The organism is Chitinophaga sp. CF418, assembly GCF_900142925.1.
Classification (GTDB): Bacteria; Bacteroidota; Bacteroidia; order Chitinophagales; family Chitinophagaceae; genus Chitinophaga.
Genome location: NZ_FRCN01000001.1, coordinates 980,413 through 1,095,755 on the forward strand (window position 1 = coordinate 980,413; position 115,343 = coordinate 1,095,755).

The following is a 115,343-nucleotide window of genomic DNA, read 5'->3' on the forward strand; positions in this document are numbered from 1 at the left end:
TTCCGGCCACCGGCTGGACAATGGAGAACGGCGAATTGTCTATCCACCAGTCCAACGGCGATGAAATGGGTTCCGGCGGCGATATCGTAACCACAAAAGAATACAGCGCTTTCGAGCTGGAGTTTGACTTCAAACTGACCGAAGGCGCCAACAGCGGGGTAAAATATAATGTAAAAGAAAGCTACGATACAAAGGGTAAATCAGCCATAGGACTGGAATACCAGGTGCTCGACGATGAGCGTCATCCCGATGCAAAACTGGGCCGTGACGGTAACAGGACCCTGTCTTCCCTGTATGACCTGATTCCCCGGAAAAATACTGATCTGAATAAAGCCGCGATAAAGAAGATTGGAGAATGGAATAAAGGGCGTATAATTGTGTATCCCAACAATCATGTTGAACACTGGTTGAATGGTTTCAAAATGGTTGAGTACGACAGAGGTTCCAAAGAATTTAAAGACCTGGTAGCGATCAGCAAGTATAAAAATTGGAATAACTTTGGCCTGTGGCCCGAAGGACACATTTTATTGCAAGACCACGGCAATACAGTGTCATTCCGTAGCATAAAAATCAAAAATTTAAAATAGGTTAACAAGTTTGGTTTGTTAATTAAGCTAATTTTGCATTCGTTTGCTGGCTTGTCCAGGCAGACGGGTTGATAAAAGTAGGCTCCGTATATTCAGGTTTGTGGGATAAAGCATCACGGAATCAATTACTTGCCTTTACTATAAATTTATAATAATGGCTTTATCAACTGATGAAAGAGTTTTCATTGTTCACTGTTCTATATAAAACATTCCGATTCTTCGGAGTGTTTTTTTTATGTTTATTCTATCCGGAAGCTTATAACGTACAGAAATATATCACCTTCATCTAATCGCAAAACATGCTAAAGACTAACTACGCCCTTTTGCTGGCAGTGACGCTCTTTTCAGCCTCCTGCTCAGGACCGGGTAAACCCGCTGGAAATAACGCTCCGGATTCATTGCATCACCTTGTTCAGCACTACTATGATGAGAAAATGGAATTCTTTCCCATAGAGGCGACCATGAATGGCGAACATCAGTACGACGGGATGCTGCAGATCGATATCAGCGATCGTTTCCGATTAAAACTGGATAGCTTTTATACCCGCTATCAGGAAGCGTTACAGGGAATTGATACTACAATACTCAATGATAATGACCTGATTAGCTATTCCATGTTGCAAAGGGAAATTTCCGTAGGAAGGGAAGGTCTCCGCTTTCCGGATCACCTGATGCCTATTCAGCAGTTCTGGGGCCTTACCCTTACGCTCCCCCAATTTGGTTCAGGTACAAGCGCCCAGCCGTTTAAGAACAAAGCAGATTATGAAAAGTTCATTTCGAGAATGAAAAGCTTTGCGGAATGGAGTGATACAGCTATTGCAAACATGCGGCGTGGTATGTCTTTGGGATATGTATTACCGAAAGCGCTCGCATCGAAAGTAATACCTCAACTTGCCGACCTCGCAAAGAAAGACACCAACAACGTATTTTATACACCTTTACGGCTCCTCCCGGCCGATCTTGACAGCACGGGTAAGAATGACCTACGCACTGCCTATAAGGCGGCTATTGAGCAGTATGTACTTCCCTCCTATGCGAAACTGCATGACTTCATTACCAATGAATACCTGCCCAAAGCGCGCACCAGCACCGGTATTGACGGCCTGCCGCAAGGGAAGGAATGGTATCTGCACCTGATCAAATTCTGGACAACCGCCGATCTGACACCGGATCAGATATTCGCTACCGGAGAAAAAGAAGTGGCCCGTATCAGAAGAGAGATGGATTCTGTGAAGAACAGCACCGGCTTTACTGGCGACCTGCCCGCATTCTTTAACTTCATCCGTACAGATAAACAATTTAAGATATTTACTACCCCTTCGCAGGTACTGGATTCCTTCAGGGCAATTGAACAAAAGATCATGCCCGCCGTAAAACAGCTATACGGACATCTGCCCAGGACGAAGTTTGAGATCCGCCAGACGGAAGCCTTCCGCGCAGCCTCCGCCAGCGCTGAGTATATGCAGGGAAGTCCGGATGGCTCCCGTCCCGGCATCTTTTATGTGCCTATCCTGGACGCGTCAACGTTCAACTATACAGGAATGGAATGCCTGTTCCTGCACGAGGCCATCCCGGGGCATCATTTCCAGATATCCATCCAGCAGGAAAACGATTCCCTGCCTAAATTCCGCCGTTTCAACTGGATCGGTTCCTACGGCGAGGGCTATGCATTATACTGTGAAAGCCTGGGCAGGGACCTTGGCGTCTATACCAATCCCTACAGTTACTTCGGTCACCTGTCAGACGAGATCCATCGCGCCATCCGCCTGGTTGTGGATGTGGGCATGCATTCCAAAGGATGGACCAGGGAGCAGGCCATCAAATACATGATGGATAATGAACCTGTGAGTGAACATGAGGCTGTGGCTGAAATAGAACGGTATATGGCCATACCGGGTCAGGCCTTGTCTTACAAGATCGGCGAGCTGAAAATTCGCGAGCTGCGGGATAAATACAGTCAATCTACTGGGTTCAGTATGAAAAATTTCCATGATGAACTGTTAAAAGATGGCTGCGTACCGCTAAGTGTGCTGGAAGAAAAAATGGCAAGACGGTTTAAGTAACTCATCCATAAGGAGTAATAGTCCATAGGCGATAATCACTAACTTATAGTACTTTTTTAACCTATAAGAAATCTGGTGATTATTCCCTGTGGACTACCTGTTTACAGACTTGTCTATATCAGTTGTTAACAAAAAATATACATCAGGCTTTGGGAAAAGATACTTAAATTTATAGTAAGAATAGAGTCAGGAACCTCACGGTTTTAGGTTAGTTGTTCATCAGCTATATACAACGAAAACAAACATATCCGGAACAGACCTCATGTCTGGCAATGCTGGAATAAGAAGACAATCAACAAACCTTTTACCATCATTTGTTGTTTCACTTTTTAGTTGCCTTTATATTTCCACTCAACAATTTTTTAACTTTTTAAGCTGCCAGTATTATGTTTGACATGACCCTTAATTACTGTCTTGCATTTCCTGCCGTAACACAGGAAGAAAAATGGGATGAAGATCTGCGCTTCTCCGTAGGAGAAAAATTATTCTGCATGATCTCCAAAAACGAGCCACATCGCGTATCCTTGAAATGCCGTCTGGAGGATTTTCACCGTCTTATTTCACAACCAGGCATCGTGCCAGCCCCATATCTGGCTCGTTATCACTGGGTACAGATAAGATCACTGGACACCCTCCCTGTACCTGAATTACAGTCGCTTCTTCAAAATGCGTATGATCTCGTGGTGAGTACATTACCTCCCGAAGAACGGACCCAGATCCGGAAAGAAAGAGTATAACGGTAGTAATGCATTGGTGCTGTTGATACAAGAGGAAGTTTTGCGTATAGCGCCTGGCAGCGCTTATAATATTAAAAAAAGAATGGCTCGCTTAGCGAGCCATTTGTGTTTTCTCTACTTCTAGCATATCCCCATGTCCCCCATTGGTTATTTCCAAAGAGTATAAATGATGTCGTATAACCCAAATATGATCAGCGTGCAGGCAAACAACTTCTCCAGCAAAGGAGACTTCATTTTCACCGCTGTTTTGGCGCCCAGATAAGAAGATGGAATAGCTGTCAGTGACAGCACTAACGCAATATTCCAGTCTATATGCCCCAGCCACCAATGCGCCAGTGCCCCCGGTACCGATAATAATGCTGACAATAAAATAGAGCAGGCCAGCGCCTGCTTAATAGGCATATGCAGTTTTTTAATGAAGAAGGAGCTGAACAATACGCCTCCGGCATTAGCCAGCAGCCCGGACAATAGCCCGATAGCCAGCGAAGCCACCACGATCAGTATATGATTACCTTCCACGGCATCTACAGGATGCTCCTCGACGTGACTCTTTTTGCGCAGGAAAGAAAACAATAAAGAGCCTCCTATCGATACGATAAACAAAGCGGTCAGGACCATTAATGTCTTTCCCGGCAAGAACTTGCTAAGCCATGCGCCCACCAGCGTAGCAGGTATGCCGAACAATGCGCCGGTAACGATGACCCGCTTGTTAAACAGCTTCTGACGGCTATATACCGTAGTTGCGGATATTGTACTCGTAATAGCAGCCGGTAACGGTGAGGCCAATGCATAGAATGGATTTACCCCTGCAAAGATCTGCAAGGCAGGTGTGCTGACCGCACTTCCCCCCTTGCCCAGTAAACCGGAGAGATAACCGACAATAACGCCGATGACTAAAACGACCAGATAATCGGTCTGTTGCAATAATGTGATCATAAATTACTTCCTTCAGCAAACAGGCCTGGTGTGAAGCCGAACTGCTTATTATTTGATGGTTGGTACGTGTGAATTACAGATATCCTCTTCAGTTATACATCGATGTTTTAATGGAAGGACAGTTCAAAGCTACAGCACTGGTACGGGTTCAACAAAATTCAGGACGGGGTGTCACTATTACTAAAAGTTATCGCAGATAACCTGAGGTAATAATTTTGACAGCAGCGGCTTACACCCGTGTATAACCTATCTAGCCTACTAAATCTATGATTTGAATAAGTTCACTATGAAAAGGCAAAAAGAGAAGATATAGGCGAATATTACCAACTATACACCATTCCCACACCTCCCGGAGCAACACTCAACTGCAGTTGATCAAACCGCTGAAATAATCCCTTACCGTGAGCATGGTGCAGTGTGAAGTTAACACCGTCATAAAACAGCAAAAAAGCACCTTGCAGGATCAAAGAATTACCATAACCTTTCCAGCGGTCATACGCCTTCCCCGTAAGTTTCAGTTTGCCATGTTCCCGCAGATACAATCCGCCGGCCATATAGGCCAGGTCCAGCGCCCCATTGATCAGGAAGATCTTCTCTATTTTATGCTGCTCCTCCACACTTGCCTGCCAGTTGTATTTCCCAGGGTCCAGCCGGCTGTTGCCAAGATAACTGGCAGTAGCGATACCCAGATTTATAACACCCCAGATAGCATTCATCTGGTGAAAATACTTCGCTTCTCCACTGGCGGTACCATTACCGATCAGTCCTGCCGTCATATTTGCCAGCCCCCAGCCCCCCAGTACAAGCATGGCAGTTTTGGTACTGTTGATCCGTTGTCTGTTATGCTGATAAAGAAAGGATTTGTCCTGTGCTGAAGACCCGAATGTAAGCAGGAGTATACATGCAGAGAGGAAGAGTTGTTTCATGGGGTAGTGTTTTCGTATATATACGAAAAAATAAGGGACCAGGAATTGCTTGAAACCCATTCCGGCATTTCAATTCCTGATCCCCTATTTCAAAGTTATCTCGTCAGCGAGTTCCAGATCACACCATAAACGTCTGTAGCAGCCAGCTCCTGACCCTGAGGCACCCGACCCGATATAAGTACAGGGTGATTGGCCTTATCCTCAGAAATACGCCCGTGAGAGCCTTTTATAAGCGTAGCATCCAATGGTATCACATTCATAAGATAGCGGAAGCCCAATTTCTTCTTTAGCAGTTTAAATCCTGCTTTCAGTTTGATCAGGGGATCGGCAGGGTTCATGAACATCTCCACCGGGTCATATCCCGGTTTCTTATGGATATCTACCAGACGGGCAAAGTCCGGCGCCTTTGCATCATCCAGCCAGTAATAGTAGGTGAACCAGCTATTGGCATCAGCTACGAGTATCAACTCGCCACTGCGTGAATGATGCAGATGATGTTGCCGTTTGCCTTCCCTGTCAAGCACCAGTTCCACTCCCGGTGTATTCTCCGCAATACTGCGGACTTTCTTATAAACAGAAGGATCATTTACATATACATGTGCAATCTGGTGGTCTGCTACCACAAATGCCTTTGAAGCACCGGCATCCAGCAGTTCCAGTCCCCTTTCTTCTCTGATCTGTATCAGACCTTCCTCACGGAAACGGCGGTTCAGGTGGATAGGATGATTAACATTCGTAATACCATATTCAGATAAGATGATCACCTCGCAACCTTTCTTCTCATAGAACTCCACCAGCTGCTTACATACTGCGTCAACTTCCCCCAGCTCTTTGCTGATACGGGTGAAGTCCTGCCCGAATTTCTGCAGACAGTAGTCCAGGTGAGGCAGGTAGATCAGCGTTAATGTCGGGTCATATAAGTTATCCGTTATCATGGACGCATCAGCAATCCATTGTGTGGACTTGATATTAGCCCCCGGTCCCCAGAACTGAAATAAAGGGAACGTACCCAGTTCCTTCTGCAGATGGTCTCGCAGGGAGGCCGGTTGGGAATAGCAGTCCGGCGCCTTTCTGCCGTCAGCCAGGTATTGTGGACGGGGAGTGACAGAATAGTCGGCGGTGGAATACATGTTATACCACCAGAACATTTTTGAGCAGGTAAAGGAAGGATCAAGACGTTTGGCCTTGTCCCATATCTTGGGAGCTTCCACCAGTTTATTGGACTGCTTCCAGAATTTAACTTCACTGTCCTGCCTGTCGTACCAGCCATTGCCGACAATACCATGTTCGGAAGGCCATTGGCCGGTAACATAAGTACTCTGCACGGCTGTGGTCACGGCTGGCACCATGGGTTTAATGGTCGACAAGTGCTGCCGGCTGACATATGACTGCAGGAAAGGTGTATAAGTACCTATCAGAGAGGAGGAAAGCCCTACTACGTCAATTACTACTGTTTTTTTCATGTGAATGGCGCCGTTAGGATATGTGGGTCAAAACTAGATTCAGGATTATTTGTTCAGCTGTTGCAACACCCAGTGCAGTTCCCTTGAAATGGACCTGTCCATAGGCAACTTCAGATCAGCCGGCAATACATCCCAGGTATAAGTCTCGACTTCCATGTGTTGTGTAAATGGTTGTTTCCGTTGTAATTCTAATACTTTCTCTATATCGGAACGGGTAGATGATAATACACCGTAACTATCAATAAATACCGGCACATGAAAGTGCGAGCGCCATTCTTCTACCGCCGGATTGGCAGCATCTTCCAATGCCTGCGGAAGATCCGGATAATGTACATACCCGTCTGCCTTGCGCGCCACGACCTGGTGCAGATAGGTTGTTTCATTAAACTCCCGGAAGGCGTCAATCAATGGCGCTCTTGCCGCCATCTCTGCTGGCAGTAGGGCTTTTACTGCGGCACTGATCTGTACCTTACCCACTTTTAAACCATACTCATCCAGTTTCTTCAATACACCTTCTGCTGATTCGTATACCAGTGCAAAATGACATACGTCATAACATAACTGTACATGCGATTTTATACTTGCCGTCGCTTCTTCTTCACTCATGCCAAACTTATCCTGCAGAAAAGGCACACCATATGGCAACAGATAATTCAGATACCAGTGAAGATATTCCTGCGAATTCTCCATTAGCCCATCAGGCTCTGGTTCAATATCCAGGTGCATCAGGGGACCTCCTCCCCGGCGGGTGCGTACCAACTGTTCTACTACGAGTAATACTTTGAGGGTAGCGTTCTCCATCACAGCATCTCTTTCCGTTTCGCAACGCACATGCCACAATTTATAGGTGAGTGGAGAAGTCGAGATGCCTCCTTCCATGCCTTCCGGTAACAGCGCTGCCAGCAGGCGGAACAGGCGTATGGTATAGGCTACCCGCTCGGCCGTTGTCCAGTCGGGGGTATGTACCTGGTCTTTCACTACAGTATGATGGAAACCTCCGTAGGGGAATCCATTCATGGTAAATACATAACAATCCTGTTCCTGCAGCCACCGCTTAAATTCAAGCAGGGCATCTTCTTTACTCAGTTCCAGACTGGCCGTATTGGATAAGCGTAATCCGATGCCAAAAGGTTTATCAGGAGAAACTTCCTGCTTGACTGCCGGAATGAATTGTTTGAGTTGCTGAAAATGAGCACTCCAGTTCTCACCCGGATGAATGTTCGTGCAATAGGTTAAATAAGAATGGTCAGATACTCGCATAGTTCACTTTTAAATGCTCTATAGCTTTATTCAGTAACACTTCATCTATTACATGTACTTCTGCGCCCTGTCCTATCGCTTTCAACAAACAGATAGTCAGACGTCCGCCCAGATGCTCCCGGAACTCCTGTAAGCCTTTGATAACAGGCGACGAAACACCGTTCTGCATTTCCAGCAGTGGATGATAGACTGGCAGTTGCAGATTCACCAGCAAACGAACGATCCTTTCTGCAGCCGCTGTATCAATCCATCCTAACAGGGAGGAGTATACGCTGTCAACAGCTATTCCTATTGCAACAGCCTCTCCATGACGTAAAGCGAAGTCTGTCAGTTGTTCCAGCTTATGTGCACTCCAGTGGCCGAAATCCAGCGGACGCGAAGAACCGCTTTCAAACGGATCACCACTGCCACCGATATGCGCCATATGTAAAGCGGCACATCTGTATACCAACTCCTGCATTACGGGTAAATCATTATTCACCAGGGCCTGCGCATTGGCTTCCAGCCATTCAAAGAAGGCTGCATCTTTTATTAACGCTACTTTTACCGCTTCTGATATACCTGAGCGCCAATCCTGCCCAGATAACGTAGTCAGGAATTGCGCATCGTTAAACACTGCGGCTGGCGGGGCAAACGTACCGAGGAAGTTCTTCTTTCCCCTGTAGTTAATACCGTTCTTTACACCTATTCCCGAATCATTCTGCGACAGTACGGTGGTCGGTATACGAATATGACGGATGCCCCTGTGTGATACGGCCGCCACCATTCCCACAAGATCAAGTACAGCGCCACCGCCGATAGCTACCACAAATGAATGTCGGTCTACGCCCTGCGCATCCACATGGTCTATCAAACGATAAAAAAGGTCCTGGTCATTTTTGCAGGCTTCCCCACCGGGTACAAGAATCACATCTCCTGCTATCTTAAAACCTTCTATCTGTTGTAAATAAGCTGCTATTTCTGTCGCAAGCGCCGGATGGGCTTTGGCTACGCCGTCATCTAAAATAAAAAGTAGTTTCTTGGTAAGTCCCTGTGTAGTCTGGGACACCAGGTAGTTCCGGAATTCCGGATTAGTTGGATTAAAAAGGTACCGGGTAAAAAAGACCTTATATGAATAATCTACACTAAAAGTCTGTTGAATACTCTGCATGGATAATCGCTCTGATGTTTCTTTCGTTTAATGAATCGTCAAACAGGCCGTTAAAGTACAAAATTTAATTGCTATGACGAATTACGAATGACGAGCGTAGCGTATCAGGTCACTGCAAACGCCCGGGCCATCAGTAATGACAATGGCAATAATATCAATACCAGTAAAGCATGTGGTAAGGTGGAGAAAGCAGCTACCCAGGCGGCATTCATTGCTATCAGGGCAATAATGCCTCCTTTTACCGCTTTTCCTATATTAGGACCGGAGGGATCCTTCATAGCCCTGAATAAGGGCAGGTTAATCATGAGTGCGAACAGGATGACAAATGGTGTGGCTATGAGGATACGTCCATTAACCGCTGCCAGCACCAACATGGTACCGTATACCAGCGCATAACAGACGGCAGCAATACGCAGCGTACGCTTACTTCCCCCATGCACTTCTCCCCTGCTGATGGCAGTCACAGCCGCTATGTAGATCACCGGGATTATCCCTAACCACCAGTACTTGTTTAAGGCAGCCCCTACCATGCTAATGCCCATCAGCAGGTTTAATCCACGACATAAACCCATATTCACAGGTCCCCAGGAGAAATGTTTCCCCCATTTATCATATATCAGCGCAGAAGCTGCAATACCCAACGCAAAATAGCCTGTAATACGGCCTACGGTAAAGGCGGCCAGTATACCCACCAGCAAAAGATAACTTCCCAGCACTATCGCTTCCGTAAGGGAAATAACCCCACTGGGTATGGGACGTTCAGGACGTTCCTTCTTATCGAGCTCAGCATCCATCACATCGTTAAATACTACTCCTCCGCCATATAGTCCGATGGTTGCCAGACACATGCACATCACAGGCAACAGATGGTCCAGGTAACTTGACACTTCAGAACCCAGGAAGCCGGAAATAGCAACCCCAGCCAATATATCTGCCACAGCAGTTACTATGTTGGCGGGCCGCATTAAACGTAAATAACCTAACAACTTGCTTACAATATAATTCACCGGGCTCGGGTTTTCTCCAAGTAGGCAACACGGATCACAGGTTATGCATGAGACACAGTAATGTTTCTGCATCACTACATAGCTAGGGACATCCGTAGTACAGACTTGTAACGATTTATCTAATAATATTAGATTGTTTATCTATTCTTGGCTGCTGGCCACCGCGCAGTACGGTGCTTCCATTAAATTTCAGACTTTGATCCACGTCTTTGACCGTGTCAAAATCCGCTTCGTCCATCTGACCACTTTGAGCGAAAGCAGTTATAGCATTGCGGAAAGTTACCAAATGAATGTCATTCAAGTCAATACCACTTTCGTGCATGAGCGCCGCAGTTTTGGGTACAGCCAGGGGGTCACTGATACCCCAGTCGGCGGCAGAATTTACCATTATGCGTTCACTACCATACTGTTTCACGATTTCGACCATACGTTCATTCCCCATTTTAGTAAACGGATAAATAGTGAACGCTGCCCAGAAACCTCGGTCTAATACCTCCCTGACTGTTTCCTCATTGTTGTGATCCACAATGACCATATGGGGGTCCAGACCATGCTCCAACGCAATGTCCATACTACGTTGAGTGCCTTTTTTCTTGTCCCGGTGTGGGGTATGTATCTGAACAGGGAGCCCTGCTTCTTTAGCGAGTTCAAGCTGTGCGCGGTAGTACTTTTCCTCAGCAGCAGTCTGATCGTCAAAGCCGATCTCACCGACGCCTACCACGCCCTCTTTATATATAAATGATGGCAATATTTCCATTACAGCCTCTGCCAGCCTTTCATTGTTGGCTTCCTTGGAGTTGAGGCCGATAGTACAATAATGCCTGATACCGAACTGTGAAGAACGGAATCTTTCCCAGCCAATCAGGCTGTTATAATAATCACGGAAAGTATCTACTCCCGTACGTGGCTGTCCCAGCCAGAAGGCTGGTTCAATGATTGCTACTATCCCGGCATCCGCCATTGCCTGATAATCATCCGTTGTACGGGATGTCATATGTACATGAGGATCAAAAAAACGCATGCCTTTTATGCGTTCGAGATAGGAGGAAGACGTGGCGATAGGTTGAAATTGTTGACCTGTTAACTCATGACTGCTACACATATCTTGTTCTGTTTTATCGAGACCTGTAAATTAAAAACCTGCCCCGGCGGGTTAAATTACTGCCGGGCAAGTTACTATTATATACACTGAAGGTGTGATACACGTTTATGCTATTCGGGCCGCAATGGTGTCCCATGTCAGACGATGGCTGGTTACCTCTTCTCTAAGTGTGGCTGACTGCTCCAGCAGATGTTGTGCGGGAGCATATGTACTTGAGGCACAGGCTAATGCCGCCGCCTCTTTTTCGACATTCACTTCAGAATGCCATATACGTTGTATATCAGGGAAATTGTCAGCATTGATAAAAGGCCCCACCAGCCTCCACAACATAGGATGTACCCTCCTGCCTGCGGCCCAGCGCTCATGCGCGTAGTCTGTGAGAATAGCCGCCAGTCTTTCATTGGCTCTTTCATCCAGACCTGAAACGAGATGAATCGGCTTATCCGTGAAAAAAGCTTTCATTACCAGCTGGTTCCAGGCTGGCTCTTCCAGGTTACGTGCAGGATAAATGTTATATAACATTACGGCCTCCTGTACGGGACCAATATTGGAACGGATCCCTTCCGTAGTGCGGAATACCCATGCTTCCGGCCATGCCAGTACCGGCAATGCGGCGTACAAAGCTGCCTGTTCGTTCATATCAGCAGCATCAAACAATCCCTCTATCACCCTGATATAAGCATCTTTGTCAGCTGCCGGGAACTGTAATAACCACCAGATCCTTACCAGTTTATCTAACGTAAAACCCTGTATGAAAAAGCTGGCATTATCAGACAACGCTATATATGGTGTGGCAGACTTTACAGCTTGCTTTCCCATAAACCGTGGAATAGCTGTAAAAGTAAGATTGAAACGCTGTGTACTTACGGGTTCTCCCAGTTTCTCCTTTTGTTGTTCTAACCAGTTGAGCGCCTGTTCCGTACTGCTTTGCTCAATGATCCGGTATAATAACGCGTCGAATTTATTCCTGTCGTAATAATAGGCATGTTCCATCGCTCCGGTTGAAATTTATCCAGGCTAAAGTTAGCAGAATAAGCATTAAAAAAAGGGGAAAACTATGATAGATGGTGTAGTAAATAAAAGAGAGGCACGGTGTGCCTCTCCTTCCGCCATTCTAAAACCTGATCAGTTCAATCAGGAGTATCTTGAAAAACAATAATACTGCGGAGATTATTGTTCTATTATTTCAGTACTGTTTACAGGGAAAAAGAAATGCTACACGAGCGCCAAACTGAGTAGTTTAAGCAGCATAGATTTAGATTTTTGCCTGACGTTGCTTATGCAATATAAGTATTTATTTGTTACAACTGCAATCGAATGTCCAAAAAACTGATCCCCCAATTACTATTTTTAAACTGAGCAAGTGTAATTGATTCATTTTGTTTTATTTCTAAGCATTATAAACGGAATGTTAACGTCCCAATCCGGCTTAAAACCCTCCTGAATAATGAACCCTTTTGAGTAGTTTCCCAGCACTATATCCGCATCCCCATCTCTGTCATAATCTCCCACATCCATGCAAATCCACCGGCCTTCCCCTGTCAGTGCCGGCATTACATGTGGGGTAAAATGTATAGGCTGCTCCTGGCTGAATAATATGAACTTCTCTGACGGCCGGTGCTTCAGGTCAGCAAAGAACGCGATGCTGGCAATGTCCAGGTCACCATCCTGATCAAAGTCGGCCGCTATGGCCTTAGTACAGCCATTCACCGGGTAAAACCAGGCCTGCTCAAAAGTAAAGTCTCCTTTATTCAGATACAGATACACCCCATGAAAGGGTTTCAGTTCCATTGAGTAGTCCCCGTTATCTCCGGAGGTATATAATATATCCGGCAGGCCGTCCTTATTCATATCCACCACCTGAAAACCCGTCGATCCCTGTACAGGAGGAAAACGCAATAGCTGTTGCTGTTTAAAACCTCCCTTATGATCGTTCCGGAACAACCATATGCCCTCGTCTCCGTAGGCAAACAGTGTCATGATATCCGGCCATCCATCCTTATCAAAATCTTCCACCACAGCATGGATCGCACCAGGTACCTCCCACACAGCCCGTTTGGCGTATTCTTCATCCGCCGTTTGCTGCAGCACATACAATCCTCCGTAATTATGCCCAAAGCCACATACCAGGTAGTCCATCCTCCCGTCTTTATTAAAGTCGGCCGCTATACTCTGTACCGGACGGGGTAAACCCATCCCGATGGTCTTCACCTGCCGCGCCTCTTCTTCCGCCGGATGCACTTCCCAGATGACACCTGTCGGCACATCCACTGCCCGCATGTTACCGATACAGGTCAGCAGGGCGGTATCAGCCGCGCGCCAGTTCATATCCACAGCAGTAGATTGCAGTTTGATAGCTGGTGACGACTTCAGCTGCCTGTCCCACTTGTACAAGGTCGCGCCATATTCTGAGGAGGAATAAACATCGCCGGTAAACGGATTAATAGAAACCATTGTGGTGGTGGCGGTCTGCCTATGCCCTGCCGTATCAGGCTGTAAAAGATCAAACATCTGCAGGTCTTCCGCCAGCGGCTGCGGCGCCTTTGCCGGCGCCAGGGTATCAGGCGCCAGTTCCTGGTAATACGCAACAATATTCTTCCAGTCTTCAATACTGATATTAGCAGCACCATTGACAGGCTTAGGGAAATACTCATTTTCCCGCCATACGCCAATTCCCAGCCTGGGCGCCATTGCCGGCAACACATGCTGTGTCCAGGTAACTTTATCGAGCATCGTTGGAGATACAGACAAGTGGCAGCTGCCGCAGTATTTCTCAGCGAGGAGTTTTCCCTTTTCCTGTTTGCTCAGAGAACAGGAGGTGTATGTGATGATGGATGTAATAATGAGAATGAAAGGGAGTAGTGTTTTCAAGTGTGTCTGGATTGCGTAAACATAAATATACCCAAAAAGCGGAAAGACCCCGTCGCCAGGGTCTTTCCATTTTATCCTCTTCGTTAAAAATAGCACGCTGTTAATATCCGGCATTCTGCTCAAGCGTCTTTGCCCCGTCTTTAAAGCTCAGGTCAATCTGACGTTGAGGAATAGGATAATTCTCATTACGGCCAACAATGAATTTACCACCAGTCACGTCAGTAGTGATCTTGGACTCATAAGCGAAGAACCTGGTCAGCTCAGCTGATGCTGTTCCCCAACGAACGATGTCGAAGAAACGCTGACCTTCCATCGCCAGTTCCAGCTTACGCTCAAAGCGGATCGCTTTCAGCGCGCCGTCTTTCCCCATTGTGGTGAAAGCTCCTGCAGGATAGTTCTTTACTACATAATTTGCAGCAGGTGTATTGGTAAAACCACCCATTGGCTTGGTATCATCGATGTATTTGTATACGATGGTCTGTGGATTAGCAGCCCTGGTACGCACCATATTCACATATGTCTGTGCAGCATCCAGGTTGGTCAGCTCAGCTTCTGTCTCAGCAGCCATTAACAATACATCTGAGTAACGGATCAACACCAGGTTGATAGCAGAACCAGGCGCCCAGGAGTTGGCATCTTTATACTTATCCTGGTTGTACTGCCAGTAAACGTTCTTTTTAGGAGCGTAAGGACCAGCATAATCCTGATCACGTACCCAGCTACGGCCAGGGTGATTACCCCAATCCAGGTAAGGAATACCGCGACGGCCTACTGTCCAGTCAAGACGTGGATCCAGATTACCTGCATCAGGCGTAAATGGCGCTGTAGATAATACTTTCATATCGCTCTTTACTGCATGATCGTTAAAATCTTCCAGGAAAGGCAATCCGTTAGCATCTGTACGGAAAGAGTTTACCAGGTCCTGGGTAGGCTGATAGAATCCGCAGCAACCGAATGGGCTGTTGTAAGGGAAGTTCAGCATCTCACCCTGGTTACCATTGGAGATCTGACCGCTACCATTGTTGGCAGACATCTGTATAGCGAACACAGACTCACTGTTATTCTTTGTTTCAGAATCGAAGTTGTCTTCGAACCTTGCTGTCAGCCCATATTTTACACCTTTGGCAGTTACACCCTGTGCAATGATCAGGTCAAACAGCGGTTTAGCGTCTGTCCATTTTTTCTGATATACATAGGTTTTAGCCAGGTAAGCTGCTGCTGCCCATTTGTTCGCACGGCCCACCTGCGATTGTGTAAGCGGCAGGTTCTCGTAAGCAAACTTCAGATCTTCTTCGATCTTTGGCCAGATATCTGTATTGTTAGGCTGTTTGTAGTCAGTGATATGTGCCTCATCTACCCAGGGCACTTTACCGAACATTTTCTTCAGTTCGAAGTAGTAGTGACCACGCAGGAAACGCGCTTCCGCCTGTACCTGTGTCAGCTGACCTGCTGACATGTCCTTTACGTTTGGCAACAGTGACAGAATGATATTTGTACGTGCTACTCCTTCAAATAATACTTTCCATTTGGTATTAAAGAAGCCATTGCTTGCATCAAACTGACCGGTAGCTATCAGACTGATTGGCGGCTGGTCAGTCGCGTCACTACCTTTATGAGCATCACCACCGGCTACGCTTCCGTAGATCCAGTTGCTGGGTGCTGCTTCCCATGGGCCACCGGTACCGATAGCAGCTACATCCTGCTGCTGGCCATCCAGTGCGGCATAAGCGCCAACCAGTAAAGCATCTATACCATCTTTGGTAGACACGTTATCACCTGTCAGTGAACCGCGGGGGTCACGTTCCAGAAAGCTTTTGCTACAGGCGTTAAAGAAGAATACGCCTCCTACAACTGCTGCTGCAAGTATATATTTTGATTTTATTAAAGTCCGTTTCATGTTTAGATTTTTTTGATGTTCTCCAATTGTTTCCGGTATAATCACTACGTTAATTAGAAGCCTACGTTAACGCCCACCAGGAATTGACGCTGGTTAGGATAAGCACCTTCATCCAGACCAAAGTTGGTAGTACCACCTGTGATCTCCGGATCAATACCTGAATATTTGGTAATAGTGAACAGGTTAGCCGCCTGTACATAGATGCGGAATCTTTCTATACCAATACGTTGCAGAATTGGTTTAGGTAAAGTATAACCGAGCACCATGTTTTTAGCACGCAGGTAAGAACCATTTTCTACGAGGAAGGAGTTAGGTACAGTATTGGTACTGAAGGAACCTTCGTTCTCCTGAATTGGTGCTTTTGCGTTGTGGTTATCTGGTCTCCAGGAATCATACAGCGCTGTTTTGCTCTTAGCACCTGCGAAAGATGGATAGAAGTCTGTCCACCAACGTACCTGGTTCCAGATGTTGTTACCCTGTACACCGTATAAGAACACGGTGAAATCAAAATTCTTGTAGTCCAGTTCCAGGTTCAGACCGTAGCTGAACTTAGGGCTTGGGTTACCCAGGAAGGTACGGTCAGCATCTGTGATGATACCATCTCCGTTTGTATCCTGGTAACGGAAACGTCCCAGCTTGATACCAGTCTGATAAACTGCATTGGGATTGTTAGTTGCTTTCTGCGCCTGATCATTTGCCGCTGCAATTTCTTCTGCACTATTCCAGAAGCCCACAGTTTTGTAACCATAGAAGCTGGAGATAGGATGATCGATTGCGTTACGGATGATGAAGTTACCGTTGAAACGACGGGCTTCCAGGTCGAAATAAGGTGCGTCGCCAGAGATATTAACGATCTTGTTCTTATAGGTAGTTAAGGTGGCATTTGCTTTCAATACCAGCTCCTTGGTGATATGGATATCATTGATACCTAAAGACACATCAAAACCATGGTTCTGCATTTCTGCGATGTTCACAGTTGGAGGATCTGAACGACCGGCAGTAGCGGAGATCTCTGGTGTGAACAGCAGGTCTTTTACCTGTTTCTTATAGTAGTCTGCGCTTATTTCCAGTTTACCTTTGAAGAGTGTCGCATCAAAACCAATGTTGGTGTTGATGTTGCTTTCCCATTTAGCATCCGGGTTACCGATACGTGTTCTGAAGAAACCAGAAGCGAGCGTATTGGAAGTACCACCGATGTCATAGAAAGAAGATCCTTTGTTCAGACCATACTGGGTAAATGCGTTGGATGGATCAACGTTCAGCTGGTTACCCATAATACCCCATCCACCTCTGATCTTTAAGTCAGAGATCCAGGATACATGTTTCAGGAATTCTTCCTGAGAAACACGCCAGCCAGCGCTGATAGCAGGGAACGTACCATAACGGTTGTTGGCACCGAACCTGCTGGAACCGTCACGACGGATAACAGCACCGAGCAGATATTTATCCATCAGGCTGTAATCTAAACGGCCGAATATAGAAAACAGACCGTCAGTGAATGCATTACTGTTGTTGGTAACAGTACCTGTACCAGTACCCAGGTTAGTGAAGTTAGGATCAAAGATGAAGTAGTTCTGTGTAGTACCTGTTACCATGCGGCCATGGTTGTCGAAGGCTTCAGTACCTAACAGCACTTTTACGCTATGTATCTTATTGAAGTTCTGTGAGTAGCTCAGCGTATTGCTCCATGTCCAGTTATAACCGCTGGTAGCACTTTCTGTATAAGAGTTAACCTTGTTGTTCTCCGCATTCTCATACTCCGGATAAGTGAAGCTATGGTTAGAAGAAGAATAAACTTCACCACCAAAGCTGGTACGGAAAGTAAAATGCTGCAGGAAATCAACTTCTCCATATACGTTACCTAATAAACGGTTACCCAGACCTCTGTTATCTTTTGTACGCTCCTGTATTGCTACCGGATTACGGGCATTACCTAACTGAGCGCCATTGGTACTGAATGAACCTGCAAAGTTACCCTTGATATCGCGTACCGGAATAATAGGTTGCTCGCGGAAAGCCATACCGATACCACTTCCTTCTGTCAGCGCAGTGATACGTGGGTTGTCTATTACTGAAAACTCCAGGTTTTCCCCGATACGTACATGTTTACCTACGTTAAAGTAGCTGTTGGAACGGATGGAGTAACGTTTCAGGTAAGTATCCAGTAAAGTACCTTTCTGGTTGAAATAATAGAATGAGAGGTAATAAGCTCCCTGATCGCCACCACCACTTACGGATACGTTATGGCTGGTGATCATAGCTGGTTTGAAGATTTCATGGAACCAGTCTGTGCCTCCTTTATTTGCCTTGCTGATACGGTAGAAATTGTCCAGATCAGAAGGGTTCTTATAGAAAGGATTTACATTGTATTTAGAAGGATCTACAGCAGGATCTCCTTCCATCAGACCGCCCGGAGCGATGTAATCAGGCAGTCTTGGAGTAGCGCCTGTGCCATACAGTCCATCATTGTAAGTAACATTCGGATCTGTATTTTTCAATGCCATCCATTTCAGATTAGCCATTTCCTGTGGCGAAAGCATGTGCCATACGTTGCCACCTTTAGGACGCTGGGTACCATAGTAGCCATCATAGGTCACTCTTACCTTACCATCAGATTTACCTTTTTTGGTGGTGATGATAATCACACCGTTAGCAGCTCTTGCACCATAGATAGAGGCAGAACCTGCATCTTTCAGTACCTGCATGCTTGCCACATCATACGGGTTCAGGTCCACGATATTCTGTGTAGGTATTCCATCAATAACGTAGAGCGGAGTGTTGTTACCGAAGGTATTCACACCACGGATACGCACCTGTGGCTCTTCACCCGGCTGACCGGAACCTAATACAGTAATACCAGATACCTGGCCCTGTAACTGGTTGCTCACCTGGGCTGTGGGTTGACGGCTGATCTGTTCTACGTTTACAACAGATACAGCGCCTGTCAGGTCTTTCTTACGTTGAGTAGCGTAACCTGTTACCACTACTTCATCGAGTGAACCTACCTTCTCAGTCAGTACTACACTAACAGTAGCAGCATCTCCCAATACTACTTCCTGCTGCGTGTAGCCTACAAATGAAAACACCAGGATCTCTCCTTTTTTGGCAGTTAGACTAAAGTTTCCAGCCGGGTCTGTGGCTGTACCGCGGCCAGAGTTTTTAACTGCTACAGTTACTCCTGGCAAGGGATTACCGGAAGTCTTGTCTGTGACCTTCCCGGTAAATTTAGTCTGGGCGAATGCAGCGCCGGCAAACAACAACAACAATAGCCAGCAACACGCAAATGTGCGGTAGACATGTCTCTTCATAACGTGAAACGTTTTTAAAAATTGGTTAATAAATAGCCTGTTCGAGCCCATACACTGCGCCGCTCGGCAGGTACAGACACGAAAAATGACCGGATGAAATCAATATCCTGGTCTTAGAGGGACACTATGTAAATCCTTCCTCTCGGCTCAAATCCATATTGATACCGATTGCATCAGTATCAATGCAATATTATATCCGGGCGTTTAGTTGTTAAAAAATGGGAATGGCGTACTTAATTTTTTTTTAAGGACTACAGTTTAGTTTTTTCATACGTGTTAACATCAAAAAATTAGGGAACATGGATTAGATCTTGGCATTTATTAAACACACACTAAAGTTTCAATTGTTAACTGCCGACCAAGGTAACACATTCGTTTAATTTATGCAAGATGCTTTGCAAATTTTTAATCAGTATTTAAGAATTTACTATCAGTTTTACAAAACGGTGAAGAAAGGGAAAGGCGATCACAGTTTGTCTGTGATCACCTTTACCGCCCTTCCTCTTTCCAGTTCATTATGTTCCTGCCACTGGTCCTGCCGGCGCGCCAGTAGCTGTTCCATCTGCCAGGACATAAACTTTGTTTCCAGCCGTTCCAGGCAAAGCTGTTTGTTCTGCAATTGTGAACGGCTGTCCATCGCCAGTACCTGGATACCAGACGGAAGATGCGTACCCCGTACTGCCGTCTCCACTTTATTCACATGCTGCCCGCCGGGACCTGATGCGCGGCAGGACTCGAGCTTCACATCCTTCAGGTCCCATTTCAGCTGCTCTTTCACATCAAATACCTCGACGCCCACAAACCAGTTCTTACGCTTGTGAAACTTACGGTAAGGGCTTTCTGCGATCCACTGCACCGTACCTCTCCACTCCTTTACAAAGGCATCAAGCCTCTTCTCCCTGGCGCCACTTTTTTCTTTTATTAATAGTACTGCGGATAACAGTGTTCCCTTCAGGTCTCCCTTTTTGCTTTCCAGCAGCTGGATGTCCAGCCCCTGCGTGCGGGCAGCCTTCATCATCAGCTCCACGACCTTTGCTACTACCCGTGTACATTCTGCCGGCCCTCTCCCGGCAGTTACCTGTATCATTGACTTGCTCATGTTGTTACTCTTTATACATTCTTACCATCCGGGGTAAAAACCGCCCCTCAATGTTTATCAATTCCTGCTGCGCTGCTATCACACTCTCAATGTCTTTGTAGGCGAGCGGATTTTCCTCCACACTGCCACCAATCAAGGTGACACCTGCATCTCCCAGCATTTTCTTCAATGCGGATACTGTCATACTTTCCCTGGCCCGCTTGCGGCTCATCATTCTGCCGGCGCCATGTGAAGCAGAGAACAAAGACTGCTCCACTCCTTTTCCGGTTACCAGGTATGCAGCTGTGGTCATACTTCCGGGAATAATGCCCGGCTCTCCCTCGTGAGCAGGCGTGGCCCCTTTGCGATGCACGATCACTTTACGGCCATCTTCCAGGCTTTCTTCCCACGCAAAATTGTGGTGGTTCTCAACAGTGATCAGCCGCTCAAGCCCTACGGCCTTCGCCATGTTAATGTGTATCCTGTCATGACAGGCCTTTGCATAGTCGCCCGCCAGTTGCATGCTGAGCCAGTACTCCTGTCCCGCTTCGCTGTTCATATCCAGCCAGGCCAGTTGCTGTGCTTCTCTTGGCAGCTTACAGGTATCCATCGCGATCTTCGTATAATGCATCGCCACATTGGCGCCCAGTCCGCGGCTGCCGGAGTGCGACAATAGCGCGACATAATCTTTCGCAGGCAATCCCAGGGAATTGTCTTCCGACAACCTGATCATACCAAACTCCACGAAATGATTACCACTGCCGGAACTTCCCAGCTGCCGCGCTGCTTTTGCCTGCAGCTTCTTCAGCAAGTCCGTGGCCTGAAAGGCAGGATCGTCCAGCACAGGATGCTCCTGTTCAACTTCCAGCCCTCCTTCCATACCAAAGTGCGTCCATTCTTTCAATGCCACCTTCATCTGATAGCCATAACGTTTGATAAAGCTTTCTCCTTCATCAAAGATGGACAATGACATGCGGCAGCCAATATCCACGCCTACTGCATAAGGAATAACAGCGTTATCCGTAGCCAGTACGCCGCCGATAGGCAATCCATAGCCCGTGTGCGCATCTGGCATCAACGCTCCCTGCACAGTTACCGGCAATGACATAGCGATCTCCATCTGCTTTTTAGCAGCATGCTCAATCTCCTTACCACCATAGATCTTCAGGCGCCCTGTCTGTTCCAGCAAGGTGAACTCCTTATGATGCGTGACTTCTTCTTTTTCTATGAATGTAGCTGCGATCTTACCCAACACTTCATCATTCACATATTGCTCAGGTTTTTCTTTAATACCAGACAATAATGTAATGAGTTGTTCCTTGGTATGATGCTTAAAATGTTTTGAAATAATATTAATGACCAGACTTCTTGCACGGTCATTTGTATAACCGATTTTACTCAGTTCTTTTGTGCGTAAACTGCCCATATAGGTGCGTAATAAATTGTATAGTAAATCGTATCGCTCAAATGATATTGAACAACAATTAAAGGCATGAGATACCCTTTCCGCAGGCAGAGAAGATCTGGTTTATCTCCCGGGGCTACCCCCGGCTACAAACACGCAGCTCCTACCGTGGCTGATCTACGCGACCATCCCCGGTTTTCAACCAGCGCTCCTATACAGGCATGCTAATAGAACACACTAATGATGAATGATCATCAATGTTTACACGCTTTCCAGTAAATTAAAAAAGGAAATATTGCCTGTATCAGGCAGCGGGCGAAAAGGGCGATATGTGAATACGTTCTGTCATGATTCCTTGTGTTTTTAGAAGTGAACAATAAAAGGAATTCGGATGCAAAGGTATATATTTTCTATATTATATCAACTATCTTCGTTCTATCGCTGATAATTTTTTTTCTATGAAAATATTCAACATCATCTGGGGTATTCTGTTCATCATTTTCGCAGGACTACAATACAATGATCCTGATCCTTACATATGGGGGCCTATTTATCTGTTTGGCGCCGGATGCTGTATCCTGGCTGCACGTGGCCGCTTTTACAGGCGTGCATATCTCATCGGTATATTTGTATACCTGGTGTATGCAGCATACCTTTTCTTTGATAAGAACGGTGTTATAGACTGGGCCACTGAACATCATGGCGAGAACATTGCAGAAACCATGAAAGCAACAAAACCATGGATAGAAGAAACACGTGAGTTCTTCGGATTATTTCTGTTGATCATAGTATTACTGATTAATTATTTCTACGCAGGCCGCAAGTTGAAGAAGCGTTAGACGATCCGCCCTATTCTCCTCAAAGACATCATTGATATCAAACAGGGTGCAGTCGACGCCCCACGGTGTCTGTCAATCAGATCCTGAATTATGTAGTACCGTCGTTCAGCCTATTCCGGCGGGCCGCTAACAGGAGTCCATCAAAAGCCCGCGGGCTCAACCCGTAGCGGGGAACAACCCCACTGGGAAAAGGCGGAAAGTGAGGAACTGCCGCCGAAGTATAACAAGTGGCTGTTATGATGGGAAATGCTTATTTTTAGGTAACTATAACTCCCTTATACTGTGTCATACCCTCACAAACACACGCCGGCTGTTGCCCCTGGTATTCGCACTGCTTCGCAGGCATCTGCTAACAACATTGGCACAACTGGAGTTGCCAGGCCTGCCGTAAAGCCGCAGTTCAACCCTGTATCCGGGGCGCCGGTTATACAACCGGTAGTTCAGCAACAGCGGCCCAATAATGTAGCGCAGCTCAGACTGAATATTAATGGCCGTGATACGACACGTTCAAACCTGCGCCTTGTGAAGCTCTATATCCTGGCAGGAAAAGACAAGACAAATTTTTACAGCTTGCTTGGAATAAGAAAGCCCAAAAAAAATAAGCCGTTTCGATACGCATTAGCTGTCTACAGCCAATTACGCATCGTACATCCTTCCGTGCTGAAGATGCTTTCACAATTAAGAGCATGGGCAATTGATACTAAAGGCACCCATACGTTTGCTTCCTGGGAAAAAGCAGGCATCAAAGCGTACAAGGTTGCGTATGAAGCCCAGAAAGCGTTGAAAATACATCCGCCTTCCCCTCCCGGCAGCCCGCTCACCGATACACAGGATGAATATGTAACGCACCTGAACGGTCCGGGCCGGACCGCTGAGCATATGAAACCCAACGCCAAATGGAATGAGCTGAAGATACATGGTCAGATAGGCGAATATGCGCATCAGCAACTACTGGCGTCAACAGGTGTACAGTACCGGGATGCCAATGACCTTTTGGGTTATAATATGGCCGGCCTGGATACAATCAGCAATTCTCCCAATCCATTTGGACAGTCAAAAATGCATTTGGGCACTACAGAATCCGCCCAGGAAATGGTGAACACCTATACCGCACACATAAGCAATGCGTCTCAATATGCCCAGATCTTCCTTAACAAGCTGTTTGCAGACACCAATTCTGGTCATGAAATGCGGAAAAAGCTTATAGCGCTTAATAGGATCTGGAATAATAATGACATTGCCAAATTGAATAAATACGGAAGAAAAGACGAGTGGCGTGTTAAAAAAGGAGAAGAATCACCATTGGAACCAGGCATTGTTGACGGCGATGTGGTACATACCGATCCGGTGCAACTGATCATAAATGGCATGGTCTTTCCCGTTCCCAGTGATGTATATGACCTGATACCGGCAGACTTCCAGGCCTGGTTCGAGAAATTACCTCATGATCTCAACTGGTACCGCAAAGTGAAATCACAAATGGAATACAAGTTTAACAAACCACCTAAAACAGAAGAAGATAAAGATCCTACTTACAGGGGATAGTTAAAACCGGAATAGAATAACCATTGTCATCACGATGCAAAAGCCTTCAACTCATAAAGAGCCAGGCATCTGCACAGTAACAGGGACAGCTTAAGTAGTACCGGTTTCAGATGGGAATGGCGGGCCTTCGGCTCTCCGGCCACACGACCGATGCTGCTTAATACATATTCAAAATCCAATACGGTTGACAACGCTCAATAGTCTTCCAGAGAGGCGCCGACCGCCATCCCATACTGAAACCGAAACTACTTAGCGATAAAAAAAGAGAGCCCACCAACAAGCAATCGTTTAATCAGCAATAGGACCCGCATAAGTGTTTATAATGATGAAGGCCAATGCGGGAAAAAGGGCGGAGACGGCTTTTATCTTATACCGTCCCCGCCGCTGCTAACATATTACACTACAACTATGTATCTATAATATCTCATCCGGGAAGAGGTTGCTCGTAGCCGCTACGCCCCTGGAAAGGATAGGTCTCACCCACCAGGCGGTTCGCGCCGCCAGCTTCTTCATCTGTGAAAGGCGTATGCGCAAGCCGCTTGATGAATAACTTCTGGTATTTCCAGTCAGCCGCTGCACCTGCCCATGCTCCGTAAACACCAAAGGGATCTACGCGCCATGGCAAGTCTTCATTTGCGGGCGATGGGAACCAAAGGCCCACAGCCCACCTGCCGGCTGCATCCGGAACAAAGCGCCTGTTCACCTGGATCAATTGTCCATCCACATAATACTCTACTCTGTCCGCATACCAATCAAACCTGAACTCATGAAACGCACCATCCCACAGATCTTTTCCAGCGGATGTTTGCATAGCGAAATATTCATCTTCGGAAGGATAACCCTGATAATTAATACCATTGCCTGGGCCTGTCTCGCCTATCCCGGCGTTACATCGGATAAAGTCTTTACTCGGCTCAGCTATATACTGCACCTCGTTACTGATTTTTGTCCAGCTTGTCAATAATTCCGGCGCTGTGGTATTATCCAGCCGCCAGGTACCAATATTCTCGGGGCTTGGATCTTCCACCACAGCTACCAGTTCGCCGGTCCATGTAGCATAATAACCGTAGGAGAGCATCTCCTCAACAGTGGAATAGACATACATCGCGTTACTGCAAGGCATTTCCATACTTACGTGGTCATAAGCTACCACCCACCTATCTCCATCCAGGTTACCGCCGATGGTTAAACCCTGGGCCACCATTGTATCATAGCGTGGGTCCTGTATACGGGCCTTTACATAATGCGATGTCCATAGTGCAGGCGCAACGCCCATGTCACGGGGCAATTTTACTTCCATCACATAACGGCCATAACCATAGTAATCTCTGGAAATCAGTGCGGCGCCTACCCTTGTGGTCCAGGGATTCCCCAGGGAGGGATCTCCCGGCGCATCATGACGTTTAGGCTCGCCCGCTTCTGTAAACCCCTGTGAACGGCCATTGTACTGGTCTCCATGTGCTTCAAGCACCAACAGGTTGTCCTGAAAATAAACATGCGTTGGCGCTACGCCGCCACTGGCGCTTTCCTCACCGTTAATACCACCCCAACCTTTTGCCATTGGATTAAATATCTGTTTGAAGTCATCGCTATACTCCCCGCTGTTGCGGTCAAAATGAACGGTTACGGGGTAATTCATTTTTGGTATGACGGAGATATTCACCTCCACCGGAGCGCTCCTGCCAGCACTGGTCTCAAGATAAAACACCCTGCTGCCAAGGGGTACATCGGCCGGCAGCGTGAAAACAACCTGCTTATTATCTATTGCCACCAGGTACTTTGCCGGGATAGTATATTTGTTCTCCGGGTCGTAGCGGTCTTCCAGTATACCAACAGGATATGGCGGATGCTGATACTTCTCCGCGATCGTATTATCTACTGTAATGGAAGTAAAATAAACCCTGCTGAAAATGCCCTTCATTGCTCCCACGGTCAGGAAATCCGGACGTCCCTGGTACACGCTGTTCTCAGTAAATGCCCCTGTGAAAGCATTAGAGGCATTCAACCACATCCGTGATGCAGCGATATTGCTGTCCCGGAAAACAAGCAGCTGGTTCCATGCACCAGTGTTGATCGTGTTGGTACTGATGATCTCCTGCGTAACGGCCTCACTTGCCTGCCGCCAGTGTACCTTCTTTGTTGCACAGTTAACATATACATATACACCGTATCCCCAGCCAGGTACTTTATACGATAGCAGCGGCCATTCCCCTGCCGCCGGTAGATCTTCAGCAGCTACATAAAAATGAACGCCCAACGCATACTGTGTTTTCATGGCATGCTCGAACGCATTATCCGTCATCACCTCCAATACGCCATATTCATAGGATACATAATGGCCTCCCTGGTCATCCTTTCTTTGCCATTGCGCGCCGCCAACCGGAATTATCTTCTCATCCGAATCAAACCAATCTTTGGTGGTATACTGCAGACTATAGTAAAAACCTGACTTAGGGGGTAACATCTCATCCCTGAAGCCCGCGCCAACATATGTCAACTCCGACTCCGGATAATATACTGCTTCCGGTGCAACAAGCTTAAACGTTTGAGGCGTTGTATAGTCGATGTCAAATTCTCCTCCGGCAGGATCATTGTTTATGAACCTGAAAGTATAGTTTTCAGATGCGTCCAGATCATTGATCGTTGGAGGATTTAATATGGTGCCATCTGTATGTACTTGCAGATTTTCTGTAATGGTGGTATAGCTGGCTTCTTCATCGGGGTCACTGGTCCTCCTTACATGCAGCGTCATCAACTGTGGCATTGATGCTTCATTTCCACCTTCCCAGGTTATCTTTTTTAATTCTATGTTCATTTCATATTATTTAACGGGATCAATTAAACAAAGCAGTCTATCTCTACGCTGGCGATCTTACCAGGATTATTCACTATGCCTTTTGTCATGTATAAGCGGAACCACCTGTTACTGGTCTGGTCAAACTTTTCATACAACTCTCCACCTCCTGTGACAGAAGGACAGATCACCTGGAAACCGGGAAGCGCATTCGGGTACTGTGTGTTCAGGTCTGTATCAGATAATGCTGTCAACACATCCATCCGTACTATTTTCGAACTGGCACCCATCAGATCCTGCACCTGCTGGTACAGGATAAGAAATGCCTCCAGGTCTGCCTTATTATCTACAAGGCTGCGCAGACCGTTTATATTATCAATGTCCAGCTTGTCTTCCGATTTATGTACAAAACTGTCAATCCAATCCCAGAACTGGTCTTGCGTAGGATAATTGCCGGTTTGGAACCAGCTTTTTAATTTATTACGTTCACGAATTGCCATATGATTATAATTTCATTATCCAGAGGGAAACAATGTAAGGGGGACGGTTTTCATGCGCTTCACCAGATCCCGTATAAGTGGTATCAAGGGTGTGTCTATACTTTGCTTCTTGCTCCCTGGCTGCGTTAATGTAAAAGTTATTGTTGGCGCTGTCCCTTGCACCACCATCGTCGGGATTTCCGCGCGCGGATACCAGGGTAGCTCCTTTGTGCATATGGGGCGGTAGTTGTCCAACGCTCAGCGACACTGTTTCCTGACCTCCCATATTGCCAATCACGTTATATTCCCACCTGAATGGATCATAACCAATAGGGAATCTGCCTCCCCGGTTGCGGGTGCCGTTGTTGCCGTTGCAGATGGCCCATCCGGTTCTTTCATTCCTTCCAAGGCCGCTACCATCAAAATTCGCAGCCAGGTAATCTCCGCTGCAGTCAATCTCAATAATATCACCCCGTTTCCATACCCTGTCGATCTGCTGTGAGATCCGGGCTTCCATCGCGGCCAGCGTGCTTTTTAATCCTATCAGCGTGTCTATGCGCTGCAAGCTGCTGTATGGGATACCGCCAGCTGCAAACCTGGCCTTACGGGTAAAATACACGGTGCGGCTCACCTGGTCTGCAAAAAGCCGGTTCTCGGTTGCTTCTTCAATGATCCAGGTAGATTGTTTGGGGCCACCTGTAAAGGGAAGTAACTCTCCATTATAGCTGATCCAGCCATTGCCTACGATATTGCCGTTCTCCTCCATACCGGACACGATCACAGCACTGCCCACCAGGTTGGCTAATGCGCCCAGCGCACCCCGGTACGATTGCTGCATAAAGTCCAGCGTATACTGGGTCATAGGGAACCCGCCGAGGTTTGTAAGTTGTTCTACTTTGTTCATACTTTTTGAATTTTATAGCGCTTGCCGGCCAGCTTATAGTTGTCGATCAATGCCGTCATTTCATTTTCATTATAGATCAGATCGGAGGGCATCAGCACATAGAAATTAACTGAGTCGCTCCCTATTTCGTCATCTGTAAACAGGTATACCGGGTTATTCTCTTCTTCCTGATAGATGTACACTGGCTTCAGCTCCTGATCCTGATAGATATACTGAGGCGCATATACCAACGCGTCCTTGATCCGGATCCTGCGCAGCGATATATCATACCGGTCATTCAGCAGTCTTTCCATATACACTACCTGTGGTGTAATATAAAGCCGGTAGAGGTTTGCATCCCTGTTACGCCGGAATTGCTGGTACAGGTAGTTCACAGGATTTGTCAACGCCTGTAGCCAGGCCACATGTTTTATCTTCCTCAATCTCGGCGGCAACAGGAGCCGTACCAGTTTGGGGTAATCTACATCGAATAGCTTACTCATATGATCACGCTTTGTGGGATATAAGAAATCTGCAGACCATCTGCATCCAGTATCCGGAGATAACCGGCGTCAGGATTGTATTTCACATCAAATGCAATCGGGGAGATCTCTCCATAACTTGCACGCGCCTGCGAAATATGAGGGATCACTACGCCGTCCACCTGCTGCAATGCATCCACCAGGTAAGCCAGCACCATGGTGCCGTTAAAGGGCAGGTTCTTCAGGTATTCCCTTACCTTCTTCCCTACAGGGTCCGGATCGGTGCCATCCAGCCTTGCACCGGTATTATCCAGCACCAGCGGATTATAATAGATATTCAGCGACAACCGCAACCTGTCTGCCGGCCTGCTTTCTATGACTAGCGGATTAACGCCGGCATCTTTAATGCGGTTCATATATTCCACAAATGCTTCCAGCTGCCCTGGCTCCAGGGCATCCAGATCGTCATCCTTGATCCTGGCCACCTTGATCCGCAAGCCTTTTTCCTGTTCTGCTACAGCGCTAAAGGCAATGATCTTTTGTGCAGCTACGTCCTCCTCAGAACGATTGGAATTATCATAATAATCTTCTTCATGCACCAGCTCCGCGCCATATTGGAAATTCTTTGATTTGTTGGCATACCATCGCAGGCTGTGCGGCGCCTTTTCATTAATGAGTGTATTCACCTCATTTTTGTGTACGTCAAACAGGTTTTCCAACGCCCATACCGTTACGGCTACAATGTAGGTCCACATCCGCCATACAGCTGTTTTGCTGGTGCTGTTCAGCTCAGCCAGCCCTGCTGTCGCGCTGATCCTGCTGATAATATCATCCTGTATTTCGGTGATTGTTCTTGCCATAATACTTTTTTTACTTTTTAACTCACACGGAAGTCCATCTGTATCCCCATGTAGCCGATACCGCCCTTGATGGCGGCTTCGTCTTCTACAGTATAGCCGTTGGCAGGTATTACCAGTTCCTCCTTCAAAGTCAGGAGTGTACGCCGGTCAATGACTTCCACATCAGGCACCCATAAGGCGCTGCCGGATGTAAGATCATCGGTGATACTGATACCATTCGCCACTGCAAAGTCGAACAGGGCATTAATACTGCCCTTCTGCTGCATGGATAGGTCCATCAGGCACTGGTGGGGTTTTACATTAATTGTCTCCATAAACTGCATCAATATTTAGCTGGCCATCGTCCTTAATGTTGATCGTTTTCACCCGCATGCCATCAGCTGTAAACTGCCTGCGGATCTCCTGTAACAAAGCCGCAGTATCATTATCCTGCAGGTAGCCAAAAGCATCCACCCCAACTACGGGAAACTCTTTTATGTTTCCGCGGTTGTTTATCAATATCAGCTCCTGGTGCTGCAGATCGCTGTAACCGGCATTTAGGTCACCGGCCCGTATATCCAGGTCCAGTTCTTCATTTAACAATATGTCTTTCATGATAAATTACCTTGAAATGTTCCGGATACCGGTCCTCCGCCAGGAGTACCAAGGCCGGTGATGTAATTGATCTGCGCGGTTTTAACAAAGGCGTCCACCGCCTCAGCCAGCTTGCTGCAAAGGGTATTCAGCGCTTGTTCTTCATCGCCATTTCCATCCTTCATGTTTTTAAATGCACTCTTGATACTTTGTTCCAGTGCGTTTTTGTTCAGGGGCATATGATCATTTTAAAAGTTTAGCTAATCGTTTTTTGATATCTGTAAAGGCAGACTTGTTCATGGGGGCATAGATGGTTAAGATCTCGTCCAGGAGATCATCCAGGCATTTCTTCAGGGACTCCTCACCGGCGCTTAGCTGCAGGCCATCCTTATCCAGCTCCAGGTATTTTTCACCTACTGTACATTTCAGCAGCTCCGGCTCCTGTACGCTGATCACAATGTAGTTGTCGCTCCTGTTGATCCTGGCCATCAGCACGCTGCTACCCTTAACGGGGAATATGAGCACGCCTTTACCATCTTTATCTATCACTGATCGTAATCGTACATCATATATATGCACGCCTTCAAAGGTCACTACGTCGATGGTCGCTGTCTCTTTATTTGATTCCTCCACCTGCGCGGGTATGATGGTGGCTTTTTCCTTGCTCAGGTTTCTGAGCGCCTCAATCAATTTTGACTGTTGTTTGCTCATAATTACTTACTTATTTTGGGGCCTATTTCGCAGATCCTTCTTCCGCCACCGCTGCCAAAATTCACTTCGGTGCTTTCAATCAGATAAGTGCCTTCCCGTTCGCTGTAGTTTGGATCCTGCAGTACAACGCTATAACCAGGCAGGGCAAACGGCTCCAGGAAGCCTGTTACTTTTCCTTCATAACCATCGTAGCGCAGCTCCTTCGCATTTTTTTCAGCCATTTTCTTCAGTTCTGACGCCGGCGTGTTATGCTGCGCAAAAAGGGTCCGGATAGCGCCGTTACTGTCGCCGGCTTCGGCTTTAACAGCCTCATTCCTGTTATTAAAGGAGATCATCTTCACCAGGAGTTTTATATCGTCTGCCTTCCTGAACTTTAACTCGTTATCCTTTACCAGGTTCCATCCTACGCGGTATTTGATCTTCCCTTTATCCTTCATATCCAGGTAGGCCAATCCGGCATACAACTCCTTTCCGGCAAAATAGACGGTGAGGTAGAGGTTCTTTTTCAGCCATTCCAATACTTCCGTTCCACTGATATCCCCTTCGCTGATCTGTTGCACCTCCATATCCGGTATATCTTTGCTCAGGGTGATGTCTGTTCCTTCCACCACTTTTGACAAAAGGCTTTTCAGTTTTTCGGGCGTTTTTCCGGTTGACCAATGCACATTTTTTCTGCTCAATTGCCAGCTGTATCCCTCACATTCTATCACACAGGGCATAGTCGCATTCACCCTTTTCACAAATCCGCTGAATTCAAGATGAAGATCAGCTTCATTATCATATCCCAACCAGATCTCCACCATATCACCTTCCTTGAAGTTCGCGGATGTTGAAACAGATGCAGGCACATTGGCCGCGTTATCCTTTAACCGGGCAGATGCAGGTAGCGTAATGGAGGCGGTGTCAACATAGGAATAGATGCTCCTTTTTATCTTCACAGCTGTGGCGGCCACCATCTTATACTTACCTATTATTATCTTGCATTTAAGTACAAACATTTATTTAAGTATTAGTTCAAATGGTCTGTCACTCAGCAGGTTCATTTCATATGTCTTCACATTCTGCACGCCTGCTATTTCCGGCCAGCTGATATCTGTGATCACCACACTATTGTTATCCGTCAGGAAAATATTCGTTAATGCGCTGCTGATCGTTAAACTGGTGTTCTTGCTGTAAAGCTCATGGATGGTAGCGATCATATCTTCCGGGTAGGTGCTATCCTCCATAATGATGATCCCTTTGATATTGATCTTATAATCTTCCTGCCCTATCAGTTCTTTTACCGTACCTATGCGGCCTACCAGGGCCGTTTCTACGAGCGTTTTCTTGTTGGTGACCTTGATCACCGGGTTGGGAAGGTCCACTTGCCCCAGTTTCACAGGCATGAAATAGGAGCGCCCCGAAAGATCCCTGCCGAAGTAATTAGCCATCTTTGACGACTGCTGCGGCTGGCGGATAATATGCTGAGGGTTTACATCAAAGACCGCGGGGTTGTACCCCCACGTGTCTTTGAAAATTTTCTGTACGTTAAAACTAATTGCCATGATTAAACTTGTTGTTGTGGGGGTAATGCATTTGCACTATTCAAAACACGCAACAGGGCTTCTGTCACTATTTCCTCCATCTCCGATACACCTTCCTTAATAGTGGTAGAGCTGATGTTTATATTATCAAAAAGCTTTTGCAGGTTGATAATGATACTACGCGCTCCTCCGTTGGTGATACCATCTACTTTATCCCTGGCGCCCGTTCCTCCGCCGCCTGATGGCTCAGGGCCCCTGCTGACAGCGGTATGCTCTGTTGCCGGTTTCATTTTAGTTGAAGCCGGCCCGGCAGGTTTGGCCGGTGTCTTAACGGGTGTTGCATTCTTCAGCGTATCAAGCGCACTTGGTTGCTTCGCTGTTGATGCAGGTCCATAGCCAGGCGGCACAAGATCAAGGCTGGATGATGCAGGCGTTTTACCCGGAGCGGCAACACTCCATCCGGCCGCCCTTGGCGCCATGGCAGGAGCCGCAGGCGGTTCAAGCGCTGGCTTAGACGCGGGTTTCTTATTGATCTCGTCATTATATGCTTTAGACACTGCGGTACCTAATTTGGAGGCATTGTCAGCCGCATGTTTCATCGCATCTACTCCCACCAGGTCTTTCACCGCCTGCTTACCCGTTTCCCATGCCTTGCTCCAATCGCCCTTGAACACATACATAAGCGCCTGTCCAAGGCCGCTGATCCCATTGATCACTCCTTTGATACTGTCTACAACAAAATCCCAGATCAATGACGCAAAGCCTTTCAGTGCCTCCCAGGCGCCCATAATAGCTCCTCTGAATCCGGCAAATGTGTTCCAGGCATATAATACCGCTCCTATAACGGCTCCCACAGCCAGGGCCACCCACGCTGCCGGGCAAAGGTTCATCGCTGCATTAAGCAGCGCCTGTGCTGTGGCTGATAGATTCTGCCACATAGTAAGCGCCTGGTAACCAAGATATGCACCGCCTATGGCCATAGCCAGGATCCCGAATAGTTCCTTGTGCTCTGAGATCAGGCCGGCTACCCACTGCAGGGCGCCTACCATCGGCATCAGCGCATTATCCACAAACATCGTTACAGTGGGTAACAGACCGGATGCAAGCGTGGTGCCTGCAGCCTCCAGCCGTTCGCTGAACTCCTGCCATCTTCCCGAGGCGGTGCTACTCTGATCAGTCATAGAACCAAAGAACTCTCCTCCAGGCCCGGCTGCTAATGCCAGCGATTCAGATAACATGCCGACTGTTATCTGGCCAGCTTCCATCTTCGTCTTTAAGTCGTCCATGGAAAGGCCTGTTTTCTTCGACATCTCCTCCAGCGGATTAAAACCGGCGCCTACCATTCCCTTCAATGCATCGGATGTAAGTACACCGCCTAACTGCACGTCTGTGAAAGCTTTGACCATGCTCTCCATGTGCTCTTTATTGCCATTACTTGCATCGCCCAGCAGGATAAGCGTCTTCATTACGTCGTCTGCAGCTGTACCGGATTGTAACAGCGCTTCGGCATCTTTCATCAGCTCAGAGGGGCTAAAAGGTGTTTTAAAGGCCATATTTTGGAGGCTGCTCATCAGCTCCTGTGCCTTAAACGCGCTGCCAGTAAGCAGCTCAAAGGACTTCTGTGTCTCTTGCAGGTCCATTGCCATCTTTAACATGGATGTTCCCTGTTTCAGAAGGCCGCCAAGGTCCATCTCCTTACCTTTCTTCTCCTCTTTGGCCGGGGCTGAAGCAGGAGTGGAAGCACTGCTTCCGGTGCTGCTTCCGGGATTGCCTGCAGGATCACCGTAATCATTCCTGCCGGTTGGTTCGTTTCTGGATGAAGGACCATGCCTGACCGGTGGCACGCCACCAGGGGCCACCGGCCCGTTGGCGAAGCGATCCCTGAGCTCGTTTGCTGACGAGCTCAGGGCCTTCGCACCTGACATGGCGGTTTCATGCAGCATGGAGATCCTATTGGCAGCAAAACCGGCGGCCGCTCCCATTTGATTTAACTCCTCACTTGTTGTTCTTGCCATTTTGTTATTTTTTTGCACGATCTCTACCTTGAGAGTAATGGCAATCCCTTTAACTCCCGCTGCCGTATATCGTGCAGTTGCGCAAATTTTTCTGCCCACTGTGCGTCAGTCAGCTGCGAGGTGTCAACCTGGGGCAGGTAATATTCGAACAGCGTTTGAATATACCCTAAGGGGTTCTTTTCAAAATCGCCGGACGCCTCGCTTAGAGCTTTTCCACTTCAACCTTCTTTGCTTCCAGCAGTTTATCCAGCTGCGCCCCCAGGCCATACAGGTAAGACTTGTCATTCAGGATCTCATCATCCCCACCCAGCCAGGTGGATTTCAGGATGGTCTCATGATAAGCCAGCGGATCGCCTGTGATCAGCGTCATGGCATAACTTACTTCGTCCCTGTTAGGTTTCCGGCAATAACCGACTTTTCCGTCTGTAGCTGTCAGCTTAAATACATCTTTATATTTCTGCTTCCAGGCATCAATGTGATCTTTGGTAATAGCTACCGGTTTTTCTACTGTCATAGTATGTTAGTGTATAGGTATTGTTTTTAAATAAGGTGATCGTGCAATGTGATTATACGTTCTGTTGCAGGCCCATGAAAACGATAGGCATGGTGATCTCCATGAACTTCGCGCCTTGTTCCCAGCCCTTTTCAAATTCCTTGAACTGGAAGCCGCGGATAATATCCGTACGCGGAGCGGAGGTGACATCTTTCACATAGGTAACAACGATATCTGCAGTAAGGTCCAGCAGATCCCTGCCGCCAGCTGCTTTTACAGCATCTTCCAATACATCGTATTCGAATTTCAGCAGCTTTATCTCGCCTTCATAAGTACGTTTGCCGCGTTGAATGCCGATAGGTTCATCACCAGCGCCATGCAGATGTTCCTTTTCCTGCAGCAGCTTGTATTTAATACCACGGATACCTACCAGTTCTTTACCCAGCACTACCACCTTCATGTTGGCCCAGGTGCATTCTTTGTTGTCAAAAATCATAATGGTTTGTTTTTAGAGTGAATAACGGCTTACTGTAAAGCAGGATTAGTGAAGCCAAGCAATACTTCTATTGTTTTGGTGTATCCCACAGGTACAATAGCTGCTTTTACGGTGAGCTTGCCTGTGCTCAGCACATTCTGGCTGGCGTCGATGTTCGCGCTGAAAGAACTGATCTCGTCGACCATGCCAAGGTTTACAGCAGATTCAATCCTGCTCTGCAGATACTTGATAACAGGCACGCTGATCTTACCGTTTTCGTCAATGGTGATCTCATCATTCAGTTCATCCACATAAGTCTGATAGGCGATCATGATGGCCTTGTCTATTACACGGCCCAATGCCAGCTGGCTGTAGTCGTCTGTAACAGGTGCACACATGGGGTCGTCATTCAGATAATAACCGGAGCGGCCAACAAATGTGCGGAGGAAGATGTAGCCTCTGTCATGCAACAGATCGCCGGAACTAAGCTCTTCTGCTTTGGTGGCGTTCACATATGCCGCCAGTACGGGCAAAGCGCCATCTTTTACACGGCCGATATTACGCTGCACAGGAATGGAGGCTGCACGTCCCAGCACTAAGCCTACAGCAGCGCTGCCATCGTTAGTGGTGCTGCCTATTACCACGCCAACATGATTAGCGGTATAAGTGCGCAGGTCTTTTAAGGCAGCGAGGTTGGCGGTATCCAGTTCACGGCCTTCAATCAGTATACGTACAGGTTTGTACTCCGCGCCAAATGTCAGCGCTAATTGTTGCGCCATGGTAATAGCATCCAGGCTATCCTTATCCAGGCCGGCTGTCAGATCCGGTACATAGGCAGCCGCGGGGTTACGGGTAAGGCCTAATAAACGGATACGGCCTTGTGCTGCGTTCAGCAGTTTTGCGGCGCCATTGGCATTCGTCAGGTCTGCCGCCTGTGTGAGCGTTACAGTGTCTGCAACAGTCATGATATGCAGCTCAGCGCCTTCACCTGCCAGGTCATAAAATTCTTTGATGTGACGGTATGCGCTGGCATTGCCGCCCCCAGCCAGGATGCCGAGGTCTTCTGCTTCGCTCAGGCTAAAGATCACTTTTGGAGTGCTCAGAGGCAGGTTGGTTGTTGCTACGCCGGTCAGCACCAATCCCGCTACTCCATCATTGCTGGCAGCATTCGCTCCCAGGTTACCGTTTCCTAATGTAATTGCTACTTTTGGTAATCCCATTTCTTACTTTTTTTGGTTCATTGTAATTGGTTTAAATGCTATTTACTATTGCTGTAAGCTGCCTGGCTAAACAGATCGTAAATATTCTGCTTCCTGGTATTGCCATCCAGTTCACGCAGGAGAATGCTTTGCAGCTTTTGGAATACTGCATCCTGCAGATCCGGCGATACTGTTTTCAGTCCATTCACAAAGCAATGGAGCTTTGCTTCCAGACTGGCCTCCTGCCGGCAGGTATTCACGATGCTTAGCGCGTCAATGCCTATTTCCAGCGCCTGTAATAATTTGTTCTTAAAAATGGTGTCCGCATCTCCGGGAATGATCGCTTCCAACAAGTCCGCCACCGGGCTTTCCAGCGCTGATTGGATGATCTTCGTCACCTGCAGCGCTTCTTCAGCGTACCGTTCGATGAAAGAATCAAACTGTTGCAATACCTGTTTGATCTTTGATCCGGTCTTTCTACAAAATGTCATAGGTATATTTTTTATAAATCGCTGAACTCCTGGCGTGCATCAAAACCGGGGCACGCTTTCTTAACAAATGGAAAATCCCGGTGGCCCTGGATTTGCGCTTGCGGATACTGTTTCTTCAACTTCATGATCAATACCCGCATTGATTGCCGCTGCGCAGGCGTTCTGTTGTCCAATGGCTTGTTATCAGCATCTACCCCGCCGATATAACTGACGTGGATGCTATTTGCATTATGTCCTGCTACGCCGTTACAGATACGCTCTTCAGTAGCCAGTTGCCTTACATCACCCGATGCTTCTATCAGGTAGTGGTAACCGGGATTTTTCCATTTGAGATTTTCTTTCCAATAGTGCTGGATGGCTTCAGGACGGGTATCCTGAGGGGTTGCAGTACAATGGATAACAATAAAATCTATTCTTCTCATTTCTTACCTGGGGTTACTCCTGTTCAGCACATCTTCCAGCCGCTCCATCACTTTCGTGTTGTTCTCTATCACGCCCATCATTTTCTCGCGGTCGTCATCCAGGTATTGGGTTAAACGGTCTTCCAGTTTTATCTGGCGTTTCCATAGGATCCATGCAATACCAATTAAAACGATCACCGAGAATGCCTGGTCGCCAAGCCGCTGTAAGACGGTCTGCTCAGGATCTGCATGTACAATTGTATTTAATAATAACATCTGAGGTTAACATTATAACTTTCACAAACTGCCTCTTTCACACTTTACTTACTGTGTCAGCAAGCGATTACAATACAAAGGAACAACATCGGCGCATGCTGAAAAAATCAGGAAACAATGCTTATTCTTCTATTGCATAATCATACTTCATCCGCTGTCCAATCATTAAAAGTGCCGAAGGAAAAGAAACCAATTGCACCGACCTTTATACCGGAAATTGATCACTTTAAATAATAAAGAATGGATAGTTTATTTTCGAATCTTTTCCTTTCACTGGAAACACTTATTGGAGAGAAAGCACCTTTGATTAAAGACGTATACCCCGAACTTTCTCAAACGGAGAATTACAATGGCGCCCCTTCCCAATGGCCCTGCTTATTTATTGATTTCACCAACCTCGCGTATGCGGAGCTAACTGGTTATGCACAAGCCGTATCCGGTGAGCTGCAATGCAGGCTGGCCACGCAGATCACAGTGGCAGACGGTGTCACGTTCCTGGATACTCCCACAGCGCTGGCCTTTTACGAGGCAGAGCTGCAATTGCACCGGGCATTACAGGGATGGACGAATGGTGCAATAGCGCCCTTAACACGTATCAAAACGATCACAGAAGACAGAGGGGATGCGTTCCGGATACGGGCACTCACCACAACAGACAAACACGATGCATTCCGTGTGCGTGTGCTCACCTATAGCCTCAACTTTAATGAGTACCCTGTGCCTGCTGTTACAAGCGAGATCCCTACACCACCACCGGACATACTCCCCTAAGACTATTTATAGATAAAGACGGGGAAATAAAAGTGGTCAGGACAGATCATCTATCAAACTATACCCTGCACCCGGGATCCTGCGGTCGCCTGTACATCAGGAAAAGCGAGCGACTAAATAAAACAAAAAACGCTGCAGAATCTGCAGCGTTTTTTGTTTATCCTTACCATGCCCACCAGGGATATAATACTCTTAATTGCTTTAAATCCGGTTGCTCCTCTTTCATGATCTGCTCCAATCTTTCACTATTACATTGCAGGCGGTAAATAATGTTGCTGTTCTTGATCCAGAATTCGGTCGACAATTCATGCAGCGCCATATCGTACCGCTTCCCCTGTAATTTGATGTGATAATAGTAACGGTATAGCAAGCATTCGTCCCTGAGTGCGATCATATCAGCAGAACGCCCCTTCCGGGTTGTTTTCTTAACAGGCTTTTCAATATAATTATCGAAAAGTGATTGTTGTCCTCTCATATAGCTCTGATACTTTTAGTTGTGATGAAATAGTAGCTATCCGTCCGCATCCAAATCACCGGAAGGCATGGACAGTGGTGATTAAATGCGGTCGAACAGGTCCGAGGAATATCCTCAATCAATTAAATAGTTAAAATGTGTTTGATTTGCGGGCAGGTATAGGGATCATCATCCCTTCCAGGTTAAACAGTGTTTGTATTCGGTTCAATTGCACAGTGGTCCTCATAAATGGTTATTTTGGCTTAACAATATCAAAATTAGCCAGGCACTTACTATCCGTTATGCGTAGTGAACGATTTTATGGGCAAGTTATCCACAGGGAATGCACAGGCAGAATTACATATATTTAACTACCAATTACATATAAGTTAAAGAAGAAAATAACCCATATATAATAGGAAGAGACTAAGCGCTACCACTGATACCACTAATTTTCTATCTGGTTAAACAAATTCACACCCAAAGCACTCAAATGAAAGCATCCTTTTTCACCCTGCTTAAAGACCGTTCCTTTTGTGATCAATGAACTGATCAATGGCCACCATGCCATGTAATATAAAAGAAGTACCGGACGACTATTTCGCAGGCGACGGTGTTCATGGCGCCGACCGACATCCCATACTGAAACCGAAGCTACTTATGCAAAAAAAAACGAGCCCGTATCAAAAGACACGGGCTCGTTTTTATCTGATAATTAATACTACTTACTCATCAACTGGAACGTCAATATTCCCAGCCCCGTCTTCTCTGCCGGATCAGCAGCTTTAATCACTACATGCAAAGTATGGTTCTTGCCATCTGTCACCGGTGCGAAAGAGATCAACGCCGCATTAGGCGCCATTCCTTTAGCTCCCACTCCAATGATCGCTTCTCCCAGTTTCAGGCCATCTGCCTTATCCAGGAATATCTCCACGATATAACCATGCTGCAATGGCTCCTGTGTGAAATAGTTGATGTTAATACCACTCACTGCCGTAAGATCAAGATTCTTATAAGTAGCCCATCCACTGCCGGCAGGTATCAACAGTTTCTTGCCATCAAATTCGAAGGTAGAAACACCATCTGATTTATCAAATGATGCTGCAGGTATTTTCGGACTTCTCAGCGTGATCGCATCCGTACCTGTAATAGGTTTGATACCAGGACCACCTTTATCAGTATAGCTGGCCATCAGGTACAACACACCATTGTCTTTTTCAGGTTTACCCGCTGTAGCATCCACAGTACCGCTTACCGGCAATGATGGTGCAGCCTTGGTATTACCACCTAATGACATAACATATTCTACCAGCTGATGTGCCTCTGACTGTGTTATGGTAGGGTGTGCAGACATCGCTGTTTCGCCCCATACACCACCACCACCTTTGATGATCTTATCTGCCAGGTAATCAGGCGCTTTCGGATCATCTTTATATTTCTCTGCTACCTGTTTGAAGCTTGGTCCGATAGATTTTTCATCTGCTTTATGACAGGTCTTACAATCGCCTGATTCCACCATGTTCTTACCGGCAATAGCACCAGTAATGATCTGATGTCCCTGCTGAGGAATACCAGCTTTATCATTACCTTCCATATAGTCGGCCCTGATATACAGGTTAGCAGCATCGATCTTACCATCTGCAGTAGAACCATCTTCTTTATCCTTCACACTTACACTGTAAGCAACAGGTTTGCCCAGGAAATAGAACATCTGGTTGCCAGTTATGCTCACCTTTACTTCCGGTGTTTCATTACCTGCATACAACTCTATACCACTACTACGGGTGCTTGCACCGTTACCATCCAGCACTTCTACGGATACCGCATATTCACCCGGGGTAGTATAAGTCACTTCTGTTTCCGGCTCTTTGGTTTCTTTCTTGTTGCCATTGCCCAGGTACCACACATATGTCAGCTGATCGCCATCAGGATCAGAAGATCCTTTCGCACTCAGTTTTGCTTTAAATGGCAGACCTCCCGACAGTTTATCCACATGGATCTCTGCTACGGGTGCACGGTTGCCACCATTATAGTCTATACGGGACAGTCCGGCATCTTTATTCTTGCTAAACCATCCATTGCCATATTCCAATAAATAAAGGCGACCATCAGGCCCCATTTCCATATCGATGATGGCATTGAATTTTGTATGCGGTATAAAATCTTCTGTCTTGGATAGGTTGAAGTCCTTGTCAAAGCTCACCGCTTTGATCCAGCCGCGTACCCAGTCGTAGATGAAGAATTTGTTGTTATAATAATCCGGGAAACGTGTTTCCTTCGGATAGAATTCATTGTAGTACACAGGTCCCGCCATTGCATTACGGCCGCCGCTACCCATTGACGGGAAGTCGGGCGATTTTGCATAAGGATACCAGATGAAGGCCGGCTGTGCCGGTGGCAGGTTCTTGATACCGGTATTATTGCGGGAATTGTTCACAGGCTTCGCAGGATCAAAAGCAGCGCCGCTCTTACCTGTTTCATAGTCATACAGATGGTAGGCGTAGTTGTTACCTACAAACATCGGATAACCAAAGTTACCGGGCTTCTTCGCCTGATTGATCTCATCATAACCACGCGGACCACGGTTAGGATCGTCGTTGTTGGCATCCGGTCCTACTTCACCCCAGTAGAGATATCCATTCTTACGGTCTACAGAAATACGGTAAGGGTTACGTGTACCCATTGCGTAGATCTCAGGGCGTGTATTTGGCGTACCTGGTTTGAACAGGTTCCCTTCCGGAATGCTGTAAGTACCATCTTCGTTGATCTTTATACGCAGGATCTTTCCGCGCAGGTCGTTGGTGTTGGCAGATGTACGGCGACCGTCATACTGCAGGTGTCCCGGACGGTCATCCAGTGGTGCATATCCATTGCTGACATATTTCTGCCCCGGCTCGTCAAACGGTGTACTGTTATCGCCTGTAGACACGTACAACAGACCTCCGGGACCAAAGGTGATAGAACCACCTGTATGGCAGCAGATATTACGTTGAGAATACAGCTGGAGGATGATCTTTTCAGATGAAGAATCCAGCACGTTGTTCTCAAACCTGAAACGGGACAAGCGGTTCACGGAAGTATCTGCCGGAGAATAATAGATATAAACATAATGGTTCTTAGCAAAATCAGGGTCTGCACTCATACCCAGCACACCTTCTTCTGCATTTACATTAGGAGTTTCAGTTTTATAATATACCCGCAGGAAACCCGCCTGTGTCAGTTTGTGACTAGCCTGGTTGTAATACATGATCTCTCCCCGGCGTTGCGCTACCAGGATGCTGAGATCAGGCAGGATGGTCATTTCAGTTGGCTCGAAAAACTCGCCTGAGATGAGCGTGTTCTTAGTGAACCTGTTCTCTTCCGGCACACGCAAGGTAGTAGCCTGTGCATAATCCAGCATGGTATTTTTACCGATAGCGTATTTTATACCACCCAGGATGTGTGCGAGATACTGCGGTTCCGTATATGATTCATTGGTATGCCCTAGCTCTGTATAAAAAGCACGGCCTCCATCGAAATCGTGGTACCAGCTGATAGGATGATCAGGTCCGTTGGTACCGCCTTCGTAGGTCTTTTCATCTACTGTGATCAACACGTGTGTATTCTTGTTGATCTTCTTAAAATTGTACCATTCGTCGGTATGTTCCCATGTATCAGGCAGCGTAGCTGTGGCCTGGAATGTTTTGTCCTTCACCGTCAGTTTGGCCTTGTGGGTACCGGCAGGATGATTATCGAAATAAGCACCTACCAGCTCACCATACCACCCCCACTCATATTCAGTATCAGTCGCAGCGTGGATGCCCACGAAGCCACCGCCTGACTGAATATATCTTTCGAAATCTGCTTCCTGGTAATTGTTCAATACATCACCAGTGGTATTCAGAAAGATCACCGCTGCATATTTCTGCAGGGAATCTTCGGTAAAATTGGCGGCGTTCTCCGTAGTATCTACTTCAAAGCCATTTTCTTTTCCCAATTTCTGAATAGCCTGGATTCCTGCCGGGATAGAAGCATGCCGGAAACCGGCGGTTTTAGTGAACACCAGTACTCTTGGATTACCGGGCCGGGTTTTCTTCTGGCAGCCGGACATTACTGTTCCCAGTAATACCAGCACCATCATTACGTACCTGATTTGCATGATATTTTTTATGTTGATTGATAATACGGGATACGGCGACTCTATACGACGTATCCCGCAAAGGGACTAATCCTTTATTTCTTGGCTTTTAAATTCATCGCATAGCGCAGACCACCCAATACATGCTGCAGGTATACCGGATCGGCATAGGACTCTTTAGTATGGCCTAATTCAGTATAAAAAGCACGGCCTCCTTCAAAATCGTGGTACCAGCTCATCGGATGATTATCTCCGTTCTTCCCACCTTCATAGGAGCTTTCATCAATTTTGATCAACACATGCACATCCGGGTTGAGGTCTTTAAAGTTGTACCACTCATCCCAGCGTGACCATTTCTCCTGCAGGTGGCGGGTTGCATCGTTGTTACGATCCACCACCAGCAAAGTAGCCTGTTGCTGTTTAGGATGGCTGGTGAACCATGCACCTGCCAGTTTATTGTACCAGGGCCACTCATATTCAGTATCGGTAGCTGCATGGATGCCCATATACCCGCCACCGTTATGAATGTATTTTTCCATCGCTGCCTGCTGTTCATCATTCAGCACATTACCGGTTGTATTGAGGAACAATACTGCGGCATAGCGCTTCAGATCTTTCTCGTTGAACACGCTGGCATCTTCTGTTGTATCTACAGCAAAACCATTCTCCTGTCCCAGTTTGATCATTGCCAGTCTGGCAACGGGGATACAGTCGTGACGGAAACCGGCGGTTTTGGAAAATACCAGTAAGCGGGGAGACTTTTTGAAGGATGCTGCATAGCTATCTGTCGTGATAACCAATGCCAGCAGAAGGGCTACAATAAAGCATGGTCCCGTCCTGAAAGGGACCATGCTTATTTTACCTGCTTTGTTGGAAGCCAGGTTATGATGTTCTTCCGTACGGAACGAAAGTGTAGTTTTTCTTACGTGGTTCTTGCTCATGAGTATGTAGTATTACAGTACGTGAATCTTGATGTTACGGTACCATACCTCATTACCATGATCCTGGAGAGCGATATGACCTTTTGCATATTCGCCGAAGCCTTTCCAGGTCTTGAATTTACTGTTGGCCAGCAATGTTTTCCACTCTTCGCTGCCCATGGTGGTTTCTACGGTTTTAACACCATTCAGCCAGAAGGTCAGCTTACCGTCTTTCTTCAGGATCTTTACCTTGTTCCACTCACCTGTAGGTTTTACAGCATTCTTCTCGGATTTCTTCAGGTCGTACAGATCGCCGGAATTATGTTTAGGGTATTTACCATCCGGGTGTTTAGCGTCATCCAGTACCTGCATTTCAGGACCGGTGAGGTAAGTAGCTTTGAACTGCGGATCTTCGTGCACGCCGAAAATGATACCGCTGTTACCGCCTTCAGAGATCTTCCACTCCAGGGTTAATTCATAATTTTCGTACTCATCGTTGGTTACCAGGTCACCACCAGGAGCGCCGTTCTTCTTGGCTTCCTGGTCCAGTGCCAGTGCACCGTCCTGCACTTTCCAGGCAGCACTTGCATCTTTCTGCAGATAAGTGTGCCAGCCTTCGGTATTGCTACCGTTGAACAATAATTTCCAGCCCGCTTTCTTTTCTTTAGCGGTGAGGGTATTCAATTCCTGTGCGGATGTGGAGAGAGTAATCAGACTGAGTGCCAGAACGGGAATAATGTGCTTCATTGCAAATTGAGTTTTTCTATAGCCGATAGTTGCAGTACTGTCCCACTGTTGGCAGAACAGGCAACTACCGGCTATATATGATAGTTAATTTAGAAAGCTGAGAGACCAATATAAAATGCCGTCTGACGACTATTTCAGCGTCAGGATATATTTTACCATTTCCTTAGCATCATCTTTGGACAGGTCAGCATGAGGCGTCATAGCTACTTCACCCCAATGACCGCTACCACCGCTGATCACTTTATTAGCCAGCATTTCGATGTTCTCTTCAGTAGCTTCATATTTCTTTGCTACTTCATTGTAACCCGGACCTACCAGCTTAGCATCTACTTTATGGCAGGTTTTACAATCCTTCTGCTCTATCAGGGCTGCTCCTTTGGAAGCCGCAGCTTCAGCTGCCCCTGGAGTTACCATTGAATTGTCTGCCGGTGTTTCGCTGGCAGATTCTTCTTTCTTTTCAGTTTGTTTCTCGCTGCTGCCGCCACCGCAGGAGGCCAGCACTACAGCACATAATACAACCGGCGCCAAAAAACGCATTCTCATTTTACAATCGTTTATAAGTTCCTAAATACAAATTGACTAGTATAAAAAAACATGCATTACTTACATAAGCATGCTCTGTTACCTGTGGTATAATCCCAACGAAAGCAGCATCGCATCACGCTTTACGAATGACCGGAAGGTAATATACTCATCATTATACAACAGTGTATATTTTATATGATGAGCAGTCCCCTTATTCCCCATTCATGACTGTTTATCTGCAGCTGACCGCTCTACCTTACAGCCCTAATACTTTTCTGTTCAGGGCTTCATCAGCTCCGCCGCCTGCAAAGTCGTCAAAGGCTTTTTCAGTTACACGGATAATGTGGTTCTGGATGAACGGCGCACCTTCTTTTGCACCATCCTCCGGATGTTTGATACAGCACTCCCACTCCATCACTGCCCAACCACTGTAATCGTATTGGGTCAGCTTACTGAAGACGCCTTTAAAGTCTACCTGACCATCTCCCAGTGAACGGAAACGTCCCGGACGGTCAATCCATCCCTGGTAGCCGCCATATACGCCGGAACGGCCGGTAGGATTGAATTCTGCATCTTTTACGTGGAACATTTTGATCTTCTCGTGATAGATATCGATGTATTCCAGGTAATCCAGGCATTGCAGCACGAAATGGCTCGGATCGTACAGCAGGCAGGCGCGGTTGTGATTGCCGGTAGCCTCCAGGAAACGCTCGTAAGAAATACCATCGTGCAGGTCTTCGCCCGGATGGATCTCATAACAGAGGTCTACACCATTGGCATCAAACTCATTCAGGATCGGCAGCCAGCGATTGGCCAGTTCTTTAAAGCCTGTTTCCACCAGTCCTGCCGGACGTTGTGGCCAGGGATATACCGTATGCCAGAGCAATGCACCACTGAAGGTAGCATGTGCGTTCAGGCCCAGGTTACGGCTTGCCTTTGCGGCATATTTCAGCTGATTTACCGCCCATTCAGTACGGGCAGCTGCATTGCCCCTTTTATCGGCAGGAGCAAAACCATCAAACAGTTCATTGTAAGCAGGATGTACCGCCACCAGCTGTCCCTGCAGGTGCGTGGACAACTCAGTGATCTCCAGCCCTGCCGCATTTACGATACCCTTGATCTCGTCTGCATAGGTCTTGCTCTCAGCAGCCTTTTGCAGGTCTATCATACGGGGATCCCAGGTAGGGATCTGTACACCTTTAAATCCTAATCCCGCCGACCATTTACAGATGCTCTCCAGGCTATTGAAAGGCGCAGTGTCTCCGAGAAACTGTGCCAGGAAAATTCCAGGTCCTTTAATTGTTTTCATACGTGCCTTTATTAATTAGATTTCAAACGTTGTCCATTTCTCAGTGCTCTGGCTGGAACGAACCACGTTGTCGATGAATGCCATACCACGGATGCCCTCTTCTACGCCAGGGAAGTCGAGTGATTCCGGAGCCGGGGTCTTTCCGTCCAGTTTCGCCTGTAATGTCTGTGCGAAGTTGCGGTACAGGTTACCGAATGCTTCCAGGTATCCTTCCGGATGTCCGCCCGGTGTACGGGTATTATGAATGGCATAGCTGCTCTGGTAGCCACCATAGTTGCCGCCGGCACGATATATTTCAGTTGGTTTGTCCAGCCATTTTACCAGCAGGGTATTAGGCTCCTGTTGCGCCCATTCCAGACCACCTTTCTCACCATATATCCTGATCTTCAGTGCATTTTCTTCACCAGCAGCCACCTGTGATGCCATCAGCACACCAGCAGCACCATTGTCAAAACGGAGCAGCACAGCGCCATCATCATCCAGACCACGGCCTTCTACCATAATGTGCAGGTCAGCGCAAAGCTTTTCGATCTTCAATCCGCTGATATATTCCGCCAGGTTAGCAGCGTGGGTACCGATATCACCGAAACATCCGCTCTTACCGGAACGTTTAGGGTCAGTTCTCCAGGCAGCGCCGGCACTATCTTTTTCAGTTGGTCTGCTCAGCCAACCCTGTGGATATTCCACCCATACCTTACGGATCTTGCCCAGGGCGCCTTCAGCCACCATACGGCGGGCCTGTTTTACCAGCGGATAACCGGTATAGGTATGTGTGAGCAACAGGGTCAGGCCAGTCTGCTCTACTTTCGCCTTTAATTGTTTGGCTTCATCGAGGTTGAAAGTGATCGGTTTTTCGATCACTACGTTAAAGCCTTTGTCCAGCGCCATCATCGCAGGCTCGAAGTGTGCGAAGTTGGGTGTTACGATGGTGATAAAGTCCAGCTTTTCATGCTCTGGTAATGCAGCCTCTTTCTCCAGCATGGTCTTATAGTCAGTGTACGTGCGGGCAGGGTCCAGGAATAACATCTTTCCTGATTCCAGGGCCGTTTCAGGATTTACACTCAGGGCGCCAGCTTTCAATTCGATCAGTCCATCCATATTGGCAGCAATACGATGGATTGCTCCGATGAAGGCATCCTTACCGCCTCCGATCATTCCCATTCTTAACTTACGGTTCATTGGCAAAACGTTTTATTCTTTATAGGTTTTGAGTTGTCTTCTAAGACCATTTAACGTGGAAGAAGCAGGAAAAGAGCTTTTCCGCCGTCTAATATATAAAAAAGTACAGGCAACAATCAATATAATACGCAAAATGCAACAAGCATGAGGGTTTCTCACACCTCCTGCATGAAAAGTCTGACCTGTACATTTTTTAAATACGAACTGCTGCCGGCGCAATCCCGCTATCTCTACCGCTGGCTGCCCCTTCTTCCGGCAGGGTAATATAACTCCCATCGTATTGTAATGGACAATGGGCTTCCCGTTCTTACCGCTAAAATCGCCGGAAGTATCCATGAGCACGATAGTACCCCCTCGGGTACCTGTTCATAACGTACGCGCTGCACTGGCCGGCAAAAACCTTAAATGTAGAAAACTCCTGCCACATTTTTGTGTGATATTTTCATGAAGATATTAGGTACAACTACCTACAAAAATGGTTATTTTTGTCCTACGAAAGTGTTACAATTGATACTATTTGGTATACAGCAACACGTGATTCCGGTGAGGAATAACACATAAGAGAAAGATAAATAATAGATTAAAAAACAGATATTTATAAAAAAAGAAAGAGCCAAATAAGACTATCCGGCTCTTGTTTTACTATCCTATGAAAACCCTAATAATGTAAAGGTAAAGTGTTGTAACAAATGATAGTGTTAAATGGTCGTTAATAAATAAATATTTTTTCCAAACGAGCTGACCTATTAATATTTTTTTTCTACATACTTTTTTCGCTTCTTTGCACACGTTTACGGCTAAATGGCCGCAGCGATAAGAAAATTGTCATTATGTCACAACTGCTTTCCGTGATCATTCCGGCTTACAATGAAGAAAGATATATCTACGATATCCTTGAAAGGGTGCAGGCGGTAACGCTGGCCGGTGACGTGCAGAAAGAACTGGTGGTGGTAGATGATCATTCAAAAGATAACACCGGTGGAGAAGTTGAACGTTTCCGCGTGGCCTTTCCGCACGTGAAGCTGCAATATGTACGTCACGAAGTGAACAAAGGTAAAGGCGCCGCCCTGCGTACTGGTATCCAGCAGGCCAGCGGTGACTTCACTATTATACAGGACGCTGATCTGGAATATAACCCGGAAGAGTATAACCGCCTGCTGAAGCCAATGTTACAGGGTGTAGCTGACGTCGTATATGGCTCACGTTTCATGGGAGACGGTCCTCACCGTATCCTCTTCTTCTGGCATACTATCGGGAACAAGTTCCTGACCTTCCTTTCCAATGCGCTCACCAATCTGAATCTGACGGATATGGAGACCTGCTATAAACTGTTCCGCAGCTCCGTCATCAAACAGATCGATCTGAAGGAAAACCGTTTCGGATTTGAACCGGAAGTAACTGCCAAGATCAGCCGTGTACCTGGCATTCGTATATACGAAGTAGGTATTGCTTATTATGGCCGTACTTACGCAGAAGGGAAAAAGATCAACTACAAAGACGGTTTCCGTGCTATTTACTGCATTCTGAAGTACAATATTTTCTCCCGGCAGAAAAAAGTTGTACAGCTCAATAAGTAATCCAATACATCATTTTATTATTCCATTATTATGTTATTCCTGTTAGTTAAATTCCTGTATATCATTATACTGTCATTCCTGTATGGATATACGCTGCAGCAATTTCTACATAACAGGATACTGAAGAATATTCCCGCACAACCTCATTTCTCACTGATAACACTCAATGGCTTTTTTGCCATCACTGTTATCGCTTCCGGCCTGTCCATTTTCATGCCGCTGGCTGGTCTGGCACATGGTATTATACTGGTGGCAGGATTGTTATGCTATATGTTCCAGCGTACCGCCATTCACAAGCAGGTATCGGATTATGCAGCAGAAGCACGCAGTGCAGGAAGAAGCCGGCAGTTGCTGGCCGGCGCAGCCATCATATACGTACTGTACCTGTCTGCACAGCAGCCTTTCACTTACGACGAGGGACTGTACTATGCACAGTTCATCAAATGGATGCAGCACTATAAAGCGGTACCGGGATTGGCTAACCTGCATGAGCGTTTTGGTTATAATTCACACTGGCATGTACTTTCAGCCGTTTTCAACTTTTCCTGGCTGAATGGTATTGCTGATAACCGCCTCAATGGTGTATTATACCTGCTGACCGTATTATACCTGCTTCCCCGTAAGCAGGATGCCAATTTCATCGCCTTACTGAAAGCAGGCCTGCTGGTGATGATCAATATGCCGCAGTTTGGCGCCTACTACATTATTGCCCCAGCTGCAGATACAGCTATTTACTATATCAGTTGCCTGGTGATCGTGAGCTGGCTGGAGAAAAGCGCAGCGGGCACACCTCCTCTTCAAAGCAACAATGGCGTGTTCATGTTGCTGGCGCCTATCTTTCTGCTGACAGTAAAGGTATCTTCCATTCCAATACTTGTGTTGACAGTCCTGATGTACTGGCAGGTATTACGTCAGAAAAATTACGCTCAGTTACTGATCCTTTGCGGTATCGGTATAGTGATCCTGGCCCCCTGGTTAGTCAGAAATGTCATTTTCTCCGGTTACCTGCTTTTCCCCATGGAAATGCCTGACCTGTTTCATACCGGATGGGCAGTACCGACATCCGTCATACGCTCCACCCGGCTGGACATCACCGTTTTTGCCATTTACCGCGTGGCGGATATTCCCCGGTACTTTTCCGAGAGTACCTTACAACAATTCAGCACCTGGTTCCTGCATAGTCTCCGCATATATGATAAAGCGCTTGTATTAGCCACGATGGCGTCGCCAATACTGGTATTTATCCGTCGTAAACAATTGCCGGCCGGTTTTGTCCCCCTATATGTCTTTCTGTTACTGGGTTGCTGTTTCTGGCTGAAACAGGCTCCGGATCCCCGTTTTGGCTATAGCTACCTGGCTCCCCTGGTGATACTGACAGCGCTATTCTGCTTCCCAAAACTGCAATTACGGCAGGTCTATATCCCGGTTTTGTGTGTTACATTGTTGTTCCAGGCGGGTACACTGGCATTGCGGTATCATCTGCATAAAGTATTCGTCCAGGAAAAGATGATTGCAGCGGCCCCGCCCACCGGTACCTTGTTAATGCCTGTGCCTTATGCCCCTACTGAAATTATTCAACACAATGCGGCCTTTCCGGTGAATACGACGCCTAATGGACTTTGCTGGACCGCACCTCTACCTTGTGCCGATCATCTGCCAAATGGGGTTAAAAGGAGAGGTAGTTCACTGGGTGATGGGTTCGCTCCGGAGGAATAATGTTTCTTCGTTGCTTCGCCGTCGCTTCTTCGTCGCTTCGCCGTCCGTAATTCGTCCGGGTTTACCGGTTGAACGTGTTGTTGAAATGTGTCATCAATTCCCCGGGGTATATCCGAAATTATAAACAACACCATCCCGGGGTTATCACCCGCGATACGAACGCGTTCCCCGGTTATCACCGCACGTTACAAACGCGTTCCCTGGTTATCACCCACGATACGAAAACGTCCCCCGGTTATACCCCGCTCCCCGGGATTGCACCCCGGGCTACAAACACTGGGACTTCTAACGGAGTCCTATTATGTTTTGTTGATGACATTTGGTTTCTTTCCGGCGTTTGTTCTCTGCTTGTTCTCTGCGTCTTCTCTGCTTGTTCTCTCCTTGTCCTCTCGCCATCATCTACCTTTTATTGCCGGTAGTGCCGGTGCACTACTTCCGCAAGAGGCGCCCTCTCCTACCTCAGCTGCCGCCCGGTTGACCGCGATTGCTGATGCAATATTAGCACAACTATTCGCGCCTTTTCGGGCAATGTACACAAGACGCAAAAACGTGTATACAACACGCAAAAATGTGGGGACAAAACGCAAATATCTGTCCCCACAGACAATAGAAAATGCTTATTTATACTTTATAAAACCTTGTATATTTCCTGCATACGGTTTGCATATGACCAGGATCTTCCTCCGTTCTTCCTCCGTTCTTCCTCCGTTTTTAACGGAAGAAGAACGGAGGAAGATCCTGATCATATGCAACTTATATGCAACTCACGTGAACCGTCTCTTAGTCCTGAAAGTTTACCTTTTCGGAGCATTTGAATTCGCTTTGATATCGCTTTGATAACGCTCATTCTACGTTGATCCTACGTTCATGAACGTAGGATCAACGTAGAATGAGCGTTATCAAAGCGATATCAAGCCGGCTATTAATACACCGACCGCCGTTCTGTCTGAAAATCACGAAGACGATACAGTGAGTAGTGACAATTCTTCATCAGTCCGCTATATAAACATTTTGTACTTTTATTTAATATTTCAGAAATATCCTATGAGTAGAATCCTATTATCCTTATCGCTGGCAACCGTGCTATGCGGCTGTGGTGTATCCGGGAAACAGAAATTTCCCTCCTCAGCAAAAGACTACGCACTGGCAGACGCTATGCATTACGACCATGCAATTATTGACGCACTAAGAGAAACAGTACCTGGCAACATTAACAGATTAAAACCAACATCCGACGAGGGAATTAACAACACTACACTGGGAGATGCCCTGCAATTCGAGTATGAAGTAAATGTAGATAATGCAGAACATTACGAGCAGCTCAGAACATCATTAAAAAATCAGGGATATCTGCTGTTCAAATCAGAAGAAAACTTTGGCACTACGCCTGATAAATTTGCAGTCCTGAAGAGTAAAAATCAATTCGATATTGTAAAATTCCGGGCCACCACGGGAGCAAATTATAATATCAGCAATGACAGCATCATGTTGAAATTACATGAATGGTACGAGCAACAGCCCTTTGAGATCACCGGTGCTGACGCTGACTGGGTAGAGGTACATCTGCTTAAACTCACATCCCCTGCGGCACTGTCGTTTGCGAACGAAGTATCGGCATTCTGTCCCGATCTGACGGAGCAGGGAACAGAAACGGTAGAGAACCTGGCCGCTGAAATGCTGCAAACCAGGCGCTTATTCCTCTGGTGGGATTAAATAACAGTATTTTAACATTTGAAGCCGTCTTGTTTATTCAGGGCGGCTTTTTTGCAGCCTTCAGCAGCTCTGGCGTCTTTTAAACAGCCCTGCCCTGCTGCTTTCCCTTTAAAAATCGCTTCCTGCTGCCATAATACGGCATTTAGCCTTCACTATGTGCAAATAATTCATAATTTTACAGGCCTTGCCAAAACCGGGTCTAAGTCTGACAGCTTGTCATCCGATGCTTCATAAGCACAATATTTGGGTAAGGTAGTCGGGCACGATAGGACTATCGTCCTTTGACTGTACAACTGTTTTAACAATCATTCGTAATAAACACAACATGTTAGGTTTTTTAACTAAACTTTTTGGCGGGCACAAGTCGGAGAGAGATATCAAAGCCATCGAGCCTTTGGTGAAGCAGATCAATGACGCGTTTGAAAAACTGCAATCCCTTCCTGTAGACCAGCTGCGCAACAAAACGCAGGAGTTCCGCCTGCGTATCAGTACGCATCTGTCAAAAATTGACGGTACCATTGCCGAAAAGAAAGCTGCGGCCGAAAATGTACATGACGTAGCAGAGAAAGATACTATCTATCAGGAGATTGATAAACTAAAGAAAGATCGTGATACTCAACTGGAAGAAGTACTGAAGGAGATCATGCCTGAGGCTTTCGCCGTTGTAAAAGAAACTGCACGCCGTTTTTCACAGAACGCTACTATCACAGCTACGGCTACCCCATTAGACAGGCAGCTGGCAGTGAAAAAGGGGGATTATGTCACTATAGAAGGTGACAATGTGACGTGGAAGAACAGCTGGACCGCTGCCGGCAGTATCGTTACCTGGAACATGATACACTATGATGTACAGCTCATAGGTGGTATGGTGCTCCATCAGGGTAAGATCTCTGAAATGGCTACGGGTGAAGGTAAAACCCTCGTATCTACCCTCCCTGCTTACCTGAACGCCCTGGGCGGTGAAGGTGTGCACGTGGTAACAGTGAACGACTACCTGGCCCGTCGTGACTCTGAATGGAATGGCCCTATCTTCGAATTCCTCGGCGTTACAGTAGATTGTATTGATAAACACCAGCCTAATACCCCTGAGCGCCGCAATGCGTACCTCGCGGATATTACCTATGGTACAAATAATGAGTTCGGCTTTGACTACCTGCGTGATAACATGGTGCATACTCCGGACGAAATGGTACAGCGTAAACACCACTTCGCAATGGTCGATGAGGTGGATAGCGTACTGATCGACGATGCGCGTACCCCGCTCATCATCTCCGGTCCTATCCCACGTGGAGAAGAACAGGAGTTCTACGCACTGAAACCACGTATCCAGCAGCTGGTGGATGCACAACGCAGAGCGACCAACCAGTTCCTCATCGAAGCTAAAAAACTGATCGGTGAAGGTAAAGACGATCCGAAAACCGGCGGTCTGTCCCTGATGCGTGCATGGCGTGGTTTACCAAAGAACAGCGCCCTGATCAAATACCTCAGCGAACCTGGTGTAAAAGTGCTGTTACAGAAAGCTGAAAACTACTACCTGGCAGATCAGCAACGTGAAATGCCGAAAGTAGATGAAGAACTGTACTTCACTATCGACGAAAAAAACAACAGCGTAGACCTGACTGAAAAAGGTATCGGTCTGATCACCAAAGCTGGTGAAGACCCTCACTTCTTCATCATGCCTGACGTTGGCTCTGAGATAGCAGAGATAGAAAAGAGCAAAGAATCCGCAGATGAAAAACTGCGCCGCAAGGAGACCCTCCTGCAGGACTTCGCTCAGAAATCTGACCGTATCCACTCCGTACAGCAGTTGCTGAAAGCATATACCCTCTTTGATAAAGACGTGGAATATGTGGTGATGGAAGGTAAAGTGAAAATAGTTGACGAACAGACAGGCCGTATCCTGGATGGCCGTCGTTACTCCGATGGTCTGCACCAGGCAATCGAAGCAAAGGAAAATGTGAAAGTGGAAGCCGCTACACAGACCTTCGCTACCGTAACCCTGCAGAACTACTTCCGTATGTATCACAAACTGGCAGGTATGACCGGTACGGCTACCACAGAAGCCGGTGAGTTCTGGGAAATCTATAAGCTGGATGTGGTAACCATTCCTACCAACCTGCCTATTACCCGTAAAGATGCGGAAGACCTGGTTTACAAAACCAAACGCGACAAGTACAAAGCTGTTATAGAAGAGATCAAGATATTGCAGGCTGCTGGCCGTCCGGTACTGGTAGGTACCACTTCCGTAGAGGTATCCGAATTGCTGAGCAAGATGCTCACCTTCGAAAAGGTACAGCACAACGTACTGAACGCTAAACAGCACGCCCGTGAAGCACAGATCGTAGCAGAGGCTGGTTTAGCCAGCGCTGTTACCATCGCTACCAACATGGCAGGTCGTGGTACGGATATCAAACTCGGAGCAGGTGTGAAAGAAGCGGGTGGTCTGGCCATCATCGGTACAGAACGCCATGAAAGCCGCCGTGTAGACCGTCAGTTACGTGGTCGTGCCGGTCGTCAGGGAGATCCCGGTACTTCACAGTTCTTCGTATCTCTCGAAGATGACCTGATGCGTATGTTCGGTTCCGATCGTATTGCCGGCCTGATGGACCGTATGGGCTACAAAGAGGGTGAAGTGATCCAGCACAGTATGATCACCAAATCTATCGAAAGAGCGCAGCGTAAAGTAGAGGAAAACAACTTCGGTATCCGTAAGCGTTTGCTTGAATACGATGACGTAATGAATAAACAGCGTACAGTGATCTACAATAAACGTAATCACGCCCTGTTTGGCGAACGTCTGGCTATTGATATCGACAACGCTTTCTATGATGTGGCAGAAAACCTGGTGACCACTCACAAGAATACTATCGATCATGAAGCATTCAAACTGGATGTGATCGTTAACTTCGCCATCGATACAGATATTACCCAGGATGATCTGACCCGTTTAGATATCAATACACTCGCTTCCCGTCTCTATCAGCAGGCGAAAGAAAGCTACGAGCGTAAAACAACTGAACTCGCGGAGAATACACTGCCTGTTATTGAGCAGATCCACCGCGAACAGGGACATCATATCGAAAACATCTCTATTCCATTCACTGATGGCAAGAGAGGTATGAACGTGCTGGCTAACCTGCAGAAAGTAGTAGACACCAAAGGTTATGAAACTATCAATGCACTGGAGCGCAGCATTACCCTTTCACTGATCGATGATGCATGGAAGGAACACCTGCGTGCTATGGACGACCTGAAACAATCCGTTCAGGGAGCTGTATACGAACAGAAAGATCCATTGCTGATCTATAAATTCGAAGCATTCAATCTCTTTAAAGATCTGAATGTTGAGACCAGCCGTGAGATCGTATCTTTCCTCTGCAGATCAGGCATTCCTGTTCAGGAAGACAACCGTCCTCCGCAGCAACAGCCGGAACAGGAACAACAACGTCCTACTCCCCCACAGATCCGTGAAGGACATGAAGAAAAGACTGACATGAGTCGCATGCGTGCTTCCCATCAGGAATTTGAAAACAGTAACGGTCATACCATGGTGGAAGAATATGCAACCAATGCTGAACCTGTAAAACAGGAACCCGTGAAAGCAGGTCCGAAAGTAGGCAGGAATGATCCTTGCCCTTGCGGAAGCGGTAAGAAGTATAAACAATGTCACGGAAAAGATCTTTAATTCCGTAGAGATATAATTGCAAAGAGAGGCTATGTCAAAAATGATATAGCCTCTCTTTTTTTACGCTAAGTAGCTTCGGTTTCAGCATGGGATGGCGGTCGGCGCCTCACTGGATTGCATGAGCTGTCAGACCTGTGACTGGAAGCGCCGATAACGTGAAAGAGTGTACACCGGGACAACTTTTTTTTGCTTACCAGTAGCCGGTCTTCACCAGCCCTTCAATTTTTTTTCCAGATTCTCAACAGATGAACGGATTTTTTGTTAGATTTGGTTGAGTAAACCTACATCCTATTATGTAGATTCCAATAGAATGGTATAAAGATACTTGTAAGATCAACCTCAAAAGATCATAGATTCCACCCAAATATCAACAGTTTTATTTTTCATTTACCTTATCATCATGCAGCAGCGTTTATAGCTGTTATAAGTTTACGTTGGCCTTTTACCGCCAGAAAATACGGGGCACAAGACAATTTATTATATGACTCAAGGATGCACTGTCATGGTAAAATCTGTTTGACTATTTGATTAACCTCTTAATGTTATGACCACCAAAAACCTTCTCAGTATCTGCTGCTTTGTAGCAGTTTATTCGTTATCCTCATGCACTAAAGATGCGCCACAGGGGCCTCCGGGGCCGCCTGGTGACACAGGCGTTTATGTGCCTCTCAAAGGTGATATCAGGGGTAAAGTGATCGTATATGATTCAACGGGAGCACCCCTTTCTGATTATTCCGGCGTGATAGTAACCATAGATTCCACGAACATGGCCGATACTACTGATGCCAGTGGCGCCTACAGTTTCAGCCAGGTGCCTGCGGGACGGTATAACTTCTCTTACAGTAAGGCAGGTTATGGTACCTACCGTATCATTCGTCAGCTGCATCCTGGTGGGGCACAGGTCACACAGATGGCGAATGCGGATGTAGGGCAGATCTATGTCGGTCCACCGTGTTTGGGGGGTGGTCCGATGTCCATTGGAGGTCCTGGAAATCACGAGATCTTCGCCTACGCTGAGTTTTCTGAGCCCATGGAGGTGCCCACAGCCGTTGTCTTGTATTTAAGTGTCGGCGGGCCGCCCAAAACAGACTTTGTAAAGGCATTAAGGGACTACCATGCAACGAACTTTTATCCGACAGTATATGCCGGCCCCGTCATCGAATCAACTATGATATATGGAGACAGTGTATTGGTTAATGCACATAACATTACTTTCTCCCTGGCATTTGACAATCCCAAGGATATTCATTACATAGATGAACAGGGTCGTACTATATACCCTTGTACAGGTCCCTTCTTTAATTCTTTTGGGTTGTCGGCATCTGCTTTCACGCCTCCGTTTGAGCAGTCGAGGCGGCGCAATGATGGCATTCCTCCATTGTTGCGGAACTTCCGTTTGAAGTAATGCAAACACACGTCAGCAACAACACCATCATCCAATTCTAATCCATCCACATGAAAAATATTATATTCCTCTCATTCTTTTTATGCCTTATCATGGCATGTGTTAAGGAAGGGCCTCCCGGGCCTAAAGGACCTGATGGTCCACCATATACCTGGCCGCCGGGTAATATTACAGGCTACATTAATCTGCGTGATCAATTCGGGTTGTCTGCGGCAAGGCAGGACAGCGTATGGTTACAAACCTATAATGCTGACAGCATTTTCAGGGCTTACACTGACACAAATGGATACTTTTATCTGCCGGCTGTTCCACCGGGCAATTATGATATCAGTATCTCAAAACCAGGTTATGATTCCCTCCATTTGTATGTGCAGCATGCAGGCGGTTCAATCGATAAATTCCTTGGTGCTACATCAATGGCGCAGCATATATCGACAAAATTGGTGTCCTTCACGGCCACGGCCCTCACAAGCTTCCCTGATGTCTATATCCCGTTCGAAATTGTGTTTGAATGGCCGACGCCGCACCGGCTTTCTGTATCAGGCTTCCAGGTATATCTTGATACATCAGCGGTACCTGGCGCCGGCAGAGGACTGTCTATTTCTTCGATCGGGACTGTTGGCAAGGATATCAATGGTATTACCGGTAAAATAGTCGGTAAGGTAACCATTCCGACGTATTTGGTGCCTTCAGGGACTACATTATATCTGACAGCGGTAGCAACGCCGGTAAGCTCCGGTTATACGCCATGGCTGGATTATGCTACGGGCGCCCGGATAGCATACCCTTATCTGGGAGATTCATTGAAAACACAGACCACTTACATAGAATAATCTCATATGAAACAGCTAATATTAGTATTATACTGCTGCCTTTTTATGGTAGCCTGCGTAAACTGGGATGTTACGGGTCCTGCAGGCCCAGAGGGGCCTCCCGGACCTCCGGGGCAAAAGCCGCCCGGTGCTGATACATCTTCTATTGTTGGAAGGGTATTTACCTTCAATGAGTTTACGGCGCCGATATGGCCGGTAGATAGTGTCAAAATAACATTACATCTGAGTGCTGATTCTATACTTGAAACAATGGCTGATACAGCCGGCTACTATCAATTCCATGGCATAGGCACAGGCACTTATAATCTGAGCTTTAGCCGCAATGGATTTGGTGAGATGAAGGTGTTCGATCAGACGCATATTTCCGGAGGCACCTTGAACACTACGGTGCAGGACGTATCAATTGTACAGATACCTGTACAGAATGTGCCTGATTCAGTCTGGCTTGAATATATACCTAATTATGTCAGGGTCAGGTTCAATCTCCCGCCTGGTGGCATTGTGATGACCGGCAGAAATTATCAGGTCTTTTTTTCCAAACATGCCAATGTCAGCGACAGTAACTATCTGGCCCGCACGCTATACTATGAATATTACACGCCAAGGGGCTGGCTTACTTCTTACTTCTCTCCGGGGGATTCCATATATGCCCGTATATATGTATTTCCTAAATACTTCTATACACCAATAGTGGGATGGTCAAACACGATCAGACCAGGTGTTTCCTACATAGATACTGCTTCCGGAGAAACTGTATATCCATTCAAGAGTAAAGCGTCAGCATTGGCCAAAGGTGTTTTCAACTGATGGTTTATTCCGAAGGAAGGACTATCACAAGTAATATTTATTTCAATATCTGATAGATCTCAGGCAGCACTGAACAGTGCTGCCTGATCCGTTAATATTGCCCCTGCGTGTTACCCCATTTCCAGATTTCCCTTACTTTCGTGACCGAAACCTGTCACAATGAAACTCAACAGATACATAGACCACACCGTCCTTAAGCCAACTACCACACTGGAAGATATTAAGAAACTCTGTATGGAAGCGGTGGAATATGATTTTGCCGCAGTATGCATTCCTCCTCCTTTTGTAAAACTGGCGAAGACCTTTGTAGGTAGTACAAGTACAAAGGTGGCCACCGTTACGGGATTCCCATTCGGTTATTCAGCTATAGAAGCCAAGGTGGCAGAAACAGTGCTGGCCATTGTGGATGGGGCAGACGAGATCGATATGGTAGCCAATATACTGGCCATCCGGAATAAGGACTGGCAATATGTGGAGAAAGAGATCGCGACCATCATGCCCATCATCCGTAACCATCAGAAGGTGATCAAGGTGATCATTGAAAGTGGCATATTATTGGAAGAGGAGATTGTGCAATGCTGCCAGCTGTATGCCAGGTACCAGGTGGATTTTGTAAAGACCTCTACCGGGTATGCGGAAAAGGGAGCGACCGTTGCGGCAGTACAGCTGATGAGGGCCAATCTGCCGGCAAATATTCAGATAAAAGCTTCCGGCGGTATTCGTACCTTTGCCTTCGCAAAAGAACTGATCGACGCTGGCGCTACCAGGATAGGGACGAGCAATGGAGTAGCACTTATGAAGGAATAGGTACAATTGAGGGTTCACGCCCTGTAACCATTCCCCTAAACAGATGAATATGAAACACTTAATATTATTATTCTCCGGATTGCTGATCGGAGGCCTGGCCATGGCCCAGGAAGCGCCAATAGCCAGCACAGGTGGTGTGAAGGTTGTAAAAGACCCTCGTCTCGACCTGCTGGTCAGGAAACAGATCTACATCAATACCCTGGCCACCCGTAATCAGCCGGGATTCAGGGTACAGGTTATATCTACCAACAAAAGGAATGAGGCCAACGATATAAAAGCCCGTGTAATGCAATTATATCCCGATTACCGTACTTATATGGACTACCAGGCGCCATATTTCAAGGTGCGTGTAGGTGATTTTAAGAGCCGGGAAGAGGCCGCCGATTTGCGGGACAAACTTTCTGACAACTTCCCGGGCGGCATCTTTGTAGTACCAGCCATCATTAATGTGTCACCAGAGAAAGAAGCCGGGAATGAAGAATCGTATTAAGGAACTGGCGCAGCAGTATGCGCCGGAATTCGTTGCTATCCGCCGTCACATCCACTCCCATCCTGAATTATCTTTCCAGGAATATGAAACATCTAAATTCCTGCAACAGAAACTGGATGAATTTGGCGTATCCTATACAGCTGGTATTGCCGGAACTGGTATTATCGCTACGATAGAAGGAAAAAATCCATCTTCCAAAACCATCGCCTTAAGGGCAGACATTGACGCACTTCCCATCACGGAAGCCAATGACGTGCCTTATAAATCACTCAACACCGGTGTCATGCATGCCTGCGGGCATGATGTGCACACTACCTGTGTGTTGGGCGCTACCCGCATCCTGCAGCAACTGAAGGATGAATTTGAAGGGACCATCAAAGTATTGTTCCAGCCGGGAGAAGAGAAACATCCCGGTGGGGCCAGCCTGATGATACAGGAAGGCGCACTGGAAAATCCACGTCCTGACGCTATCCTGGGCATGCACGTGCAGCCGTCTATGGAAGCCGGTAAACTGGGTTTCAGGGCAGGACAATATATGGCCAGCGCAGACGAGATCTATATTACCATCAAAGGAAAGGGTGGCCACGCGGCATTGCCTCACCTTACGGTAGATACCATCCTGGTGGCATCCCACCTGGTGGTAAGCCTCCAGCAAGTCATCAGCCGCAATAATAATCCCTTCTCCCCTTCCGTATTGAGCATCTGTGCCTTCAACGGAGGATACACTACCAATGTCATTCCCAGCGAGGTAAAACTGATGGGCACCTTCCGTGCAATGGATGAAACCTGGCGCTTTAAAGCCCATGAAATCATCAGGAAACAGGCTACGGAGCTGGCCCATGCCATGGGCGCCGAAATAGATATCGAGATATTGGTAGGTTACCCTTGCCTGTATAACAATGAAGCGGTGACCGGCAAAGCACGTTCCCTGGCGGAAGAATACCTGGGATTACCTAACGTAGAGGATACGGAAGTCCGTATGGGAGCTGAGGACTTCGCATTCTATTCCCAGATTGTACCGGCCTGCTTTTTCAGACTGGGTACGGGCAATATTTCCCGTGGCATCACTTCTGGCGTACACACGCCTACCTTCGATGTAGATGAAAGCGCTATTGAAGTAGGTATAGGCACGATGGCTTATCTCGCCACCCAATTTCAATAACAATACCTGTATAATATTACAAAAGGCCGGGATGCAGATCCTGGCCTTTTGCATTAAGTAATTGTATCGTTAGTATTGAACGAAAAGAGGCCTGCTGGAAAGCGGGCCTCTATCAACATAGCCTTTTTTGTCTTTTCGTTATAAAAAAAGTTATTTGATCTGTTTCATACTGGTTAATGATTCTCCGGTCAATTGCAGCTCGCGCAGGCTGTCTACGGCCATGGACACATGACCATAAGGCACTTCGTAAGACTTTAACACGCTGGATTGCCCTAATTGCAGATGGATGGAATCAATCAGACTCTTTTTACCCATTGCTACAAATTCACTCTCTTCTCCCCCTTTTACATCCAGTACATTCACCTTCATATCGATCAGTTCAACATTACAGGATTTACCTGCCAGTATGTTCAGCGAAGGCAGTTCAAACCGCCGCAGAGAAATACCGTTTCCTTCAGATAAGATCACTGTTTGCAATGCCGGACATTCCAGCACAAAATGATCACCATCTTTCAATTTGATAAACATCGTATCATTTCGAGTGGAGTAATCGAACCGCTGATCCTTGTCTCCCCAAAAATAAATCTGGTATTTTTCATCCCTGTCAACGGTTAGACGGTCGCTTGCCACTCCCTCTATCTTTAATACTTTGAATGCGCTGACAGGAATTCTAATTTCCTTGCCTTTGTTATCATCGTCAGTCAGCAAGCCATCTCCGCTTCTTCCTCTTTTAAAATTAGCCCACATCACCGTATCGGAGAGCAGCATCAGCAAAACGATCAGTCCCACGAAAGAGAGTAATAATTTATTACTGGTCTTCATAAATATCTTTTTAATAAATTATCTGAAATGAGATTTTTTATATTTCTCGTAGTGTGTTTTTAATTCATCCAGCTCTATATCCAGTAAATAGATATTACGGAAGAATTGTGGTAGCTCATTGGTCAGGAAACGTTCTTTCTTCAGTTGCTTTATTTTCTTTCCCGCGTTGGTAGCAACGAAGTAACCAATCCCCCTTTTGTTATAGATGATCTCGTACTGCTGCAGATATTCGCAGGTACGCATAACAGTATTGGGGTTCACTTCCAGTTGCACTGCCAGCTCCCGCACAGAAGGAATTCTATCTTCCGTCTTCCACTTATCCAGCAATATCTGCTCACACATATGATCTGCGATCTGGAGATATATCGCTTGTGATTCTTTGAATTCCATAAACAATTTTTTAAACAGGAATAGCCTTAATTACATCTCTCTATCTCTTAACCGCATATATCCCAATGTCCAGAGCATGGGAGTTACGAGGTACTTACCGAAGAATAATAACCCATCTCTCATAGATGCTGGCAACATCAGGAATTTATCGGTCCTGGGAACGTATTCTGAAGGATGTTCACCCAGCATCACGTTGATGCCGACAAATGGGAAATGTGCATTCCAGCGTACCATGCGATTACCAAAGAAGATATAAGAGAAGAGGGTATTCAAGAAGTATAATGACAGGATAAATATCATGAACAGGAATACTGTTTTGATAAAACTATACTTCTGAAAATTGATAGCTCCCAGTAACATTACAGCTTGTGCGAAAAACCATATGTAATAGAAATACAACAACTGACCATTACTGAACGCATCGCGAAGATCATTTTCCATATGCTGCCCGGTATACCTTGCTACTATTGCATCTATACCAAGGTAAGCGAGGTAAAAAGCGATGTGATAGAGTAGCAGGAAACCTATTGTAGTCACCACTAATGTACTCAGATATTTTTCCAGTTGTGAGGCAGGGAATAACAGGTAATCTATTCCCTGTGGTTTATTTGCCAGCTCACTGAAAGATAGACTTGTAAAAATGAGCCCCGTCAGAAACATACCGATAATATACAATGGTATTAATCTGCTGATGGCTGGCTGTACCCTGAAATTATCGGATAAGTTGAGCAGCAGCATAATTAACAACAGCACTGTCAAAACGATTACAGACATACCGTAGATGCGGTAATTGTCTACCAGGTGCTTTCTCATATAGAGGCCAAAGCGGCCTGCACTAAAAACATTATTTGTTTGCATAAGGAGTTACAGAGGTTAGTTAAAGATTTGAGAGATGCTTTCACGTTTTTCCAGCACAGCGTTGAACAGGAGCTCCATATCAATGCGGCTGTGCTCTGCACCTTCATTCGGCATGATAACGGCATGTCCGCGGATAGAACTATCCGAGAACAATACATTCCTTGCATCAGCCATATTCACTACGTTCTTAAAACAGAGCCTGTCGGTAACTGTTTCCACGTTCTGGCGGAAGATGATCTTATGATCATCGATGATGACAATGCTGTCGATCAGGTTATCCAGATCACGCACCTGGTGGGTGGATATAACGATGCATTTATCATCACTTACAGCAGCAGCAATTACCTTACGGAACTGGCTTTTAGAAGGGATATCCAGTCCATTGGTAGGTTCGTCCAGTATCAGTGCTTTGGTATTGGTGGCCAGTGCAAAGCTGATCAGCACTTTCTTTTTTTGTCCGTAAGACATTTCCGTCAGTCGCTGATCCAGCGGAATATGGAATTCTTCCAGGTAGTTATGAAAGGCTTTACGGTCGAAGTTGGGGTAGAAAGGTGCATAGGTAGTGAGATATCCTTTGATGTGTACCTGTGGCAGGTAAAATTCTTCGGGGACCATAAACAGGTTCTGCAAAAAAGCTGGCTGCCGGAAGCGGGATTCGAAGCCCATCACTTTGCAATGGCCTTGCTGCGGAAATAATAAACCGGCAATATGCTTCAGCAGACTGGATTTACCGGCACCATTCTTTCCCAGTAAACCATAGATGTGACCAGCTTCCAGTTGCAGGTTCAGATTCTCGAAGAGGGGTTTGTTCTTGCGGTAACTGAATGAGAGATTCTGGATAGATATCATAGCTTAGTGATTTAGTGTACTACATATCTAGTACACTGTAAATGTATGAAGCTTTTTTCCATAATTCCAAAAAAAAATCCGGGACAGGGTAGGAAAAACCTCTCCTGGGAAGGTGGTTTCCGGCTCTTAATATTTAATTATCAATATCTTTTTACTGTAGAAGCATTTCTACACATTAAAACTTTTTAATAGGTTATATTTGCTCGTGGTTTAAACTAAAAAACAACTCCTATGAAAGGCCCTCTAGCAGCCTTGCTTTGTTTAAGCCTTTTATTTTCAGCGATTACGGTATCCGCGCAGTTCGTAAAGACGAAAGACCTCGAGAAGATGAAAAAAAGGACAAGGATCCTTGTGGTGAAAGAAAAACCTGATAAGAAGATCTTAAAGCAACTCGCCCGTAGTTCCACTGAAATGGCAAATGCTTATAAGCAGGCTATCAAACAATTAAACCAGGACTTCCCTGAAGCGGTCAGGCAATTCTGGACAGTGAACGACAACGCAACTATTGAAGTGCGAACAGAAAAAGAAATTGAAAAGATCCGTAAGAAGAATGACAGGAGCAGCATTGTGATGGATTGTCAGTCGCTGCATGTCAAACCCGGCGTAAAAAGCCGTTACTCCAAATTTACGCGTACCTACACCAGCGCCCTGGTATGGGAGAAGGATAGTAAAGATCTCAGCATCCCGGTCATTAATATGACCTTTATAGAAAATGACCTTCAGTATCCTTTTTACATCCAGAACATGTCTGACAGATTCCCCGATTTTGTTGATCTGGCGGTAGGCCTGCGCCTGGCCACCTTCGTCTTCAATGAACAGCTGGATGGTAAATCCTCCACCATTTTGCAGAAAGAGATCAAGCATAATGCGGTTCTCATGAAAGGCAAGACCCTGGTATTGTGTAAAGAATGGCTGGACGAAACTTTTGAAGCCAAGACTGCCAAACAGGATTATCCCTATCCCATCCGTTATGTGAACCAGGAGGAACTGGAAGGACTGATCCGCAAGGATGTATACGATAGTACAGTGGTGGCTTATGTTCCTGCCGGCGTATTCTCCACCTTCGACCGTAATGCGCCCAGTATGGAAGTGCATGTACCCGTGGTTTTCGATCCGGTGAACGGGATGCCGCTCTGTCATTCGGACATTAGCGACCAGATGTTCCAGGCCTGGGGGTTTTCACTCATTCCCAGAATGGGAAAGACTGTTGTCGGGTTCAAAAAGATCCGGAATGAGGATATCCGGAACTTCGCAAAGTCCATCAATGAAGGAGAAGAAATAGATATTACCCAAAGTATAAAATAAAGAAGCGCCTCACGGATTGTGAGGCGCTTCTTTTTTATCATTGTTTCTGATTGACTTACAATTCAGGGTACAGCACGAACTGTTTCATAAAGTCGTTCACTGAACCTCTCACCTTAGTGATAAGCGCTTCATTATCAGCATCCATCAGCAGCTCATCGATCCAGGATACCACCTGCGGCATGTGTTCTTCTTTCATACCACGGGTTGTGATAGCTGGTACGCCAACACGGATACCGGAAGTAACGAAAGCAGATTTATCGTCGAAAGGCACCATGTTCTTATTGACAGTGATGTCTGCCTTTACCAGCACCTGTTCTGCCTTTTTACCGGAGATGTTCTTGTTACGCAGGTCAATCAGCATCAGGTGGTTGTCGGTACCGCCAGACACGATCTCATAACCTCTCTCAACGAATGCTTTAGACATTGCCTGGGCATTTCTGATGATCTGTTTTGCGTATACGTCGTATTCGTCAGTCAGGATCTCGAAGAAAGAAACTGCTTTAGCAGCAATTACGTGTTCCAGCGGACCACCCTGAATACCAGGGAATACGGCAGTATCGATCAGTGAGCTCATCATGCGGATCTCACCTTTTGGTGTTTTCAGACCGAACGGATTTTCAAAGTCTTTACCCATCATGATCAGACCACCACGTGGGCCACGCAATGTTTTGTGGGTGGTAGTAGTTACAAAATGACAATGTTCGAACGGAGAGTTCAGCAATCCTTTAGCGATCAGCCCCGCAGGGTGCGCGATATCTGCCATCACAAAAGCACCTACCTGGTCAGCGATCTGGCGGATACGTTTGTAATCCCAGTCACGGCTGTAAGCAGAAGCACCGCAAACGATCAGTTGAGGTTTTTCTTTCAGCGCGATCTCTTCCATTTTATCATATTCTACCAGGCCGGTTTCCTTATTCACGCCATAAGAGAACGGCTGATATAACTTACCTGAGTAGTTTACCGGAGAACCGTGGGTCAGGTGACCACCCATGCTCAGGTCCAGTCCCAGGATCTTATCGCCTGGTTTCAGGATAGCCAGCATTACGGCTGCATTTGCCTGTGCGCCGGAGTGCGGCTGTACGTTTGCATATTCTGCATTGAAGATCTGCTTAGCCCTGTCAATAGCCAGTTGTTCACTCTGGTCCACGATTTCGCAGCCACCATAATATCTACGTCCCGGATAACCTTCCGCATATTTGTTGGTCAGCACAGTTCCCATAGCCTGTATTACCTGCAGACTGGTAAAGTTTTCCGATGCAATCAATTCAATGCCATGACGCTGGCGCTCCAGCTCCTGGCCGATGATATTAAATATTTGCAGATCTCTTTGCATTGTATGTACTTTGAAAATTTGGTGCAAAGGTAATCGAATTTGCGAATAGTGCATAGTGAATAAAGGATAGTAGATAGATTTTTTTGCTACAAAATCACATTACCATAGTTATAAACACTATAAAAGTCTGTAGTCCATAGACGATAGTTCAAGCTCCTGTTAACTGATCCTCTCCCCCCTATGGACTATTTTCATTTTTTGTTCTACCTTCACGCCCTCGGTACGAGAACGAGACGGATCATTTAAACTAACCTGCGTACATGAAGGCCATTATACCTGTAGCCGGTGCTGGCACCAAGCTACGTCCTCATACATATACACAGCCAAAAGCATTAATCCCCCTTGCGGGCAGAACTATACTAAGTATTATCATCGACCAGCTGGCAGAAGCCGGTATCACCGAATTTGTGTTTGTCATCGGATACCTGGGGGAAAAGATCCAGCACTATGTCCAAAAGAAATACCCACACCTGACCTGCCACTTCGTGCAGCAGAACAGCCGTGAAGGTACCGGACACGCCATCCTGCTGACCAGGCAGGTAGTGCAGGATGATGAGATCCTGATCGTACTGGGCGACACTATCTGTGAAGGCAACTTCCAGGAACTGATCGCCGCTCCGGTATCTATGCTCGGTCTGAAAAAAGTAGATGATCCCCGCAATTTCGGTGTTGCTGAATTGAATGAGGATAACAACATCATCAGGGTAGTGGAAAAACCACAGATCCCTAAGTCCAACCTGGCCCTTGTAGGGGTTTATAAAATCAAGGAGACTGCACAGCTATACGATTGTTTGGAACAGAATATCCTGAATCAGAAGAAGTCGCACGACGAATTCCAGCTGACGGACGCCCTGCAGTGCATGATTGAACATGGCGTCACCTTCAAAACCTTCAAGGTAAGCAACTGGTTTGACTGCGGGCGTAAGGAAACGCTGCTGGAAACAAACGCTACCCTCCTGAGTAAATACAAAATGCCTGGCAATCAGGGGTTCCCGTATGAGAATACGATCATTATCCCTCCGGTGAGCATTGCAGAGGGTTGTAATATCAAAAATTCCATTATCGGGCCTAATGTGGCGATCGGCGATAACACCGTTATTAATTATTCGATCGTGAAGGATTCTATCATTGGTTCGTTCAGCAATTTGTATGAGGTGGTGTTGAAGTCGAGTTTGATTGGTAGTGATGCGAATATCCGCGGGTTGAGCCAGAGTTTGAATATTGGGGATAATACGGAGATAGATTTGGGATGAAAGGATAGATCAGAAATGTTTTAATTCAAAACTGTATTTATAACTGATAAACCCTTTCAGCTTAATATTTTCTTTCCAGGCAGTTTCTTTGTGACTGATGTCTACAATCTGCCTGGTACTTTTCCCTTCAAATCTTTTTGCAACTTTAATTATTGTACCAATTTCAGTTTCATCAAAAAGACTGGTTCCCTCCACCAGGTCTACTTTATCTTTCCACGAAATCAGCTCCCCAACCTCTTTTTCTATTATGTCAATGTAGTGTTCGTTGAACAGGAAATTATACATGGCGCCATAGTTTTGAGGGACCGGCCCCCACTCTATCGCTCTGTATGAGATTCCTGTTATACTACGACCATAATGCTGGTAATGGCTGAAATCTGCATAAAACAACAATTTGTTCATTCCTGTAACAAAAGGAGTAATCACATGTGCAAAATATCGTGTTAAGCATCCAATCTTTGACAAATTCCCTTTCCGGTAGCCGTTGAACTCATCCGGGTATTTACTAGGGAATATATACCCTTGCATTAAAGATGTAGATGTATTGGTTTCTGCCGGAACCCGTTGCAGCTTTTTCTGCACTTTTTCAAATTCATGAGGCTCCAGGGAGTTTTTAGACAGATCCAACAGCTTGCTAAATTCAGCTGCATCTTCAGCCATTCTTATCATTCGTCCTGTAGCGACGCTGGGCATTTCACCGCTTTCATAATTCCGGTAGACATTAGCGCCTAACCCCAGTACTTCACTCATTTTCGCAGCACTTAAAGCATATTTTTCACGTATGTTCCTGATCTCATCCTTGAACGGAATACCGTATTTTGCCCGATACTTGTTATGTACCTGGTTAATGTTCAGGATATCCAGTTCTGTAGTAGTAAACTGTTCTCCACTATCTTCACACAAGTAACAATGATACACGATATCAAATGCCTCTTTGCGGTAATCTAACTTACGGGTTTCCCGGACTAATCGCACTTTGCCTCCGGTAAATGGACTTTTCATATACTATTTGTTTTAAAGGGGTAATTCATGTGGTGTGCTGCCAGGTGAAATGATATACATATCACACTGGTTCCATTCACTCCCATGGTAATTTTTATATAGACTTCTTTCTGTTTTATCATTTTTCCAAAGACCCACATTTCTGCACCTCCATATAGCTTTTCTCCCAATGGCCCCTCACTATAGTCCTCTAATTCCAATCCTTTTAAAATCTCATTCCTGTTTAATGGTGTAATATCCAATTCCAGTAAACACTGCATATTTTTTCCTCTGTCATCTCTAAATATTACGCCCCATATACTCATTTTTGTTTTAAAATCTTGCAGAAACGAAAGAACCCTTTGGGATATGTCCATAAGTATTTATTGGAATCAACAAAACAACTAATTAGTTGCAATATTAATTCAAATAAACAAAATATTCAACTTTTAAAACAACCAATTTTTCTTCTAAAAATCTGCTTTGAGTTATATTTGTTTCTATAGCTTATTTTCACTCCCATGAACCGCGTCACGCAATTATTCCACATACAATATCCGATTATCCAGGCCGGCATGATCTGGGCCAGCGGCTGGCGATTAGCCAGCGCAGTAAGTAATGCCGGTGGATTGGGCCTGCTTGGTGCAGGCAGCATGTACCCTGACGTATTAAGGGAGCATATTCAGAAATGTAAACAGGCAACAACACAAGCATTTGGTGTTAATATCCCGCTGTTATATCCGGACATTAATAAACTGATTGATATTGTAATAGAGGAGCAGGTACCCGTTGTATTCACCTCCGCCGGGAATCCCAAAACATGGACACCTACACTGAAAGCAGCTGGTATTACCGTTGTACACGTAGTTTCCAGCGCCCTGTTCGCAGCCAAAAGCGAGGCTGCCGGAGTAGATGCAGTAGTTGCGGAAGGCTTTGAAGCCGGCGGACATAACGGTCGTGAAGAAACCACTACTATGGTATTGATCCCGGCAGTATGTGAAAAAGTACAGATACCCGTTATTGCTGCCGGCGGCATAGGGTCCGGCAGAGCCATGACTGCGGCATTTGCATTAGGAGCAGAAGGCGTGCAGGTAGGCAGCAGGTTCGTGGCCTCTCCGGAAGCATCTTCTCACCCCCATTTTAAACAGGCTATATTGGATGCAAAAGAAGGCGACACCATGTTGGCCCTGAAAAAGCTCACTCCTGTAAGATTGCTGAAGAATACTTTTTTTGAAACGGTGAAAGAAGCTGAAGATAAAGGCGCAGATCCGGAATCATTAAAGGCACTGTTGGGACGTGCCCGTGCAAAGACAGGTATGTTTGAAGGCAACATGGAGGAAGGGGAACTCGAAATCGGGCAGGTAAGTGCATTGATACATACACTTAAACCTGCCGGAGATATCGTTAAAGAAATATGGGATGAGTTTAATGTAACGAGAAAGAAGCTGTGTCAGTGACAGTCTACGCCTTTCTCCCAATCCACTTAATTGCCTCTTTCCAAGTGATCTTCTTACCATACATCAGTATACCCGTACGGTATATCTTACCAGCCATCCATGTAGTAAACAGGAACCCAGCTATCAGCAAACCGATTGACAGTCCCAGCTGCCAGTAAGGCACTGTGCCGGGTACGCCATAAGGTATGCGCGCCATCATCACCATCGGTGATGTAAACGGAATAATGCTTCCCCAGAAGGCCAGCGGTCCTGTCGGGTTTTGCACGGAGGAGATCATCACCATAATACCAATAATGATCGGTAAGGTGATAGGAAATGTCAATGCCTGTGCATCTGTGGGGTCTTCATTCACGAGACTGCCTACTGCGGCAAATAAAGCGGAATAGAACAGGTATCCGCCCAGGAAGTAGAATATAAAGCAGGTGATAACTACTGTCCAGTTAACACTACCCACTACGAACTGGATCTTCTCCATCGCTTCCATGGCAGCGGCACTGCTGCTGCTCTGCATCATAGTACCGCCTTCACTCATGGCGCTCACGGCATCGCCGGAGAGGAATAATGGCAACAACAGCTGCACACAAATAATGAGCACTACCCAGATCATGAATTGCAACAATCCAACAGCTGCAATACCGATGATCTTTCCCATCATCAACTGGAAAGGTTTCACACTGGAGATCATCACCTCTGCAATACGGTTTACCTTTTCTTCCATCACACCGCGCATCACTGACATACCGAAAAACATCAGGATGATGTAAATGATAAATCCACTGGCATATCCGACGCCGTAGGCAACTGCGGAGCTTCCCTTCTTGCCTTCCTCTCCTGTTTTGAAATCAATACTGATATCAGATTTCACCGCCTTCAACTGGCTGGCATCTATATTCACTTTCTTCAGTCGTTCTTCTTCAATCAGGTCATTCACACGGCGCGTGATACGGCTTTCTACAGCCAGGCCGGGCTGTGCATTGCTATAATAAGTGATGCCTGCAGGCCGGTCGATATCAAATTCCGGAATATAAAGCAGACCGGAATAACCATAGTCGGCGTATTTGTGCTGGAATGAATCAACGCCTGTATTTACAAGGTATTTATAGTATACGCCTTTATCGTCGGGGAAACGGTTCATGAAAAGATGACTGTCATCTATCACGGCAATACGCTTCTCTTCTTTTGAATTTGTTGCTATCAGGATGGGAATAACAACCATCGCAGCAAAGAACAGCGGCACCAGCAGTGTTACTACCAGGAAAGAGCGCTTCCTTACGCGGGTCATAAATTCTCTCTTTATAATCAGCCAGATTTTGTTCATAGAAATTAGGAATGACGGGTTAGAAATAACGAATTTATTCAGCGGTTGAAAATGAAAGGATCAGGAATAAGCAGGTTGACTTTCATTGGCAACTCCTGCTGCTGTATCCGTAATCGAGGTAACCTGCTGAATAAATACTTCATTGATGGAAGGTAGTATTTCCTGGAAATAGGTAATTGGTATTTCCTGCCTGATGAAATGCATCAGGATATCATTGGTTGTACTGCCTTCACTGAGCTTCACCGTGTAAGCGAGTCCTTCCTGTTTGATGATCGAAAAATGATAGGTAGCCATCTGTGCGAAGTTTGGCATAACGCCCACGCCAATGCGGAACAGGTGCTGCTTGAAGTCCTGTTTGATCTGTTTCACTTCACCGTCCAGCAGTTTCTTACCCTGGTTCACTAATACAATACGGTCGCAGATCTCTTCCACCTGCTCCATTCTATGGGTGGAAAAAATGATGGTGGTACCGTTCCGGCTAAGGTCAAATATTTCCTGCTTGATAAGATTAGCGTTGATAGGATCAAGACCCGAAAACGGTTCATCGAGAATCAGCAGTTCCGGACCGTGCATAATAGTGGAAATGAACTGTACCTTTTGCTGCATTCCTTTACTCAGTTCCTCCACTTTCTTATTATACCAGGCATTGATCTCAAACTTATCGAACCAGTATTTGATCTTATCTTTTGCTTCTTTTTCCGACAAGCCTTTCAGCTGTGCCAGGTATAATGCCTGCTCTCCTACCTTCATTTTCTTGTACAGTCCTCTTTCTTCCGGCATATAACCAATAGAATGGATGTCTGTGCGGGGATCAAAAGGACGCCCGTTAAACAATATTTCCCCCTGATCAGGATAAAATATACCAGTGATCATGCGCAGCAATGTTGTCTTACCAGCGCCATTGGGGCCCAGTAATCCGAATATGCTGCCCTTGGGAATAATAAAACTGATATCGTCTACAGCCTTATGAGTGGCATAGTACTTACGCAGATGTTTTATTTCTATGAGGTTCATAGAATAAATGTAAAAAAATAATATGAGAGATGGGAAATTACCTCAATATACTCTCTGCTGCGTGTGCATAAGCTGCGCCGATGCTGACAGGCACCTGGCCGATGTATAGACAGTTCCTGTCTGCCTTTTCGATTTTGTTGTTAGCTACGATGAATGACCTGTGTACACGGGTGAACTTATCCGGCGGTAGAAGGGCAAGGGCTTCCTGCATGGACAGGCGGGAAAGAATGCGCTTATCTTTCAAAACGAAACTGATATAGTTACCGGCACTCTCCAGGTATAAGATATCATCAAACGGTACTTTGTATTGTTCATAACCACTCTTGATCATGATATGAGCAGGCACATCTGATTTCTGACGTTGTTGTATCAGTTCCTGCAATCCTTTTGCTTTGTTGCATGCTTTCAGGAAGCGTTCAAAAGAAAATGGTTTCAATAAATAGTCCAGTGCATCCAGTTCGAAGCTTTGTACAGCATGTTCGGAATAAGCAGTGGTAAATATCACCATAGGTCCGCCGGGTAAGGTGGTCATCAGCTCCAGACCGGAGATGTCAGGCATACGTATATCGAGGAACAACAGGTCTACTTTTTCCTGCTGCAGGTATTCCAGTGCCTTGAAGGGATCAGTAAAATATTCTTTGATCTCCAGGAAAGGGACTTGCGCCGCATGTGTACGTATTACGGACAATGCCACCTGTTCATCATCTATAGCAATAGCAGTTAATTTCATACTATTTGAATGGTGAGATGTACAAAATATTCAGTGGCTGTTTCCCGGATATTCAACTCATGCTTATCAGGATACAACAATGCCAGGCGCTGCCGTACATTGACCAATCCAATCCCCATACTGTCTTTCTCTACTTCAACGGCCCTATGTGCATGTACAGTATTGTATACATCAAAATAGATCTTGTCAGGAGTGCAGGATAAAGATATGGTGATACGTGATTTGCTGCGCAGGCTGATGCCATGTTTAAACGCATTCTCCAGGAAAGGGATCAGCAACATAGGCGCTATTTCATGATCGCAATGCGCATCATTTATGTTGACTTCGATCTGTATATCCGGCGCTCCCTGTGCACGTAAACGTTGCAGTGCAATATAATTTTCCAGGTAAGCTATTTCCTTGGTGAGAGATATACGTTCCAGCAAGTTATCATGCAACATGAAGCGCATCATATCCCCCAGTTTCTGAATGCCTTCACTGGTGGATGATGCTTTTTCCATCAATGCAGTACCATATAAAGTATTCAGTGCGTTAAAGAGAAAATGTGGGTTGATCTGCCAACGTAAAAAGTCCAGTCCTGTCTCAGATTGATCAAGCGCTTTACGTAATCCGAGGATGGTATTACTGCGGGACTGCCGCATGTTGAATATCCATAATGATAATGGCAACACCAGGAGCAACGCACCTGCATATAAAGCAAAACAAAATGCCAGTAGTGCCGACGCTTCAACATGGTGATCCATGATCCAGAACAGCGGGAGCAGTGCTAAAACCATCAGGCAGACAAATGCCGCATCTCTTATCAATATACGGATGTTCTGATGCAGGCGGTAACGTGGAAGCAGACGATACTGTAATATAAGATAAGTGCCACCGAAGTACAAACCAACGAAGAACATAAAAATACCTTTTTCAATAGTTCTTCTTCCCGGCAATATCAATGTAATTGCTGCAAGCAGGAGCAGCATAGTGATCAGTTCTACGATCACCTGGTTGAACCATGGTTTCTTAGAGATCTTCGGATGCAGCTGCTGAAAGTATAAATACCTGACAGCATAGTACAATGCATATAAGGTGGCATAAAAAATTGTAATGATAAAAGCTGACTTTGCGCAATGCATATGTACGCCACGCACAGTTTTGTATACACCAAATAAGTAACCGTCATACCATGTGGAAGCGACCATTATAACCAGGAATACCGTTCCACAGCTGATCAGTAATAATGGCACTCCTGTTTTCCAGCGTCCATTCTCAAAAAAAGAAGGAATGATCCAGGTGTTTACACTCAGGAAAGCAAGGTATACAACTGTAATATGCGCAAGCAATGGTAACAGGTAATGTTTATAATAGTCAAACACCTGGTGATACCTGGCGAACTTATAACCATACTCATGTTGCAGATCAAATACGTTATAAGAAACACTCTTATATAAAAGAGAGAATATAATCAACAGGAAAAGCCCTGTTGCAACACCTAGTTCTGTTTTTCTTAGCTGGTTCATGAGGATAAAACTTTCGGCAATGATAGTTATCCCTTTTACACTTTTTTAAAAAGTGTGATAAAACGGATATTATGCGTGATAGAAAGCCACAATCCGCTCTGCTACCCGTTCTCCATCCATAGCTGCAGACACAATACCGCCTGCATATCCGGCTCCTTCCCCACAAGGGTACAATCCGCTGATCTGGGGATGCATTAGCGTATCATCTTCACGTGGAATACGTACGGGAGAAGAAGTGCGGGACTCTGTAGCAACGAGAATAGCATCGGCAGTATAGTATCCCTTCATCTTACGGCCAAACGCTTTAAAAGCGGCAGCCAGCCTTTGGTGCACACTAACGGGCAGGACTTCACGGAGATCAACACTGTTTACACCAGGCAAATAAGAGCAGGGGGGCAAGGTTGTGGAAACCTTATTGTGTACAAAATCCGTCATCCGTTGAGCGGGCGCTACAAATTGTCCGCCGCCGGCTGTAAAGGCATCGCGCTCTACCATCTGCTGATAATACATAGCGGCCAGCGGGCCTTTATCTGCAAAAGGTACAAAGTCTGTTTCATCAACGGTAACTACCATCCCGGAATTAGCGTAGGGGTTATCACGTCTCGAAGGAGACCATCCATTCACCACCAGTTCTCCCGGATCTGTTGACGCTGGCGCAATGATACCACCAGGACACATACAGAAAGAGAACACGCCTCGTCCTTCCACCTGTTCTACAAGACTATAGCTGGCTGGGGGTAAGTACTCATTTCTCGTAGGACAATGATACTGTGCACTGTCAATTAAAGCCTGCGGATGTTCTACACGAACCCCCAGGGCAAATGGTTTTGCAGCGATGAGAATATTTTTCTGATGTAACAGGTGAAAGATGTCCCTGGCGGAGTGGCCAGTGGCCAGGATTACCTGGGAGGCAGAGAAGGTTTGTCCGCCGGCAGTCTGCACACCTGTTACCTGATTATTCTTCGTTAAAATATCAGTTACTTTTTGTTCAAATAATACCATACCACCACTATTGATGATCTGCTCACGCATGGCTACAATAATATGTGGTAATTTATTGGTACCTATATGGGGATGTGCATCATACATGATCTTTTCAGTAGCACCAAAATGAACAAAGATGCTGAGTATGCGATTAATGTCACCACGCTTATTGGAGCGTGTATATAATTTACCATCAGAATAAGTACCCGCCCCGCCTTCACCGAAGCAGTAATTGGATTCGGGATTGACGATGCCTGTTTTATTCAATGCGGCCAGATCTCTCCGTCTTGCCCGTACGTCCTTGCCACGCTCCAGTACAATAGGTTTTATACCGGCTTCAATGAGACGCAGTGCAGCAAACAATCCTGCAGGGCCAGCACCTATGATGATTGCCTGAGGAGCATCTGCCGGTAATATATCATATATCGGTATGATGCGTTCCCTTTCCTGGAAAGGCTCATTCACAAACACTTTGACAGTAAGCATGAAATAGACTTGTCTGGAACGGGCGTCAATAGAGCGTTTGAGCAGATGGAAGCCAGTGATGGCAGAAGGCTTTACACTAAGAGCAGCAGCAGCCTCCCCGATAATAGTGATGTCGGAAGCCGCCTGGGACGGCAGCAATTTGAGAGAGAGTTGTTGAATCATATACACAATGGTTAGGTAGTTATCCTAACAATTGAAAACGGATACCCGTATTTCAGGTATCCGTTTCCAGTTATTTTGTTAACGAGTTGTTATTGTCAGGGCATTAAAATGGCAGATCATCAGCCTGACCACCTCCGGAAGATACTTCCTGGGAAGCATTATAGTTAGGCATTGAATCTGTAGAAGATCCGCCTGCCACAACAGATTCCATGCGCCATGCATCAAGGTTTGTAATGTAATTCACCCTGCCGTCCTTTTCCCAGCGGGTTCCTTTGATGTTGAAGTAAACCTTCACGGTTTCACCTTCATTGAAGCGATCTACGATAGCAGTTCTGTCCTGCACCGCCTGGAACTTGATGTAGTTGTTTATAACGCGGCCATTGATATCATCAGACTTTTCGATAACGAACTCCCTGGTTTTAAAGGTTTCGCTACGCTGCATCGTATTATACTTCACGATCAGTTTTCCGGTTATTTCAAAACTCATATAAAAATTTTTAGCTGTTCAGAGGGCCAAAGATAGGTTTTTTAGCAGAAGTCCCACGCAATAAAATTTAAAACAAGCAGTTATAAAAGAGGTCTCACAACGTGCGGGCGCGTATATAATAATTTTGCATGGTATTTGCTAACCTAAAGGACATTTTTTTAAATGCAATTACTAACATAGTTTTGCACCCCCGCAATGGAATTATCAACATTCGGAGCGATCATTTTTAGTGGTCAAGATGTGGCTTGTGATTGCGTACAATAGTATTTTATCAGTAAGTACACATATCTATGACAAACAAGTTAATGTCAATTGGAAAAGCCTGGCTATCAAAGCAGTGCAGTACTGACTTTCATCATGTTAAAATGGTAAAAAAACAAGCTCAAAAAAGAGAATAAAAACAGCAAAAAACAGAGTCGGCAAACTGTTATCAGAGAAATAAAAACAAGGGGAGATAAATTTTTTTTTTCAACATTTTCTACTGATATTCGTCGTCCTGTCTGAAAATCTATCAACTCCCCACGTTGATAAGATTTACAATTCGAGAACAATCCTTAATTTAAGAACAACATTAATTTACAATAGCTCAATGAATAAAACTTGCGAACAAGTTTGGGAAAGGTGTCTTAATATAATTAGGGATATTGTGGAATGGCAGCCATTTAAAACCTGGTTTGAACCCATTAAACCCATCCAGCTTGAAAACAATGTTTTAACTATTCAGGTGCCTAGCCAGTTTTTTTATGAATACCTGGAAGAGCACTATGTGGGACTGCTTGGAAAAACAATCAAACGCGAACTGGGAAAAGAAGCACGACTTGAGTATCGCATTGTGGTGGAAAACGGTACTCCTCACCAGCATCCTAAGACAGTAAACATGCCTGGACAGTTTGCAAACAGTAAGAAGGACAGCGAAGTTGATTTTCCGTTAACTATACAGAACCCTGTAAAGAATCCATTTGTCATTCCAGGCATCAAGCGTGTACAGATCGACTCACAACTGAACCCGCACTATACGCTGGAATCTTTTATTGAAGGTGATTGTAATCGTGTAGCACGCAGAGCAGGTAAAACTGTATCTGAAAAACCAGGTGGCACATCATTCAATCCGTTAGTTATATATGGTAGTGTTGGTCTTGGTAAGACACACCTTGCCCAGGCAATAGGAAATGAAGTAAAACGCATTCATCCTAACAAGGCTGTATTATATGTAAGTGCGGAGAAATTCATCAATCAGTTTATTGATCACTCCAAGAATAGTATCATCAATGATTTTATTCACTTCTATCAGTTAATAGATGTATTGATCGTAGATGATATACAATTTTTCGCGCGTGCAGAAAAAACTCAGGATGCGTTCTTTGCCATCTTCAACCATCTGCATCAATCCGGTAAACAACTTATCTTAACTTCAGACAAACCGCCAAAAGATCTTGACGGATTACAGGAAAGGCTGCTGAGCCGTTTCCGCTGGGGATTAAGCGCAGACATGCAAATGCCCGACTTCGAAACACGCATGGAAATTCTTGAAATGAAAATGCGTAACGATGGTCTGGAAATGCCGAAGGAAGTAGTGAAGTATGTTGCATATAATATACAGAACAACGTACGTGAACTGGAAGGTGCACTGATCTCCCTGCTGGCCCAGTCCTCTCTTAACAGAAAAGAGATAGATCTGGAACTGGCGAAACGTGTATTGAAATCTTTCGTAAAGACCTCTTCCAAAGAGATCACCATCGAAAGCATACAAAAAATGGTGTGCGAATATTTCGATGTGCCTTACGACAAGTTATTGCAGAAGACACGTAAACGTGAAATAGTACAGGCACGGCAGATCACCATGTACCTGGCTAAATCATTCACCAAGAATTCTCTGAAAACCATCGGAGAGCATTTCGGCGGACGGGATCACACAACGGTTATCCACTCCTGCCAGACTGTAAAAGACCTGATGGATACTGACAATGCATTCCGTGACAATGTAATTGAACTGCAGCAGAAAGTACAACTGGCTGCCATGTAATATTCCCCCTATACGCTACCTTATTAGTCCCGGGTAAATCGCCCGGGATTTTTTTTTACCCTATTACACCCTGTTTAACAATTTCATAATTTAGAGCAGCTACAGCAGTTCATAACAACCAATAACTTTGTGACACGTTATACTATGTCAAAAGAAGGTCAATATACTTTATGGCGTTCCCTACGGACGGGCAATGAAACTGCCTTCCGCCAGTTGTTCGAAGAATACTGGGAACCTCTATTCACCTATGCCTGTAAAATTACCAGGGACCATTCTCTGGCGCAGGATAGTGTACAAGGCCTCTTTATCCATCTCTGGGAAAAACATGACGCATTGCCTGAAGTAACTGCCATCCTGCCATATCTTCGTAGCGCCCTCAGAAACAGGCTGCTTAACGCCCTCCGCGATGAGCACGTCTATCAGAAACATGTCGATATCTTCACACAGGTGCTTGATACCAATGCACCTTCTTCCTCCGATCAGCTACACCTTAAAGAAACCGAACAACAACTGCTGCTTTCCATCAACCGCCTTCCCGGTAAAATGAAAGATGTATTCTACCTCCACCGGATGGAAGACCTCTCGGTAGCCGAGATCGCTTGCAAGCTTGGCACCTCCCCACAAACCATCCGGAACCAGCTCAGTACCGCTATGCAACGGTTGCGGAATGGCTGGAAAACGATCGCCGGCTGATTCTTATATTACCGAATTGTTAACGCTGGGTGGTCCAATAGTTAAAATTCCTGTTTCCAGTGTCTTATTATAAACCACAAGAACAGTTTGGACAAAGGGACACTATTAGCACTACTGGAAAAATTCCGTCAGGGCGAATGCACCCCGGAAGAAGAGGCACTTTTATCTGAATGGCTGGATGCGCTGGAACGGGACAATGATGTACCCGAACTATCTGCTTTAGAAATGCAGCAGATCAAAAAGAACATGCAACAGCAGATATGGCCCGATCCTGCTATCCGCCGCCGCCGCATAGGCCTGCGTATAGTGAGGATAGCAGCGGTAGTAGTCCCATTAATCATCGGGGGATATTTTGCACAACAGTACCTTCAACATCCTTCCAGGCAGTTACCACACTCTTCCTTGGACTGGCAGACCGTAAAAAATACCAGTGGACAATTACAGAAGATCGTACTGCCGGATAATACAGTAGCATTATTAGGTCCTTACAGCACTATTCAGTACCCTGAGCATTTCCCGGACAATGCAAGACCGGTTAAACTGACAGAAGGTAAAGCATTCTTTGATGTAATAAAGGACACACGGCCATTCAGCGTAGAAGACTACAGCGGCGTACGTACCACGGTACTGGGCACCTCTTTTACCATAGAAGCCAGCAACACCTTACATATATCAAGAGTAGCAGTTGCTACCGGCAAGGTACAGGTAGAACGCCAGGGCACCAAACCGGCTACCCTGGGGCCATCAGAAAGATTAACATTCAGTGAACAATCTGTAAAGCAGGACAGCGTTGCGGCCAACGACCTACTGGCATGGACAAAAGGAGAGATTATACTACGCAATGCCACTTTACAGGATCTGCTACTAACTATAAAAAATCAATACGGCATCACAGCTACCACAGCATTGGACGTACACCAGGGGAATTACACATTACACATTCCAGCCACAATGACTTTGCAGGAAGTCCTGGACATTATTGAAAAAATCAGTTACAGACCAAAAATTCATTTTAGCATGCAACACGAGCAACTTCAAGTCAATTAAGAGAATCAGGGATTGACCTCCGTGGCTTAATTCCTCGTTCTTAATACCAGTCCTTAATTCCGCATACTGCTTCCATTCCGGTGGAACAGCTATACTCATGCCTTTACCTTAATCTTTAATATATGCAAAAAAACACTTTACATTTCTCTCTACGGCTTCGCACAGCATTCCTCGCGGGACTTGCGTTGCTCGTACTGGCGTCAACCGCCTTCGCCTCGCATACCAGCGCACAGGCACTGCAAAAGATACTGCAGCGTTTCCAGGTGCAGCAGGGCAGTCTTTCGGCCGCGCTGAAACAACTGGAATCAAAAGCACAGATCAGCCTTGCCTACGATGAAGCTGCACTGCAAAAGATACAGGTGCATGCAAACACTTATCAGAAGAAATCAGTTATCAGCATCCTACAGGATCTGCTTAGCCAGTCTTCGCTGAAATTTGAAGAAAAGTATAACACCGTATTGATTTATGACAGCGCTTCCATCGCTGCCGTTAATACCCTGCAGCCGACAGAAGAAAAAATCACACTGACAGGTGCGGTGTATGATAATAATGGTCCGCTGATCGGTGCTACCGTCATGATCAAAGGAAGCAATAACGGTACCAGTACAGATGCCTCCGGTCATTTCAAATTATCCGCAACAGCTAATGACAACCTGGTGCTGGTAGTAAGCATGATCGGTTTTAAAACACAGGAGATCGCTGTTGGCGGACAACGTAACTTTCAGATCGTACTGGCAGAGAACAGTCTTAACCTGAACCAGCTGGTAGTAGTTGGTTATGGTACACAACGTAAAGCCACTGTATCCGGTGCTGTTGCGGATGTTCAGTTAGACAAACTCAGTTCCCGCTCATTGAACAGTGCTACAGAAGCATTACAGGGTAAAGCTCCTGGTGTGTTCATTCAAAACAACGGTGGTGATCCTACCTCCAATCCTGCAGTTTATGTTCGTGGTATGGGTGGTATCAACGGAGAGCAGGCCATTTATGTAGTAGATGGATCTATCTATAACGGTGGGCCTATCAACCCCAATGATATAGAATCTATTAATGTACTGAAAGATGCGTCTGCCGCTATTTACGGTGCCAGAGCGTCCGGTGGCGTCATACTGATCACTACCAAAAAAGGTAAAGAAGGTGCTGCAACCGTTACGCTGGACGCTAAGACTGGATGGCAGTTTGCTGCTAAAAAGCTCGACCTGCTCACTGCAAAACAATTCGCAGATGTTGAGAACACCGCATATGCAGCAGCAGGCATAGCACCAGCGGATGCTTTTAATGCTACTAAATATCCTGACGGCCAGATTACACGCACAGACTGGCAGGACGAGATCTTCCGCACAGGTAAGGTCCAGGACTACAACGTAGGCGTAAAAGGCGGTACTGAAAAAAGCAGATATTACATGGGCTTTGGTTATCGCCGCAATGAAGGTATCCTGCTGAATACACATGCTGAACGTTATACTTTCCGCATGAACTCAGATGCGCAGATCAAGCCATGGCTGAAAATAGGCGAGAACCTCTCCTTTACCTACAATAACGGCAATGGAGCGAACACCACCAGCCCTTACACCGGCGCTATATTCACGGCACTGGGTTATCCACGTAATATTACTCCGTATACTTCTACAGGTGCATTCAGTGGAATGCCAATCGCTTATGCTGGTTCATATGGAGATCTTGCCAATCCGGTAGCGATCCTTACCAGGATGGATAATAAGGTACCGGTAACCAACATTAACATCAATCCTTACGCTGAAGTAAAACTGATGAAAGAACTGGTATTCCGTTCCAACTTCTCAATTACCAAATCTTTCAGTGATCAGAAGAATTTCACCACCCGTGCACTGGAGATCGGCAAGATCAATACCAGCAACGGGTTGAATGAAAATATCAATAACGGGACCTATCTCCTGTCAGAACAGACGTTAACATACACCAAACAATTTGCAGGAGTACATAACATCACTGCTGTAGCTGGTTATACCTATCAGCACGATGACGATACTTATCTGTATGTATCCGCCAGCGCCTTCGGAGACGAAAGGGACGCTTACCGTTATTTCGACAATGCAGGCGCCTGGGCTAAACCACAGAGTGGAAGATCTCAGTCTGCCATACAATCCTTCCTGGGCCGTGTTAATTACGACTACAAAAGCAAATATCTGCTGACTGTACTGGGTCGCCGGGATGGCAGCTCCAGGGTCGCTCCACAAAACCGTTATCAGAACTACTACTCTGTTTCCGGTGGATGGGTACTGACAGAAGAAGATTTCTTCCATAAGAATGATGTGCTCAGCTTTGCCAAGCTCCGCGCCAGCTATGGCCTCTTAGGTAACCTGGCGAGCCTTCCGGCAAATGCCATCGACATTAACCTGAAATCAGTTAATATCTACACAGGCGCTAATGGTACACAAACCACTGGTCTTGCAGAAGATGCATTGTCCAATCCCAATCTGACATGGGCTAACTCCCGCCAGATAAACATTGGTACCGATCTCGCCTTCTTTAAGAACAGCCTGTCCATCACTGCTGACTACTTCATTAAGAACACTGAGAAGATGATACTGCTGGTAGATCCACCTAGCACTGCAGGTGTCAGCACCGGTATGTACAAAAACATGGGTAAAGCACGTGATAAGGGTTTCGAACTGGGTATTAACTACAATGGTAAAATAGGAAAAGACTTCACATTTGGTGTTGGTGCTACAGCTACAGCCGTTAAGAATAAATTGCTGGAACTGGAACCAGGTAGAAACGAAGTTGTCAGCTCTACTGGCGTCAACGTACGCAGTACACTGAATCCGATCGTAACACGTGTAGGCCACCAGATATATGCTTACAACGTGATCAGAACTGCCGGCATCTTCCAGACACAGGAAGAGATCAATAACTATGTAAACAAAGACGGTGCACTGATCCAGCCGAACGCAAAACCAGGCGACCGTAAGTTCATCGACCAGCCTGACGCTAATGGTGTTCGTGATGGCGTGATCAACAACAACGACAGACAGGTTGTAGGTAGTCCGTTCCCTGATTTCTCCTATGGCCTCAGCCTGAACGCCAGCTATAAAGGATTTGACCTGAACGTGTTCGCACAGGGTGTACAGGGTAATAAACTGTTCAATGCACTGAAATACACCAACATGAACCCCAGCATTGGTACCAACTACAACATGTTGAGCGGGATACTGAATGCATGGACTCCACAGAACACCAACACAGATGTTACCCGTATCATTTCTACCGACAAGAATGGTAACTACGGTAATACTTCTGACTGGTATATTGAGAACGGTTCTTACCTGCGCATCAAGAACATCACCCTCGGCTATACTTTACCGGCCAACCTGACCAACCAGGCACATATCGGTGCAGTAAGATTATATGTAACTACCACCAACCTGTTCACCTTTACCAAATACACCGGTTATGATCCGGAAGTAGGTATGGACGAACTGGGCATCGATAAAGGCCGTTATCCACAGGCTAAGAACGTGCTGATTGGATTGAACGTTAATTTCTAATACACACAATGACGACTACAATGAAGCAATTAATAAAACATATCACCCTCTCCCTGGCAGGACTTTCCCTGCTGGCGGCCTGTAATAAAAAACTGGACATTACTCCCGAGGGAGCCCCCACTGCTGCCAACTTCTGGCAAACGGAAACAGACGCCATTGCCGGCGCCAACTCCATGTATAACCTGTTTGATGATGAAAACTTCTATGGTCGCGGCTACTGGTGGTTTATCAACGCCAGCGATGATATGGTAACCGGGCGTGTGAAAGCCGAAGGCGACAATATCAAAAACTTCAACAGCAATTTCATTGGAGGTTCCTATACAGAAGGACAATGGAGAATGAGATACATCGTGATCAAACGCGCTAATGATGTGATCATGCACGTTCCTTCCATTAACATGGATGAAAAGCTGAAGAACCGTATTCTCGGGGAAGCATATTTCTTCAGTGGTCTTATGTATTTTGAACTGGGTTACACTTATGGCGATGCCCGTGCTGGTGTGCCTATCGTAAAACGTGATAGTCTTACCGGCGACCAACCTATTCCGCGTGTTGCGAACGTTAACATTGTATATGACTATGTAGAGAAGGAATTGTTAAAGGCGGCCTCCCTGCTGCCTTACTTCGACGAATATACCAACGACCTGTACGGCCGTCCGCATAAAACTGCTGCCTACGCATTCCTCAGCAAAATGTTCCTGTACAAAAAGGATTACGCCAATGCAGAGAAATATGCTGACTCAGTTATCCTCAGTGGTAAACATAAACTGCTGGACAACTTCGCAGATGTATTCACCATTGCCAACAACTGGACCAGCGAATATATCTGGTCAGTATACTCCAACTCACAGGGCCCAAGCGGCTGGGGCAGCATTTTGCCAGGCGTTATGCTGGAGAACAAAGGCTGGGGTAAATACAATGGCTGGGGATATTATATGCCTACCAAAGAACTGTATGATTCCTACGAAGCTGGCGATAAAAGAAGGGAAGCAACTATCCTGAAACCAGGCGATCAATTCACCTTCTATGGAGAAGCAAGAACATATGCTTCTACCAACAGCTTGTCCGGTTACCAGTTCCGTAAATACATGGAGCCATTCTCCTATGCTGCCGGCGCTCACCTGAGCCCCAACGGAGACCATCCTACTACAGACCTGAACCTGCCACTGATCCGTTATGCGGAAGTACTGCTTATCAAAGCTGAAGCAGCATTAATGCAGGGTAAGAATGCAGATAAAGAGATCAATATGATCAGACATCGTGCAGGTCTGGCAGACGTAACCAATGCAGACATGACCGAGCTGAAAAAACAACGCCGTTCTGAGCTGGCTGGCGAATGGGCTAACCACCACTTCGACCTGGTACGCTGGGGTGATGCACAGGCTGCCTATGCTAAACCATTACACGGTTTCAGCGGCGCTGAAATATGGCCTGCACGTAACTTCAATCCTGCTATCCATAGTGTATGGCCGGTACCAAGAAGTGAAGTGACCAGCAGTAATGGTGTTGTAAAACAGAACGCCGGCTGGGAATAATATTTTTTCAATTTAATAATTAGGAATTAAGGACCAGGAGTATTAATATTCCGGAACTTAATTCCTAATTTTTTAACTTCTAATATTTAATCTTCGAGATCACATGCTTAGGTCTACCTTTCTTTCCCTCTCACTTTTCGCGGCCCTGACCGCGGGCGCTCAAACCAGTGCTTACACCACTTTGAGCGCGCATGCCCATAACGATTATGAGCATCCTATTCCTTTCCTGACAGCTTACTACCGTCATTATGGATCTATAGAGGCAGATGTTTTTGAGCGGAACGGGCAATTGTTCGTAGCTCACAATGAAGAAAATATCCGCCCTGAACGTACCCTGGAGAAGCTTTATCTGCAGCCACTACAGGAGCAGGTGCACAAAAATGGGGGTACTGCTTTTAAAAATAGTAAGGACACTTTACAGCTGATGATCGATTTTAAGACCAGCGGTATACCTACCTTAAAAGCATTGACAAAAATACTGGAACACTACCCGGAGATTACTAAAACGCCTACTATCGTCGTCACTATCAGCGGAGACCAGCCGGTTCCTGCACTGTGGGACCAGTATCCTTCCTACATCCATTTTGATGGCAAGCGGGAATTGCAGTACACTGCGGCACAGGCAAAACGTATTCCTATGTTCAGCGTTGATGTGAAAACCTTCACTAACTGGAACGGGAAAGGGTTGATCGTGAAAACAGAAAGGGAAAAAATGCAGCACTGGATTGACAGTGTACATAATGCTGACAAGAAAGTACGCTTCTGGGGTACGGCAGATAATGTCAATACCTGGAAGACGCTGATGAACATGCGGGTTAATTACATAGGTACTGACCTTTTGGAAGATCTGGCTGCCTTCCTTACTGACAGAAAAAGCCTCGAATATAACGGCACGGCCGCGCCGCATACACTCTATCCTGCCCGCTATGTGAACAATGACAGTCTTACCAAAGTTAATAATGTCATTCTCCTGATCGGTGATGGTATGGGACTGGCTCAGATCTATTCAGGATTCACAGGCAATCGCGGTCAGTTGAACCTCCTGCAGATGCGTAATATCGGGTTCTCCAAGACTTATTCTGCAGATAGTTATATCACTGATTCTGCCGGCGGCGGTACTGCTATGGCTACAGGGCATAAAACCAACAACCGTTACATTGGAGTGGATGCTACCGGTGTGCGTCTCAATCCTATCCCGGATATCATCGCGCCTAAAGGTTACAAGAGTGCTGTCATCAGCGCTGGCGATATTACTGATGCTACTCCTGCCGCCTTTTATGGTCATGTACCGGAAAGAACACTGGAAGATACGATTGCGGCCGACTTTCTTTCCAGCCCTGTCAGCATTATGATCGGTGGTGGCGCCAAACACTTTAACCAACGTAAAGATGGTATGAATATACCTGCGCTGCTACAGGAGAAGGGATATGTGTTCAGCACGCGACTGGAAGATCTTGATACCTTACATGCTTCAAAATACCTTGTATTAGACAAACGGGCAGAACTTCCCATGCTGGCTGGCAGAGGAAAATTCCTTGTCCATGCGTTAGAAAAGAGCATTGTTACGCTGCGCCAGCAGTTCTTCATTATGGCGGAAGGAGCGCAGATTGATTATGGCGGGCATGTTAACAACCTGCCATACGTTGCAACTGAGATGATGGATTTTGATGAGGCGATCGGGGCGGCGATGAAATTTGCCGATGAGGATGGACATACGCTGGTGATCGTTACAGCGGATCATGAGACTGGCGGATTATCGTTGCTGGACGGGGATATATCTAAAGGATATGTTGATGGGCATTTTAGTAGTAATGATCATAGTGCGGTGATGGTGCCGGTATTTGCTTATGGACCGCATTCGCTGGATTTCAGAGGAGTGTATGAGAATACGGAGATATTTGAGAAGATTATTGCATTGTTGAAATGATGTCTTGCAGCGGTTTCAGGCTGGGAGCACTGGCTGTAGTTCTTTGTTATTGAGCGTTGGAGATTATTGCGCTGTTATTTTTTTGCGAAGAAAAACTTTCTGCAGCGGTTTCAGTTTAGGAGTACTGGTTGTAGTTCTTTGTTATTGAGAGTTGGAGATTATTGTGCTGTTATTTTTTTGCGAAGACAACCTTTCTGCAGCGGTTTCAGGCTGGGAGTACTGGCTGTAGTTCTTTGAAGTTCCTTATTATGGAACGTTGGAAGGTAGTTGAGCATTGGAGTATTATTAAACTCCCGTCAAGTGCATCAGCATACTTCAAACAACTAAGGCCAGTACTTCCCACCTGAAACCGTGCTGCTTCCGGACGCAAAATGATAGTTAAACATCCGTCAATAATGTCTGGAACTAATATGTGATTTATCCCTATTCCTTTTATCTCTTACCATCTGTTTATTACCATCTGTTTATTACCATCCGTTGCTTACCTTTTATCTCTATACCTAAAACCTATTATATCCATTTATATCCATTTATATCCATCCTGTTCCATTTTCTTAATGCTGCATCGCTGCATCCTTCTTTCGCTTTTTAGTCTTTCTTAAATCGTTCCAATATCCTTTTCCTGTCTCCGGCGTGGGCCTCCAGGTGTTTATAAACGACCTTTCCTACATACTTACGTACATCATTTTTCAGGGGAGTCATGTCCAGTTTGTCTCTGTTGCTACCACCATACTCGAGTGGTTCGCCTTTGACAGATGCCATCAATACCAATTGCCGGCCTACTTTCTTTCGGGAGGCCTTCAGCTCTACGCCTTCTTTTTCTCCTATTGCCTTAATTGCATCCTGCAGGCCTTTAAATACACCGTCTACCAGTGAACCGCCTGATTTGGTGCTGTCGTTGTTGGCAAAAGACCTGATGTAGGGTGCAGGATAATTAGTGTAGATATAATGATATCTGAAAATAATGTGATAGATGTAACCATTAATGGCAGTTTTTAACTCCATGGCCAGCCAGGAGTCTTTTTTGCCGTAGTCGTGTTTCTCCAGTACGTTGTTGAACAGTTCCTTTAATCCCTTTTTAAAATAGAAAACATTACGCTGCAGCTCTCCCCTGTTATCCACGCTGATGATCTTCAATCCGGCATTCAGGTATGCCAGCTGCTGGAACATAATGTTCATGGGTATGTAGGAGGCGTGGCTGTCTTTGAATATTTCTTCATCCAGCTGAAAATCCAGCTTGATGACATTTGTTTCTTCCGGAGAACTAAGTGCGGCAGAGAGTTCATAAGTGCCTGACTGGGCCGCCAGTACATGCCTGTCGGGGTTGGCCACTATCCTTAACAGGAACACATTGCTGACTCCTATCAGCATGCCGATCTTATAGTTTTTGGGAGATGTGACATGATGCAGTAATGCGATCTCATGCAACAGCTCGTCTGCTGACAGGCCGGATATTACGATACTGATGTGATTGTCAGGATTGAAGGTAACCTCTATTGTGTGAATGCCGGTAACGCTCTCCAGGTACTCTGATATGACGCTCTTCAACAGCCGGCGGATGCCGTAGCTATTGGTCGTTCCCAGGTACATGACTGGTCTTTTCCTGATAGATTCAATAATACTAAGGCCTGGCCGTCCGTTCATACATAAGCATTTTCTGCAAATTACTCCAATCGTTTCACAACACCACCAGATTGTTCTTTACTGCATACAATACCAGGCCAACTCGTGTGGATACATTCAGCTTTTTAAATAAGGCTTCCCTGTAACCATCTACTGTACGCTCGCTCACAAACATCTCTTTTGCAATGACCAGGTAACTTTTTTCACTACATGCCAATTGCATGAATTCCATTTCACGGTCGCTCAATTTTATAATGGCATTCAGTGGTGATTTCTCATCTACCAGGTGATGGATAGATTGCATCACTTTTCTTGTGACCAGGTCATTGTAATAGTATCCCAGGGTAAAGACTTCATCAAATGCCTGCTTTAACTCGGCAGGTTCTGCATCTTTGAGGATGTAACCTTTCGCACCATGGCGGATCATTTTTATGATCGCGGTCTCTGCATCCATGGTGCTCAATGCCAGTACTTTGATGTCAGGGTAGTTTATATGCAGCCATTCCGCAGAAGCGTAACCGTCCATATCAGGCATATTGACGTCCAGTAGTACGATGTCGGGTAAGCGGTTTGGATCAATTCTATCGATCAGTTCCTTACCGTTAGCAGCCTCAAATAACACCTCGTAAGCAGGAAAGAGGTTGATCAGGATCGACAGTCCTTTACGGAACATGGTATGATCATCAACAATGGCGATATATTTTATTTCTGACATAAGATGCGGTTAAGTTCATACATTGGGTATGGTGATGGTAATGGTCGTTCCTTTTCCGGCACTGCTGGTAATATTGGCAAGCCCTCCCAGTACCGCGGCTCTGCTGGTGATGTGTTGTAACCCTAATCCGTTCTTTCTGCTGAGGGCTTCTTCTACGTTGAAACCTGTGCCGTTATCGCAAATACTGACATATAGCAGATCTGTCATGTATTTACACGTAATAATCACTTCTGCTGCTGCAGCATGTTTGAGTACGTTCTGCAGGGCCTCCTGTATAATTCTGAAGAGAATTAGTTTTCCCTGTGCATCCATTGGTCTTTCCGTGCCTTCCAGGTGAAAAACCACATGAGTGGCTCCGCTCCTGTTGATCCGTTCTGCCTCCTGATCAATGTTACCGGCAAGGCTGAATAGCTGTACTCTTTCTGTGCTTAGTCCTTTGGCAATGTCCCGCAGGATGGTCATGGCTTGTCCTATTGTATCTTTTACTTCCCTGAGGCTATCCGGCGGTTGCTCCGCACGCTGCTCCATGATATTTAACTGCACCTTGGCAAGGCTGAGCAGCTGCCCTACGTGGTCGTGCAATTCCTGGCTGATGTTATTAAAAGTTTCTTCCTGGATCTCTAACGTGGATTGTAGCAGCTGTCTGTCAAAATCATGTTTCATCTGCAGCTTTTCGACCTCCACTTGTTGCTTCCGGTTGTTATATGCCCAGATCATTATCAGAAATAAAATACCCAGAAACAGCAGAACTGCTATTACCGCAATGATGATGACGATGATCTGTTTATTTGCATCCTGCATAATATGAACGCCAGGCAGTAACAAGAATAGAGAATAATATTCACTACGGGTAAAATAGCGTGATACAGGCTATCCTTACCGATCACTATATGATTACTTCTGATATATTGCTGCAATCCCAACAGCACTAAAGTAATGAGGCCAAACAGCAGATTGGCGGCACTGATCCAGAAATAAGGCGCTCTGAATATACTAACCAGCACATCGCCAGTAAAAGCCAATCGCAATAACACGAAACAAGAGAAAACAATATTAAGGATTTCAATCAAAACAACAGAAATATTGTTGAACTGGCCAGGACCTTGCAGAAAAATGTAATTCAGGATGATAAACAACATGGATAAGACAGCAATTGACACATAAACGGGTTTCTCATTGCTTCTGATCTTCAGCATCTGACCATACAGGTAAAGATTTATGGGAGTTGACAAAATAATATACCAGTTGTACATGGCATAGTTATGCGCCCAGCCGAATGCCCGGTAGTTACTCCCGGCCAGCTCAATAATGTTGGTGAGCAGCAGTAAAGGGATAAACAGCACAAGGTTACAGGCGTTAAGCCCCCTGTAGCAGATGATGGCTACGAGGAGGCTTAACAATTGAAAGTACTGAAAGTAATCTATGAGCATAATTTTCATTAAGGTTGGAGACTACCAAAATCATACACTTCTGAAGCTGCTCCGAGAATCTTTTTAGATGCATCCAACGCAACTGGTACAATAAATACCGTAATGCGCCCCCTCTTATTTTCCCTCTCAGCTGGCGAAAATTCCAAATCAGGATCATCCAGAAAGCCATCAGTATAAAATCCAAACATTAGCTTGGTTACTATTTTAACCGGTCCAGGCCCCTGTTCGTTTTCAAGAACACTATGCACATAATCTATCCAGCGAGCAAATGGAGTTCCCGAAAACTGTTCCGCTACTGTTATTTTACGGCTCCGGCCGAGAACAACATTTATATCTCCTTCTGTTTCTTCAAAACCATGCAATTTCATGACCGCAGAATATGCAAGGATACATTGCTCAGCCTTTGAATAAGGAATTGGCTTGCCGATACTCGGCGGGTCCTCCCGGAATGACATTTTGGGAACCAGACGTGAGTCAATGTTGACAATCTCGACGGGCCTTTTGACGGCGCTGATGGCTGGGGTCTCATTAATTTTGTAGATCTCTTTAATCGTTTCCATGTTGTGGGGTTTTAAATTGTGATTGAGGTTATTTGACAGGCACAATTTAGAACGCCTCTACGGATTTCCAACACGACTATAACAAATACGGGGAAAAGAAGTTTTACCTCGGGGAAAACACCCTTCAACATCATATGAATTCCCGCCTTGCCAATAAGATGAAGGCCTGTACTTTGACCCCGTAGGGGTCATGTGTTTGTAGCCCCCCGTTTCAACGGGGGGACCAAACGGCGGAAACAAACCGGGCCAACGATGAAAACCATAACACGAACAACCATGCGAAATGCCGGAAACAAACCGAACCGACGGTGAAAACCATGACACGAACAACCATGCGACCAAACGGCGGGAACAAAACGAACCGACGGTAAAAACCATAACACGAACAACCATGCGAAATGCCGGAAACAAACCGAACCAACGATGAAAACCATAACACGAACAACCATGCGAACAATGACGGAAACAAACCGGGCCAACCATGAAAACCATAACACGAACAACCATGCGAAATGGCGGAAACAAACCGAACCAACCATGAAAACCATAACACGAACAACCATGCGAAATGCCGGAAACAAACCGGACCAACGACGGAAACCATAACATGAACAACGATACCAACAACGACGAAAACAAACCGGAACAATGGCCAAAACCATTCTGCGAATGACAATGCGAACAACTGCATAAACAAACCATAACCATACCCCGAACAACGGAGAAACCAATGCAGGAACAAATGCGAGGGCCGAATATACCTTCCGTTTACACCTCCCCCCAACCCCTCACAACTAATTTATCCTTAATACATAAATCACTACAATATGTCAATTAAACTTGTTAACATCGTATCAGTAGTTTAATTTTATATTCAGATTACATTACCCCAACGAAACCGGCATTCAAATACATAGACTGACTCTTTTTAACAGCGCGCTTTTTAATCATATACCCCAGATAGTAAGACATGTATATGGCTTTATACAAACCGTACCGGCATTTCCTCCCATGCGGTGTTAACATTATTCAAATTGTAAAAACATGACACCATGAGCCCCAAACCACTTGTTTCCGAAGCACCATTGCCTCCCACTACAGGGCCCTGTGAGGAGGTAACTAACGAGAACCTGATCAAAGGACTTCCTGTCAATGAGCAGGATTACGCTATCATTGTCGGCATAAGCCACTATACCAGCTTAGCACAATTAAATGCTCCTGTTACGGATGCCTGCCGCTTAAGGAACTGGCTGATCAAAGCGGATGGCGGCAATCTTCATCCGCAGCATGTGTTTTTTATTCCTTCGGCTCCCGGTAGTAATATACCCGACCAACTGGCCATTGATAAAGCATTATCAGACATTCTTCAGCTGGCGGAAGCCAAACCTGCCCGTCGTCTCTACTTTTACTTCTCCGGTCATGGCTTTGGCGCCAACTGGGAAGTGAACGGTATGTGCCTGCCTATATGGTCGCCCAGCTTTTATAATGCCGCCCTTTCCTCTAAGGCATACCTGGACCTGCTGGTGGAAAAGGACCTTTTTAAAGAAGTATATTTCTTCCTGGACTCCTGCCGCGACAGGAAGATCAATACCAAGCCGCTGCATTCCATGCTCGGCGGACCAAGACCCGGAGGCGCCAATACTATGGCGGTGGTCATGTATGCCTCAGAGTATGAAAATCCCGCATGGGAAGGCATGATGAACAACAACGGAAATCTGCAGGTACACGGGTATTTCTCCAGGGCCTTACTGGAAGCACTGAACGGTGGCGCTGTTAATAATAGCGGCGATATTACTATCACCAGCTTCCTCGACTATATACGGGAGAAAACTGAAACATATGCCAAAGAAAAGAATCATACACAAACGGTACGGTCAGATATCCGCAATAACAGTTACGGTCTGGATTATGTGATCCATAAAACCGGCAGGACACCTGGCACCGTGTTAACGATACGATTCAAGACTGGCGGAGACATCTCGCTGGACGGTCCCGACCTGAGTAATATCAAATCAGGCGTCGTACAGGCAGGAGAATCCTGGCTGATCCCGCTGGGCAAAGGTTATCACCAGATAACAGATAAAATCTCCAAAAGATCTTCGTTTATCACCATCGATGGTACCCTTAAAACTATGATTTATGAATTCTAACACCCCTACCTTTAAACTGACCGTTACTGCCGTTGGCGTTATGTCCGACTTTGCCCATATCACGGTGTATAACGGTTTTCTGGAAGATATTGCAAGGGGATATGAGCAACTGGATCTTACTTTGCCGCAGGGCCTCTATAGCATCACACTTAAGCTGGATGGCAACATCATCAAAGAACATGTCCGGCTTACAGAGGATACCCGTTATGAAATCCCTACACCACCGGTGTATTCTTCATTGGTGGCCGACCGGTTTGAGTCTTCACACGAGTACTATACCCACAATGCGCAACATTATAGCCTGGAGCCTACCGTGCAGACAAGCACTATTGAGGGTGGGGCCATATTTCTTTTTTTCCGGTATACAGACCTCAATAAACGAAAAGAACTGAACACGGAGCAGCTTTCGCTGGGGGATGGATTTTCACTACTGGATGCAAACCGGCAAATATTATATACCCTACAGGGCAGTAATATCCGGGAAGATACTGAAACGGGCTGGATGGCTTTTCATGCAGTACTGCCGGTGGGTACTTATTACCTGCATTACAGCGGGTACAAGTTTGAAAGTGATGATGGACGTGCAAACGATCTTCCTGCCAGGGAAATTCCCTTACAGGTATTTAAAAGCAGCGACAGCCTGCAGGGATTACCGGACAAATACTGGCAGACACAGGTCTTCCTCACCTTTGGTTATGGCCCCATCTTCCCATCCATGAGCGTCTTTATCGCTCCCCGGAAATCCGGGTTTATCAACAATGATGAAGGCAATTACCGCATAGATGGCCTCCGTCATAAATTCCATAATGGCGTTTATTATTTGCCGGAGAAAGTATTGCTGGAGTTTGAGCAGGGACAGTGGATTTCTCCTATGAAAGGCCTGCTTGCCGCATATGTATATTTCAGCAGTCCTGAAACAGACAATGAGTTATTGTTCAGGAACATTGCACAAGACCTTCCGGCCCTCCTCGGGGAAGATACTCCTGAGGTCAAAGCTTTACAGGTGATGGCTGCACAGTATTACAAAGACCCCATTCCGGAACTTACACTCAGTCAGCCTTGTATGTTCCTGGCTGGCGTACGATCCGTCATCAGGGCATCCATCAAACATCCGGATATCATTGCGGAAGATAGCTTACTGGAAGACATCACCGATAAACTTTACTGTGATATGGTGTGGACATCCTATCTGCCAGATCCCATACCGGAAGTAAAGGAACAAATGGCCGATACTGCTCCGGGCAGCTCGCTGACTGCCAGTATCTTCAACGTAGTGGAAAGGATCATTGGCGGTGAAACGACGCCGGAAGAGATTGGAGAAAAGCTGTTGCAATCCCAGACGGTCAGCACCCTGTTATATTACATTGAAAAGCTGAACGATGATCTTAACGTGAATGATCTGGCCAGCAGGCTACAGATCCCTCCTAATGTGGTCAGAAAGACCATCAATCATATTCTTGCCTTCTCAGACAGTATCAAAGATGTAAAGCGCAAACCAGACCAGTTTAACATCAGCAATATCAACAAACTAAAAAGCATCCAATGACACCACAAAGTTATGCGCTGCATATCGGTTTGAATGCAGTGAACCCCGACGGCTATGAAGGCTGGAACGGAGAACTCTTTGCCTGCGAGAACGACGCAGCCGTTTATAAGGCCATCGCTGAGAAGGCGGGTTTCCAATCCATCTATTCACTACTCACCAAAGACGCCACTTCTCAGAATGTGCTCCAACACTTACATACGGCGGCCAGCCAGCTGCAATCTGGCGATATACTGCTGCTCACCTATTCAGGACATGGCGGCTCTATCATAGACGCCAACCAGGATGAAACCAACAACTTCGGTGAGATGGACGGTTTCGATGAAACCTGGTGTCTGTATGACCGGCAGCTGATAGACGATGAATTGTTTGAATGCTTCAGCAAGTTCAGGGCCGGTGTGCGCATACTGATCTTCTCTGATAGCTGCCATTCGGGCGCTGTTTCTAAAGCAGCTGAAGCAGTCACCAGTACACTGGATCCCGCTACCTATACGCGTGCCCGTGAAGCGCCCCTGGATGTTCTGATCCGCACCTACAATAAACACAAAAGCGAATATGATGGCATACAGGCGCAACTCAGCGCCGGTCCGGCAGATATAGCTGCTTATGTTGTGCAGTTTGGCGCCTGCCAGGATGACGAACTGGCCATGGAAGTATGGGGCAATGGCATGTTCACGGCAAAAGTGCAGGAGGTATTGAAAGAAGAGATCAGCAGTTATACAGACCTGCATATTGCCATTAAAAAAGGATTTTCTGCTAAACAGCATCCTAACCTGTTTCATTATGGGAATAAGGCGTATGACTTCCTGGCGCAGGCCCCTTTTAGTATACAGCCACTCGTGGGAACACATGAGTAACAGGCTGAAGTCTACAGGCGATCGTCCTGACTAAATACATTGTGGTGGAATAAAAAAATCCGGAAGCAGCACAGTGACTACTTCCGGATTATTAAACTTTATATTGAGCCCTAACGTTTTGACTTGAATTCAGAACCTTCTTTCCATTGCGGAAACTTGTCTTCATTCGACAAAGTTGAGCCTACATCAAACAGAAAACGAACATCTTCCACCATTCCTGACAATTCCCAGCTGGCATCCATCTGGTCAAAAGGAGAATGATAGTGATCCCGTCCGTAAACGGCAATATGATCGGGCGCCCAGGCAGAATCGTGCACCAGGGATTGGTTACCACTACCAGGATATAACGAAGGAATACCCACTTTGGCAAAATTGAAATGGTCGGAACGGAAGAACCATCCTCCGGAAGGATTGGCTTCCGGCACCAGGAAGCGGCCCTGTTTCTCCGCAGCCTTCGCAGCATAGTCGTCCAGGTCAGATTGCCCCTTGCCGATGATTGTAATGTCTTTAGTGCGTCCGAAGAAGTTCAGCACGTCCATATTGATATCCGCCACAGTTGATTTTATGGGGTAGATGGGATGTGCCGCATAATATTCGGAGCCAAGCAGCCCCTGTTCTTCTCCCGTTAATGCCAGGAACAACACCGAGCGTTTAGGCGCCGGTTTCAGTTTAGAGAAGGCCGTGGCCAGTTGCAGGAGCCCCGCTACACCGGAAGCATTATCCAGCGCTCCGTTATAGATTGAATCGCCTTTAACGGCTTCTCCTATGCCCAGGTGATCCCAGTGGGCGGAGTAGATGATATATTCGTTTTTCCGTTCCGTACCGGGTAGCAGGGCAGCCACGTTGTGGGAAACGGATTTCCGGACCTTACTCTTCAATGCAAGGGAGGCGCTCACGCCTAAAGGCACTGGTTTAAAGCCGGGCCGTTTAGCCTGGTTCATGATACTGTCAGGCACGCCTGCCAGCTGGAACAGCTTTTTAGCGGATTCCTGGGTCAGCCAGCCTTCAATGGTAGCACGGCTCTTATTATCATCCGGCGTTTGCAGGTCCAGTTTAGGTTTTGACCAGCCACTACGCACAACGGTCCAGCCATAGCTGGCGGGTAATACATCATGAATGATCAGGATACCGGCGGCTCCCTGCCGGGCTGCTTCTTCGAATTTATAGGTCCAGCGGCCATAATAGGTCATTGTATGGGTCTTGCCTTTGAACAGGGTGCTGTCGTAAAAACCGGGATCATTCACCATCACGACCACCGTCTTTCCCTTTACGTCCAGCCCTGCATAGTCATTCCAGTTGTACTCTGGCGCCACTATACCGAAACCGGCAAATACCATTTCAGACTGATTGATGGCCACCCGTTCCTGCACGTGTTTGGTACCTGCCACATACTGGTCGAGGTAGCTGAGTTTCAGATCACCGTTTTTACCGGTAATACGCAGATCTCCTTCCGGTACGGATCTGATTTCCACCATAGGCACTTCCTGCAGGAAGCTGGTATCATTACCCGGTTGCAAACCTATTTCCTTAAACCGTTTTATGAGGTAGTCGAGCGTTTTCTCTTCCCCGATAGTAAAGGGTTTGCGACCCTGGAATTCATCGGAGGCAAGCACGGAAATATCCTGCGCCAGTCCGGCAGAATCGATGGCTTTAATAGCAGTTGAATCTTCGGCTGTGCCGGCTTGTCTGGTTCCCGGATTGCAGGCGGCAAGCGCCAACCCTGTAAACAGGAACAGGTTACGTAGGTTTCTCATCAGCAAGTTGTATTTACTTAAAGATATTCAAATTATTTTCAACCTGTCTGTGTTGTACTATTTACAGGTGTAGTTCTCTCTTTGAACAAATAATTATAAGTTTGCCGCCAAACCGGTTAATCGTTCTGTTACTCAAATGACACGTTATAAAAACACAGCTCTCACAGAGCTCCACCAGACAACAATAGATCGATGCCCCTTAAATTTTAATTTATGCAATATTTCGGAGAGAGATTAAAAGCGGCACGCAAGATCAAAGGCTGGTCCCTGCAGGAACTCGTTAATGAAACTTCTCATACGGTCAGCAAACAGGCCCTGAGCAAATATGAAGCAGGCATTATGCTGCCTTCCCGCAAAATATTACAGATTCTCTCAAAAACATTAGCGGTAAAACTCAGCTATTTTGACAGTCAGCCGGTATTCAAACTGCCGGCATTTGAGTTTCAGCGTAAGGGCGACTTGTCTGTCAAACAGGCGGAAAGCATCAAAGAAAAAGTAAAAGATGTACTGGAGCATTACCTGCAGACAGAAGCGCTGCTCAATATCCGGTCTAAATTCAGCAATCCTGTAAAGCCCATTCCGGTTCCTGATGAACTGGCAGCTGCGGACGTTGCCACCAAACTGCTGAACAAATGGGACCTTGGATGGGGTGCGCTTCATAATGTGACCGAAATGCTGGAAGGGAAGGGCGTGCGAGTGATCCAGGTATCATCGCCGGATAGCTTTGACGGCCTAAGTACTTATGTAGGGAAGATACCTGTAATAGTACTACATAAGGATCGCCCTACGGATGTAAAACGGTTTGCTGCGATGTACGAACTGGGACAGCTCCTGCTGAATATCCCCGCAGATACAGAACGGCAGAAGATCGCTGCCGTCGCAGACAGGCAGAAGATCTGTGAAACCTTCGCAGCAGCGATGTTGTTGCCGGGGGATGCTTTGGAAACATTGTTAGGCAACAAACGGATGGCTATCGCTCCGGGGGAATTGATCTGCATCAAAGAGCAATATGGATTACCGATGCGGGCTATTATGCAACAGGCCATCTTCAAAGAGATCATCGACCGCAAAAATGCCAATGCTTTTTTTAAACTGATCGCTGATAACGCCGATGAAACAGGCCTGGGGAATTATACCGGCCAGGAGAAAGTGTACCGTTTCGACAGGATGGTATATAGATTAGTGGCAGAGGAGATCATTGATGTGGAGAAAGCTGCTGATCTTACCGGGATAGCAATAGAGGAATTACAGAAGAAAGTAGAAGTGTTTGAAGCAGTCGTCCAGGATTAACAAATATGCGAAGAAAGATATGGGGTCTTTTGTGATTGGGAACTATCACAAAAGACCCTTTTTATATTGAATACATTGTTTGTAAACGTGTGTTCGCTGTGATTTCCCGGGCGGCACGCTTGCATTCCCGGGGTTGCATCCCGGGCTACAAACACAGGGACTCCTGATGGAGTCTCATTGTGTTTTATTGTGAGGCGTACCCATCTCACAACATAAAACAAGCGGCGTTTCCTTTCACATACCCGGGGAAAATCCCCTCCCCATATCCCGGCTATTTCCCATTGTGGACGCTTACCCACCTACCTACCTTTGACTCAACACAACGCCCCGTACAGCTATTCATCACATTCAATCACTACTATTATGGACCCAGCATTCGTACAAGCATATTTCGACAGGTGCGACAAAAGTGTTGTCAGGAAAATAATCACCACAGCCTTCAAAGCCCAGGAGCTGCCTGTCACAATCCGGCCTGTCACACCACGACTTAACCCCAATAAGAACACGAACAAAAGAAAAGCGTCAGCCAGTGGCTGACGCTCTCTCATATAAATATTTCCATATTTATCAGCTATTCCGGACAGGGGGAATATTCGTTGTTAAACCTCCACTATTGTCAACATAAAGCGTACTCGCCGCCTGTCCGTGCTTTCTTTTCTGATGATGTAGCTTACTACTTTTCTCCCGCTTCTTCCCCTTATTCCACCATACCAGGAAACCCGTTACAGGCAGACTGGCACAGATCAGGCTTGCAAAAAACGCCAGGATCTTACCCGGCAGGCCAGCAATAGCTCCTACATGGATATCGTAGTTCATGCCGATCAGTTTCTCTCCTGCATTCCTGTCTTTCGCTGTTTCGTGTAATAGCAGTTTGCCGGTGTTCCTATCAAACTGCAGGTCGTCCCGGTCGTAATAGGTTTCTTTTCCCCAATAGGCAGACATGCGGAGGGTAGCGGTATTACCATTAGCCGCGGCAAATACGCCTATGCGTTTTGCCTGGGGGAACTGCTGTACAGCCGTCGTATAAGCCACATCGAGGGGATTACTGCCGGCCAGTGGCAGTGCTAAAGTATCTGATTGTACTTCTTTATGCTGTGGCGGCGTAATACTGCGGGATGCCACCACGTAAACGGTAGCCTGAAACCATTTAAAGGCCCATACCATCCCCGTAAGGGCAAGTACCAGGGCTATCAGCAATGCATAAAAACCAAGTACATTATGCAGGTCGTAATTCACTCTTTTGAAATTGCCTGACCATTTTATCCTGAAGCTCTGCTCACGGGTCTTCTTTGTCCATTTCTTCGGCCACCAGAGTATCAGGCCGGTGATCAGGAGGATGACGAAGATGAAAGTAGCCCATCCTACTATCGGCTGACCGTATTTCGTATTCAGGAGTAAGCTCCAGTGCAGGTATTTAACGATCACGAAGAAATCACGTTTCAGATCGCGCACTGCGGTTACATTCCCGGTATAAGGGTCTACATAGGCGGCTTTATAAAAAGCGGTAGCACCGAAGATGGTAACGGCATTTTCGTCGCCCTCGGCATAGGTCAGGAACTCCCAGGCGCGGTCAGGAGCCCGATAAGTAAAAACACTACGTACGGGAAACTCTTTCCCCAAAGCAGCCTGTGCCTTTTCCTGCAGTACGCTTAATGGCAGCACAGGTGTATGCCTGGCGGTAACGAACAGCTCATCATGATGTACCCATTCGTTGATCTCTTTCTGGAACACGAAAATGCAGCCGGTGATGCTCACGATCAGCACAATGATGCCGGACGTCAGTCCCAGCCAGAGGTGCAGCCAGGCATTCAGTTGCTGCCCCCAGGATTTCCCTTTTTTCTTAGCGTTTGTTTGAATATCGTTCCCCATGGTATCAGAGATTGGAAGTATTGCTTTACGGCAGGGGCTGGTCCCTTTGTGAGTGTGCATAGGGTATCCTTACCGAGCTAATGCGCGAAGGTCGGGATGCAGTAAAAGATATTCCAGACAAAAAGGGAAAAGTATTTACGCAAAGCGGAAAAAAAGAAAATATGAGACTGGTAATGCAGTTGCAGTACTGTGTTCTAATTTGGTAGTACGATGACCCTACCATTGTCCATTTCAACCCACATCGGGCAACCGATACTGTTTACCCCCGGTATGCCTGAAGCCTATTCCAGCTACGCGCTGCAAGGCACGAGGCCGTTTTACGCGGTGAGTGACAGCTTTGGCTGTATCCTGTTCCAGCAGGTAGCGAATCATAGTTACAATGCATGGGTGAGTCATTATATCATTAATAAACCAACAGCATTCAAAGTAAAAGGAAATGTGGACGATCTGCTGTTCCACCATACATTAAAGGGTAGTATGTTTTATGAGCTGAACAGTCACGAAAGTGAGACGTTTCAGCACCAGATGAATATAGTAGTAGCTCCCCGGCTTCGCCATGTGATCCGTTTCAAAGCAGCAGGTATATATGTTGCGCTGGACATCCAGATCCCGGTGGAAGACTTTAAGAGTTACCAGGAAAGTTTCCCGGTTGTACAAGACCTATTAAAGAAGCTGGATAACGAAAATACCATTACCCTCCTGGATCAGAATATGATAGCCCACGAACGCCTTCGCAATATTATACAGGATATTACCGAACGCCAGTTACCTAAGGCAGCCAGCGAAAAATACAGAGAACAGAAAACAGGAGAACTCATCATTGAATCACTTGATATGCTTTCACGTTACCTTACAGATGCCAACGGCCTGAGCGCGGCCGACCATGAAAGGGGCCAGAAGACAGAGGTACATTTGCTGAAACATCTGCAGCAACCATCACCTCCTACCCTCAAACAATTGGCGAGATTTGCCGGTACGAATGAAAAGAAACTGGAAGAGATCTTCCGGAGCCGTCACGGTATTACCGTATACGACTTCTTCCAGAACGCGCGTATGCGTATCATTTACCGCAAGCTCACCGAGACTGCTGTGCCCTTGCAGGACCTTGCTGAAGAATTCGGTTACACGGATTATTCCAGCTTCTCCTACGCAGTAAAGAAACGTTTCTCAATGAGTCCGCGTGAACTGAGGAGGAATAGTAGTATTAACTCCTAATTGATTTTCCCTCTTTCCAAAGTTCATCATTTAACTCCTAAAAACCCTCATTATATCATGACGTAACTTTAATACAGAAAGAACAATATTATTCGTTTTCGTTGCCATAACGACCTATAATACGACAAGAACATTTAATGGTATATTGAGGAAAACAACGTCCTGGCTTTCTAGCCGGGACCTCTTTTCTTACAATGTTACCATTTCCAATATATCGCAACATATACCAATTGTGAAATGCCAATTGTATTCTCATCTCATTATTTGTATTCCCCCATTCACTCATTAACCCAGGTACATGAAACCGTTTAAAAGCACGCTTTTGTTTGTTACCCTATGCTTCCCCTGTTTTCAGATCGCCCTTGCCACTGGTGGGGGCGATTGGTTTTCCGGCAGATGGTCCATGCAACCTGTACCTCTCCAAACCCGATGGGCAACCGACGTTTCTCCTGATAATGTCTTACCTGAATATCCACGTCCGCAGATGGTACGTTCGCAATGGCAGAACCTGAACGGCCTGTGGAAATATGCCATAACCCGTTGGGATGATGGTATGCCTTTACAATTTGATGGTGAGATACTGGTGCCTTTCCCTGTTGAGTCGGCACTATCCGGCGTACAGCGCGCGCTGTTGCCTACACAGCGGCTCTGGTATAAACGATCTATCAAAAAGCCGGACACCCGCGGCGGCAAACGGGTACTGCTGCATTTTGGCTCGGTAGACTGGAGAGCTGCTGTTTATCTCAATGGTAAATTGCTGGGCAGGCATATGGGCGGGTATCAACATTTCTCTTTTGATATTACGGCCTCCCTGCAGGAAGGGAATAATGAACTTGTTGTGAGTGTGCTCGATCCTTCCAACCTGGGGCCTAATCCCAGTGGTAAACAGACCTTACGGCCGCGGAGGATACTTTATACTGCCGTCAGCGGTATCTGGCAGACGGTGTGGATGGAAACGGTGCCTCCTACCTATATCACAGACCTTTTTATGACACCTGATATTGACGCCAACTGTCTCAATCTGCGTGTCAATACTTCAGATACGACCGGCAGTGTAGTTGAGGCCATTGCCTATGCAGGTACCCAGGCAGTTGTCCGCATCTCCGGGCCTGCCAACCGGATGCTGGACCTCGGCGTTCCCTTTGCACATTTGTGGAGCCCTGCAGATCCTTTTCTTTATCATCTGAAGATCAGGTTACGGCGGCATGGACAGGTCGTCGATTCTGTGACCAGTTATTTCGGAATGCGGAAGATAGCCGTACAGCAAGACAGCTCAGGGATGCCACGCCTCTTTCTCAATAATAAATATACCTTCCAGTTGGGTGTACTTGACCAGGGCTATTGGCCGGAAGGATTGTACACCGCTCCCACTGATTCTGCACTTGTCTTTGATATCAGGATGATGAAGGATATGGGATTTAATACCATCCGCAAGCATGTGAAGCTGGAACCTGACCGCTGGTATTATCATGCTGACCACTTAGGCATGCTGGTATGGCAGGATATGGTGCCTTGTGCGGATGAAGACTTCTATTCCACTTCCCAGTTTGAACAGGAGAATAACGAGAACCTTTACCAGTTACACAATTTCCCATCTATTGTGATGTGGGTATTGTTCAATGAGGGATGGGGGAAATACGATCAGAAGCGCCTCACGGAGTGGATGAAACAAGCCGATCCTTCGCGTATCATTAACGGTCATTCGGGGGAGAACCTGGATGTATATAGCGACACACCTATGCGTGACCGCTGGATCAGCAGTGATGTGACAGATGTACATTATTATCCCGGTCCGTATATAGCACCGGCATTGCCGGGGAAAGCGCGGGTATTGGGAGAATGGGGCGGAGTGCGCGTGATTACTCCGGGGCATCAATGGGCGCCTAAGACAGGATGGGGATATGTAGAAGTAAATGCGCAAAAGTTTGCAGAGAAGTATAAGTACATGATGGGGCGGTTGAAGTTGTATGAGAAACAGGGATTATCCGGAGCGATATATACACAGCCGTACGATGTGGAATCGGAGGAGAATGGGTTTATGACGTATGACAGGGAGGTGGTGAAGATTGGCGTGGAGGAAATGAAGAAAGTAAATACCTGGTAATAAAATGGGAACTTTCCTGAACCGTTCAAAACAGGAAAGTTCCCGGGCATGCAGCTCTTACATAGCTGTTGTGATATTTGTTATCGTAGTAGTGCACCAATAAAATTGGCGGGTGATTGTTTCCGTTCCGGAAACAGCCTGTAATGTTTTTACACCAATGGGCTGGCTCATAACCTGGTAATAAACGTGGGACAGACTACCGGGAACTGTTGTAATAAACCATACAGTGGTTGTACATAAACTTCCCGTTGTATAGTATATCTTGTTACCAACAGTCTCATATACAATAGATGTTGGCGTAAAGACTGGCTCCGCGGTGAACCTGCTAATCTTAAAAGCCAGCAGGCCTCCTGTCATGGAGCATACGAGGATAAGTACCAGTAGAATTTTAGCTTTTTTCATAGTAAATGGTTTACATGTCCAGGAAAAACGCTTCCCGGTACATCAAAAAAAGAGGAGTCTTAGCCTCTCAGATAAGACTCCCCGGATTAATTTTACATATCACTCGTTGTTTTTGTCGATGTTGTTACACATAGCCAAAACGGTAATGTGGTCGTCAACGGACCTGAAGGCCATTGTTTCAACGTACGTGTCGTTGTAGGAACTCCTACCAGATGCCAAACTACAGCAGGGCTACCCACGTCAGTAATCCACTGATTAATGGTTGTACAAAGATTCCCCGTGGTATAATACGTAACACCATTTATTGTAACATAAATGATCGTTGTAGTAGTAAAAGCCTGCTCATTTGTAAATCTCATTGCTTTAAATGCCAACCCGCCACCAGCAATAGCTAGCAAGGCGATCAGGGCGAGAATAATTCTACCTTTTTTCATAAAACAGGGGTTTAATCATTCGTTAAATGCCTACTCTTTTCGATGGTTTTCGGCGACTCCATTATGCCGGCCGGCAATGACTTATTATATAGAAAAGTTTGTTTGGGAGTAATTCTTTATACTTCAAGGTTATATCAGGTGGTCAGGGATGATCAGTGAAAATTGGTTAGTCAGGATGCTTCTCAAATGTTCCATCTTTCTCTCCAAAGTTATTTGTTTCTATAGCAAAAGACTTAGTAGATGGGTATAAAAATTGCGCTGCTTTTTCCTTATCTACTAAGCATTTCGTGCCGCTCATTGTCTATTTTAAAGAGACTCCAGACATTATGAAATACGCAATTACTATTCTCCTCTGCTTTCATATTTCGTTCGTAAACGCCCAGAAGCCTCCCATTAACAACTTCACTTACAAAGGGTGGGAAATGCTGTTGAACTATCATATTTCCGATAATGGCAAATATGTCTGGTATACTTATGGATCTGAGCTTAGCGGTATCACGCTGGTCGTTCGCTCCATTACTGGTAGCTACTGCAAATTATTCACCGGCGTATGGGATGCGGTCTTCACATCAGACAATCAACACCTGGTATTTAATTCGCCCAAAGGCCTCGGTGTACTGACATTAGGTACATCGACTATAAATTATACGCAGCGAATCAATACTTATACAGTCGCCAATAATGGCAAATGGCTGGCAGCAAAACTGGCAGATACAATGCTGCTTAAAAACCTGCATACTAACGAGGAACGCTACTACACCAGGGTTAGTACTCATTTGTTTAATAATGCGGGAAATGTGTTGGTGTATTATACTAAAGATAGCCTGGTATGGACGGATCTTGTGACTAATCATTCCCGGCTGATTGCCATAGGAGATGAAATTGATAATATTACTTTTAATCATGCAGATACCGCCATTGCGTTTACTGACAGTAGCCATATTCACTATTTCAGTAAAAGAATGGACAGTCCGCAACAAATCCTGCTGACGGGATTGAGGCCCGGCACTACATTACTTCCCTTACCGCTACAATTTAGCCAGGATGATAAACTATTATTTTTTAAGGTAGCCAAAGAACGTACGCCTGTCGCGAAGGACGCTCAGCAGATATCAAATAAGCTCAATATCTGGGACCACCGGGATATCCGTTTGCATTCGCAGGAGATACCGGATCCCTATAGGCCCTTTTCAGCAGTTGTTCCTGTATCCGGAGGTGCTGTTATTCAACTCGAAAATGCAGATACTATCCTATCAGGGCAGCCAGGAAATCAATATGCCCTGGTATCGAATGTGGTCAATGAGGAAGATGCCTACTGGAACGAGCAGCAAGTGAAAAGTTACGATCTTATCTCATTAGCAAACGGTACGCGTAAACATGTGATATCTTCCCCCCAGCGGGCGCTCGGTGTGGAGCTGTCTCCTGCTGAACACTATGTTAGTTGGTTTGACACAACCAACCAACACTATTTTACTTATGAAATTGCCACAGGGATTACCAGAAATATCTCTGCAGCTATTCCTGCTACGCTGGCACATAAACATCTTTCCAGTACCGAGAAATGGCCCTATGGAACTGCTGGCTGGCTATCGGAAGATCAGCGACTGCTTGTCTATGATGAATTTGATATATGGCAATTAGATCCTGGTGCCAGAACACCTCCCCTTAATATTGCCGATCATTATGGTCAGCAACATAAGACGATACTCAGGCTAGTATACCCGCAGCAGTTGCTCACACTCCGGGAAAATGATCCATTGCTGGTCACCTGCCTCGATAGTAATAAATACAATGGCTTTATGCACATTAAAGCTGGTATTAATCGCTCACTGCGTCCGGTCAATATGGAGCCTGCTGTTTATCACTTTCCGGCCCTGGTTGTTTTCGAGCCGCCAGCTCCCCTCAAGGCAGAGAAAGCAGGTGTATATATTTTGCAAAGGCAAAGCGCCACCCAGGCGCCGAATCTCGTCACTACGACTGACTTTAAAACATTCAAACCACTCTCTGATATCCAACCTCAACAAACTTACAACTGGTTAACGACAGAACTGGTCCGTTGGCCTATGCCCGGAGGTACTACCGGCACAGGCATACTTTACAAACCAGAGGATTTTGATAGCACCAGACAATACCCCATCATATTTCATTACTATGAACAACGAAGTAATGAAATGCACCTCTTTCCTAAGGTAAGACTGAGTAATGGCACCTTAACCATTGCCTGGTATGTCAGCAACGGATATCTCGTCTTCGTTCCTGACATCTATCGCCCTACCGGCAGGAATGGGGCAGCCATTCTCAATACCGTCGTATCTGCAGCCCAATACCTGGTTGCCCGGCCTTATGTAAATGCGAAGAGAATGGGCTTGCAGGGACATAGCTTCGGCGGATACGAAACCAACTACATCATTGCACATACAAATATCTTCGCAGCAGCACAGTCGTCCGCCGCTCCTTCGGAGCTATTCGGTCTTCACGGCGGACTGGGATTCGGGGGTAGGAGCTACCATTATATATCTGAACTGGGACAGCTGAACCAGGGTGTGCCGCCCTGGGAGAACCCCGATCTGTATGTACAGGCCTCCCCTATATTATTTGCGCAGCAAATCAACACGCCTTTATTGATGATGCATAATAAAGACGATAGCGCGGTGCCGTTTTCACAATCAGTGGCGTTGTTTATAGCGCTGCGGAGATTACAAAAGCCTGTATGGTTGCTGGAATATCAAGGGGAAGGGCATGTATTGTATGATCCAGGATGCCTGTTGGATTTTAGTATTAAGCAAGAGGAGTTTTTTGATTATTACCTGAAGAACAAAAACATCCCCGGATGGATGCAGCGATGATACAACTGGCTCCAGATATCGCTTGCTACCAAGGATTTCTATTTAGTCCTAACTGAGTAAATAAAACATTAAAGTAGTTTCAGTAAAAAATCATGAAAAAAGCAAGGATCTTTCTTTCCTTAATTGCACTCTTGGCAGTTATTGGAGGAGCTTTCGCCTTTAAGGCGTTCAAATTCAACGCCACCCCGGCATGGAGATATACAAATTCTATCACAATAGGTGGTAGCGTGTATTCATCAACAGTGCCATTTTGCACATCAACAGACCCGGTGTCTTTCTTTACCACATTATGTTTTGAAATAACACCTACATATACATCAATAGCGCGGACAGGCGCATCTACAATTACTTTAGTATATACTGCAAATACAAACCTGACATATACAATACCACAGACTTCCTGCAGTCTCTTAACAACATGCGTGACAGCTATTTTATAACTAATGATTCATTGCAATGAAGGTCATAAAATTCCCCATGACAATGCCTGGCCAGGACATATGTCAGGAATTTATGACCTTCTTCAGTGAATCCACCCCTACTCCACCGATCACAATCTGTTTAAACTCTTTCTTTTTATCATAGATCACCAGGTATGGGAAGCCTGGTGCTTTGTAGTAAGTAAAGAAGAAGCCCTTCACATCTTTCCCTATAGTGATATTCTTGTATTTATCGAGCTTGAAGAGTGTATCATACATCTGGATCTCCTTAAAATCTGCCACCGTTGCCATATAAAAACGTACATCCTTTAACTCATCCATCCGCTTAGTGATCTCCCTTGTCAGGGCCTGACAATAAGGGCAATCAGGACCAAAGAAAAATAACACCACTGGTTTCCCTTTGGGAATATTAGCTGTATTTAATTTGACAGTGGTGTCCAGCAATTGGATGTTAAAAGCCGGCAGGTCTTTATCAATTCCTGGAGGCAAAGCGCGGTTATATTTCGTACAACTGGCTATTCCGGCTAACATCAAAACTAACAACAATGATCTCATTACGATTGTATTTTATTATTGGCTGCCTTCCAGATATAATCCAGCAGTAGCAATCCAAAGGAGAAAAATATTAATATGGGTAGCATCTGGAAGCGCAAAGCGATCTGGGAGGCGAATACGCTGAATCCAAAATTTATAATCCAGAGGCCGAAGGCCAGTAGCAATCCTATTGATAAGGCCCTGTTATGTTTGATTCCATGCAGTATTACAAATCCTACCAGGCTGAATAAGAACACTACATTCATCACACCTACGAGAATAGGATAAAAGCTGAGTATTGTTACCTTCAGATCCTTGAAATGTGTTTTCAGTTTCCTGGATTCAAAGCCAAACCACATTTGCCCAATTGGAGCGATACTGTCTTTACCCATGTTGTACGTATCTAAGAATTCTACCGGTGGCGCATAGTACTTCATGGTGTTAGGCAGTAAATAATACTGGGCAAATGTGGTTGGATATTGCCTGATCAGGTATGCGCCATATTCTGCGAAGAGAGGCCCTACGGTAGCCCATTTTTTTAATATATGTGCAGTTGAGTCCTTTTGGAATTTACGATACATGTATTGCTGCAGCGGTGATTTTGGATCCCACATGTACCAGGTATTAGCGATCATCATCTCCTGCTGGTGCATAAAGATATTCCTGGTTGTATCAAAATAAGTCCGCACCATCTTGTCCAGCTGCTTGAACTTAGCTGGCATTGGAGGTGGCGGTTCGTCCTGTACAAATCGGTAAGCATACAAGGCATTATTAGCCATCTGCCAGCCACTGAAAGGCGAGAACTGTCGAATACCGGTCAAGCGGTCATATTGGTTACTGGTGTGCCACACAAATCCTGCTATCAGAATGATACTGGACAAAATCCCCACTACTTTCCGCCTCCACGGCTGACGGCTGATAATAAATGCCAGTGCAGCGACTATTGGATAAAACAAGGCATTATATCTTACAGTGAATGCAAGGAGAATAATAACGGCATGTAAAATGATCAAACTTTGGTTCGGTCTGTGGAGAATCCAAAGTAATAGCGTAAACCATATAAGGCTCAGACTTAAAAATAACGCATCACTGGATACATAATTCGCGATGTAGAGGAATACCGGGTTAAATACCATAAAGCCATAAAGCAGCCCGAATGCAACTTTTCCTGGCTTGTAGAAGTAGGCCAGTGTAAATACCAGGGCCAAGGCACTGGCTTGCAACAAAAAATACTGAAATCCAACCAATGCAGTATCTGATATTGTAAGTGTACTAAAGAAACGTAGGAATTTGGAATAGCCAATCGGATAGGTGTTTATACTAAAATTCCCATAAGCAGATTCGAGATATACATAAGAATCCCCATCAATAAAACCTGCTGAAGGATATAAATGCTTGAAGATGAAAAACTGTACAAGGACTGCTAAACCGGCGAACCAGACAAGCGCTTTATTCCAGGGCAGATCCCACAGGAATTCCTTAAATGATGGAACACGCTCAGGCGCTGCAGCTGCTGGCGCTGCATCCGCGGACTTTTCCTCGTGGTACTCCTGTTCTGTATTGATAGCCCAGATGTTATCTTTTGTAGTGATACCTTCGATGATATTATCCACCGCTACCATGGCTGTCAGCATGGAATGGTCTGCATTGTTGTATTTATGCATCCCATTACGCCCTACCAGGAACAGGTTTTCCAGTTGATCGGTATAGGCTCTTACTTTGTCGAAATGGGCATAGGCACCGAAATAAGCTGGATAAGTCTTTTCTACTCTCAGCACAGTGCTGTCCAGCACATTCTCTGATGTAGCTAAGCCGATCTTTTCCAGTTCCCTGATGGCCAATGCTGCGATTTCTGTATCGGGTAACTTCCAGAAATCATCTGTTTCATTACAGAAGAACTCCATTCCCACCCAGGCGGTATCCGGATCCTTTACCATGTATGGGCTCCAGTTGTTGAATAACTGCAACCTTCCTACTTTTACGTCCTTCTCTTGTATATAGATCCAGGTATCTTCCAGCTTCAATGGCTTCCATTCTCCGGTATGTTTATCCAGGAAAGAAAGCCGGCGAAGCAGAATGCCTACAGTAATAAAATCCCTGTATTGCAGTTTGGAAGCAATATCTTTCACCGGTTCGGGCACTTCTCCTATTATTCCTCCGATTAACTCTTTTACCGGCATGGTGCTGAAGAAATAGTCTCCTGTCAGGGATAGCTCTTCACCGGTTTGGTTATTGACAGCAGTAACAGCCGTTACTTTATGATCATCGGTATAAATATGTTTTACATCGTGATGCATGTGGATAATACCTCCCATTTCCTGCACCTGGCGGGCTACTTCCTCCCATAATTGTCCAGGCCCAAGCTTGGGATAAAAGAACTGTTCTATCAGGCTGGTTTCTGTGTCCTTCTGTGCAACATCTACAGATGCTTTTTTCTTCTTTTTACTCAGCTCCTGGATGGCATGTTCTATTGCCTTGCGGATACTTACCCCTTTGATACGTTGTGCGCCCCATTCGGCGGGAATTTCATCGCAAGGTACTCCCCACACCTTTTCCGTATAATCTTTGAAAAAGAGATGGTATAAAGTCTTCCCAAACCGGTTGATCATAAAATCCGCCAGGCTCTTTTCAGGTCTGCGAGGGAATAACTGAGCCCAGAGGTAGGAGAACAGGATAGCAATGGTCCTACCTATTCCCAATTTTTTCAGTGTATCTATTGATAAAGTAATCGGATAAGTAAAAAAGCGACGTAAGAAGTAAATCCTGGACAAGCGTTTACGCACCAGCATCACTTTATCCGGATCATTACTCTTTAGATTCTCAGGCAGATCTTTTCGATTAATATCTCTTAACTTATTCTGGTATCTGATCTTAAAAGATTCCTCACTACCTGCCTGCAAAGGCAAAATATTCAGCCACCAGTGCATTACCCGGTCAGACTTTGAGAAGAACCGGTGCCCGCCGATATCCATGCGGTTACCTTTATAATTAATGGTCTTTGAGATACCGCCGATATCTCCGCTTTTTTCTAATATAATGGGGATAATGTCAGTACGTTGTAACATCTCATAAGCGGCAGTCAATCCTGCGGGGCCTGCTCCTATGATAATGGCATTTCTTTTAGATTCCATAATATGGCATTGAATAATTGTAAACAGGGCGCCTCAAGGGTCGTGGTTAACTATTCTAAAATACCACAGTATGCGTTCTGAATTGTTAGGAGAAAGCGGATATTATACCGCCGGGTCAACGACGGGTTCAATATCCTCTTTTTCAGGTTTAGATTCCTGAAAGCTTTGCCGGATCACAAATTCTAACAGTAGACCGGCGAAAGCAAGGGTGAAGATGAAAGGGAACGCCTGGTAGCGGAGAACGATCGGTGAAGCGAACACACTGAATGCCAGGTTACTGAGCCATATTAGCAGCATGATCCATAATACCGTCCGGTAATAAGGACTGACTTTTGAGAAGCCCCCAAGAACGACAAATCCGATAAATCCAAAGAAGAAGATTACGTTGATCATGGCTAGGAGCAGCGGGAATATTGCAGTGAGAATGATGAATTTGTTTTTTGAGAAGTGATGAACTTTGTTGGATTTATAGCCAAACCAGCTCACTGCGCCGGGATCGACAGTGTCGCTCATCATATTATACATTCCTAAAAACTCTGTGGGAGGAGAATAGTAGTTTATAAAATTAGGCCAGATATAATAGCGAAGGAATTCGGCTGGGTACTGTTTGATTAACCAGGCACCGTACTGCCCATAATAATTTGAGACAGATGCCCAACGTTTAAGATAGGGTGTTGTGCTGTCTTTTCTGTATTTATCGATCAAATATAACTTCAGCGGAGCCTTATCATCCCATAAGTAATAGATACCCAGCTCCTGGTCAGGCCTTTGCTTCAGCCGGTTAAGGGAATCCATATGTTTGACAGTAATAGAATGGATTCTCGCGAACTGCTTCGGGACTGGACCTCTATTAGCGGGTGGCACATGCGCATACATGAACAGGGCATTACTTCCCATCTGCCATCCACCGAAAGGCGAAAATGTGGCCACCCCCAATCTGTCTTGAAATGTAAGGGTTGTGTAAAGGAAGAACCAGCCAACAGGGACAATAACCACAACTAATCTCAACAACTTTTCTTTGATTGCTCCGTTTGCTAGTAACACTACCAGCATGCTTATAATGGGATAATACAGGGCATTATAGCGCACAGAGAATACAAATCCCAATACCAGAGCATGAAAGATGAACATTTTACCGGTAGGGAGATATAATATCCAAAATAGGCTTGTTAGCCATAAGAGACTGAAGGTGGCAAATAAGGCATCACTGGACACAAAGTTAGCAATGTATAGCCAGAGTGGATTTAAGACAAGAAGGGCAAATAACACCCTCATTGTCCATTTGCCAGGCTGTAATAAGTATTTTATAGAGAATAAAAAAAAGAGTATGGCTAGTTGTAGCAGAAAATATTGAACAATAACCAGTCCGGTGTCCGAACGATTAAATACACTAATGAAGCGGAGAAATTTGGAGTAGCCCACTGGCCACATATTAATATTTACATTATTATATGCAGCGTCAATGTAAGAGTACGAATCCGGTAAAAAATTGGGGAAAGGATACAATTTCATTATGACAAATAATAATATCCCGGCCAATAGCACAGATAGTATTAAACAAATTCGACTTTCTTTGTCATTCCAGATGTCCTTAAAAAAATCAGCGGGAAGTAAAGGGGCTTTAAGTGTCATATATCCGCAGGTTAACATGTAAAAACTAATGCCCACAATTTAAATAGGAATAAAAAATTATAGTTACCAGATAGCGAATATTTAA

General features: G+C 45.9%; 97 protein-coding genes and 1 pseudogene (1 of these 98 running past the window's edge). 33 read left to right on the forward strand and 65 right to left on the reverse strand.

The window, feature by feature from the left end:
• The 3 genes from F3I09_RS04035 to F3I09_RS04050 all read left to right on the forward strand — a co-directional run.
• Positions 1-587, forward strand: partial view of a DUF1080 domain-containing protein gene (locus F3I09_RS04035; protein ID WP_149693741.1) — the 3' portion only. The gene continues 790 nt to the left of window position 1, outside the view; 587 of the gene's 1,377 nt are visible here — the last part of the coding sequence; its start codon lies off the left edge, out of view; its stop codon occupies positions 585-587.
• Between the two features lie 299 nt (positions 588-886).
• Positions 887-2,650, forward strand: coding sequence for a DUF885 family protein (locus F3I09_RS04045; protein WP_149693742.1), 1,764 nt, complete (start codon positions 887-889; stop codon positions 2,648-2,650).
• Positions 2,651-3,045: 395 nt separating this feature from the next.
• Positions 3,046-3,387, forward strand: coding sequence for an MmcQ/YjbR family DNA-binding protein (locus tag F3I09_RS04050; protein ID WP_223233126.1), 342 nt, complete (start codon positions 3,046-3,048; stop codon positions 3,385-3,387).
• Between the two features lie 147 nt (positions 3,388-3,534).
• On the opposite strand, the gene F3I09_RS04055 is transcribed toward F3I09_RS04050, so the two are convergent.
• From F3I09_RS04055 to F3I09_RS04115, 13 genes and pseudogenes are all read right to left on the reverse strand, one after another.
• Positions 3,535-4,323 carry a sulfite exporter TauE/SafE family protein gene (locus F3I09_RS04055; protein WP_149693744.1) on the reverse strand — a complete coding sequence of 263 codons (789 nt, stop codon included), beginning with the start codon at positions 4,321-4,323 and terminating at the stop codon, positions 3,535-3,537.
• Between the two features lie 320 nt (positions 4,324-4,643).
• Positions 4,644-5,249, reverse strand: a complete 606-nt coding sequence (locus F3I09_RS04060) for a hypothetical protein (protein ID WP_149693745.1) — start codon at positions 5,247-5,249, stop codon at positions 4,644-4,646.
• Between the two features lie 95 nt (positions 5,250-5,344).
• Positions 5,345-6,712: an alkaline phosphatase family protein gene (locus tag F3I09_RS04065; RefSeq protein ID WP_149693746.1), complete on the reverse strand. Its 1,368-nt coding sequence runs from the start codon at positions 6,710-6,712 to the stop codon at positions 5,345-5,347.
• A gap of 45 nt (positions 6,713-6,757) precedes the next feature.
• On the reverse strand, positions 6,758-7,972 hold the full coding sequence (gene eboE / locus F3I09_RS04070; RefSeq protein ID WP_149693747.1) for a metabolite traffic protein EboE: 1,215 nt from the start codon (positions 7,970-7,972) through the stop codon (positions 6,758-6,760).
• Positions 7,959-9,128, reverse strand: a pseudogene (locus F3I09_RS04075) (3-dehydroquinate synthase); the annotation flags it as partial. The gene eboE and the pseudogene F3I09_RS04075, both read right to left, overlap by 14 nt.
• Positions 9,129-9,226: 98 nt before the next feature.
• A complete protein-coding gene (eboC, locus tag F3I09_RS04080; protein WP_149693867.1) occupies positions 9,227-10,087 on the reverse strand; it encodes a UbiA-like protein EboC in 861 nt (286 codons plus the stop codon).
• A 157-nt stretch (positions 10,088-10,244) separates the two neighbouring features.
• Entirely contained in the window at positions 10,245-11,231 is a 987-nt protein-coding gene (locus F3I09_RS04085) for a TatD family hydrolase (RefSeq protein WP_149693749.1), read from the reverse strand.
• Between the two features lie 105 nt (positions 11,232-11,336).
• Positions 11,337-12,224 carry an EboA domain-containing protein gene (locus tag F3I09_RS04090; protein WP_149693750.1) on the reverse strand — a complete coding sequence of 296 codons (888 nt, stop codon included), beginning with the start codon at positions 12,222-12,224 and terminating at the stop codon, positions 11,337-11,339.
• 381 nt (positions 12,225-12,605) lie between these two features.
• Entirely contained in the window at positions 12,606-14,102 is a 1,497-nt protein-coding gene (locus tag F3I09_RS04095) for a VCBS repeat-containing protein (RefSeq protein WP_188133675.1), read from the reverse strand.
• Between the two features lie 100 nt (positions 14,103-14,202).
• On the reverse strand, positions 14,203-15,999 hold the full coding sequence (locus tag F3I09_RS04100) for a RagB/SusD family nutrient uptake outer membrane protein (RefSeq protein WP_149693752.1): 1,797 nt from the start codon (positions 15,997-15,999) through the stop codon (positions 14,203-14,205).
• A 53-nt stretch (positions 16,000-16,052) separates the two neighbouring features.
• A complete protein-coding gene (locus F3I09_RS04105; protein ID WP_149693753.1) occupies positions 16,053-19,307 on the reverse strand; it encodes a TonB-dependent receptor in 3,255 nt (1,084 codons plus the stop codon).
• Positions 19,308-19,773: 466 nt separating this feature from the next.
• On the reverse strand, positions 19,774-20,406 hold the full coding sequence (gene prfH / locus F3I09_RS04110) for a peptide chain release factor H (protein WP_149693754.1): 633 nt from the start codon (positions 20,404-20,406) through the stop codon (positions 19,774-19,776).
• Positions 20,407-20,410: 4 nt separating this feature from the next.
• Positions 20,411-21,811, reverse strand: coding sequence for an RtcB family protein (locus F3I09_RS04115; protein WP_149693755.1), 1,401 nt, complete (start codon positions 21,809-21,811; stop codon positions 20,411-20,413).
• Positions 21,812-22,248: 437 nt separating this feature from the next.
• Between F3I09_RS04115 and F3I09_RS04120 the strand changes: the two genes are divergently transcribed.
• Both F3I09_RS04120 and F3I09_RS04125 read left to right on the forward strand, forming a co-directional pair.
• Positions 22,249-22,629: a transmembrane 220 family protein gene (locus F3I09_RS04120; protein ID WP_149693756.1), complete on the forward strand. Its 381-nt coding sequence runs from the start codon at positions 22,249-22,251 to the stop codon at positions 22,627-22,629.
• A gap of 282 nt (positions 22,630-22,911) precedes the next feature.
• The gene (locus tag F3I09_RS04125) at positions 22,912-24,174 is read left to right on the forward strand and encodes a hypothetical protein (RefSeq protein WP_149693757.1); all 1,263 of its coding nucleotides are present in this window, start codon (positions 22,912-22,914) and stop codon (positions 24,172-24,174) included.
• Positions 24,175-24,598: 424 nt separating this feature from the next.
• On the opposite strand, the gene F3I09_RS04130 is transcribed toward F3I09_RS04125, so the two are convergent.
• From F3I09_RS04130 to F3I09_RS04215, 18 genes are all read right to left on the reverse strand, one after another.
• Complete coding sequence (locus tag F3I09_RS04130; RefSeq protein WP_149693758.1) at positions 24,599-26,989, reverse strand: family 16 glycosylhydrolase; 2,391 nt, start codon at positions 26,987-26,989, stop codon at positions 24,599-24,601.
• A gap of 23 nt (positions 26,990-27,012) precedes the next feature.
• Positions 27,013-27,468, reverse strand: a complete 456-nt coding sequence (locus F3I09_RS04135; RefSeq protein WP_149693759.1) for a hypothetical protein — start codon at positions 27,466-27,468, stop codon at positions 27,013-27,015.
• Between the two features lie 4 nt (positions 27,469-27,472).
• Positions 27,473-28,351 (reverse strand): hypothetical protein, encoded by an 879-nt coding sequence (locus F3I09_RS04140; RefSeq protein ID WP_149693760.1) that lies wholly within the window; start codon positions 28,349-28,351, stop codon positions 27,473-27,475.
• Positions 28,348-28,833 carry a hypothetical protein gene (locus F3I09_RS04145; protein ID WP_149693761.1) on the reverse strand — a complete coding sequence of 162 codons (486 nt, stop codon included), beginning with the start codon at positions 28,831-28,833 and terminating at the stop codon, positions 28,348-28,350. The genes F3I09_RS04140 and F3I09_RS04145 overlap by 4 nt, the downstream gene beginning before the upstream one ends.
• On the reverse strand, positions 28,830-29,672 hold the full coding sequence (locus F3I09_RS04150; RefSeq protein WP_149693762.1) for a nucleotidyltransferase: 843 nt from the start codon (positions 29,670-29,672) through the stop codon (positions 28,830-28,832). The genes F3I09_RS04145 and F3I09_RS04150 overlap by 4 nt, the downstream gene beginning before the upstream one ends.
• A 17-nt stretch (positions 29,673-29,689) precedes the next feature.
• The gene (locus tag F3I09_RS04155; RefSeq protein ID WP_149693763.1) at positions 29,690-29,986 is read right to left on the reverse strand and encodes a hypothetical protein; all 297 of its coding nucleotides are present in this window, start codon (positions 29,984-29,986) and stop codon (positions 29,690-29,692) included.
• Positions 29,973-30,266, reverse strand: coding sequence for an oxidase (locus F3I09_RS04160; RefSeq protein WP_149693764.1), 294 nt, complete (start codon positions 30,264-30,266; stop codon positions 29,973-29,975). Before F3I09_RS04160 ends, F3I09_RS04155 begins: the two co-directional genes overlap by 14 nt.
• Positions 30,263-30,484: a hypothetical protein gene (locus F3I09_RS04165; protein ID WP_149693765.1), complete on the reverse strand. Its 222-nt coding sequence runs from the start codon at positions 30,482-30,484 to the stop codon at positions 30,263-30,265. The genes F3I09_RS04160 and F3I09_RS04165 overlap by 4 nt, the downstream gene beginning before the upstream one ends.
• Positions 30,485-30,488: 4 nt before the next feature.
• The gene (locus F3I09_RS04170; RefSeq protein WP_149693766.1) at positions 30,489-30,956 is read right to left on the reverse strand and encodes a hypothetical protein; all 468 of its coding nucleotides are present in this window, start codon (positions 30,954-30,956) and stop codon (positions 30,489-30,491) included.
• Positions 30,957-30,958: 2 nt separating this feature from the next.
• Entirely contained in the window at positions 30,959-31,954 is a 996-nt protein-coding gene (locus F3I09_RS04175) for a hypothetical protein (RefSeq protein ID WP_149693767.1), read from the reverse strand.
• Positions 31,955-32,500 (reverse strand): DUF6046 domain-containing protein, encoded by a 546-nt coding sequence (locus F3I09_RS04180; protein WP_149693768.1) that lies wholly within the window; start codon positions 32,498-32,500, stop codon positions 31,955-31,957. It abuts the gene before it with no gap.
• 2 nt (positions 32,501-32,502) lie between these two features.
• Complete coding sequence (locus F3I09_RS04185; RefSeq protein ID WP_149693769.1) at positions 32,503-34,494, reverse strand: tape measure protein; 1,992 nt, start codon at positions 34,492-34,494, stop codon at positions 32,503-32,505.
• A 202-nt stretch (positions 34,495-34,696) separates the two neighbouring features.
• Positions 34,697-35,008 carry a hypothetical protein gene (locus F3I09_RS04190; RefSeq protein ID WP_149693770.1) on the reverse strand — a complete coding sequence of 104 codons (312 nt, stop codon included), beginning with the start codon at positions 35,006-35,008 and terminating at the stop codon, positions 34,697-34,699.
• A 52-nt stretch (positions 35,009-35,060) separates the two neighbouring features.
• A complete protein-coding gene (locus F3I09_RS04195) occupies positions 35,061-35,483 on the reverse strand; it encodes a hypothetical protein (RefSeq protein WP_149693771.1) in 423 nt (140 codons plus the stop codon).
• Positions 35,484-35,512: 29 nt separating this feature from the next.
• On the reverse strand, positions 35,513-36,682 hold the full coding sequence (locus tag F3I09_RS04200; protein WP_149693772.1) for a DUF2586 family protein: 1,170 nt from the start codon (positions 36,680-36,682) through the stop codon (positions 35,513-35,515).
• Positions 36,683-36,720: 38 nt separating this feature from the next.
• Positions 36,721-37,152, reverse strand: a complete 432-nt coding sequence (locus tag F3I09_RS04205; protein WP_149693773.1) for a hypothetical protein — start codon at positions 37,150-37,152, stop codon at positions 36,721-36,723.
• Positions 37,153-37,163: 11 nt separating this feature from the next.
• Positions 37,164-37,574: an N-acetylmuramoyl-L-alanine amidase gene (locus tag F3I09_RS04210; protein WP_149693774.1), complete on the reverse strand. Its 411-nt coding sequence runs from the start codon at positions 37,572-37,574 to the stop codon at positions 37,164-37,166.
• A 3-nt stretch (positions 37,575-37,577) separates the two neighbouring features.
• A complete protein-coding gene (locus F3I09_RS04215; RefSeq protein WP_149693775.1) occupies positions 37,578-37,829 on the reverse strand; it encodes a hypothetical protein in 252 nt (83 codons plus the stop codon).
• Positions 37,830-38,069: 240 nt separating this feature from the next.
• On the opposite strand from F3I09_RS04215, the gene F3I09_RS04220 reads away from it, so the two are divergent.
• Positions 38,070-38,600: a hypothetical protein gene (locus F3I09_RS04220; protein ID WP_149693776.1), complete on the forward strand. Its 531-nt coding sequence runs from the start codon at positions 38,070-38,072 to the stop codon at positions 38,598-38,600.
• 163 nt (positions 38,601-38,763) lie between these two features.
• Here the strand turns inward: F3I09_RS04220 and F3I09_RS04225 are convergent, their stop codons facing one another.
• From F3I09_RS04225 to F3I09_RS04255, 7 genes are all read right to left on the reverse strand, one after another.
• Positions 38,764-39,075 (reverse strand): transposase, encoded by a 312-nt coding sequence (locus F3I09_RS04225; protein WP_149693777.1) that lies wholly within the window; start codon positions 39,073-39,075, stop codon positions 38,764-38,766.
• A 700-nt stretch (positions 39,076-39,775) separates the two neighbouring features.
• Entirely contained in the window at positions 39,776-43,192 is a 3,417-nt protein-coding gene (locus F3I09_RS04230; protein WP_149693778.1) for a ThuA domain-containing protein, read from the reverse strand.
• Positions 43,193-43,266: 74 nt separating this feature from the next.
• Complete coding sequence (locus tag F3I09_RS04235; protein ID WP_223233127.1) at positions 43,267-44,112, reverse strand: ThuA domain-containing protein; 846 nt, start codon at positions 44,110-44,112, stop codon at positions 43,267-43,269.
• A 12-nt stretch (positions 44,113-44,124) separates the two neighbouring features.
• Positions 44,125-44,838 (reverse strand): DUF1080 domain-containing protein, encoded by a 714-nt coding sequence (locus F3I09_RS04240; protein WP_149693779.1) that lies wholly within the window; start codon positions 44,836-44,838, stop codon positions 44,125-44,127.
• Between the two features lie 129 nt (positions 44,839-44,967).
• On the reverse strand, positions 44,968-45,381 hold the full coding sequence (locus tag F3I09_RS04245; protein ID WP_149693780.1) for a c-type cytochrome: 414 nt from the start codon (positions 45,379-45,381) through the stop codon (positions 44,968-44,970).
• 238 nt (positions 45,382-45,619) lie between these two features.
• Entirely contained in the window at positions 45,620-46,672 is a 1,053-nt protein-coding gene (locus F3I09_RS04250) for a sugar phosphate isomerase/epimerase (RefSeq protein ID WP_149693781.1), read from the reverse strand.
• A 15-nt stretch (positions 46,673-46,687) separates the two neighbouring features.
• Positions 46,688-47,851 (reverse strand): Gfo/Idh/MocA family protein, encoded by a 1,164-nt coding sequence (locus tag F3I09_RS04255; RefSeq protein WP_149693782.1) that lies wholly within the window; start codon positions 47,849-47,851, stop codon positions 46,688-46,690.
• 830 nt (positions 47,852-48,681) lie between these two features.
• On the opposite strand from F3I09_RS04255, the gene F3I09_RS04260 reads away from it, so the two are divergent.
• The 10 genes from F3I09_RS04260 to F3I09_RS04305 all read left to right on the forward strand — a co-directional run bounded on the left by F3I09_RS04260 (position 48,682) and on the right by F3I09_RS04305 (position 62,046).
• Positions 48,682-49,428, forward strand: a complete 747-nt coding sequence (locus tag F3I09_RS04260; protein WP_149693783.1) for a glycosyltransferase family 2 protein — start codon at positions 48,682-48,684, stop codon at positions 49,426-49,428.
• A gap of 30 nt (positions 49,429-49,458) precedes the next feature.
• Positions 49,459-51,144: a hypothetical protein gene (locus F3I09_RS04265; RefSeq protein ID WP_149693784.1), complete on the forward strand. Its 1,686-nt coding sequence runs from the start codon at positions 49,459-49,461 to the stop codon at positions 51,142-51,144.
• A 1,044-nt stretch (positions 51,145-52,188) separates the two neighbouring features.
• A complete protein-coding gene (locus F3I09_RS04270) occupies positions 52,189-52,857 on the forward strand; it encodes a DUF4253 domain-containing protein (RefSeq protein ID WP_149693785.1) in 669 nt (222 codons plus the stop codon).
• Between the two features lie 325 nt (positions 52,858-53,182).
• Positions 53,183-56,542: a preprotein translocase subunit SecA gene (secA, locus tag F3I09_RS04275; RefSeq protein WP_149693786.1), complete on the forward strand. Its 3,360-nt coding sequence runs from the start codon at positions 53,183-53,185 to the stop codon at positions 56,540-56,542.
• A 544-nt stretch (positions 56,543-57,086) separates the two neighbouring features.
• Complete coding sequence (locus tag F3I09_RS04280; RefSeq protein WP_149693787.1) at positions 57,087-57,947, forward strand: carboxypeptidase-like regulatory domain-containing protein; 861 nt, start codon at positions 57,087-57,089, stop codon at positions 57,945-57,947.
• 50 nt (positions 57,948-57,997) lie between these two features.
• Positions 57,998-58,780: a carboxypeptidase-like regulatory domain-containing protein gene (locus tag F3I09_RS04285; RefSeq protein ID WP_149693788.1), complete on the forward strand. Its 783-nt coding sequence runs from the start codon at positions 57,998-58,000 to the stop codon at positions 58,778-58,780.
• Positions 58,781-58,786: 6 nt separating this feature from the next.
• Positions 58,787-59,587, forward strand: a complete 801-nt coding sequence (locus F3I09_RS04290; RefSeq protein ID WP_149693789.1) for a carboxypeptidase-like regulatory domain-containing protein — start codon at positions 58,787-58,789, stop codon at positions 59,585-59,587.
• Between the two features lie 159 nt (positions 59,588-59,746).
• On the forward strand, positions 59,747-60,394 hold the full coding sequence (deoC, locus tag F3I09_RS04295; protein ID WP_149693790.1) for a deoxyribose-phosphate aldolase: 648 nt from the start codon (positions 59,747-59,749) through the stop codon (positions 60,392-60,394).
• Positions 60,395-60,443: 49 nt separating this feature from the next.
• The gene (locus tag F3I09_RS04300; protein ID WP_188133676.1) at positions 60,444-60,884 is read left to right on the forward strand and encodes an SPOR domain-containing protein; all 441 of its coding nucleotides are present in this window, start codon (positions 60,444-60,446) and stop codon (positions 60,882-60,884) included.
• Positions 60,868-62,046, forward strand: a complete 1,179-nt coding sequence (locus F3I09_RS04305) for a M20 family metallopeptidase (protein ID WP_149693792.1) — start codon at positions 60,868-60,870, stop codon at positions 62,044-62,046. The genes F3I09_RS04300 and F3I09_RS04305 overlap by 17 nt, the downstream gene beginning before the upstream one ends.
• 150 nt (positions 62,047-62,196) lie before the next feature.
• On the opposite strand, the gene F3I09_RS04310 is transcribed toward F3I09_RS04305, so the two are convergent.
• The 4 genes from F3I09_RS04310 to F3I09_RS04325 are packed head-to-tail and all read right to left on the reverse strand — an operon-like array spanning position 62,197 to position 64,965.
• Positions 62,197-62,868 carry a hypothetical protein gene (locus F3I09_RS04310; protein ID WP_149693793.1) on the reverse strand — a complete coding sequence of 224 codons (672 nt, stop codon included), beginning with the start codon at positions 62,866-62,868 and terminating at the stop codon, positions 62,197-62,199.
• Between the two features lie 18 nt (positions 62,869-62,886).
• Entirely contained in the window at positions 62,887-63,258 is a 372-nt protein-coding gene (locus F3I09_RS04315) for a GntR family transcriptional regulator (protein WP_149693794.1), read from the reverse strand.
• 30 nt (positions 63,259-63,288) lie between these two features.
• A complete protein-coding gene (locus F3I09_RS04320; RefSeq protein ID WP_149693795.1) occupies positions 63,289-64,116 on the reverse strand; it encodes a hypothetical protein in 828 nt (275 codons plus the stop codon).
• A gap of 15 nt (positions 64,117-64,131) precedes the next feature.
• On the reverse strand, positions 64,132-64,965 hold the full coding sequence (locus tag F3I09_RS04325; protein WP_149693796.1) for an ATP-binding cassette domain-containing protein: 834 nt from the start codon (positions 64,963-64,965) through the stop codon (positions 64,132-64,134).
• Positions 64,966-65,196: 231 nt separating this feature from the next.
• Between F3I09_RS04325 and F3I09_RS04330 the strand changes: the two genes are divergently transcribed.
• The gene (locus F3I09_RS04330) at positions 65,197-66,270 is read left to right on the forward strand and encodes a hypothetical protein (protein ID WP_149693797.1); all 1,074 of its coding nucleotides are present in this window, start codon (positions 65,197-65,199) and stop codon (positions 66,268-66,270) included.
• Between the two features lie 55 nt (positions 66,271-66,325).
• Here F3I09_RS04330 and glyA read toward each other — a convergent pair whose 3' ends face one another.
• Positions 66,326-67,603, reverse strand: coding sequence for a serine hydroxymethyltransferase (gene glyA, locus F3I09_RS04335; protein ID WP_149693798.1), 1,278 nt, complete (start codon positions 67,601-67,603; stop codon positions 66,326-66,328).
• Positions 67,604-67,863: 260 nt separating this feature from the next.
• Here glyA and F3I09_RS04340 point away from each other — a divergent pair, with 260 nt between their 5' ends.
• A complete protein-coding gene (locus tag F3I09_RS04340; protein WP_149693799.1) occupies positions 67,864-68,856 on the forward strand; it encodes a sugar phosphate nucleotidyltransferase in 993 nt (330 codons plus the stop codon).
• A gap of 9 nt (positions 68,857-68,865) precedes the next feature.
• Here F3I09_RS04340 and F3I09_RS04345 read toward each other — a convergent pair whose 3' ends face one another.
• Entirely contained in the window at positions 68,866-69,858 is a 993-nt protein-coding gene (locus tag F3I09_RS04345) for a type II toxin-antitoxin system antitoxin SocA domain-containing protein (protein ID WP_149693800.1), read from the reverse strand.
• Positions 69,855-70,214: a type II toxin-antitoxin system MqsR family toxin gene (locus F3I09_RS04350; protein ID WP_149693801.1), complete on the reverse strand. Its 360-nt coding sequence runs from the start codon at positions 70,212-70,214 to the stop codon at positions 69,855-69,857. The genes F3I09_RS04345 and F3I09_RS04350 overlap by 4 nt, the downstream gene beginning before the upstream one ends.
• Before the next feature lie 144 nt (positions 70,215-70,358).
• On the opposite strand from F3I09_RS04350, the gene F3I09_RS04355 reads away from it, so the two are divergent.
• The gene (locus F3I09_RS04355) at positions 70,359-71,294 is read left to right on the forward strand and encodes a nitronate monooxygenase family protein (RefSeq protein WP_149693802.1); all 936 of its coding nucleotides are present in this window, start codon (positions 70,359-70,361) and stop codon (positions 71,292-71,294) included.
• Between the two features lie 4 nt (positions 71,295-71,298).
• Here F3I09_RS04355 and F3I09_RS04360 read toward each other — a convergent pair whose 3' ends face one another.
• From F3I09_RS04360 to F3I09_RS04385, 6 genes are all read right to left on the reverse strand, one after another.
• A complete protein-coding gene (locus tag F3I09_RS04360) occupies positions 71,299-72,612 on the reverse strand; it encodes an ABC transporter permease (RefSeq protein ID WP_149693803.1) in 1,314 nt (437 codons plus the stop codon).
• A 60-nt stretch (positions 72,613-72,672) separates the two neighbouring features.
• Entirely contained in the window at positions 72,673-73,626 is a 954-nt protein-coding gene (locus F3I09_RS04365; protein WP_149693804.1) for an ABC transporter ATP-binding protein, read from the reverse strand.
• 37 nt (positions 73,627-73,663) lie between these two features.
• A complete protein-coding gene (locus tag F3I09_RS04370; RefSeq protein ID WP_149693805.1) occupies positions 73,664-74,356 on the reverse strand; it encodes a LytTR family DNA-binding domain-containing protein in 693 nt (230 codons plus the stop codon).
• Entirely contained in the window at positions 74,353-75,861 is a 1,509-nt protein-coding gene (locus tag F3I09_RS04375) for a sensor histidine kinase (RefSeq protein WP_149693806.1), read from the reverse strand. The genes F3I09_RS04370 and F3I09_RS04375 overlap by 4 nt, the downstream gene beginning before the upstream one ends.
• Before the next feature lie 69 nt (positions 75,862-75,930).
• A complete protein-coding gene (locus tag F3I09_RS04380; RefSeq protein ID WP_149693807.1) occupies positions 75,931-77,493 on the reverse strand; it encodes an NAD(P)/FAD-dependent oxidoreductase in 1,563 nt (520 codons plus the stop codon).
• A gap of 103 nt (positions 77,494-77,596) precedes the next feature.
• The gene (locus tag F3I09_RS04385) at positions 77,597-77,980 is read right to left on the reverse strand and encodes a DUF3127 domain-containing protein (RefSeq protein WP_149693808.1); all 384 of its coding nucleotides are present in this window, start codon (positions 77,978-77,980) and stop codon (positions 77,597-77,599) included.
• A 589-nt stretch (positions 77,981-78,569) separates the two neighbouring features.
• Here F3I09_RS04385 and dnaA point away from each other — a divergent pair.
• From dnaA to F3I09_RS04415, 6 genes are all read left to right on the forward strand, one after another.
• The gene (gene dnaA / locus F3I09_RS04390; RefSeq protein ID WP_149693809.1) at positions 78,570-80,003 is read left to right on the forward strand and encodes a chromosomal replication initiator protein DnaA; all 1,434 of its coding nucleotides are present in this window, start codon (positions 78,570-78,572) and stop codon (positions 80,001-80,003) included.
• A gap of 129 nt (positions 80,004-80,132) precedes the next feature.
• On the forward strand, positions 80,133-80,696 hold the full coding sequence (locus F3I09_RS04395; RefSeq protein ID WP_188133677.1) for an RNA polymerase sigma factor: 564 nt from the start codon (positions 80,133-80,135) through the stop codon (positions 80,694-80,696).
• A gap of 87 nt (positions 80,697-80,783) precedes the next feature.
• On the forward strand, positions 80,784-81,743 hold the full coding sequence (locus F3I09_RS04400) for a FecR family protein (protein WP_149693811.1): 960 nt from the start codon (positions 80,784-80,786) through the stop codon (positions 81,741-81,743).
• Positions 81,744-81,865: 122 nt separating this feature from the next.
• Entirely contained in the window at positions 81,866-85,267 is a 3,402-nt protein-coding gene (locus tag F3I09_RS04405; protein ID WP_149693812.1) for a TonB-dependent receptor, read from the forward strand.
• Between the two features lie 20 nt (positions 85,268-85,287).
• Complete coding sequence (locus F3I09_RS04410) at positions 85,288-86,802, forward strand: RagB/SusD family nutrient uptake outer membrane protein (RefSeq protein WP_149693813.1); 1,515 nt, start codon at positions 85,288-85,290, stop codon at positions 86,800-86,802.
• Between the two features lie 103 nt (positions 86,803-86,905).
• The gene (locus F3I09_RS04415) at positions 86,906-88,729 is read left to right on the forward strand and encodes an alkaline phosphatase (protein WP_149693814.1); all 1,824 of its coding nucleotides are present in this window, start codon (positions 86,906-86,908) and stop codon (positions 88,727-88,729) included.
• A gap of 588 nt (positions 88,730-89,317) precedes the next feature.
• Here the strand turns inward: F3I09_RS04415 and F3I09_RS04420 are convergent.
• Genes F3I09_RS04420 through F3I09_RS04440 form a run of 5 tightly spaced genes read right to left on the reverse strand, consistent with a single transcriptional unit; the run spans position 89,318 to position 93,057 of the window.
• On the reverse strand, positions 89,318-90,373 hold the full coding sequence (locus tag F3I09_RS04420) for a hypothetical protein (protein WP_149693815.1): 1,056 nt from the start codon (positions 90,371-90,373) through the stop codon (positions 89,318-89,320).
• A 34-nt stretch (positions 90,374-90,407) separates the two neighbouring features.
• The gene (locus F3I09_RS04425) at positions 90,408-91,067 is read right to left on the reverse strand and encodes a response regulator transcription factor (protein WP_149693816.1); all 660 of its coding nucleotides are present in this window, start codon (positions 91,065-91,067) and stop codon (positions 90,408-90,410) included.
• A 15-nt stretch (positions 91,068-91,082) separates the two neighbouring features.
• Positions 91,083-91,868, reverse strand: a complete 786-nt coding sequence (locus F3I09_RS04430) for a sensor histidine kinase (protein WP_149693817.1) — start codon at positions 91,866-91,868, stop codon at positions 91,083-91,085.
• Positions 91,823-92,497: a hypothetical protein gene (locus F3I09_RS04435; protein ID WP_149693818.1), complete on the reverse strand. Its 675-nt coding sequence runs from the start codon at positions 92,495-92,497 to the stop codon at positions 91,823-91,825. The genes F3I09_RS04430 and F3I09_RS04435 overlap by 46 nt, the downstream gene beginning before the upstream one ends.
• Before the next feature lie 8 nt (positions 92,498-92,505).
• Positions 92,506-93,057 (reverse strand): hypothetical protein, encoded by a 552-nt coding sequence (locus F3I09_RS04440; protein ID WP_149693819.1) that lies wholly within the window; start codon positions 93,055-93,057, stop codon positions 92,506-92,508.
• A gap of 1,052 nt (positions 93,058-94,109) precedes the next feature.
• Between F3I09_RS04440 and F3I09_RS04445 the strand changes: the two genes are divergently transcribed.
• From F3I09_RS04445 to F3I09_RS04455, 3 genes are read left to right on the forward strand one after another with little or no spacing between them, the layout of a single operon-like run.
• Positions 94,110-95,207 (forward strand): caspase family protein, encoded by a 1,098-nt coding sequence (locus tag F3I09_RS04445; RefSeq protein WP_149693820.1) that lies wholly within the window; start codon positions 94,110-94,112, stop codon positions 95,205-95,207.
• Entirely contained in the window at positions 95,197-96,753 is a 1,557-nt protein-coding gene (locus F3I09_RS04450) for a hypothetical protein (protein ID WP_149693821.1), read from the forward strand. Before F3I09_RS04445 ends, F3I09_RS04450 begins: the two co-directional genes overlap by 11 nt.
• Positions 96,750-97,607: a caspase family protein gene (locus F3I09_RS04455; RefSeq protein WP_149693822.1), complete on the forward strand. Its 858-nt coding sequence runs from the start codon at positions 96,750-96,752 to the stop codon at positions 97,605-97,607. Before F3I09_RS04450 ends, F3I09_RS04455 begins: the two co-directional genes overlap by 4 nt.
• A gap of 110 nt (positions 97,608-97,717) precedes the next feature.
• Here the strand turns inward: F3I09_RS04455 and F3I09_RS04460 are convergent, their stop codons facing one another.
• Positions 97,718-99,361 (reverse strand): M28 family metallopeptidase, encoded by a 1,644-nt coding sequence (locus F3I09_RS04460; protein ID WP_149693823.1) that lies wholly within the window; start codon positions 99,359-99,361, stop codon positions 97,718-97,720.
• A gap of 213 nt (positions 99,362-99,574) precedes the next feature.
• On the opposite strand from F3I09_RS04460, the gene F3I09_RS04465 reads away from it, so the two are divergent.
• Both F3I09_RS04465 and F3I09_RS33970 read left to right on the forward strand, forming a co-directional pair.
• A complete protein-coding gene (locus F3I09_RS04465) occupies positions 99,575-100,651 on the forward strand; it encodes a helix-turn-helix domain-containing protein (RefSeq protein WP_149693824.1) in 1,077 nt (358 codons plus the stop codon).
• 363 nt (positions 100,652-101,014) lie between these two features.
• The gene (locus F3I09_RS33970) at positions 101,015-101,188 is read left to right on the forward strand and encodes a hypothetical protein (protein ID WP_188133678.1); all 174 of its coding nucleotides are present in this window, start codon (positions 101,015-101,017) and stop codon (positions 101,186-101,188) included.
• Between the two features lie 30 nt (positions 101,189-101,218).
• On the opposite strand, the gene F3I09_RS04470 is transcribed toward F3I09_RS33970, so the two are convergent.
• Positions 101,219-102,520, reverse strand: coding sequence for a PepSY domain-containing protein (locus tag F3I09_RS04470; RefSeq protein WP_149693825.1), 1,302 nt, complete (start codon positions 102,518-102,520; stop codon positions 101,219-101,221).
• A 210-nt stretch (positions 102,521-102,730) separates the two neighbouring features.
• On the opposite strand from F3I09_RS04470, the gene F3I09_RS04475 reads away from it, so the two are divergent.
• Positions 102,731-103,735, forward strand: a complete 1,005-nt coding sequence (locus tag F3I09_RS04475; protein WP_149693826.1) for an AraC family transcriptional regulator — start codon at positions 102,731-102,733, stop codon at positions 103,733-103,735.
• Between the two features lie 298 nt (positions 103,736-104,033).
• Positions 104,034-105,839: a glycoside hydrolase family 2 protein gene (locus tag F3I09_RS04480; protein ID WP_149693827.1), complete on the forward strand. Its 1,806-nt coding sequence runs from the start codon at positions 104,034-104,036 to the stop codon at positions 105,837-105,839.
• Between the two features lie 57 nt (positions 105,840-105,896).
• Here F3I09_RS04480 and F3I09_RS04485 read toward each other — a convergent pair whose 3' ends face one another.
• The 3 genes from F3I09_RS04485 to F3I09_RS34575 form a co-directional block, all read right to left on the reverse strand.
• Positions 105,897-106,241 carry a hypothetical protein gene (locus F3I09_RS04485; protein WP_149693828.1) on the reverse strand — a complete coding sequence of 115 codons (345 nt, stop codon included), beginning with the start codon at positions 106,239-106,241 and terminating at the stop codon, positions 105,897-105,899.
• 92 nt (positions 106,242-106,333) lie between these two features.
• Positions 106,334-106,675 carry a hypothetical protein gene (locus F3I09_RS04490; RefSeq protein WP_149693829.1) on the reverse strand — a complete coding sequence of 114 codons (342 nt, stop codon included), beginning with the start codon at positions 106,673-106,675 and terminating at the stop codon, positions 106,334-106,336.
• 166 nt (positions 106,676-106,841) lie between these two features.
• Positions 106,842-106,973, reverse strand: coding sequence for a hypothetical protein (locus tag F3I09_RS34575; protein ID WP_255479297.1), 132 nt, complete (start codon positions 106,971-106,973; stop codon positions 106,842-106,844).
• Positions 106,974-107,001: 28 nt separating this feature from the next.
• Here F3I09_RS34575 and F3I09_RS04495 point away from each other — a divergent pair, with 28 nt between their 5' ends.
• Positions 107,002-109,521, forward strand: a complete 2,520-nt coding sequence (locus F3I09_RS04495) for a S9 family peptidase (RefSeq protein WP_149693830.1) — start codon at positions 107,002-107,004, stop codon at positions 109,519-109,521.
• 79 nt (positions 109,522-109,600) lie between these two features.
• On the opposite strand, the gene F3I09_RS33975 is transcribed toward F3I09_RS04495, so the two are convergent.
• The 4 genes from F3I09_RS33975 to F3I09_RS04510 all read right to left on the reverse strand — a co-directional run bounded on the left by F3I09_RS33975 (position 109,601) and on the right by F3I09_RS04510 (position 115,258).
• Complete coding sequence (locus tag F3I09_RS33975; protein ID WP_188133679.1) at positions 109,601-109,807, reverse strand: hypothetical protein; 207 nt, start codon at positions 109,805-109,807, stop codon at positions 109,601-109,603.
• Between the two features lie 217 nt (positions 109,808-110,024).
• Positions 110,025-110,516, reverse strand: coding sequence for a thioredoxin family protein (locus F3I09_RS04500; protein WP_149693831.1), 492 nt, complete (start codon positions 110,514-110,516; stop codon positions 110,025-110,027).
• Entirely contained in the window at positions 110,516-113,626 is a 3,111-nt protein-coding gene (locus tag F3I09_RS04505; protein WP_149693832.1) for an FAD-dependent oxidoreductase, read from the reverse strand. Before F3I09_RS04505 ends, F3I09_RS04500 begins: the two co-directional genes overlap by 1 nt.
• Positions 113,627-113,728: 102 nt before the next feature.
• Positions 113,729-115,258 carry a hypothetical protein gene (locus F3I09_RS04510; RefSeq protein WP_149693833.1) on the reverse strand — a complete coding sequence of 510 codons (1,530 nt, stop codon included), beginning with the start codon at positions 115,256-115,258 and terminating at the stop codon, positions 113,729-113,731.
• Positions 115,259-115,343: the final 85 nt, after the last annotated feature.

Coding starts and splice junctions, on each gene's coding strand:
- F3I09_RS04045 (WP_149693742.1), top strand. CDS start 887: ATGCTAAAGACTAACTACGCCCTTTTGCTGGCAGTGACGCTCTTTTCA.
- F3I09_RS04050 (WP_223233126.1), top strand. CDS start 3,046: ATGACCCTTAATTACTGTCTTGCATTTCCTGCCGTAACACAGGAAGAA.
- F3I09_RS04055 (WP_149693744.1), bottom strand. CDS start 4,323: ATGATCACATTATTGCAACAGACCGATTATCTGGTCGTTTTAGTCATC.
- F3I09_RS04060 (WP_149693745.1), bottom strand. CDS start 5,249: ATGAAACAACTCTTCCTCTCTGCATGTATACTCCTGCTTACATTCGGG.
- F3I09_RS04065 (WP_149693746.1), bottom strand. CDS start 6,712: ATGAAAAAAACAGTAGTAATTGACGTAGTAGGGCTTTCCTCCTCTCTG.
- eboE (WP_149693747.1), bottom strand. CDS start 7,972: ATGCGAGTATCTGACCATTCTTATTTAACCTATTGCACGAACATTCAT.
- eboC (WP_149693867.1), bottom strand. CDS start 10,087: ATGCGGCCCGCCAACATAGTAACTGCTGTGGCAGATATATTGGCTGGG.
- F3I09_RS04085 (WP_149693749.1), bottom strand. CDS start 11,231: ATGTGTAGCAGTCATGAGTTAACAGGTCAACAATTTCAACCTATCGCC.
- F3I09_RS04090 (WP_149693750.1), bottom strand. CDS start 12,224: ATGGAACATGCCTATTATTACGACAGGAATAAATTCGACGCGTTATTA.
- F3I09_RS04100 (WP_149693752.1), bottom strand. CDS start 15,999: ATGAAACGGACTTTAATAAAATCAAAATATATACTTGCAGCAGCAGTT.
- F3I09_RS04105 (WP_149693753.1), bottom strand. CDS start 19,307: ATGAAGAGACATGTCTACCGCACATTTGCGTGTTGCTGGCTATTGTTG.
- prfH (WP_149693754.1), bottom strand. CDS start 20,406: ATGAGCAAGTCAATGATACAGGTAACTGCCGGGAGAGGGCCGGCAGAA.
- F3I09_RS04115 (WP_149693755.1), bottom strand. CDS start 21,811: ATGGGCAGTTTACGCACAAAAGAACTGAGTAAAATCGGTTATACAAAT.
- F3I09_RS04120 (WP_149693756.1), top strand. CDS start 22,249: ATGAAAATATTCAACATCATCTGGGGTATTCTGTTCATCATTTTCGCA.
- F3I09_RS04130 (WP_149693758.1), bottom strand. CDS start 26,989: ATGAACATAGAATTAAAAAAGATAACCTGGGAAGGTGGAAATGAAGCA.
- F3I09_RS04135 (WP_149693759.1), bottom strand. CDS start 27,468: ATGGCAATTCGTGAACGTAATAAATTAAAAAGCTGGTTCCAAACCGGC.
- F3I09_RS04140 (WP_149693760.1), bottom strand. CDS start 28,351: ATGAACAAAGTAGAACAACTTACAAACCTCGGCGGGTTCCCTATGACC.
- F3I09_RS04145 (WP_149693761.1), bottom strand. CDS start 28,833: ATGAGTAAGCTATTCGATGTAGATTACCCCAAACTGGTACGGCTCCTG.
- F3I09_RS04150 (WP_149693762.1), bottom strand. CDS start 29,672: ATGGCAAGAACAATCACCGAAATACAGGATGATATTATCAGCAGGATC.
- F3I09_RS04155 (WP_149693763.1), bottom strand. CDS start 29,986: ATGGAGACAATTAATGTAAAACCCCACCAGTGCCTGATGGACCTATCC.
- F3I09_RS04160 (WP_149693764.1), bottom strand. CDS start 30,266: ATGAAAGACATATTGTTAAATGAAGAACTGGACCTGGATATACGGGCC.
- F3I09_RS04165 (WP_149693765.1), bottom strand. CDS start 30,484: ATGCCCCTGAACAAAAACGCACTGGAACAAAGTATCAAGAGTGCATTT.
- F3I09_RS04170 (WP_149693766.1), bottom strand. CDS start 30,956: ATGAGCAAACAACAGTCAAAATTGATTGAGGCGCTCAGAAACCTGAGC.
- F3I09_RS04175 (WP_149693767.1), bottom strand. CDS start 31,954: ATGTTTGTACTTAAATGCAAGATAATAATAGGTAAGTATAAGATGGTG.
- F3I09_RS04180 (WP_149693768.1), bottom strand. CDS start 32,500: ATGGCAATTAGTTTTAACGTACAGAAAATTTTCAAAGACACGTGGGGG.
- F3I09_RS04185 (WP_149693769.1), bottom strand. CDS start 34,494: ATGGCAAGAACAACAAGTGAGGAGTTAAATCAAATGGGAGCGGCCGCC.
- F3I09_RS04190 (WP_149693770.1), bottom strand. CDS start 35,008: ATGACAGTAGAAAAACCGGTAGCTATTACCAAAGATCACATTGATGCC.
- F3I09_RS04195 (WP_149693771.1), bottom strand. CDS start 35,483: ATGATTTTTGACAACAAAGAATGCACCTGGGCCAACATGAAGGTGGTA.
- F3I09_RS04200 (WP_149693772.1), bottom strand. CDS start 36,682: ATGGGATTACCAAAAGTAGCAATTACATTAGGAAACGGTAACCTGGGA.
- F3I09_RS04205 (WP_149693773.1), bottom strand. CDS start 37,152: ATGACATTTTGTAGAAAGACCGGATCAAAGATCAAACAGGTATTGCAA.
- F3I09_RS04210 (WP_149693774.1), bottom strand. CDS start 37,574: ATGAGAAGAATAGATTTTATTGTTATCCATTGTACTGCAACCCCTCAG.
- F3I09_RS04215 (WP_149693775.1), bottom strand. CDS start 37,829: ATGTTATTATTAAATACAATTGTACATGCAGATCCTGAGCAGACCGTC.
- F3I09_RS04220 (WP_149693776.1), top strand. CDS start 38,070: ATGGATAGTTTATTTTCGAATCTTTTCCTTTCACTGGAAACACTTATT.
- F3I09_RS04225 (WP_149693777.1), bottom strand. CDS start 39,075: ATGAGAGGACAACAATCACTTTTCGATAATTATATTGAAAAGCCTGTT.
- F3I09_RS04230 (WP_149693778.1), bottom strand. CDS start 43,192: ATGCAAATCAGGTACGTAATGATGGTGCTGGTATTACTGGGAACAGTA.
- F3I09_RS04235 (WP_223233127.1), bottom strand. CDS start 44,112: ATGAGCAAGAACCACGTAAGAAAAACTACACTTTCGTTCCGTACGGAA.
- F3I09_RS04240 (WP_149693779.1), bottom strand. CDS start 44,838: ATGAAGCACATTATTCCCGTTCTGGCACTCAGTCTGATTACTCTCTCC.
- F3I09_RS04245 (WP_149693780.1), bottom strand. CDS start 45,381: ATGAGAATGCGTTTTTTGGCGCCGGTTGTATTATGTGCTGTAGTGCTG.
- F3I09_RS04250 (WP_149693781.1), bottom strand. CDS start 46,672: ATGAAAACAATTAAAGGACCTGGAATTTTCCTGGCACAGTTTCTCGGA.
- F3I09_RS04255 (WP_149693782.1), bottom strand. CDS start 47,851: ATGAACCGTAAGTTAAGAATGGGAATGATCGGAGGCGGTAAGGATGCC.
- F3I09_RS04260 (WP_149693783.1), top strand. CDS start 48,682: ATGTCACAACTGCTTTCCGTGATCATTCCGGCTTACAATGAAGAAAGA.
- F3I09_RS04265 (WP_149693784.1), top strand. CDS start 49,459: ATGTTATTCCTGTTAGTTAAATTCCTGTATATCATTATACTGTCATTC.
- F3I09_RS04270 (WP_149693785.1), top strand. CDS start 52,189: ATGAGTAGAATCCTATTATCCTTATCGCTGGCAACCGTGCTATGCGGC.
- secA (WP_149693786.1), top strand. CDS start 53,183: ATGTTAGGTTTTTTAACTAAACTTTTTGGCGGGCACAAGTCGGAGAGA.
- F3I09_RS04280 (WP_149693787.1), top strand. CDS start 57,087: ATGACCACCAAAAACCTTCTCAGTATCTGCTGCTTTGTAGCAGTTTAT.
- F3I09_RS04285 (WP_149693788.1), top strand. CDS start 57,998: ATGAAAAATATTATATTCCTCTCATTCTTTTTATGCCTTATCATGGCA.
- F3I09_RS04290 (WP_149693789.1), top strand. CDS start 58,787: ATGAAACAGCTAATATTAGTATTATACTGCTGCCTTTTTATGGTAGCC.
- deoC (WP_149693790.1), top strand. CDS start 59,747: ATGAAACTCAACAGATACATAGACCACACCGTCCTTAAGCCAACTACC.
- F3I09_RS04300 (WP_188133676.1), top strand. CDS start 60,444: ATGAAACACTTAATATTATTATTCTCCGGATTGCTGATCGGAGGCCTG.
- F3I09_RS04305 (WP_149693792.1), top strand. CDS start 60,868: ATGAAGAATCGTATTAAGGAACTGGCGCAGCAGTATGCGCCGGAATTC.
- F3I09_RS04310 (WP_149693793.1), bottom strand. CDS start 62,868: ATGAAGACCAGTAATAAATTATTACTCTCTTTCGTGGGACTGATCGTT.
- F3I09_RS04315 (WP_149693794.1), bottom strand. CDS start 63,258: ATGGAATTCAAAGAATCACAAGCGATATATCTCCAGATCGCAGATCAT.
- F3I09_RS04320 (WP_149693795.1), bottom strand. CDS start 64,116: ATGCAAACAAATAATGTTTTTAGTGCAGGCCGCTTTGGCCTCTATATG.
- F3I09_RS04325 (WP_149693796.1), bottom strand. CDS start 64,965: ATGATATCTATCCAGAATCTCTCATTCAGTTACCGCAAGAACAAACCC.
- F3I09_RS04330 (WP_149693797.1), top strand. CDS start 65,197: ATGAAAGGCCCTCTAGCAGCCTTGCTTTGTTTAAGCCTTTTATTTTCA.
- glyA (WP_149693798.1), bottom strand. CDS start 67,603: ATGCAAAGAGATCTGCAAATATTTAATATCATCGGCCAGGAGCTGGAG.
- F3I09_RS04340 (WP_149693799.1), top strand. CDS start 67,864: ATGAAGGCCATTATACCTGTAGCCGGTGCTGGCACCAAGCTACGTCCT.
- F3I09_RS04345 (WP_149693800.1), bottom strand. CDS start 69,858: ATGAAAAGTCCATTTACCGGAGGCAAAGTGCGATTAGTCCGGGAAACC.
- F3I09_RS04350 (WP_149693801.1), bottom strand. CDS start 70,214: ATGGACATATCCCAAAGGGTTCTTTCGTTTCTGCAAGATTTTAAAACA.
- F3I09_RS04355 (WP_149693802.1), top strand. CDS start 70,359: ATGAACCGCGTCACGCAATTATTCCACATACAATATCCGATTATCCAG.
- F3I09_RS04360 (WP_149693803.1), bottom strand. CDS start 72,612: ATGAACAAAATCTGGCTGATTATAAAGAGAGAATTTATGACCCGCGTA.
- F3I09_RS04365 (WP_149693804.1), bottom strand. CDS start 73,626: ATGAACCTCATAGAAATAAAACATCTGCGTAAGTACTATGCCACTCAT.
- F3I09_RS04370 (WP_149693805.1), bottom strand. CDS start 74,356: ATGAAATTAACTGCTATTGCTATAGATGATGAACAGGTGGCATTGTCC.
- F3I09_RS04375 (WP_149693806.1), bottom strand. CDS start 75,861: ATGAACCAGCTAAGAAAAACAGAACTAGGTGTTGCAACAGGGCTTTTC.
- F3I09_RS04380 (WP_149693807.1), bottom strand. CDS start 77,493: ATGATTCAACAACTCTCTCTCAAATTGCTGCCGTCCCAGGCGGCTTCC.
- F3I09_RS04385 (WP_149693808.1), bottom strand. CDS start 77,980: ATGAGTTTTGAAATAACCGGAAAACTGATCGTGAAGTATAATACGATG.
- dnaA (WP_149693809.1), top strand. CDS start 78,570: ATGAATAAAACTTGCGAACAAGTTTGGGAAAGGTGTCTTAATATAATT.
- F3I09_RS04405 (WP_149693812.1), top strand. CDS start 81,866: ATGCAAAAAAACACTTTACATTTCTCTCTACGGCTTCGCACAGCATTC.
- F3I09_RS04410 (WP_149693813.1), top strand. CDS start 85,288: ATGAAGCAATTAATAAAACATATCACCCTCTCCCTGGCAGGACTTTCC.
- F3I09_RS04415 (WP_149693814.1), top strand. CDS start 86,906: ATGCTTAGGTCTACCTTTCTTTCCCTCTCACTTTTCGCGGCCCTGACC.
- F3I09_RS04420 (WP_149693815.1), bottom strand. CDS start 90,373: ATGAACGGACGGCCAGGCCTTAGTATTATTGAATCTATCAGGAAAAGA.
- F3I09_RS04425 (WP_149693816.1), bottom strand. CDS start 91,067: ATGTCAGAAATAAAATATATCGCCATTGTTGATGATCATACCATGTTC.
- F3I09_RS04430 (WP_149693817.1), bottom strand. CDS start 91,868: ATGCAGGATGCAAATAAACAGATCATCGTCATCATCATTGCGGTAATA.
- F3I09_RS04435 (WP_149693818.1), bottom strand. CDS start 92,497: ATGCTCATAGATTACTTTCAGTACTTTCAATTGTTAAGCCTCCTCGTA.
- F3I09_RS04440 (WP_149693819.1), bottom strand. CDS start 93,057: ATGGAAACGATTAAAGAGATCTACAAAATTAATGAGACCCCAGCCATC.
- F3I09_RS04445 (WP_149693820.1), top strand. CDS start 94,110: ATGAGCCCCAAACCACTTGTTTCCGAAGCACCATTGCCTCCCACTACA.
- F3I09_RS04450 (WP_149693821.1), top strand. CDS start 95,197: ATGAATTCTAACACCCCTACCTTTAAACTGACCGTTACTGCCGTTGGC.
- F3I09_RS04455 (WP_149693822.1), top strand. CDS start 96,750: ATGACACCACAAAGTTATGCGCTGCATATCGGTTTGAATGCAGTGAAC.
- F3I09_RS04460 (WP_149693823.1), bottom strand. CDS start 99,361: ATGAGAAACCTACGTAACCTGTTCCTGTTTACAGGGTTGGCGCTTGCC.
- F3I09_RS04465 (WP_149693824.1), top strand. CDS start 99,575: ATGCAATATTTCGGAGAGAGATTAAAAGCGGCACGCAAGATCAAAGGC.
- F3I09_RS33970 (WP_188133678.1), top strand. CDS start 101,015: ATGGACCCAGCATTCGTACAAGCATATTTCGACAGGTGCGACAAAAGT.
- F3I09_RS04470 (WP_149693825.1), bottom strand. CDS start 102,520: ATGGGGAACGATATTCAAACAAACGCTAAGAAAAAAGGGAAATCCTGG.
- F3I09_RS04475 (WP_149693826.1), top strand. CDS start 102,731: ATGACCCTACCATTGTCCATTTCAACCCACATCGGGCAACCGATACTG.
- F3I09_RS04480 (WP_149693827.1), top strand. CDS start 104,034: ATGAAACCGTTTAAAAGCACGCTTTTGTTTGTTACCCTATGCTTCCCC.
- F3I09_RS04485 (WP_149693828.1), bottom strand. CDS start 106,241: ATGAAAAAAGCTAAAATTCTACTGGTACTTATCCTCGTATGCTCCATG.
- F3I09_RS04490 (WP_149693829.1), bottom strand. CDS start 106,675: ATGAAAAAAGGTAGAATTATTCTCGCCCTGATCGCCTTGCTAGCTATT.
- F3I09_RS34575 (WP_255479297.1), bottom strand. CDS start 106,973: ATGAGCGGCACGAAATGCTTAGTAGATAAGGAAAAAGCAGCGCAATTT.
- F3I09_RS04495 (WP_149693830.1), top strand. CDS start 107,002: ATGAAATACGCAATTACTATTCTCCTCTGCTTTCATATTTCGTTCGTA.
- F3I09_RS04500 (WP_149693831.1), bottom strand. CDS start 110,516: ATGAGATCATTGTTGTTAGTTTTGATGTTAGCCGGAATAGCCAGTTGT.
- F3I09_RS04505 (WP_149693832.1), bottom strand. CDS start 113,626: ATGGAATCTAAAAGAAATGCCATTATCATAGGAGCAGGCCCCGCAGGA.
- F3I09_RS04510 (WP_149693833.1), bottom strand. CDS start 115,258: ATGACACTTAAAGCCCCTTTACTTCCCGCTGATTTTTTTAAGGACATC.